The sequence below is a fragment of the Janthinobacterium sp. GW821-FHT03A03 genome, assembly GCF_059421435.1.
Window position 1 is genome coordinate 281,652 of the sequence record NZ_JBWKUZ010000002.1, and the last position, 109,294, is coordinate 390,945.

Consider the following 109,294-nt stretch of genomic DNA (forward strand, 5'->3'; position numbering starts at 1 on the left):
CGGCGCCCGTGTCGGGGTCGTAGGCATTGATCTTGCCGTCGCCAAAATTTCCTATCAACAACATGCTGCTGGCCGTGCCGAAGCCGGCAGGCGCCAGCGCCATGCCCCAGGGTGCATTCAAGGCGCCGCCGCTCACCAGCCGCTTGATCAGGGTACCGCCCGTGTCATACACATTGACGATACCGAGGCCTGCGCCAGCCTGTTCATCGTCGCCGCTGGCCTGGCGCATGGCATAGGCGACATAGATGCGCTGGCCGATGGCCTGAATGCCGAACGGCGCATAGCCGGCCGGCAAGCCGGGATCGCTGAACGCGCCGGGCAAGCTGACTTTGGTGAAATTGGCATCGAAGACGTCGACGCGGCGGTTATGGAAATCGGCCGCATACAGATAATTGGCGCCCGCATAGACGGAAATCGCCAGGCCCTTGTAGACGCTGCCGCCGGCGCTGCCATCGAACACGACCACGGCCGTCGTCGGGCTGACCGTGGGCGACCAGGCCGAGATGCTGCCGCTTTCGCTGGCGAAGATGAAGGGGCTGGGCGCCGTCACGCCGTTCTGGCTGAGCTTGAAGTCCTGCGTGCCGTTGAACACGATGCCCGTCGGCCCTGCCGGCGTGTCGACCACCAGCGACTGCGGCACGCCATTGCCATCGTACAAGGTGGACTTCGCCGTGCCGTTATCGGTCACCCAGACGAAGCCGCGCGGATTGAAGGCCACGCCCCAGGCGTTGACAAGGTTGGCGTCCGTGTGCGCGGCGGGCAAGGCTGTCGTATCGGATACCAGGCTGGTGGCCGCATAGGCGCTGCTGCTGGGCGGCATGTGGTCCCTGCCGTCATCGTGACCGCCGCCGCAGGCAAACAGCGACGCGGCGATGCAGGCACAGGCTATTCTGCTGACATGGTGCGTATTCATGGCGATTCCTTTCGGCGTGGTGGGCAAAATGTCGCTGCCCCGTGTATACCCGCACACGCCTGAAAGGTTTCGCCTCCGCGAAAAAAAATGTCATTTTGCTATTTAGAAAGAATAGGCAGCGCTGAGCACCACCGCCCGCGATGCCGCTTCCACGTAGTAGACCGAGCGCGGCGCACCGCCCGAGCTGGCCACCCAGGCCAGTTGCGCATGCCAGTCGCCCAGTGCCGCTGCCAGGCCGATGCTGCCGTCGCGGCGCATGCTGGCCGACTCCATGCCAGGGTGCGACAACTGGCGCAGCACACCGATGTGGGCGACCAGCTTGAACCCGTCTTGCAAGGGGTGGAATCCGTTCATTTCGGCGTACAAGGTGCGCATGTCGCGTCCAAAATAATGGGGCGCGAAATAGAGTCTGACGCCGATGCGTTCGGCAGCAAGTCCGGCATACCATTCACCGTAGTCGCTGCCATGATCGCGCGTCAGCACCGACCTGCTGGCGCCCGCTTCCCAGCTCCAGCCGGATGCCAGGCGCCGTGCCATGCCCGCATAGGCAATCAGCTGGGTGCCGCCCCGTTCGTGCAGGCTGGCGCCCGAAGCTTGCACGCCCCAGTACCAGCTGTCCGGGTCGTCATAGTTCAAGGTGAGCTGCGGCACGGGATGTCCGTCGCTCATCGAAACGCCGCGAAAGCGGTAATCGGAGAGCAGCGCGATGTTGCCGCCAACCTGGGCGGCGGCGGTGCCGGCGCACAGCAGCAGCACGGCACCGGCAGTGGCAATCACGGACCTGGGCCGGCAGGCAGGATGGCGGAGGCTGTTGCGCATGAGCAGGGACACGCGCCAGCGGCGCGCGCGATGGTGGCACAGGCGTCGATAGTAGCATTCAAGCGCGTTTCCGGCATGAGCAAACGCTCCAGTTGCGCCGGCATGGCGCCAGGCCGCAATTCGGCCAGCAAGGCCAGCAAGCCGGTGACATGCGCCGCCGCATACGAGTTGCCGGACACGAAGCGCCAACCGCCGCCAGGGATGCTGGTGGGAATGTCGCGTCCGGGCGCCAGCCGTACGGCATGCTGCGGCGTATCAGGCGCCGCCGCGACGGGGGGCGCCTGATCCTGTTGCGCGACCGTAATCACACCTGCGTGCGAGGCGGGAAAGGCCCGCGCCCCACCATGGGGATCGAGCGCGCCGACAATACTGATGCCGCGCGCCAGGGCTGCATCGAGCAGGCTTTCCAGCAGGCGGTCGGACGGTCCGGACAGGCTCAGGTTGATAATTTTTGCCTGGTGCACGATGGCGAAGTTGAGCGCTTTGCCCAAGGTAAAGCTGTTGCAGCGGGTGCTGTGGTCCAGCTGCTGCCAGCAGGCACGCAAACCCATCAGCCGCGCGCCCGGCGCAACGCCGAGCATGCCGCCATTGCCGTCGCGCGCCGCGATGATGCCAGCGACCGCGGTGCCGTGCGCCTCCGCCGCGTAAGGGCTGCCATCGACAAAATTTTCCGCGAGCGCCACCTGCCCGGTCAGGTCCGGATGCCTGCTGTCGATACCGCTGTCGACCACGGCGACCGCCACGTCGCGTCCGGTGGCCGTGCGGTGCAGCGCGTCCACATGCCAATAGCGGCCACCGGGCTGCACCGGATACAGCGGATCGACATCCCCCATGCCGGAAAAAAGCCCGACCGGCTGGGCCCATTCCACGCGCGGATCGCGCGACAACAGGTCGGCAAGCTGCTGTGGCTGCTTCCCTTCCCCGTATTCCAACAGGTAGCAATCAAGACCCAGCGCCGGCATCGGCCAGTCGGCGACCAGTTTCAGCCCGTGGCGCCGCGCCAGGTCTTCGGTAATGCGGCGGCGCGCGCTGCGGCCACCATCGTCGATGTAGCGCCCGCCGTAACTGGCGTCCGGACGGTAGTGCGGGGCCGGCAGGCGCAGCATGACCAGCAATTGGCGTGGCGAGACGGCGCTATTGCTGTCGGGAACGAACGCCACGGCATCATCAAGTGCCGGAGCTGCGTGGCCCGGCGCGCTGCCGGCAACCAGTGCCAGCAAGGCAAGCGCAGACATGGCAAGGCGCAGCAGGATCACGGCGGACCTCCCCCATCCAGCATTTCGGCCAGCGCGACCGCCGGCTCGGCGCGCAGACGGGCGCGGGCGCGCGCCGGTTCCGGCACGTTGAGCAGATAGGCATCGGTTACGGTCGGGCCATCGACCAGACGCGCGTCATTCGCTTGCAGGATGCGGCGCAACTCTTTCTCTGCGGTATCCGGCTTGAAAACGACCACCAGGTTGCCGGCGCCGGCCGCGCCGCCCAGGCCGCGATAGGCGCCCTCATCAGAGGCGGGCCGGGCGAGCAGGAAAACCAGGCCAAGGATGGCGACAAACTGCAGCGCCAGCGCCCAGGGCATCCAGGCCGCGTGATGGAAGGCCGGCCAGCGCCACCTTGGCGCAGGCACCGCCCGGGCCGCTTGCCTGGGCAGTCGCGGCAATAGTTGCGCCAGCGCCCGCTCGACATCGCATTGCGCAGGCGCAAGGTCTGTATCCGCTCCGGCGCAGGCCGCCAGCAACTGGCGCTCGATCGCCAGCTCGCGCTGGCACAGCTTGCATGTGGCCAGATGCTGCTCGAGCATGCGTGCGTCGCGCGCTGGCAATTGCCCAGTCGCAAACCATGGCAACAGCGCGCGCGCGGCCTGATGTGCAGGCTCATCCGGCTTGACGATGCGTCCGTTCATTCGTAATCCTCCCGCGCCCGCTCGAGCAGCTCCTGCAACTTGCGCCGCGCATGGAACATGCGCGTCTTGACCGTGTTGAGCGGGCAGTCGATGATCGCGGCGATCTCGTTATAACCCATGTCGTGATAATAGGTTAATACCACCACGATGCGCTGCGGCAGCGGCAATGCGCTTATCGCCGCTGCCAGGGCACATCCCAATTGCCGCTGGCTAAGTTCGTACTCCGGCTCCAGCTCCGGGCCACCCGGATACAACTCCATGTCGGCCTCCAATGGTTCGTCGCAGGTGCGGAAACCTTTCAATGCCTTGCGATAGGCAATCGCGAAGATCCAGGTCGACACCTTGCAACTCCCATCATAGTGCTGTGCCTTTTGCCATACCACCAACATGGTGTCGTTGACGATTTCCTCGATCAATTGCGCACTGCGCGTCATCCGGCCCAGAAACCGGGTCAGACGAGGGAAGTAGGCACGGTACAGCGTCTCGAAGGCGCACCTGTCCCCGGCCACGACCCGGCCGAGCAGCTGCGCCTCGTCCAGATTGGCAGCGCTTGTGCGCGCGTCCTCCGCGTGTCCCTCCCGCATGGACATTCTCCTTTGCTGCCTGTAAATACCTTACGGCAGACCAATGGTTCTAAGCCGCGCAAAAAATGCACGGCAGTCCATGGTAGCGCGCAGAGGCATTATCAGGGTAACAATATTCTACAGGAGCGGCGGGCGCCTTGAGGAAAGCCAGGGACGCGGCATCAGGGAATGGCAACGTCGTAGCGCTTGCCCAGTTTTTTCAATTCGCCGCTATCGATCAGACCACTGAATTCCTGGTCGAACTGCAGGCGCAGCTTGTCGAAGGCGGGGGCACGGGGAAAGGCAAAATAGCCATTCTGCACTTCTATGACGCGCGGCAAGGGTTTGACGAGGCGGCCGTAGCCCAGGCGGACGATGACGGGGTCGGTATTGCGGCGGTTGCTGACAAACACGTCGACGTGCTTGTGCACCAGCATCTTCAAGCCATTTTCCACATTGTTGGCCACGCTGACCTGCAGGCCGGGCCGTATGCGCTCCCACTCCGCGCCGTACGCCCAGCCGTTGAGCAGCACCACCCTGCGGTTCTTCAGCACGCTGTAATCGCCATCCCAGCCGACACTGGCATTCTGGCGCGTATAGAACACCATCTGGTCCTGGTAGAAGGGCTTGTCGGCAAACGCCATGCTGGCCATGCGTTCAGGCGTCTTGTAGGGGCCGATCAGGATATCGGCCTGGCCCTGCGCCAGCATGGCTTGCGCGCGCGCCCAGGGCACCATGCGGAAACGCACGGTATTGCCCGTGCGCGCCGCCATCAGGCGCAGCAGATCCGCGCCCAGGCCGCCATACTCGCCGCTGTCCTGGTATTCGAACACGTGCTCGAACTGCGCGCCCACGGCCAGCAGCTCGCGCGCCTGCGCCGGCAGGGGCGCGGCAAATGCCGGCCACAGCAGCGCCAGGGCCAGCAGGCGCCGCCCCGCTCCTTTCATCAGCCGACGATGCGCAAGGAGTAATCGGTGGCCCGCACATCCTTGGTCAGGCTGCCGATCGAGATGCGGTCCACGCCCGTTTCGGCAATGGCGCGCACGGTATCGAAGTTGATGCCGCCCGACGCTTCGAGCAAGGCGCGGCCATTGGTCAGTGCCACGGCCTCGCGCATCATGTCGTTGCTGAAGTTATCGAGCAGCACGGAGACGGCGCCCGCATCGAGCGCTTCCTGCAATTGCGCCAGGGTTTCCACCTCGATCTGCACGGGCACGCCCGCGTCGAGATTGCGCGCGTTTTCCAGGGCCTGGCTGACGCCGCCGGCGGCCGCGATATGGTTTTCCTTGATCAAGATGCCGTCGTACAGGGCCAGGCGCTGGTTCTTGCCGCCGCCGACGCGCACCGCATATTTTTGCGCCAGGCGCAGGCCCGGCAGGGTCTTGCGCGTGTCCAGAATGGAGGCTTTCGTGCCGGCGATCACGTCGACATAGCGGCGCGTGGCCGTGGCCACGGCCGACAGCAGCTGCAGGAAATTGAGGGCGCTGCGCTCGGCCGTCAGCAGGGCGCGCGCCGGTGCCTCGATCGTGCAGACGACGCTGTCGGCCGTCATCATGTCGCCTTCGGCATAATGCCAGGCAATATCGATGCTGCGGTCCAGGCTTTTCATGATGCCTTCGAACCACGGGGCGCCGCACAGCACGGCCGCCTCGCGCACGATGACTCTGGCCGTGACGATGTGGTCGGGCGGCACCAGTTCGCCCGTCAGGTCGCACTGGCCCACGTCTTCCAGCAAGGCGGCCAGCAGATTGCCTTCAAAGGCGCGCGCCAGGGCGGGATCGAAAGGAGCGAAAGAATTGACGAGGGTACTCATGCTGGACCGATTCCTTGGAACAATGTGGTTTCTTTTGCCAGGTCCGCGCCCGGCTGCAAGCCGGCCTTCTTGGCGGCGGCGAAGTCGAGCATGCGCTTGATCGAACGCACGGCCAGCTGGCCGACGGCGGGGTCGACGTGGATTTCGTTGTGCATGTTTTCCAGCGTTTCGGCCAGGTTCAGCAAGCCGTTCATGGCCATCCACGGACAGTGCGCGCAGCTTTTGCAGGTGGCGCTGTTGCCGGCCGTGGGCGCTTCGATGAAGCGCTTGCCCGGCGCGGCCGCGCGCATCTTGTGCAGGATGCCATTGTCGGTGGCAACAATAAACGTGTCCGTGTCCATGGTTTGCGCTGCCGCAATCATTTGCGACGTGGAACCGACCATGTCGGCCAGGGCCACCACGTTGGCGGGCGATTCCGGATGCACGAGCACCTTGGCGTGCGGATATTCTTCCTTGAGCAGATCGAGTTCGATGCCCTTGAATTCGTCGTGCACGAGGCAGGAACCTTGCCACAGCAGCATGTCGGCGCCCGTTTCTTTCTGGATATACGAACCCAGGTGCTTGTCCGGCGCCCACAGGATTTTCTTGCCCTGCGCATGCAGGTGGGCCACGATGTCGAGGCCGATCGACGACGTCACCATCCAGTCGGCGCGCGCCTTGACGGCTGCGCTGGTGTTGGCGTAGACGACGACGGTACGGTCCGGATGGGCGTCGCAGAAGGCCGTGAATTCGTCTGCCGGACAGCCCAGGTCGAGCGAACAGGTCGCGTCGAGGTCGGGCATCAGGACGGTTTTTTCAGGGCTGAGGATCTTGGCTGTTTCGCCCATGAAGCGCACGCCGGCCACGACGAGGGTCTTGGCCGGATGGTCGCGCCCGAAACGGGCCATTTCCAGCGAGTCGGAGACGCAACCGCCCGTGGCCTCGGCCAGGTCTTGCAGGTCAGCATCAACGTAGTAGTGGGCAACGAGCACGGCTTCGCGCTCGATCAGCAGGCGCTTGATGCGCGTGATCAGTTCGGCTTTTTCTGCCGGGGACGGCGTCGCTGGCGTGCGTGCCCAGGCGTGGGCAGTGCAGCTGGCTCCGTCTTGCGGGTGTTCATACTCGACGGATTTGATGGCTAAAGTTTGCATGGCTGTGTCAAACAAAAACGGGATAGACCGGCACGATTGCAATGAAGCAGGTGCGCCGGAACGAAATAACCGCGGCGCGTCGGTGTGGCGATACCAGGGTACACCACCAGCTTTCCAAACGCCTGATAAAACCGTAGCGAGCGGCAGCGAGGCTCGGCGCCCCCTTGTGGCCGAGAAGCGCAACCGTGCTAAAGCACGGTGAGCATCACAGGCCGCAAAGCGCGACGCGCGAGGTTTGATCAGGCGTTTAATCGATACCCTGGCTCTTCAGGTAGTCCTCGTAATTGCCGCGGTAATCGACCACTTCATCTTCCTTGATTTCGATGATGCGGTTGGCCAGCGAAGAGACGAATTCGCGGTCATGCGACACGAAGATCAGGGTGCCCGCGTATTTTTCCAGCGCGATGTTCAACGATTCGATCGATTCCATGTCCATGTGGTTGGTCGGTTCGTCGAGCATCAGCACGTTGTGGCGGCCCAGCATCAGCTTGCCGTACATCATGCGGCCCTTTTCACCGCCGGACAGCACCTTGACGGCCTTCTTGACATCGTCGCCGCCGAACAGCAAGCGGCCGAGGATGGAGCGCACGGCCTGGTCGTCGTCGCCCTCTTTCGTCCACTGGCCGATCCAGTCGGTCAGGTTCGTATCCTTGGCGAAATCTTCCGTCGGATCTTGCGGCATGTAGCCGACGTTGGCGTTTTCCGCCCACTTCACGCGGCCCTGGTCCGGCTGCAGGCCGGCGATGTCGCCCGCGATGCAGCGCAGCATGGTGGTCTTGCCGGCGCCGTTGGCGCCGATGATGGCGATGCGCTCGCCCGCCTCGACCATGATGCTGAAATTCTTGAACAGCTGGCGGTCAAAGCCTTTCGAGATGTTCTCCACTTCCACGGCCAGACGGTGCAATTTCTTTTCGCCGTCGAAACGCACGAAGGGATAGGCGCGTGACGAGGGCTTGATGTCGTCGACCTTGATCTTTTCGATCTGCTTGGCGCGCGAGGTGGCCTGGCGCGCCTTGGATTTGTTCGCGGCGAAGCGGCGCACGAATTCTTGCAATTCTGCAACCTTGTCTTTCGCTTTCGCGTTGTTGGCCAGCTGCTGGTTGCGCGCCTGGGTCGAGGCGAACATGTATTCGTCGTAGTTGCCCGGATAAATCTTCAGGGTGCCGTAATCCATGTCGGCCACGTGGGTGCAGACCTGGTTCAGGAAGTGACGATCATGGGAAATGATGATCATGGTGGAGTTGCGCTCGTTGAGCACGTCTTCCAGCCAGCGGATCGTGTTGATGTCCAGGTTATTCGTCGGCTCGTCGAGCAGCAGGATGTCCGGGTTCGAGAACAGCGCCTGCGCCAGCAGCACGCGCAGCTTCCAGCCTGGCGAGACATTGCTCATCGGGCCTTGATGCAGATCAATGGCGACGCCGGCGCCCAGCAGCAGTTCGCCGGCGCGCGATTCGGCCGTGTAGCCGTCGTATTCCGAGACCTTGCCTTCCAGCTCGGCCGCCTTCATGTAGTCCTCGTCCGTCGCTTCCAGGTTCGCGTAGATCGCGTCGCGTTCCTGCATCGCGGCCCACATTTCCGTGTGGCCCATCATGACGACGTCGAGCACGCGCATGTCTTCAAACGCAAACTGGTCCTGGCGCAGCTTGCCCAGGCGCTCGTTGGTGTCGAGCATGACGTTGCCGCCCGACGGGTCCAGGTCGCCGCCCAGGATCTTCATGAACGTCGACTTGCCGCAGCCGTTGGCGCCGATCAAGCCATAGCGGTTGCCGTCGCCGAACTTGACGGAGATATTCTCAAACAATGGCTTGGCGCCAAACTGCATCGTAATATTTGCGGTTGAAAGCATGTGATATTAGGTCTTTATTCAGTTAAAACAGCTAGTTAGGTACTTTTCTCCCATTATACAGCACCCACCCTCTTCCTCTCTATAGTGGCCCGGCAAGGGCAGGCGCAGTCACTGCGGAGAAAGACAGGGGTGGCTGATGGCAAGAAAATATGATTGCCGCATTTTCATTTAGCGGATACGCTGCATGCCTCCCGTTTCCACTCCTTACTTCACAGGCATCACTTGAAAAAAATCACCATCGCCGCCGCCGTGGCCGCCATCGCCATCGCCGCCACCGCCTATGCGTCGCCCTACTATGCCTTGCACCAGATCAAGACCGCCCTGGCCGAGCGCAATGCCGACGCCCTGGCCGAACAGGTGGACTTCCCCGCCCTGCGCGCCAGCGTCAAGACGCAGCTGGAAGCGAGCATGGCGCGCAGCATCGAGGCGACGGCCGGCAGCGGCAACCCGCTGGCCGCCCTGGGCCAGTCGATCGCCAGCGCCATGCTGGGCAAGATGGTCGATACCATGGTCTCGCCCGCCGGCGTCGTCGCCCTCGTCAACAAGAGCGCCGTCAGCCCGCAAGCGGGAGCAGAAGGCGACGCGGATGCGCCGGCCGATGGCGCCCGAAAAAAAGCCGAATATTCCGCAGGCTATGCCGGCGTGAACACCTTCGTCGTACGGGCGAAGGACGGCAATGCGCAGGATGGCGCACTGGTCCTGCAGCGCCACGGTGTATGGGGCTGGAAACTGAGTTCGATCGAGATTGCGACGGCGCTCGCCGGCCGCTAGCGGCCAGCGAGCGGCAGCCTGCTGGGCTGCCTTGCCCGCCGCCCTCAATCAAAAGGTCATCGGCAGCCTGACCGAGATGGACACATCGGGCGTATCGCGCGTCAGACCGGCACCCACCGACACGTTCAAGGTCCTGTCCTTGCTAAGGCGATACGAAAAACCCATCAGCAAGGTACCGAGCTGGGTGCGCACGGAGCCGGGCACGGTCAAGCCATTTTGACGCGTGCGTCCAACGCTGCTGTGATCGTAGCCCAGGCTGAGCGAGGCCTTTTCATTCAGCGCCAGGCCGATGCCAAAATTGACGCCAAAAATTTTCCCCGGTTCAATGGTGCCCAGCGGTTCGCGCACGCCATTGAGCACCAGGCGGCTGACATCAGTGCGCTTGAAGCTGTGCAGGTAGCTGATGCTGCCAAAGAATACGGCGGGATCGGAGGGAAACAGCCAGGTCAGGCTGGGCTGCAGGGAATAGAAACCGGAGCCGGTGGGCAAGTCTAGCGGCAAGCCCGTGCCTGTCGCATTCTCGCCCACGCAGCGCTGCGTACAGTCCGTGACGACCTGGAACGGATCGCGTCCGGTGCGCGACTTGAAGCGCAGGCCAGCCACATAATATGGCTTGTCGGCGCCACCATTGTTCAGTTGATAACGGGCGGCCACCTCGATATCGCCCAGGGCGCGCCCGCTGGTGTCAAACACCCGCTCCGAGGCCGTGCCGGTAAACAGTTCGCGGCTGACGGTGGCATCCGAACGATAGACGTACGGCACCCTGGCTTCGACTTCCAGGCGGTTGCTCAAGCCGGTACGCACGGCCAGCGCACCGGTCAGGGTATTGCGCTTGACCTCGCGCACATCGATCAGGCCGATCAACAAGGCGGGAATAATGGTGTAACCGACCAGGGCGACCCTGTTGCTTGAAGAGTAACCGAATTGCATCGAGGGTTCCAGCACGTATGCCCCCTTGGGCGTCAGCACCCCGGGTTGCTCGAACAGCGGCGCCACTTCGGGCGGCCGGACGGGCGGGCTTGGCGCCAGCCCCACCGGCTGCGGCGCTGGCGGCGGCGCCTGCGGCGCCGATCCGCCGTCCTGGACCTCCGCCAGCGTCAGATATGCACTGCGCAAACCCGTACCCCGCTGCCTGGCCAGGCGGCTGTTGTCGAGAGGTTCGCTGCCCTGCAGCATATCGATGCGGCGCTGCTGCTCCTGCATCGATGCACGCAACGCCTCCAGCAGGTGCCGCTGTTCGGCCAGTTGCGCTTTCAGGCTTTCCAGCTGCGCCGCCAGATCGTCCTGGCCGGCGCCGGCTGTTTGCTGGGCCTGAACGGCGGCACACAGCAACATAGCAGATACACCCGCCGTACCAAATCGCACTAAGTAAAGATGCCGCATAGTCTCTCCCGATGACAAGCCCTGCCAATCAGTAGCCAGCCCTGGCAGCGATACAACAACGGCCCGGTGCTACTGCACGATGCCGCCCGGCGAATCCAGGCGGCTTGCTGCAAACCCTATTTGGGACCTGCCACCGCGCCCAGCGCATTTTGCAAGGTGTCCTGAAAGTTCGCCAGCTTCAGCAATTGAAGACTGTTCACGCTGCCATTGACGATCGTCTGGGTACGCAAGACCTGGTCGTTCAAGCTATTCTGGATCACGGTGGCCGCCATCGTTTGCGCCATCGGGCTTGGCGAAAATACATTGCCGACGCCGTTCTGCACGACATTCATCGACGCGATGGCCGTACGCGCCAGGCTCGCTTCCTCGACGCTCAGGTGCGCCACGTCGGCAATCGTAAACGCCACGCTGGACACCACGCTGCCATTGATGCTGACCAGGCGCTCTATCCCGAATGACAGGCTCAAGCCGCCTGGCACATCGAAGCCGCCCCGTGCCTGTTCCAGCGTTTCCTCGCTGACCGCCGTCCATCCCGCCGCCGCCGGCGCGGCGCCGACATTCTGCGCGGCAACAAGCAGACCCGCCAGGCTGGCCGCAATCAACCGCTCTTTCGTGTACATACATCCTCCCGCGTGGCGTTGGCCCGCCATTAGAAATTTCCACCGTCATTCTTCGGCATGGTGAGTTGATCGAGGCCGCTGCGGCTGATCGCCTGTCCCAGTGGCGCTGGCGGCGCCGCACGCCAGTCATCCGCATCGTTGAAGCGGGCCGCCTGCATTGCCACCTCGGTCGCGGCGGGAGCCGGTGCGGCCGTCGTCGCGCGTCCATGGATCACAAACAGCAAATGGCCCTGCCAGATCGCCTCGAAACCGGCACGCGCCATGGCGCGCGTGCCGCCGGCAGGATCGCCGATCAGCACGCGGCTCTGGCTCAGCCCCTTGACCACGACAAAATGCCGGTAGCCTTTTTCGGCCACCAGCACGATGGCGGGAAAGCCCGCCTCAGCCAACTTATCCAGCGGCAACTGAAACCCGTCGGCCAGAAAGCCGCGGCTTGCAAGAAAACGCTTGATATCGAGCAAGGAAAATCCCTCTTTGCGAATCTTTTGCTGATCACCTTGCTTATACATTTGCTCAAAAACAAACTCTTCCGTCACTGGATAGTCGTAGTGATGGGTCAGCAGGGTGGCCACTGCGGCGGAGCCACAACTGAAGTCGTATTGCTGGTGCAAGGTACGCTGGAAACGCGCCTCGCGCATGCTGACAACGGGCACCTCGAAGCGCGCGCTGCCGAAGGCGCCGATCTCGGCCGCGCAAGCGCCCGGGGATGCCAGGCCGCCAAGCAAGGGCAGGCACAGCATGAGCCGCGGAAATGTGCCGAGTGTGACCATGCCTAGCGCAACTGCAAATTGATGATGGTGGCGTTCTGGATCAGCACATTGGCGCCCGAGTTCTGAATCACGATCGGAATGCCGGAGGCGTTGGCAAACGCGGCGCCATCGATCGTGTTGGCCCCCGTGCTGACGTAGCTGGCCGAGTTGCCGGTGACAAAGCCGCTCAGGCGCGCTTCATTGGTAATCGTCTCGGTGCCGCCACGCGCCTGCTCCAGCGCGGATTCGCCAGCGGCCCGGCCAAGGCCCCCGGCAGAGGTCCCATCCGCTGTCAGCGGCATCAGCGCCGTCAGCGTAGTGGGCGGAGCAGCAATAATCGGCAGACTCAACTCTGGCCCGGCAAGCAAGGGCAGCGGCCTTGCTTCCTGTGCAGCCATGACAGCTGTGGCAAGACAGGCCAGGCTGGCACAGCATATCGAATGAAAAAAAAGGCGCATGCTCATCCCCTTGTTCATGACTTGCGATGCTCCGCCGCGACATTGCCACGACGGAGCCTGACACTAAGCAGCCGCTCGCCTAGTGTCCCACTGCCAGATTGGCCTGCACCGTCACACTTTGCTGTATCAGCGAAGAAATGCCGCTGTTCTGGCTGATGACCAGCAAGCCTGCCGCCGACTGCGCGGTACCGCTCATGGTGTTGGACATATCGAAGGCGCCTGCATTGACAGCTACCGCACCGCCAGCACCGCCCGTGCCGCCAGCGCCGGTACCGCCGGTTGCCGCGCCGCCCGTGTTGGTGCCACCGTTACCGGCGGCGCCGCCGCTATTGCTGCCGCCACCGGCACCGCCAGCGCCGCCAGCACCGGCAATGGCGCTGCCGTTCGAGGGCGAACCGTTGCTTGCACTGCCATTGCTCGAAGCGCCGCCAGCCGCACCTGCGCCACCCGTGTTTTGCGCCATCCCGCTGCTGCCGCCATTGCCGCCCGCAGCACCAGCGGCGCCGTTGCCGCCGGTGCTGCTGCCACCCGCACCGGCGCCACCAGCGCCACCGGCACCGCCAGTTGCCGCAGCCCCGGCGCCGCCCATACTCGTCAACGCAGCGCCAGCGCCGCCAGCACCGGAGGCGCCAGCCCCGCCTGCAGCCCCGGCACCCGCCGTATTGGTGCCACCGGCACCGCCGGCACCGCCCGTCGCAGTGCCACCGCTGGAGGTGGATACGCCGCCACCCGCATTCCTGGCCACGCTACCGGCGCTGCCGCTGCCGCCAGAGCCGCCAGCGGCGCTGCGGCTGTAGCCACCGTCGCCGCCTGGACCGCCGATGGCTTTGCCGCCATCACCGCCGCTACCGCCTGTCGTGCGGCCAGTATTGCCGCCAGCGCCGCCACTGGCATCGCCTGCCAGGCCGCCCTTGCCGCCGTTGCCGCCATAGATATCACCGCCGGCCGCGCCACGGCCACCTGCGCCGCCCTTGCCGCCCGCACCGGCATCCCCGCTGCTGGCATTCTTGGCCAGTCCACCCGCGCCACCTGCCCCGGCCGTGCTGTCGCCGACCGTCGCAGCACCATTGATGGCACTGCCATTCCTGGCGTCCCCCCCTTGCGCGCCCGATGCGCCGTCGCCACCGGCCGCCGCGCCGCCCGAGCCGCCCTTGCCGTAGGCATTGCCCCCCTGCGCACTGCCGCCGATGCCGCCCTTGCCTGCGCCGCCGCCGGTATTGCCGTTGTTGGTGGCGACATTGCCGATGTTATTCACCGTGTTGCCCGACACCGCGCCACTCAGGGTGCTCGCCGCCGTCGCCGTCGAGGTGTTGAAGGCATTTGCCACGCTATTGCTGCTGGTGCCGCCATTGTTTGCCGCGGATGAGCCCAACGCGGTGGCATTCGCGCCGCCGCTGCTGTTGTTCTGCCCCGTGCTCTTGTCGTTATTCTGGTCTGAGTTATTGTCTTGCGTGGCGGTGGAATGCGCGTTCGCCCCGGGCCCGGCACCAGACTGCGTCGTGGCATTGCTCGCCGTCTGGGTATTGACACCCGTGACATTATCGACCTTGGTCGTGCCATTGTTCTGGGCATGGGCGCTGAAACCGAAGGCCAGCGCTACCGCTGCCGCGATGAGAGTTTTTTTCATTGCAGTTTCCTCTTTAAAAGTTAATCAGGATGCTGGCACCAGACTGAAGCGTCGGGTCCACAGCTTCACAGCAAATTTGGTGCCAGCAATTAAGAACCTGGCCAAACCATTGAATTGAAACGTCTTATTCGATGATCTTCGGCTTGCATGGCATTCCTCTAGGAAACTTAGAAAACAAAAAACAGAAAACTGTCACAGCCATGCGCCACCCACTTTTCTGCCCCCGCTCGCCACAGCAGAGACATTCACGCCGAATCAATCACTTGCAAGGCCGTATCCCTATCCTGCCGCTGGCGCAATCCTGTTACACCCCTGTATCTGTGACGATGCGCACGCATGGCGCAGACTTGCCCCTGATGCGCCAGGTTCAACATTCGATATTGAGCTTTTTCATCATCCGGTACAGCGTCATGCGTGACACGCCCAGGTCGCGCGCGGCCTTGCTGATATTGCTGCCGGCACTGGCCAGGCTAGCCTGCACAGCGTCACGGTCCGCGCGCCAGCGAATACTGCCGAGTGCGACATCGGCGCCCGGCGCGTCCGCAACTGACAAGCCCAGGTCCTGTGGCAGGATCGCCCTGCCTTCCGCCATCACCATGGCGCGCCGCACCCGGTTGATCAATTCGCGCACATTGCCGGGCCAGCTATGTTTGCAGATCGCTTCGACGGCGGCGTTGCTGAAGCCGCGCACCAGCGGCGCCCGCTCCGCCATGAAAGCGGCAAAAAAATGGTTTGCCAGCAACATCAAGTCTTCCTTCCGTTCGCGCAAGGGAGGCACATCGAGCGCCAGCACGTTGAGCCGGTAGTACAAATCCTCGCGAAATGTCCCCTGCTGCACGGCCTCCAGCAAATGGACATGCGACGCGGCAATGACGCGCGCGTCGACGGCGGTACTGTGCGTGGCGCCGACACGGTAAATCGTTTTTTCCTGCAGGAAACGCAACAAATTGGTTTGCAAGGGGAGCGGCAAGTCGCCTATTTCATCAAGAAAGACCGTGCCTCCGGCCGCCGACTCGATCAAGCCCCGCTTGTCGCGCGTGGCCCCGGTGAACGCGCCCCGCTCATGGCCGAACAGCTCGGATTGCGCCAGGCCGGCCGGAATCGCGCCACAATTGATGGGGACGAAGGGACCTGCCGCGCGCGCGGAATGGACGTGTATGGCTTGCGCTGTCAATTCCTTGCCGCTGCCCGACTCGCCCCAGATCAGCACCGGCGCGCTGGCAGCGGCGACCTTCAGGATCTGGCGCCGCAAACGGCCGATGGCGACGCCACTGCCCTTGAGCGACATGTCCGGCTGTTCCAGCGCACACAGAGGCGCGTCCGGCATTTCACGCAAAGTGGCGTAGCCATAAGCATGGCCCAGGGTATGCCGCAGCCGCAGCAGGTCGACAGGCAAAGTGTGGTAATCGTGGCAATGGTCACGTACCAGGCGCCGGCAAGCGGCCGTCTGCAGGGCGCGTGGCGGAAAAATTCCCACCCATTGCATATCCCAGTGCTGATGCAGGAAACTGTCGATTTCTCCCAACCCACCGGACGAGGAAATCAATACCCCAACGGGAAAGGTGTGCGTGCGCAGCGCTCGTGCCGCAGCCGCCAGGCTCATCACGGTGCAGACCTGCCAGCCCTCCCACGCCACACCAAACTGCTGCTTGCCTGCCTCATGTAGCGAAGCATTGCCACTCAGATCGATAAGCAATAACTGTCGTTTCAACATCCAGCCTCCAAATGGACTGCGAGCATCAGAAGACATCGCGTCATCGCGTCCCGCAAGAAGAGGCGCCCTGCAGGCAGCCAGATAAGCTGTCGCACTCATGCAAGCCTTTCTAGCTTTCCAGAATCTTTCTGGAATGATAAAAGTCAATGAAAGACTGCGCGGATAAAACACCATCGCAGCCAACTGTCTGCAGTGGATTGAATCCTTAATAATCAATGACTTAAGATAGAACTGGCAAAGGAACACACGCGATGGAACTGCCCTCTGGAAGGGTAGCGAGATTTGTGTATATGTGTGACAATCTTTTTGATATTTATCACTACGGTGCTAAGAAATACTTTTTTTATATCGAGTTTGTATTTTTTTGCCACACTGCGTTTCTCATAGTCATCAAAGGTGCCGCCAGGCTGTTCGACATCTTTTTTTATCAATGAAGATGCGCGTCCACGAGATCCCCATGCTGACCAAACATGTTTTCACGCTGGCCATCGCCGCCGGCCTCGCCAACACGGCCCTGGCTGCCGGCCCGCTTGAGCAAGCCGAACGCAGCCACTCCGTCAGCGCGCGCATGCAGGCGGAAACGTCCCGCGCCGCCGATCCCGGCGCGCCCGCGCCGCTGCCCGTGCCCAGCGATATCTCGCTGGCCGAACTGGAGCGCCGCCTGGCGCTGGGCCAGGCGCGGGCGGCCGAAAAACACTGGACCAGCGCGCTCGATCCGGCCCCGCTGACGGCCCTGGCGCAACAGATGGGGTGCAACGATATTGTCGGCGTGCAGCCTTTCGGCTTTCCGCTGGACCGGGCGCAGCCCACCGTCCTGGGCGGCGCGCACCTGCTGGCGCGCTGCCCGGACCGGGCCTACGTGACGATCACGGCGCTGTCGATGGCAGGCAAGACGGGCAAGCGCGTCACCCTGAGCCCGCAGGCGTTCAGCCACACGGTCGATGGCAGGCCCGCGCGGCGCCTGTATTACAAGGCGCCCAACGGCCGCCAGAAGGAATCGCTGACCATCATCGACGGCAGTTATGCCTATGCGCTTGAGTACTGGTCGCTCGATGACAGCCAGCAGAGCGGCATGGTAGGCATGCGCCGCATGGAAACATTGACCTTGCCGCCACAAACCGGGAAAAATTAGGCAAAATACTGTATATTCATACAGTTATCGACTCTTTTCCTGTCCGCCATGCCTGCACACCCGCACAAGGCCTTGCCCTACACCATTTCCGTCAGCGCCACGATCAACGCGGAGGTCGAGCAAACCATCCTCGATGGCTTGAACGCCTATAACGATGCGATTACGGGATACCAGGACAGGCAGGTATTGAGCGTGGTCGTGCGCGACCGCGACAGCCAGCGCGTGCTGGGCGGCGCCATGGGCCGGACCTCGCTGGGCCTGCTGTTTCTCGATTTGTTTTATTTGCCTGCCGCCTTGCGGGGCCTGGGCCTGGGCAGCCGGATACTGGCGCAGTTCGAAGAGGAAGGACGCCGGCGCGGCTGCGCCTCGGCGGTGCTGTACACCATCAGTTTCCAGGCGCCTGAATTTTACGAGCGCCGCGGCTGGCGCCGCTTCGGCGACCTTGCCTGCAGTCCCGAAGGGACGAGCCGGGTATTCATGAGCAAGACCCTGTAGACTGTACCTGCCAACGGCCGGCGGCAAACCTGCCGCCGGCCGCTGGCGGGTACATGCGCTTACATGCCCAGCGACTTGAGCAGGTCGGCGTTGTCGTCGTCTTCCGGCTCCGCGGCGGGCGCGGGGACCGTTTCCCGCTCGCGGTTCGCGTATTCGCTATCCATCAGCGAGTCGGCGTCGACTTCGCGCGAATCGAAATCGTGCAGCTTGATGAACTCGGTACGGTCGATCGCCAGTTCCAGATAGAAAATGTTGTTCTTTTCCGTGTAGAAAGTGACGCGGCGCATTTCCGGACGGTCCAGCGGCGTATCGACGCTGAGCATCACCTGCTTGTTCAGCACCAGCATCTTCGGCTGGCTCTGGGTGATATTCGTTTGCAATTCACGCCGCACCTTGCCCGTGAAATCGCCCACGATCTGATTCATCAGCTCGCCCATGATGTTCGACACTTCGTCCGACGTGTAGAAGCTGGCCAGCTCCGACTTCGGCATACCCATGTGCAACATGTAGCGCTCGTAGATTTCCATCGCCGTATCGGCGGCGAAATTGAGCACCACCAGGCCCGTGAAACCGCCATCAAACATGACGAAACAACCGATGTCCGGCTTCAGGCCCGTCTTGGTGATGCGCTGCACCATGCCTGAATAATTTACCTTGCTTTGCGTTGCAACGTTGAGCACCCGAACCACCGAGTTGCACAAACTCATCAACAAATCTTCTGTACCGTACACAACATCCTTTTCTGCATCCATGAGCAACCTCTCCTACTATTTTAAAGATGACAGCACTGTTCCCTGCCCGCCGCGAGCCGAAACAAGACAGTTTCGCTCAGCTGGCGGACGACTTCACCTTTGCATGCCTGATCGTGCCTGGGTCCGCCGGCATCGCCGCCGGACCCGAACCATCCTCTTACTTTTTTCTGTATAGAAATAAGTATCAGATGCGCAGAATACCGAGATGTAACATTTCCGTCCAGCCATACCTGCATTTACTTGACGATCTGTGCGGAAATACCAAAAGCCCATGCATGGCGCGCCTTTCCCGGCCGCACGGCAAGCAGGCAGACAACATTATCCGGAAGATAATCATGCCAAAAAATCAGCCTGGCACGTTTGAAAACATGGCGAAAAGACAGCCTCGCTTATACTGCCGCGCTGGGTGCGGCAGGCGCCGCCAGCATGGAACGATCAACTGACCGAAAGGCACGACAGGATGAGCATACTGCAAGAACAGGCAACGGCGGAAATGACGGCGGCAATAGAAGCGTGGTTTGCCGAGCGCCTCAAGCGCACCGACCTGGAAGCGGCCGTGAAGCGGACCACCTTGCAAATGGGAATCTTTAACGATTTCCTGCTCGACTACAAGCCGGGGCGCACCACGGCCGACGATTTCCATCTGGCCGACGCCGAGGATGACGCACCGAGGACGCCATCGCGCCTCGATGAAGCCGTCGTGCGCGACAGCATCGCGCCCCGGCTGGCCGCCCTGGTGCGGGCGAAGCTGGACACGCTGGCCGACACGCCCTTCGTCGATTACCGCTTCAGCTTTCGCGGCAAGTTCCAGACGGCGCAGGGCATGCTGCACCTGGACCTGCTCGACTATGTCAACGAAGGCAAGCGCAAGACCTTGCTGGAGAACATACACGCGTATGTCGCGCAAAAACTCGAGCATGGCAGCCGTCCGACGAAAAAGCTGGAAACCTTCTTCCTGGCGCGCCACCTGCTCGATCCCCACCTGTTTCCCCAGCCCGATATCGGCTGGACGATCGCCCAGTTCGAGCGCATCGAGCAGCTCAACAAGTCGCGCCCGCAAGCGCTGGCCGAACACCGCAGCGATATCATCCAGGCCGTGTCGGCATGGGCGGAAAAGCAGTTCCTGCCGCGGTTCTATGACATGCGGAAATCAAGCTACCGCGCCACCGAATACACCCTGAAGGCAGGCGCCGCGCTTGACAGGCAATCGCTGGCGCCCATCGACCTGCTGCTGTACGGCGCCGTCATGATCTTGCGCCATGAACCGAGCTACGCCAAGTCGACAGGCCTCACATTCCTGGAAATCGCGCGCGAACTGGGCAGCGAGCGGGCCGTGCGCATGCTCAAGGAAGGCAGCGGCACGTTCGCGCCCGACGCCATCCACCTGAAAAATGCGCAGCTGGAATGCCGCGCCAACGATGTGTTTGCCACCATCAGCATCATGATAGCCCGCGAAGAGGCAGAGGCGTATGCGCAGGCGCTGGCCTTCATCACGCATTTGCTGAGCAACGGCTTCCCGAAAAGCTGCCAGATCAAGCTCAAGTCCAGGGTCAAGCAGTATCTTCCCCTGAAGGGCCTGGCCAGGTCCGACACGCACCGCTTCTTTGCCAACGCCCTCGCCCATCCGGCACTGCACGCCCCGCTGGAAGCGTATGCGCGCGCCGCCATCGAGCAATTCGAATTCTATGCCGACACGGAAGGCGAAAAGAACTGCATGCCCGGCAGCTACGCCACGTTCGGCCTGGGCCTGCTCGACGCGCGTTATTTCCCCCTGGTGCAGCACTACATGGCCAGCGTCGACGAGGAACACCAGTCGGTGCAGGACCAGTTCACGGCCGCCTTTGCCGAAAAGCATGGCGTCACGCGCGACTCCGTCCCCGTGCTGGCGGCGTGCCTGCGCGCGTGCACAGACCGCGCCAAGGTGAAAATCCAGGCGGAACTGGAAGAGGTGGAGAAACTGGAGCTGTTCTGCCAGCAACTGCTGGGGCTGGAAGGCTATCTGGTCGAACACATGCTGTATCCCATCTGGGGCAAGCTGGAAAAACTGGCCACCCTGGCGCGCAAGGCGCAAGGGCGGCGCAAGGAGTTGCTGCTGGCCCTGCTGGAAGCGGCCAGCAAGACGGACGCCTAATGTGCGCAACGTTATGAACTTTGCCATCTATAATGCGCGCGCCGAAGTTGCCACGAGGCATCTTTTGGCGCCTGACATCGAATCGTGGAGAATCTACATGCAAGTAACACAACTAACATCGCGCGCCACCGTGCTGGCGGCAAGCATTGCCGCCGCCCTGGCGCTGGCCCAGCCCGCCGTCGCCGCCGAAACCGTGGTGGAAATGGCCCCCGTCGACGTGGCCAACCTCTACATCAAGACCATCATCAACCATGATGAAGCGAGCGTCGCCCGGCTCAATGCCTACCTGCGCCCCACGCGCCTGGCCGGCCAGCAATCGGCCGAATATGCGTCGTACAGCGGCTTGAAGGAAACGGATGCAATATTCCCGAAAGAAACCGGCAAGCTGATCGCCGACCTTTTCCCCGCCGCCATGCGCGCTGCCGTCACGCCGGCCGCCGAACAGCTGGCCGCCAATGTCATCGCCGCCAAGAATGGCGCCGAGTGCCAGGCCGCCAAGGCCGACCCTGTGACGGTGGAGAACGGCATGCAGACGGCTGTCGTCAGCTTCGAATGCCAGGTCGTCAAGGTGCCCGTGGTGTGGGCCACCGCCGCGCAGCAGCTGGCCAAGAGCGGCTGCAAGGCCGAGCAATGCAAGGCGGGCCTGCAAAAGATCGCCGCCAGCTACACAAACTCGCCGAAGCAGACGTGGCGCGCCGCGTTTGCCGTCAGCCGCGAAAAGAACTCTGAAGCCTGGCGCAACGATTTCGCGCGCGAAACTTTCGATGAAATCTGGGATTACCTGTAATCCTGGCCTCGTTTAGAATGGCTGGATGGACAAATTGACGCCTGTACCGCAGCCCGCAGGGCTGGCCTTGCTGCGCCTGCTCGACCCGGACCATGTGGAAGGCGCGGTGGTCGCGCAAGCACTGGCGCAAGACTTGCCTGCCCTGCACGCCAGGCAATTGCTGGCGCTGCTGCGCCGGCTGCGGGCCGCCCAATCCAGCCAGCAGCACTATGCGGGCGCCAGCCCGGCGCAGGCCGAACAGCAGTTCGGCGCCGCCATCGCCGCCGTCAAGGCGGAGCTGGCCACGCGTCCGCATATCCCCAACAAGCAGGAAGCCAAGGCCCTGCGCCAGGCGGCGGCGAAAAAGCGCTGAACGAGGCGCAAGCGGCCCGCCAGCAAGCGCGTTTCGTGTGGGCAAGCGCGCCGGCCTCCTCCTATAATCGGAGGCTCTCCTGTTTCCGCTCTTGAAAGGCCTCCCCCCATGTCCACACGATTTTCGCGCCACGTGGCCAGCTGCGCCCTTGCCGTCTCCGGCCTGGCCGCCATGCAGGCGGCCCATGCCCAAGCTACAGGCACCATCGACGCGCGCGTCGTGTGGCAGGAACGCTCGCTGTCGGCTTGCCGCAGCGAACAATCGCAAACTGCGCCCGATGTCTGCCTGCTGCGCACCATGCAGCGCGCGGGCGCCAGCCCGCAAGCCCTCGTCGCCGCCAGGATGCTGGTCAAGGCCAACATGACCGGCTACATTTCCGCCTGGCGCCCGCTGGGCAAGGCGTCCCTGGCCACCGTCACCTATCCGTTTCGCGCCAACACGAATGAAGGCACTCTGCTGATCGGCAGCGATGGCGCAGCCGTCGACGTCGACGAGCACTCCGTGCGCGAGGAAGACCGCGCCACGCCCGCCTGGCGCGCGTTTGCCGCCGCCCACCCGGACGCCGTGCCGTTCGCCGCCGCCGACTTCGTCGGCAGCACGGCGACGGCCGACGGCGGCCAGAGCGTGCTGTTTTCCACGCCCCTGAAGAGCTGTCATGCCTGCGCCGACGACGGCGCCCTGCTCGTTGCCTATACTATCGACAAGGCGGGGATCGTGCGCGGGCGCAAACTATTAACGATCAAGTAAAGCTGCCTCAAAGATAAGATAGAATTGCTTGGTGGCATGTCTATACGCGTCCATGCCATCCATCCAACTTATTTATCGGGAAAACATGCGCCGCCCTTGCCTTGCACTGCACCTCACCGCCGCCCTGCTGCTGTCCAGCCCCTTCCACCTCGCCACTGCCGCACCCGCCGCTAGCGCTACCGCCAGCGCGGCCACGCCGCTGGTCATCGGCGAAAGCTTCATCGTCGATTCGCGGGCGCTGCAGGAACAGCGCCACATCAATGTGTATGTGGCGCGCGCCTGGGATACGCCGCCCGACGCGCCGCTGCCCGTGCTGTACATGCCCGACGGCGGCGTGGCGGAAGACTTTTTGCACGTGGCCGGCCTGCTGCAGGTGTCGGTAGCGAATGGCACCATGCGCCCGTTCATGCTGGTCGGCATGCAGAACACGCAGCGCCGGCGCGACCTGACGGGGCCGACGGACAGCGCGGCAGACCGCAAGATCGCTCCCGTCGTGGGCGGCTCGCAAGCCTACCGGGCCTTCATCCGCGATGAACTGATGCCGGAAGTCAAACGCCGCTACCGCACGACGGGCGAGACGGCCATCGTCGGCGAATCGCTGGCTGGCCTGTTCGTGGTGGAAACATACCTGCTGGAACCGCAGCTGTTCGACCATTACCTGGCCTTCGACCCCAGCCTGTGGTGGAATGGCGGCGCCCTGCCGCGCCAGGCGGCCGATCTGCTGGCCAAGGGCAAGCCGGGCAAGCGCAGCCTGTACCTGGCGTCCAGCGGCGAAGCGGGCATTGCCGTGGAAGTGCAGCGCCTGGCCGACGTGCTGGCAAAGCAGGCGCCGCCCGGCCTGGCATGGCACCAGGAAAAGATGCCGGCCGAAACCCATGGCACCATCTACCACCCGGCAGCATTAAAAGCGTTCCGCGCCGTGTTCAAGCCGGCCGCCGCGCCCCAGTAAACGGCGCTGCTACGGCGCCGGCAGCGCCGACCCCATCTGCTCGCACAGCCAGTGCAGCAAGGTGGTGCGGCGCGCATCGCCGTCGAACGGCAGCGGCGACAGCAGCACATAGCCGCTGCCGTCGCGCCGGAAACCCAGGGGCGCCACCAGGCGCCCGCTGTCGATCTCTTCGCGCACCATGAAGATGGAGCCGATCGCCACGCCAAGGCCGGCGCAAGCGGCTTGCAGGCTCAGATAGAAATGCTCGTAGGTCTGGCTGTCGCTACTGCTGCCGTCGTCCGTGCCGGCGGCGCGCCAGTGCGCCCAGGCGGCCGGGCGCGACGCCGTGTGCAGCAGGCGCTGCGCGGACAGGTCCAGCCGGCCTTGCCGCAGCAGGGCCGGCGCGCACACGGGCGCGATCCATTCGTCGCACACCTTTTCCACATGCAATCCCCCATCCCACGCGAAATCGTTGCGCCGCAGCGCCACGTCCACCGCGTCGCGCTGGAAGGCCACCGGCCCGCCCGCGGCGTACAGGTGCAGCGGCACGCCGGGATGGCGCTGGTAAAAGTCGCCGAGGCGGGGAATCAGCCATTTCATGGCGATCGTCGGCTCGCATGACACCACCAGCGGCGCCGGGCGCGCCGGCTGGCGCACCGCATCGAGGGCGGCGTCGAGCCGTTCGAACGCCTGCTGCACGGCGTCGCGCAACTGCGCGCCCGGCGCGGTCAGGAAGACGCCGCGGTTGCGCCGTTCAAACAGGGCCGTCCCCAGCGACGCTTCCAGCAGGCGGATTTGCCGGCTGACCGCCCCGTGCGTCACGTGCAGCTCGTCCGCCGCCTGGACGAAGCTGCCCAGCCTGGCCGCCGCCTCGAAGAAACGCAAGCTGCCAAGCGCTGTCTGTCTGCTCATGATCTGTCACTTTTTCTCACACATATCGGCAAGATATCATCGTTTTTCATCGTCCGCCACTATCGGGATAATAGGACTTCCGGCCAGCGGCATGGGCACACGGTCTTGCCCATATAGGCGATGAATTCTCACCGATTGCCATGCGGCCGCCACTTCCCGAGGAAAACCCATGATTGCATTGCTCGCCGTTGCATTGATTACCCTGCTGGCCTCCATCGTGCCTGGCCCCGATTTCGCGATGGTCACGCGCAACAGCTATCTGCATGGCCGCCGTGCCGGCCTGCTGGCCGCGCTGGGCATCGCGCTGGGCGTGCAAGTGCACGTGTGCTATACGATGTTTGGCGTGGGGCTGATCATCGCCGGCTCAGCTGCCTTGTTTACGCTGATCAAGACCGTAGGCGCCCTGTACCTGATCGTCATCGGCTGGAAAACCTGGAGCAACCGCGCCGGTCTCGTCATCGAGCTGCAGGGCGGCGCCCGCGTGCCCCGGCGCACGATCCTGCTGAGCGGTTTCCTGACGAATGCCCTGAACCCGAAAACCACCTTGTTCGTCATCAGCACCTACACGCAGGTAGTGCAGCCCGGCACGCCTTTGAGTGTCCAGTTCGGCTACGGCCTGTGCATGTCCGCCATCCACCTGGCCTGGTTTGCCCTGGTGGCCACGTTTTTCTCGCAGGCAAACTTTCGTTTGCGCATGGTCAAGCACCAGCACACCATCGACCGCCTGATCGGCACGCTGCTGATGGCCCTCGGCGTGCTGCTGGCCTGCGCCAACATGGACAAACTGTAATGGCGCGCACGGCGCAGGCGCGCGATACGGCGGGTAGAATCGGCGGCCTTGCCTTTGCCACCCGAGTCCCGTCCCCATGAGCTTTTTGCAATTATTTATCCTCTCCATCGTCCAGGGCTTCGCCGAGCTGCTGCCCGTGTCCAGCTCCGCCCACGTCATCATGGCGGAAAAATGGATGGGCCTGGACCCCACCTCGCCCGAGCTGACCATGCTGCTCGTCATGTTACACACAGGCACCATGTTCGCCGTCATCGTGTATTTCTGGGCATCCTGGCGCGCCACGTATTTCAGTTCGGCCGGCGCCTTGCGCAGCAATGTGCTGCTGCTCGCGGCCGCCACGGCCCTGACGGGCATCGTCGGCTTCGGCTTGCTCAAGGGCATCACCCATGTCATGAGCAAGAATGCGCCCGGCTTTGAAATCGAGCACCTGTTTGGCAACGCCAAACTAATGGCCGCCGCGCTGGCCGCCGCCGGCGTGCTGATCATTGTGTCGTCGCGCCTGCAGGCGCGCCAGCATGGCACCTTGTCCATCGGCAAGGCCATGGTGATCGGCGCCGTGCAAGGCCTGTGCCTGCCCTTCCGCGGCTTTTCCCGCTCGGGCGCCACCATTTCGGCCGGCATCGCCATGGGCGTGCCGCAGCGCCGCGCCGAGGAATTCAGCTTCGCCCTGGCCGTCGTGCTGACGCCCGCCGTGCTGGTCAAGGAAGGCTGGCGCTTCTACCAGGCCGTGGCAAATGGCAGCCTGGACCATCTGGAACACGGCAACAGCCTGCTGCATTTGCTCGGCCCCAGCCTGCTGGGCATGCTGCTCGCGTTCCTGGCCGGCTTGCTGGCCCTGCGCTGGCTGTCGCGCTGGCTGGAACAGGGCCGCTGGCATTTCTTTGGCGCCTATTGCCTGCTGGCCTCGCTGGTCGTGCTGTACCTGGGGTAGAATCGCCGGGTTTGTCATTTGCAACCCACCATCCCAGCCAGGTTTCACAGAAAGCCAACGATGAATTTCGCCGCCACCGCCGCCCTCTCGCTTGCCATGTCCACCGATGCCTTCGCGGCCGCCGTGGGCAAGGGCGCCGCCCTGCACAAGCCGCAATGGCGCGAGGCCTTGCGCACGGGCCTGATCTTCGGCGTCATCGAAGCCATCACGCCCATCATCGGCTGGGCCCTGGGCAGCGTGGCCGCGCCCTACGTGGAAGCGTGGGACCACTGGATCGCCTTCAGCCTGCTGGGCAGCATCGGCCTGTTGATGATACGCAATGCCTTGTCCGACGCCGACGAGGAAGAAGCGCCCGCGCAGTCGCACTCGTTCTGGGTGCTGGCCGTCACGGGCCTGGCCACCAGCATCGACGCCATGGTGGTGGGCGCGGGCCTGGCCTTGCTGGGCGCCAATATCGTCGTCACGGCGGCCGCCATCGGCTTTTCCACCTTCGTCATGGTAACCCTGGGCGTGATGCTGGGCCGCGTGCTCGGCACCATCGCCGGGCGGCGCGCCGAACTCGCGGGCGGCCTGGTGCTGATCATCATCGGCTGCGTGATCCTGTACGAGCATATCGGCCATCCGGCCTGATGCCGGGGCGCGCACGCCACAGCCGCTGGCGTGGCCGGCGGCCCGCTTTGTGCTACATTCAATGCTCTGCATTCATGTCTCGCAAGGTGACCCTCATGGAAACTCTGGAGCTGATCTTCGCCTCGCTGGTGCGCGAGACGGCCGTCTCGATACGCGACCACCACATCCCCTTTGCCATCAAGCACGACGAGCGCGCCTATTTTGAATGGATGGACGGGCACCCGATCGGCGGCTACATCCAGGAAGCGTATCGCGAGATCGAGGAAACGGCCCAGCAGATCCGCGCCATTCGCGCTGGGTGATGACGCTTGCCGCAAGCTACTGCGCGGGGCGCTTTGCGGCCTGCGATGCTCACCGTACTCATGTACGGTTGCGCTTCTCGGCCACACATCACCTCCGCTCGCTACGCTTGCAGCAAGCGTCGTGACGTGCGTTGGATCGAGGTCAGGAATGGGGGTATTGATGCAGATCAAACACTCTGCTGTTCCTGTCGAGTTTTTGAGCCGATGCCGTGACAATGGACCTGGAGGCGGCAAACATGGATCAGCAACAGAAACACCAGATCAGGGGCTATGAATTTCATGTGGCGGGGGCGCTGGAGAAGGATGGGCGCTACCGGGGCATGATCTTGATCAGCAAGCGCGGCGATACGCTGCAGGTGTACGCCAAGCCCGTGCTGATTGAAACGCCGAGCAGTTTCAAGTCCGTGCATGCGGCCTTGATCGAGGCGTCCGCGTATGCCCAGGAACTCATCTATAACGGCGCCATCACGGCCCTGCTGCCGGCCGAGGCGCCCGCCAGCGGCAAGCCGGCGCCGCAGCCGCCCGACCTGGTCGGCAACTGAGGCAGCTCGGTATCGACGGCCGCCGTCACTGGCACGGGCGCGCGTATAATCACGCGCTTCCCCCGAACGAGATGTTAAACGAATGGAACATGTGAATTTGCCGCTGGTCTTCCTGATCGGCTGCGGCCTGATCGCCTTGCTGGCCAAGAAGAATGGCTACTCGTGGTATCTGTTTTTCTTTGCCATTGCCGTGCCAGCCCCCCTGTTGCTGCTGGCCCTGCCCCATGTGCTGGGCGTCGAGACGGCGTCGCTGACGCCCGTGCGCCTGGGCGCCGCCCTGCTCTTCCCGCTGCTGGGCCTGCTGCTGGCCTTGCGCCGCAAACGCTGACATGCCGGACTGCAGCGCTGAGGGTGATACGGTTCAGCGGCCCGGCATGCCGTCGGCCAGGCGCCAGCCGGCCGACAGGGCCACTTGCTGCGCTTCTTTTTCATTGCTGCAATCATCGTAATCGCAGGTGTCCGCATATGCGCCGCGGGCATGGTTCTGGCTGATGAAGGAGCCGACCCAGCGGCCGTCGCGGCGCTGGCTGGCCGTGGCGCTGATGGTGAATCCTTTGTGGATGGTGGGATTTTCAAAAGACATGTTGCCTCCGATGCAATAGCGTCAGCGACCTGACTGAGCGCCACTGTGCGCCTTTGCCCGCGCATCGTCTGTACGTTTGATCACACTCAGGACCTGCGCGTGCGCGGGACCTCGCGCCGCCCCGCATTCGGGTATGATTTCGCCATGTGTGGACGATTCGACCAAAATGACACGGCGCGCGTGCTGGCGTCATCCTTCGGCTGGACCGACGCGGTGTTCGACAGCGAGGCCGAGCCGCACCTGAACGTGTCGCCCGGCACCTACCGGCCCGTGCTGCACATCCAGGATGGCCAGCACAGGGTCGACGATGTCTACTGGGGCTACCGCCCCGCCTGGGCCGCGCACGCCGTGCCCGCGCCCGGCAAGAAAAAAATCCCCATCGCCATCAATGCCCGGCTGGAAAAACTCGCCGGCGCCTACTGGAAGCCCTTGCTGCGCGCGGGCCGCGGCATCGTCTGCGTGTCGGGCTGGTATGAATGGACGGGCGAAAAAGGCGGCAAGCAGCCCTGGCACATCCACCGCCGCGACCGCGCGCCCCTGTTCCTGCTGGCGCTGGCCCAGTTCGGGCCATACAAGCACAGCCGCGAGGAAGCGGGCTTCGTGCTGGTGACGGCCGACAGCCTGGGCGGCATGGTCGATATCCACGACCGCCGCCCCGTGGCCGTCGGCCGGGAAGACGCCCACCGCTGGCTCGATCCGCAGCTGTCGCCCGAAGCGGCGCTGCAGCTGGCGCGCACCGGCATGCTCGACGCGGACTTGTTCGAATGGCATGCCGTCGACAATCCGCTGGTGCCGTCCGCCAGGGCCAAGGCGCCGCCGCCGGCATCGCCGCAAGGTGTGTTTGACTGGGGGAAGGATTAAGGCAGGCGCGCCAGCCGGCGCCACAGCGCCTCCATCGGCCCCTGGCGGAAATGCCGCAGCCAGCAGCGGCTCAATAGCACCTGCCCCGCCATGATCACTATGGCCAGGCCCAGCATCTCGATGGGACGCAGTGTGGCGCCCCAGCCCAGGCCCGGTCCCTGCAGCAGCCAGGTGCCGAGCACCGATTGCAGCAGATAATTGCTCAGCGCCATGCGTCCCACGGGCGCCAGCCAAGCAGCGAGCCAGCGCAGCATGCAGGGGCCGGCCAGCATCAGGGCCGCCACGTAGCCGGCCGCCAGCAGCGGGCCGCCCGCAAACAGGCCCACGTCGAACAGGGCCGCGTCGAATAAAGTTTGATATGGATCAGCCACCTGGCGCGCGATGACGCCGCCCGCCAGCAGGTTCAAGGGAAAGCCCACGCCCAGTCCCGCGGCGCACACGCGGCGCCACAGCCGGCGGTGGCGCTGCGGCCGCGTCAGCCAGCCCAGGCGCACGGACAAGATGCCCAGCAGGAACAGCACGATGACGTGCGGCAGCATGACGATGGCGTACAGCAGCGAGACGAGGAAATCGTTGGCGCGCAGCTGCGCCACGGCCCCGGCGCTCCCCTGCGTGTAGATGGCGTAGCGGCCGGCAAAACTCTGCAAATCCTGCGCCGTATCGGGCGCGCCGCCCTGCTGGCCCACGGGAATCAAGAGGCACATGAACAGCAGAAAACCGCCCGCCACCAGCCAGGCGCGGTTGCGCACGCGGCCGAGCCTGGCGCCTGCCAGCGGCAGGACCAGCATGCCGGCCACCGCATACGAGGTCAGTACGTCGCCGTTCCAGATAAGAAAACCGTGCAGCAGGCCGAACACAAGCAGCCAGCGCAGCCGGCGCTTGTAGGCCGCTTGCGCCGCTTCCCAGCTGCCCAGCTGGCGCTGCAGCGAGCGTGTCTGCAGGGCAAAGCCGGCGCCGAACAGATAGGCGAAGACGGGATAGAACTTGAATTGCGCCAGCGCCGCCACGCCGAAAATGACGAGCTGGTCCAGCACGGGAGGCTGCGCGGGCAAGGTGCCGTAGCGCAAGGAATTCGTGCCCCAGGCAAAGCCCCAGATATTCACCAGCAGGATGCCAAACACGGCGATGCCGCGCAGCACGTCGAGCTGCAGCAACCTGCCCGGCCTGGCGCCAATGGCGTTCAAGGAGTTCAGGGGCGCGCCAGGGTCGGGTAATCGGCAACCTGCAGGCGGAAGCCGGACGCATCCGATTGCAGCCGCGCCTGGCCGCCGAAGGGCAAGGTGACCCGGCGGCGGATGTGGCCGAATTCGAGCCCCGTCAGCACGGGCACGGGCAGACGCGCGCGCACGTAGGCCAGCATGGCGTCGAAATCGTAGCCCTTGTCCATCGGACTCAATTTATAGGCGGAAAAGTCGCCAAGCACGATGGCCTGCTGGCGTTCGAGCACGCCCGCGTGCAGCAATTGCAGCAGCATGCGCTCGACCCGGTACGGGTGCTCGTTGACGTCTTCCAGGAACAGGATGCCGCCGTCGACCTGGGGGAAATACGGCGTACCGAGCAAGTGGACCAGCATGGCCAGGTTGCCGCCCCACAAGGTGCCCACTGCCTCGGCCTGCGGATTGCCAACGGACGTGCCGCTGACCGTGTGCGTGGGACCGGCCAGGCAGGACCACAGTTGATCGAGCGTAAATTGCTCGGGCTCGTCGCGCGTAAAATCATCGCAGAGCATGGGGCCGGCAAAGCTGGCGCGGCCCGTTTTCGCCAGCAAGCCCATGTGAAAAGCCGTGAAGTCGCTGTAGCCGACGAACAGCTTGCGGCTGGCGGCCATGCGCTCGAAATCGATGTCGGGCAGGATGCGGCTGATGCCGTAGCTGCCGCGCAAGGCCAGCACCACCTGCACGTCCGGGTCGGCGGCTGCCGCGTTGAGCTGCGCCAGGCGGCCCGCATCCGTGCCGCCGAAGCGCTGGAACGTGTGTGCAGGGTCGTAGTAATTGTGGACGGCGGCGCCTTGCGCCTGCAGGCGGACGATGCCGCGCGCCACGGCCGCGTCATCGGGCGCGCAACCGCCGGGCGCCACGATGGCGATGCCAATGTCAGGTGTCTTCAAAATGCCCGTGCCTTCAAAAATGGTGGGCGCGCCTAGGCTGGCTGGGAGCGCATCTGGGGCGCCATCTTACCTTGCAGATGCACATCGATCAAGGCGAGCAGGCGCTCGATCAGCTGGGGCGGCATGTCGTGCCCCATGCCTTCGATCACTTCGAGCCGCGCGCCGGGAATCAGCGCCGCCGTATCGATGCCGCAGGCGACGGGAATCAGGGGGTCGGCCGCGCCGTGTATCACCAGCGCCGGACAGCTGATGCTCGGCAGCAAGGCCGTGCGCTCGCCCGAGGCGGCGATCGCCACCATTTGCCGCGCCACGCCTTCCGGACAGCTGCCCCGCTCCAGCGCCGCCTCGATGCGCTGGTACAGCAGTTTTTCCGACACGGGATAGGCGGGACTGCCGATGACGCGCACGGTGGCCGCCATGTGGGCCATCAGCTCGGCGCGGCTGGCATTGCGTTTCGGACGTTGCAGCAAGGCATTGCGCGCGGCCCGCGTGGGGCCGGGCAAGCCGCGCCGGCCGCTGCTCGACATGATGGAGGTCAGGCTGAGCACCTGTTGCGGCGCGCGCGCCGCCATCACCTGGGCGATCATGCCGCCCATGGACACGCCGATCACATGTGCCTGCGCAATGCGCAGGGCAGCCAGCAAGCCCAGCGCATCGTCCGCCATGTCATCGAGGGTGTAGGATGTTTTCAGGGGCCAGCCCAGCAAATTCTTGACGTAGGCCAGGGGCAGGTAGGGTTTGCCCGCCAGCGCCATCTTGCTCGACAGGCCGCTGTCGCGGTTGTCGAAACGCAGGACGCGAAAGCCCTGCTCCACGATGCCTTCGACGAAGTCCGCCGGCCAGGCGATCAGCTGCATGCCCAGGCCCATGACCAGCAGCACGCAGGGATCATCGGGCTTGCCGTGGCTTTCATAAGCTATGTTGAGGCCGTTCGCCATGATGGTTGCCATGATTGCCTCTCTTCAGGAACCAGCACGCAGACACGATCGCTGCGGCCTTGCAATCAGCATACCACTATTGTGATAGTACCATCATGACTCATGCGAAAGTCCCTCTGCACTGTTGCCGCGCCGGTACGCCGGGCGGCAACAGTGCAGTGTCCATGATGCTGCTTACTTGGCTTTTGGCAAGGAATCGGCCAGGTCCACCCACGCTTGCGGCTGCGGCTTGCCCCGCTCGCGCACGCCGAAGAAGGAGACCACTTGCGTGCCGTCGTTGTCGAAGAATTCGACGGAAGTGACGCCGCCGCGCTTGACGACCCAGCCGCTGCGCAGGGCCGTGTCGCGGATGTGCAGGTTGAAGTTCGGGTCCAGCACGTTGAAGAAGCCGCCGGCGGCCATGGTTTTCTCGATCTTGCCGCTGTAGATCTGCGTCAAGCCTTCGTTGCCCAGGAACACCATGATGGCGACCTTGTCCTTCGCCGCGTTTTCCAGCAGGGTGCGCAGCGCTTGCGGCGTCACGCGCTCGACCACGCCGGCCGGCGCCAGGCGCAGCGCCTGTTCGCGCGACAGATGGAATTCGCGCATGATTTGCGCAAACTGATGCACGTCCGTCATGTCTTTCCAGGCCAGCTGGAATTCCTTGACGTCGATTTCGGCATCCGGCTTTTCCGCCGCTTTCGGCGCCACGGCCAGCACGTTCAGCTCGGCGCCTTGCTGCGGCAGGCGGAAGGCCGCCACCAGCTTGTCGTAGACGGCCACGCCCGCTTCATTGCGCAGGAAAATCTTGTGCACGGCCGTGCCGTTGGCGTCGAAAAATTGCAGGCTGCGCGTCGGCTTGCCGTCGCGACCAAGCTGTTCCACGGCAAATGCGTATTTCCAGTTTTCAAAGTGGAAACGCAGGTCGATCTGGCCGCCCAGGTAGCCGCCTGCGATATTGCGCTGGCGCGCTTCCGTTTCCGGGTCCTTGGCGTCGGCCTGCTCGGACTTGTCGCCCGCCTGCTTGAACTTGCTGGCCACGCCCGTCGTTTCGATGACGCCGTTTTCATTGCGCGTGATCGCCTGCACGAGGCCCAGGTCCAGCGCGGCGCGCATGATTTCGCGCGGCTGGTTGCCATCGGCCTGCAATCGCGTGACGCCCTTGCCGACATTGGTTGCCAGCAATTGCGCTTCGGACACGCCCAGGGCGCGGGCCGCGTCGCGGATCTGCAGCTTCGGCTGCTCCGTGCGCAGGGTGGACCAGCGTTCCGCCAGGGTGGCTGGGGCCGCGTATGCGTTTGCAATCAGCAGGCTGCCTAGCAGGGAGAGAACGAGTTTGGATAACTTCATAGAGAGACCATTCAATCAAACATGGAAAAAAAGAGGGGCAGGCGCCCCTCCCCGGAAAAATTTAGAAATTGACGCTGAGGCTGGCGGCGACGTTGCGGCCCGGCTTGGCGTAGCGCTCGATCTCGGCGCGGCTGGCGGCCGTGGTGCCGGCGGACAGGCTGCGCGCGGCGGCGTAATCCCAGTACTTGCGATCCGTCAAGTTGTACACGCCGACGACGATCTTCGCGTTCTTGTGCACGTTCCAGTAGGTCGACAGGTCGAAGATCGTGTACGACGGCACGGTGAAGCGCGGTGCGGTCGTGCCCATCAGCAAGTCGTTCGGCGCCTGTTTCTCGCCGGCATGCAGCGCCGTCAATTCCAGCCCGAACAGCTGGTTCGCATGGTCATAACCGAAGGTCAGCGCCGTCTTGGCCGGCGCCACCGAGGCCAGGCCGCCGCTGTCGCCCGTCAGGGTATTGAAGGAGCGGCCCTTGGCCACGCCCGTGGCCAGGTCGACGCGGTAGCCCTGCATGGCGGGCAGCCAGGTGCCCAGTTCCGCGTGCAGGCTCAGCTCGGCGCCCCAGGTCCGGGCATTGCCGATGTTTTCCGGACGGTACAAGCCCTGGGTGATGGTGGGGTAATTCACCGGGTCATCGTCCTGCATCACATACTCGATCATGTCCTTGTATTCCGTCTGGTAAACGGAGGCATGCATGCTCAAGCCCTTGACGACGTCGCCCTTCAGGCCCAGTTCGTAGGCCTTGCTGGTTTCCTTGCGCAAATTGGCATTGCCCAGGATGGCATAGCCATTCGTGCTCGTGTAGCTGAAGGAATCGTAGGTGCCCGTGCGCTCGACTGGCGTCGGCAGGCGCGTGCCGCGGGTAAAGGTGGCGTAAGCATTGATTTGCGGCAGTACTTCCACCGACAGGCTCAGGCTGGGCGTGAAATAGCTATCGCTTTCCTTGCGCACCTCCTTGGCCGCGTTCGGCACGGCGATCACGTAGTTTTGCAGATTTTTCGGCTCATTCTTGCGGTAGTCGGCGCGCAAGCCCGGCGTCAGCACGGCTTTCTTGCCAGCCAGATTAAAGCTGAGGTCGTCGCGCACATACAGCGCCAGCTTGGTGCTGTCCATGTCGGCCATGCGGTTCTTGCGCGTGATCTCGTGCGCGCCCGTGGCGACCGCCGTACGGTCCTCCATCCACGGACGGCGCGATTTCCCCTGCTCCAGCTGCACGCCATACAGCAGCGCGTTATCGGCATTGACTTGCTTGAACGCTTCCGAGGTCAGGCCGATGCTGTCGTTCTTGAAGCTGGTGTCGATGGCGCGCTGGAAATTGCCGCGGTAGGTATAGCGCCCCTTGCTCTTGTCGTCGATCTTCGCGTTCTGCAGATAGACTTTCGAGGTCAAGCGGTCGAACAGGGCGAAGTCCTTCAGCACCACATCATGCCCCAGGCTGACGCGGGTGCGCCTGGTGGTGGAATCCTGCTGCACGCCGTCCGGATACAAGGCGCTGACCTTGTTGCGCAAATCGCGCTTGTTCTTGCGCTCGAACATGTCGACCGTCAAGTCCAGCTTTTGTTCGCCCGGCAAGGTCCACACCAGCTTGGACAGCAAGGCGTTCGAATGCCAGTCATCCGGGTTGACGGGCGCGCTGCCACGGCTGTCGAGCTGCTCGCCATCGCGGTGCACGTACACGGCCAGGCCTTGCAGATTGGCGCCGATCTTGGCGGCGCCCGTCAGGGTGTGCGCATTGCTGCGGTCGGCGGTGGCGCGGCCGTATTTATACGCCACGTAATGATCCGCCCCTTCGCCCAGGTAATCCTCGGGCGACTTGGTGATGAAAGCCACGCCGCCGCCCAGGCCAGGATTGGCGCCGCTGACGGCCGTCGTGCCCGAATCGATGCGCACTTCGCGGAAAGTTTCAGGATCGAAATAATCGCGGCCCATGCCAAACGCGTTGAGGGTAGTGCTGTCTGGCTTCGGTGCAGCATCAGGCAGGGAAATGCCGTCGAGTTCCAGGCTGACCCTGTTGCCTTCCAGGCCACGGATGTTGTAACCGGTGTTGCCCGCGCCATCCCATATGCCGCCGCCGCCCGAAGCCGCCATTGGCGTACTGATCAGCGGCTGATAGCGCACGATGCCAGCCATGTCCGTCACGTTGCGGCGCTCCAGGTCGTCGCTGCGGATCACCGTTTTGGTACCGGCGCGGCGTTCGTAATCCTGCTTGGCGTTGACGACGATTTCCGGGAAGACAGGCAGCCTGGCCTGTTCCTGGGCGGCCGTGCCCGCGTTGATGGCGGCCGTTTGCGCCACGGCAGGCAGCAGCGGCGCGGCGAACAGGCCGAGCAAGGCGGCGCGCAGCACCAGGTTGTGGCGGCGGGCAGGAAGGGGAGATACGACGGGCGCAGCGGAGCGCTGCAGTAGCACTGTAGTCATGATGATCCGGTGTAAGAGTGGAGGCTGGCTCTTGAACCCGGATCGATAACGAAAGTGTTAACGATGCATAAGGAAAGTTTGCTGGCGAAAACAATACTGTAACACGAATCATTCTCATTTGAGAATGGCAATTGCTCCAGGCAGATGTTATTTCGCAACAATTATAAAAAATGCCATCCGCAATGGCTGGCAAGGCATGGCGCACAGACCGGCGAGGCCATGGCGGCCCTGCCCTGTCTGGGCCAACATCAGGCCGGAGGACGGGCCAGCTTGCGCGCGTCCGCCTGGGCGCGGCGGCGCTCGGCAAAGAAACGCTTGAGGAAGGCGCCGCACTCGTCGGCCAGCACGCCGCCAGCGATGGCCGTCTGGTGGTTCAGCGCCGGCTGCTCGAACAGGTTCAGCACGGAACCGCAGGCGCCCGTCTTCGGGTCGCCCGCGCCGTACACCACGCGCGCCAGCCGCGCATGCAGCATGGCGCCCGAGCACATCACGCACGGTTCCAGGGTCACGTACAGCTCGCAGCCTGGCAGCCGGTAATTGCCCAGCTTGTCGGCGGCGGCGCGCAAGGCCATCACTTCCGCGTGCGCCGTGGGGTCGTGGCGGCCGATGGGCTGGTTGTAGCCCACGGCGATGACTTCCCCATCCTTGACGACGACGGCGCCCACGGGCACTTCACCCAGGTCCCACGCGTGCTGGGCCTGTTCCAGGGCCAGCCGCATGTAGCGCGCGTCCTGCGCGCTATCGAGCACTTCAGTCATCGGTCACTTCAGCCCAGCAATTCGGCGTTTCATGCAGCACCAGCTTATGCAGGTGCAAGCCCGTGCCGAAATGGTCGGTAAATGCCGCTTTCAGGATCTCGAAGGCGATGCGCGCCAGGTTTTCCACGGTCGGGATGCGGTCGATGACGACGGTTTTATGGTCGGGCAGGCTGGCCAGGAAGTCGCGCACGGCCGTATCCTTTTCATACACGAGGAAGGCATGGTCCCACACGTCGACCAGGTGCTGCTTGGCCAGGGTTTTCACGTCGGAAAAGTCCATGATCATGCCATTGTCGGAATTGCCTTCCGCTTCGATGACCTTGCCGACCAGGGTGATTTCCACCGTGTAGCGGTGGCCGTGCAGGTTGCGGCACTGGCTTTTGTGGTCGGGAATGCGGTGGCCCGCGTCGAATTCGAGCTTGCGTGTGATAGTGAGCATATTGTTGTATTAATACTACCTATTTAAGGAATTTGCAGAAGTTTATGGGTTTGCAGGCTCAGCTTCCACTTCGGGTTGCTTTTGCACGTCTCGATGGCCAGCTTCATGTTGTGCGCGGCCAATGGACCATCCATAGCCTGCACGAAGAAGTTCTCGAAATCGAGCCCTTCGTAGACGGCCAGGTCCTGCTGGAACTGGGGGATGACGACCTTGATCTCGTTACCCTTGTGCACCACCAGCGTGGAACCCATCTTCGGACTGACGCAGATCCAGTCCACGCCGGCCGGCACGGGCAAGGTGCCGTTGGTTTCGATGGCGATGGTAAAGCCGACCGCGTGCATGGCGTCGATCAGGGCCGCGTCCAGCTGCAGCAGCGGCTCGCCGCCCGTAAACACCACGTATTTGCTGGCGGTATAGCTGGCCGGCCACAGGCTGTCGATCAGCGCGGCCAGTTCCTGCGGCGTCTTGAACTTGCCGCCCAGTTCGCCGTCCGTGCCGACGAAATCCGTGTCGCAGAACTGGCACACGGCCGTGGCGCGGTCGCTTTCGCGGCCCGTCCACAGGTTGCAGCCGGAAAAGCGGCAAAACACGGCCGGACGGCCCGCGTGCGCGCCTTCGCCCTGCAGCGTGTAAAAAATCTCTTTGATGCTATAAGTCACTGTATTTCCTAAGAGCTGGCCGGCGCATCGCGCATGGATGCGGCCGCGCCCGGCGCAAAACACCCGGCCGGGGGCGTGAAGCCGATTGACAACCCTCTATTATATGCCGCCGCGACACATCCCGTGCAAATGCCGGTCCTGCCGCATGGCGGCGCCGGCAAACGGACAAGAATGCGACGCTGGCGCGGCTATCTGCGCAGTTTTTGCGTTTAGACAATATAAATACCCTCAAGCCAATATATTTTCTGTAATGACATTGCCCGATGGCAAATATCTGAGGGAGCGAGAAGATGAAGCAACGCCACATCCGTCTGCCGGCCAGGCTCGGCATTCCCGCTTGCCTCGGCGCCTGCGCGGGCGCCTCGCTGCAGGCCGGCCAGGCGGACGCGCCGCTGGCGCGCGCGCACACCGCGCTGAACCTGGCGACGGCTTGCGCCGTGCTGCTGGCAGCGCTGGCCCTGCTGCTGTGGCGCCAGCACCGCCTGGCCACGCGCCTGCAAACACTGGAACACTTGCGCGCGGACGCCGAGCAGGCACGCCTCGCCTGCGAGCAGCAAAAAGCGCGCGAACAGGAACGCCGGCGCATCGGGCGCGACATCCACGACGACCTGGGCCAGCACCTGCTGACCCTGAAAATCGACCTGGCCATGCTGCAGGCGAACAGCGCCGCCACGGCGCCCCAGCTGGCGCAGAAACTGGCCTTGATCGCGCGCAACGTCGACCTCAGCATCGCCGCCCTGCGCTGCGTCATCGACGACTTGCGGCCGCCCGCCCTGGAACACGGCTGGCAGGCGGCGTTCGACGGCTTGCTGGCCGACTTTTCCCGCAGCACGGGCATCGTGTGCGACGGCGTTTGCGACGCCCTCGACGGCGTCGCGGGCGCACAGGAACCGCTGCTGTACCACGCGCTGCAGGAAGCGCTGGCCAACGTGGCCCGCCATGCGGGCGCCAGCCGCGTCAGCGTCAGCCTGCGCCGGCGCGCCGCCACGCTCGAGCTGTGCGTCAGCGACAACGGCGTCGGCATGCCCGCCGCGAACGCGCGCCGGGGCTGCGGCCTGTCCGGCATGCACGAACGCCTGGCCTGCGCCGGCGGCTGCCTGCACATCGACAGCCGCACGGGCGGCGGCACCCGCTTGCGCCTGAGCCTGCCACTTCCGCTTCCTCCGGCGGACAACGCCGGCCAATGCTGAAATATTGCTCAATATCAACACCCGCCGCCAGCCACGCTGCATCATGGCCAACGAACCGCCCCACTCCCCGCCCTACAAGGATGCCTACATGCCGGACAGCCACGCACATCATGCCAGCGTATCGCCCTATGGCGAAGCCCAGGGTTTCGCCATGAAGATGATGGAATTGCTGGTCGTGCCGACCTTTGTGCTCGACGTCGATGGCAGGGTGATGATCTGGAACCGCGCCTGCGAACAGCTGACGGGCGTGCCGGCGGCCGAAGTGCTGGGCATGCGCGCGCCGGGCCGCTGCTTCTACAACGACGCGCGCGCCACCCTGGCCGACCTGCTGCTGGCCGGGCGCGGCGGCGACCTGCGCGCCCTGTACGCGCAGCAGCAGTACCGCAACAGCACGGGCCACAATCTGTGCGCGGAAAACTGGTGCGACATGCCGCGCACGGGCCGCCGCCGCTACCTGGCCGTCGACGCCAGCCCCATCTACGGCAACCACGGCGAACTCGTCGCCGTCGTCGAAACCCTGCGCGACATGACCGATGAAAAGCGCGCGCACGTGGAACTGGAGCGCCTGGCCACGCGCGACGGCCTGACGGGGCTGGCGAACCGGCGCTGCTTCGACGACACCCTCCTGGCCGAGTGGCAGCGCGCGCAGCGCCAGCAGCAGGCGCTGTCGCTGCTGATGGTCGACGTCGACAATTTCAAGCAATACAACGACAGCCACGGCCACCAGGGCGGCGACCTGTGCCTGCGCAAGGTGGCCGGCGCCGTGGCCAGCGAAATGCGCGCCAACGACCTGGTGGCCCGCTACGGCGGCGAAGAGTTTGCCGTCATCCTGCCGAACCAGTCGCTCAAGGGCGCGGCCATCGTGGCCGAACGCATCCGCCAGCGCGTGGAGCGGCTGCAGCTGCCGCGCAAGCGCCCCGACGGCGCCTGCGTCACCGTCAGCATCGGCGCCGCCACGGCCCTGCCCGGCCCCGGCACGGAACTGGGGCAGCTGATCCACACGGCCGACTGCGCCCTGTACCGCGCCAAGCATCTGGGCCGCAACCGCATCAGCCTGCCGGAAACGACGCTGACCTGAGCACCTGTCCCTGCGGCGCGCCTAGCCTGCCCTGACGGGGCCACCGCTTCATGCCAAAACGCCTTGCCCCTATGCACGGCGGCATGAATATTCTATGCTGCGGCGTTGCACTTTCATAACATCCAAAAAAGAAGGAGCCCCCGTGTCAAGAATCATGCCTGCTTTATTACCCGCTTTCGCCCTGGCCCTGTCGGCCATGGCCGCGTCGAACCTGGGCGCCGCGCCCGTCAGGCCGGCCGCTGCCCACGGCGCCACCGCCGCCAAGGCCGACCTGCTGCCGTTCAAGGCCACGGAAAAGACCCTGGCCAACGGCTTGAAGATCATCATCGTGCCGACCGGCTTTCCGAACATCGTTTCGCTGCAGATTCCCGTGCAGACGGGCTCGCGCAATGAAGTCGAGCCGGGCAAGTCCGGTTTCGCCCACTTCTTCGAGCACATGATGTTTCGCGGCACCAAGGCCTATCCGCCCGAGAAATACCAGGACATCATCACCCGCGCCGGCGCGCGCCAGAACGCCTATACGAGCGACGACCTGACCAATTACCACACGACGTTTGCCAAACAGGACCTGGAAACCGTGCTGAAGGTGGAGGCGGACCGCTTCCAGCACCTCGATTACGCGGAAGACGCGTTCAAGACGGAATCGCGGGCCGTGCTGGGCGAGTACAACAAGAACAGCGCCAATCCCGTCTCGAAACTGTTCGAAGTGATGCGCGACAGCGCCTACACGACGCATACCTACAAGCACACGACGATGGGCTTCATCCAGGACATCGAAGATATGCCGAACCAGTACGCGTATTCGAAGCTCTTCTTCGACCGCTGGTACCGTCCCGAGCGCACCACCATCATCATCGCCGGCGACGTCGAGCCGCAGCAAGCCATCGCGCTGGTGGAAAAATACTGGAGTAAATGGCAGCGCGGCAAACAGCAGGCGGCCGTGCCCGTGGAGCCAAAGCCGCATGGCCCCGTCTACAAGCACGTGGCCTGGCCCACGCCGACCCTGCCGTGGGTGGCCGTGGGCTTCCACGCGCCCGCGTTTTCCGTCAAGGACAAGGACCAGGCCGCCCTGGCCACCCTGCTGTCGCTGTCGTTCGGCCGCACCTCGCCCCTGTATAAACGCCTGGTGCAGAACGAGCAGAAGGTCGACCAGTTGTTCGAGATGACGCCGGACCGGGTCGACCCGACCCTGGCCGTGCTGGGCGCGCGCGTGAAAAACCTTGCCGACGCCGTCTACGTGCGCGACGCGATATTGGCCACCGTGGCGCGGCTGCGCGACACGCCGGTGAGCGACAAAGACCTGGCAGACGCCAAGTCGGCCGAGAAATACGGCTTGATCCGCTCGCTCGACAACACGGAGCAGATCGCCGGCACCCTGGCGTCGTTCGTGCATTTCGACCGCTCGTACGCCACCATCAACCAGTACTACCGCCTGATCGACACGCTCACGCCGGCCGACCTGCAGGCGGCCGCGCGCAAATACCTGACGGACGACGGCCTGGTGGTGACCACCCTGTCGCACCAGCCGATGGCGGCCGCCATCGCCACCACGCCGAAGCTGGCCAGCCTGCTGCCGGCCGCTCCGAACGCGAAGTTCGACGTGCTGGTGCAAAAGTCCGCGCTGCCACAGATCCGCTACAAGCTGCTGTTTGCGGCCGGTTCCGCGCACGACCCGCAAGGCAAGGAAGGCCTGGCCGCACTGACGGCCGCCATGGTGGCGTCGGGCGGCTCGTCCGAGCGCAAGATCGACGAAGTCAACCAGGCCCTGTTCCCGCTGGCCGGCAGTTTCAGCCAGCAGACGGACAAGGAAATGACGACGTTTACGGGCGCCATCCACAAGGATAACTGGAGCCAGTTCAACGACATCGCCCTGCCCCTGCTGCTGTCGCCGGGTTTCCGCGACGACGACTTCCGCCGCCTGAAGGATGCGCAAAAGAACGCGCTGCTGCTGGACCTGAAGGACAATAACGAAGAGGAATTCGCCAAGGAACGCCTGCAGACGAATGTGTATGCGGGCACGCCGTACGGCCACCCCGTGCTGGGCACGCTCGCCGGCATCGACGCCATCACCCTCGACGACGTGAAACAGTTCTGGAAAGCGGCGTACGCGCAAGGCGCCGTGAAGGTCGGCATTGCCGGCGACGTGTCCGACGCCATGACGGCCTCGCTGACGCAGGCGCTGGGCAAGCTGCCGGCCGGTCCCGGCCTGCCGGCCACCGTGAAACCGGCTGGCCGCAAGGCGCAGGGCCTGGAAGTGGAAATCATCGAGAAAAACACGCGCGCCACGGCCATTTCCTTCGGCCTGCCTTTGGAAGTGACGCGCACGCACGCGGACTTCCCCGCCCTGTGGCTGGCGAAAACGTGGCTGGGCGAGCACCGCGCCTCGAATTCCTATCTGTACCAGCGCATCCGCGAGCTGCGCGGCATGAACTACGGCGATTACGCGTACATCGAAGCCTTCCCGCGCGGCATGTACCAGTTCTTCCCGAACCCGAACCTGGGCCGCAAGGCGCAGCTGTTCGAAATCTGGATACGCCCCGTGGCGCCGGACAACGCCCATTTCGCCCTGCGCGTGGCCCTGACGGAACTGGGCAAGCTGATCGACAACGGCCTGACGCAGGACGATTTCGCCGCCACGCGCGACTACCTGATGAAGAACGTCTTCGTCATGACGTCGACGCAGGACCAGCAGCTCGGTTATGCGCTCGATTCGCAATGGTATGGCACGCCCGAGTTCACCAAGCTGATGCGTGACGGCTTGTCGAAACTCACGGTGCTTGATGTCAACCGCGCCATCAAACAGCACCTGTCGGCAAAGAACCTGTCCGTGGTGATCGTCGCCAAGGATGCGGCCGGCCTGAAGGAAAAGCTCGTCAGCGACGCGTTTTCCCCCATCAAGTACGACGGCAACAAGCCGCAGGCCCTGCTCGATGAAGACAAGGTGATCGGCGCCATGCAGCTGAACATCAAGCCTGAAGCCGTCACCGTGACGCCGGCGGCGCAGGCGTTCGCCAGGTAAGCCGGCGCCCTATCGCCCATCCGATGCTGGCGGTCGGATGGGATTCCGCGCCACGCGCGCTGCCGCAGCAACTCTGAACGAGTCCATCCGCATGACATCCGAAGTACTCAACTCCCCACCGCCGCAGACATCCGCGCCAATCTTGCCTGCGGACAATAATATGCGGCGCCCGCGTCCCGCAAGCGTGACCGTGATCGCCTATATGTTGTTCATGAACATGGGCGACACGATCACTAACTTCCTGCTGTTTGGCCGCCTGCCCGAGGCCCCGCTGACCGGCACCTTCCTGTCAGGCAGCGTGCAATGGCAACTGCTTGAAGCCGGCGGCTATGCCGACTTTTTCATTGCCGCAGGCCTGCTCTGCGCGCAGCGGTGGGCGCGCCTGGCCTACGTCATTGTCGGCACGCTAAGCATGGCTTACATAATCGCCATCGCATCACAGACACAGGGCGGCCACGCCATGCAACTGCCGTTCGCCGTACTGGCGTTCGCGACCTTCCTCTACCTGCTGTACCGCGAGGATGCCCGGCTTTATTTTGCATCAGCGAAACTGCCCCGCCCCAGCCCTGGCGGCCGGCGGCGCATCGGCGCGTGCCTGTACATCATCGCTGCCGTCTATGCCTACTGGTGCTTCAATGCGATTGTGCTGGGCATTACCGAGATCTATCCGGCAAGCCTGCATCGCGACAAGCTGGTCTTTATTGCCTTGCCGGTCATTTTGATCGCGGAGTGGGTGGGCAACACACCGGGACGCCTGGCCAGGGCCAGCATCCTGTCCACCGCATTCGCCCTGTACCTGGCGCAGATGTTTTTCTACAAATATACGTCACCGTATGCCGCGCAAATGGGGCCGTCGCTGTGGCAACTGCGGAACTGGAGCATCGGCATGGCCGGCATCGCGCTTGCCCTGCATTATCTGCAGTGGTCACGGGGTGCGCGGAAATGATGATCAGCGCTGACGCTGCACAAGCGACGATACTGCGGTTCTGCGAAGGCGATCCGCAATCGCCGCACTACGTGAAGCACGCGATCCAGTGCTGCGCCCTGTCCGCACGCGGCGACTACTGGATCATCCGCGCCAATGCCGAGGCATATGTGGTACATGGCCGCAGCGAGTATTGCTACGTCGGCGTCAATGCATTCCTGCTTGACGTCCTGTCAGGCCAGATCGAGACCGTGGTGAGCGGAAACCGCGTCAGCGACTATCTGCAGGATAAATATGACGTCCGCGACGCGGCCGGCCAGGTCTACGTGCTTGAACCCGCCTTTGAACGGACAGACAAAGCAGCGCTCATCCGCCTGCGGCAGACCCTCGCTTGTCGCCTGCCCCACGCCCTGGCGCTGCTGTCGCCGGAACATCGCAGCTGGCTGACGGGCCAGCGCCGCGTGATGCAGTGGGCGCAAGGCGAACTCATGGCAAAAGGCGTGGCTAGCGAAGTCATGCTGCGCCCGGGGCCGGGCGGCGCATTGTACATTCCAGAGCAAATCTGGCATTGGGATTTGCTGCTGGCCCAACTCAGGCGGCTTCCCGGCCCGGCCTGACGCTGCTGAAGCGGCCCGGCCATGGCCGGCGTCACTCGAAGGGATTGGCCACCGACGTCACCTCGGGCGGCGGCAGCTGGTCCGGCAATTGCTGCTTTTCCAGCTGCGCCACCACGTCGGCCAGCAGTTTTTGCAGCTGTTTCGCCAGGGCCAGGCCCGGCTTGTCCAGGGTCAGGTCGATGTCGCCGCTGATGCTGATGCGGTCGACACGGTTTTCGATGGTCAGGCCGCCGATTTCCAGCACATCGCTTTCATTGGCATACGGGACGAATTTCTTTGCGCACATGGGATTTCCTTTTCAACGGTCTTGTTATTTCTTGGACTTGCTATTGATCTTGGGCAAACTCAGCATGCGCAGTTTTTGCTGGCGCGTCAACGACGGCAACAGATCGATGCCTATCCTGTCTTCCAGTTGCGCAATGCTCAGCACCTCATACGCCTTGGTATCGACGTTTTCGATGAAGTAGGCGGCGCCGGCGCGCTGGCGCGGGCTGTACACGGCCTTGTACAGATGGCTGGGCACGATGACGCGGCCCACCTTGCGCAGGTTGCCGCCAATAAAAGCCGGCCCCGTGATCACGTACAGATCGCCCTCCTTCTTCGCCATCTTGCGCACGGCGCCTTCGATACCGGCCCACACGTAGCGGTTGTTGCGCGCGTCTTGCGGCACCATATTGGCCAGGGTAAAGCTGTCGCGCTGGCTCTGGCGGTCCGGCATGTCGCCGTTGGGCGCCATGTGGCCGCGGTCGAAGCCGCTGCGCGCATAATCGGCCAGCTCGGCGCGCTGGGCGGCGGGCAGCTTGCGTTCCGCATGGAAGGAGTTTTCGCGCGACAAATCCTGCGCCGCGTCCAGCCTGTTCGCCGTCAAATGTTCAGCCGACCATAGCGGCGTGCGCGTGATACCGGAGTGCATCACGCCAAACACCTTGTAGCACAGCTCTTTCGTTGCCACGTCCAGCTTGGGGTTGGTGATTTCCGGCTTGCGGCCATCCACGTAATGGGCCGGGCAGGCATCGGCATGCGCCAGGTTCGCGGCAAAGGCGGACGCCAGCAGGCCGCACGCCAGGGTCAGCCTGGCGATCGATCGATGAATCATATTTCCCTCTGAAATCTTTGCAGGCCAGCATTCTAGCGGACGCGGGTCCGCGCCACAAACGAGGCGTGCGCGCCTGTGCGCGGCGAAAAACGGGCAGGCGCGCGGCCCGGCCCGGAGCTGGCGCAAATAAAGGCCAGGCGGCCGCGCACAGCCATTCATTTCTGCTAAGATTGACCCGATTCGTTCGCATCGACCATTCAAGATCTGGAGAGCATATGATCAAAAAAACCCTGCTGCTTATCATTGTCGTCGTCGCCGCCATCCTCGGTTATGCCACCACCAAACCGGACACCTTCAGCGTGCAGCGCGAAATCACCATCAAGGCCCCGCCCGAGAAAATCGCCGGATTGATCACGGATTTCCACTACTGGGCCGCCTGGTCGCCGTGGGAAAAACTCGATCCCGCCATGCGCCGCACGTTCACGGGCCCGGCCAGCGGCCAGGGCGCGCAATATGCGTGGCAAGGCAATGACAAGGTGGGCGCGGGCCGCATGGAAATCACGGAAGCGACCCAGCCCGGACGCACCGTCATCAAGCTGGACTTCCTGAAACCGTTTGAAAGCCACAACACCACCACCTTCACCATGACACCCGAGGGCGACGGCACCAAGGTGAACTGGACCATGACAGGCCCCAGCCCCTACGTCAGCAAGGTCATGACGGTCTTCGTCAGCATGGACCGGATGATCGGCAAGGATTTTGAAAAAGGCCTGAACAATCTGAAGGCGGCGGCGGAACGCTAAGCCCGCCCACCGCCGCTGCACACGGGGCCCGCGCGGCCCTGTTTTCTTTAGGAAATGCTTTGATCCGTATCAAGCTACCTGGCAGCCTGCCGGCCGCCGCCCTGCTGGCCGCCGCCAGCCATGTCCACGCGGCAGATGCCGCCATGCCGCCGCCGCACTGTCCGCCCGTCGTGCTGCCCGCCACGGCCGCGCCGCAGCAAGGCACGGCGCGGCTGCGCCTGCTGTTGCGGGAAGATGGCAGCATCGCCGAAGCACATGTGGAGCGCAGCAGCGGCCACGCCGGGCTCGACGGGGCGGCGCGCGCGATGGCGCTGCGATGCCGCTTCCAGCCCTACCGCATCGATGGCAAGGCCAGCAAGGCATGGGTGGCGCTGCCCGTCAGCATGGAAACGGCGCGGCCGACGGCCGTGCTCGCCAATGGCGCCGCCGCCATCCGCGCGGCCACCGTGGACATGCGCCACTGCGCCCGTCCCGACTATCCGGCCGCCGCCCAGGCGCAGGGAGCGCAGGGCACGACGTATCTGGGCTTGTTGATCGGCACCGATGGCGTGGTGCAGGAATCGCGGCTCGATCGCAGCAGCGGCCACCCGCAGCTGGACGAGGCGGCCCGCGCCGCCCTCAGCGCCTGCCGCTTCGCGCCCGCCATGCAGGACGGCGCGCCGCTGCAGCAATGGGCGCGCACCAGCTATGTCTGGCAACTGGACTCCTAGGCGCCGGCGCCCCTCAGAACTGCTCGATCCAGGCAGCCAGGTGGTCGGGCGTGAGCGCCGGTTCAGCCTGCACCAGCTTGCCCTGCAAGCCCTGCTCCACTTTGCTTAGCTGCAAAGACCAGCCGCGCCGCGCCAGCCACAGCAGGCTGGCCAGCCAGAAGCTGTGGATGGCCGAAACGGGCGCGGTGGTCGGCGTTTCCAGGAATTCCGTCAGCAGGCGTCCGTCGAGGAACAGCGCCGTGCCGCCCTGGTTTTGCAGCGCCGCGCCAAACACGGGCGCCAGCATGTCGACGGCCCGCTCCACGCCCGGTCCCGCGTGTTCGCGTTCGAGCGCGTCGAGCTGCAGGCGCACGGCGGCGCCGAAGGCCGTGCTGCGGAAGGCTTCCGAACTGACCAGGTCGGCATAATCCATCAGCAGCCAGTCAGGTTCGGGCGGCGTGACGCCGGCCGTCAGCGCCGCCGACAGATACGCTTCCACGGGCAGCTGCTGTTCCGGTCCGGCCAGGCTGGCGCACAGGGCATACAGGGCGCCGATGCGGTTGGCGACGGCTTGCCGCTGGCGCACCATCAGCTTTTCGCGCAGCAATTGCGCATGTTCATTGCGCAAGCGCGCCAGTTCCAGCGCCTGCTTGAGCTCCATGCGCAGGGCCGCGATATCCCACGGTTTCTGAATGTAGCGGTGGATCTGCCCCTGGTTGACGGCTTCCACCGTGTGCTCCAGCTCGGAATACGCGGTGGTGAGGATGCGCACGATGTGCGGGTGGCGGTCCCAGGCATAGGACAGCAGCTCGTTGCCGTAGGCGCCGGGCATGCGCTGGTCCGACACGAGCACGGCGATGCGGTCGGCCTGCTCGTCGAGGATGCGCTTGCCCTCCTCGACCGAGGTGGCCGTCAGCACGTCGGCCAGCGGCGCGATGGCGCGCTGGAAGTATTTGAGGGCGTTGGCCTCGTCATCGACGTAGAGTATCGTCGGCAAGCCTTGCGCCGGCTCACGCTGAGCCGGTAAACGCAGATTGGCGTCAATCATGCTCGTTCCTTATATGTACTGGAAAATTCAGGGTCACCGTGGTGGAACTGCCAAGCTCGGTGGCGATGTCGAGATTGCCGCCGAACGATTGCATCATGCGGTGGCAAAATACCATGCCCCAGCCCTTGCCGCCTTCGCTGCTGGCACTGACGGGGTCGATCAACAGCTGTTCGACAATCTCGGGGGCGATGCCGGCGCCATTGTCGCGCACCTTGATGTGGCCGGCGCCGATGCGGATGCTGATCTGCGGCTGGGCTTGATCATTGACCGAGCGCAAGGCATTGCCCAGCACGGACGAGACGATCAGCGCCACGCAGTTGGGCGACTCGGCGATGGCAAAGTCTTCACCCGTCTCGACGCTGATGGCGGCGCGCTGGGCCGCGCTCAGGGGATAGCTGTCGAGCAAGGCGGCCAGCAGCTGGCGCGCGCTGCCGGCGCTGCGGCCGCCCTGCATGCCGGGTCCGGCGCTGGCCAGGCGCACCGTGTCGACAAAGCTGGCCAGCACGGACAGGCAATAGCGGGCATTGCCGTGCATCAGGGCGGCCGCCTCGCCGATCTCGGCCTGGGGCGCGCCGGCCGCCTGCGCGCGCCGTTCGATGCCGCGCGCAAAATTGGCGATGGCCGCCAGCGGCGTATTCAATTCATGCGCAAGAAAGGCCAGCGATTCTTCCATCGCCACCAGGCCCTGGCGCCGCGCGGCCCGCTCGCGCCCCGTCTGCACGGCCAGCTGCAGCGCCGTTTGCATGGCAGCCAGGTCGAGCGGTTTTTCCAGCAAACGGAACAAGGTGCCGCCGTTGATCAGTTCCAGCAGCACGTCCTTGTCCGCGTAGGCGGTGACGAGCATGCAGACGATATGCGGATAACGCTGCGCCACTTCCTGCAGCAATTCGCTGCCCAGGCGCTCCGGCATGCGGTAGTCGGTGACGAGCACGTCGACGTGGGCGGCCTCGTCTTCCAGCAGGGCCAGCGCCGCATCGACGCTCTGCGCCGTGCGCACACGGTAGCGCGCGCCGACGGCACGCTCGAAATACTTGCAGGCGAGCGCTTCGTCGTCCACGTACAGCACGCAGGCGCGGCTATCGTTGTCCATGCTAGCGGCCCTCCCAATCGGAGCGCTGCAGGTCGAAATTCATGCTGGCCCACTCGCCCAGCTCGCTTTCGGCGGAGAGGGTGCCGCCGTGGCGCTCGATCACGCCATAGCTGATGCTCAGGCCCAGGCCCAGGCCCTGCCCCACTTCGCGCGTGGTGAAGAACGGTTCGAACACGCGCGCCAGGTTTTCCGGGGCGATGCCGGGACCGTTGTCGCGCACGCAGATGCGCAGCCGGTTGTCGTCCCAGCGGGCCGTGACGTGGATCTCGAACGGCGGCGCATTGCCCTTGCGCATGGACAGCACGGCATTGCCCAGCAAGTTGATCAGCACGCCCACGATGGCCGCCTCGTCGCCGCGCACCAGGGTGTCGACCGGCAAGTCGTGGCTGATGCTGACATTCTTCGTTTCGTGGCCGACGAGGCGGATGGCCGCCTCGAGCGCGCTGCGGAACTGGAAGTGCCCCGTTTCCAGCTGGTTGCCGCTCTTGCGGTAGGCAAAGGTTTTCAAGTCCGACACGATGTGCTGCACGCGCAGCATGCCCTGCTTGGCGTCGGCCAGGCATTCACTGACGAGGGCGCTCTGCTTAGCGGCCGGATCTTCGATGGCCACCTCGATGGCCATCATGCAGAAATTCACGGGATTATTCACTTCATGCAGCATGCCGGCGGCCAGGGTGCCGATGGCGGCCATTTTCTCCTGCTGCAGCATCTGCCCCTTGATATCGGCCAGACTTTTGTTGGTTTCTTCCAGCTGCGTGTTCTTTTGCGCCACTTCCGCCTTCAGCTGGAACAGCATGAAGCGGGCCCGCTCGTTGAAATAGGTAAAGACGGCGCTGATGCTGGCCGACATGATGAGGAACAGACAATTGACGACAAACGTGCCCGGCAAGTCGAAGCCGCCCGCATGCCAGGCGCAGGCGGCCACGTACAGCAGGCAGGAAATGGCGCCGAAGACCATGTTCTGCCACAGGCCGAAGGCCAGCACGATGCCCGACGAATAAATGGCCAGGGTCATGCCCACGTAATAGATCGAGGTGGCGCCTTCCGTGACGGCGATCATCCACGCGATCATGATCTGCGGCAGGATCAGCCACACGAAGGTCAGGCCCTGGATGCGGTCCTGCGCCCACTGCGTGCGCATGCCCAGCACGACGCAAAAGATCAGCGCGGACACGACGATGCGCGCGCTGGTGAAAGCCGACTGCATGTCCGGATACAGGGCCGAATCGAGGCCCATGCCCAGCAGGATCAGCACGATGCCCGTGTAGGCCCCGCCGCGGCTAAATTCCAGGCGGAAATCGCGCAAAACAGCCGTGTAACCGGCGTGCAGGCCTGGATTATCCATCATCAGGGTATGCTCACTTCCGCAAAAACATTCACGCCCGTGGCGTCGACATAGATTGTCGGTTCCGTCGCATGTTCGGGCAGCAGGGCCGACAAGCCCGCCTCATTGCGATAGATCAAATGCCACTCCAGCAAATGCTCCATGCCGAACTTGCCCGGATTGTCGGCATGCACATTCGTCACCAGCAGCCGCCCGCCCGGTCCCACGCGCGAAGCGAAGTGCAGCAGCAGGCGCGCGCACACCTTGTCGGACAGGTAGTCGAAGAGGCCGGCGCAATACACGGCGTCGAAACTGCCGGGCAAGCCCGTCGCGCCCGCGCCATGGCGGCGCTTGAGCAGGTTGTGCACGGAATCGTGCACGTAGTCGATCTCCACCACTCTTCCCGTGCGCTGCATGATGGTGGTCAGGCGCGCGCGCGTCCAGTCCAGCGTCTCGCTGCTGAAGTCGACCAGCTCGAAGGCCAGCCATTGCGCATCGGGGCACGTTTCCAGGAAACGCTGCACCTCGATGGCGGGGCCGCAGCCCACGTTGAGCACTTTATACACGCGCCCGGCAGCGCGCGCCGCGGCCGCCTTCTGCGACAGGAATTCCGTCAGGATATCGATGCGGTTGCGGTGCGCGGTGGCCACGGCCGCCTGCAGAAAGGCCGCGTTGACGATCTGGAAATACGTGCTCGGCCCCTGGCGCGGATCGTCCAGCAGCTGGTTGACCATCTGGTAGTCGCCCGCATAGCCGAGCGGCTTGGTAAACGTCCGGAAGACGAACGGCGCGCGCAGGATCAGCGGGTGCAGCGCCGCCTGGGCGAAGGCGCGGTGGGCCGGCGCCCGCTCTTCCTCGACCAGCGACGCCTCCACCTCGAGCTGGCGCAGGTACAGCTGGGTTTGCTCCATCAGCGGCAGGGCCAGCTCGTCGAAGACGTCGGGGCGCAGGCGGCCGTTTTCCTTCGGCAGGGAGTCGGACAAGTCGACCTGCTCGACCCAGCGCGACACTTCCGACAAAAAGGCGCGCATTTCATTGACGACGATCTGGTAATCGCGGCGGATGCGGAAACGCTCGCCCCAGCCGGCGACAAAGGCGCTCGACTCTTTCAACACGGCGCCCTTGACCACCACCACGTCGCTCAGTTCACGCCATTCGTCGATCAGGGTGACGGAAACGATGGCCGTCAGGCCCGTATTGACGCTGCTGATGACGACGGCCTTGCCCACGTAGGCGTTTTTCGCCCCCATGCGCACCGTCAGCTCGTTGAGCACCTCGCTGACCTGCACAATCGAGTAGGGATTGTAGATTTCCATGACCAGCGAATTGCGCTGCAAGTTGAAAATCGTGCCGCGCACCGCCTCACCCTGGGTGTTGCGGAAACTGACGACTGGATCGATCTGCGATTGTGAATACACGATTGAGCATTATCAAGTTGCCCGGCTTCCGGCGCGCCATGCTGGGCGCGCCAGTTTCCGGGCGGGGTTAAGGCACGGCAAACCGGTTGTCTGCCGCCGGCCCGCCATCGCGATGGCGGTGTCGCGGCGTCGCGTGACGCCGTGCCGGAGCGCCTCGCAGCGCGTCTGTCCGCTCTCTGATCGAGTGTACTATGGATGTGGCAGAACGGGCAATTGTTCCCTCTGGAACCACCTGGCATGGCGCCTGCGCGCAACGCCCCCGTTCAACCAGAGACAAACAGGGCCAATGCGTGCCGCAGCAACTGCGGCGTCTGCCCCGTCCAGCGCTTGAACGAGCGGCGGAAGTTGGTGGCATCATGAAAGCCGAGATAGGCGGCCACGGCGTCGTTGTCGTAGCCATGGGCCTGGAACAGGTAGATGGCCTGGTGCGCGCGCACCTGGTCCAGCTCGGCCTGGAAATGCGTGCCATGGCGCGCCAGGTGGCGTTTCAGGGTGGCGGGACTGACGCCGAACGCCTGCGCCGTGCGTTCCAGCGTGGGCGCGCAGCGGATGTTCGCCAGCAGATAGTCGTACAGCGCGCCCAGCAGGCTGGCGGCGGGCACGGGCGCCAGGGCCGCCGCGCGCAGGGCCAGCGCCGCGGCCGTCGCGTTGCCGCGCGGCCAGGGCTTGTCGAGCCAGGCGGAATCGATGAGCATGGCGTCGACCTGGCAATCGAAGCGCAGCGCCAGGCCCAGATGCACTTCGTGCTGCTCCACGTGGCGCGGACGGGCACGGTTGAAACAGAAGCGCCACGGCAGCGCTTCGCCGGCCAGCCAGCGGCACATGGCCGCCAGCGCCGTCATGTGCATTTCCACCAGAAACGGCAGCTGGCTCGGTGCGCCGAACGCATCTGTCCAGTACAAGACGTGCATGTCGCCCGCCACACGCAAGCGCGGTTGCAGCAGCGGACACAGCAAGGTATGGAAATCGCACAGGATGGCCAGGGCCTGGCGCAGGTTCTGCGCCTGCAGCAGGGCGTGGCTGACGGCGCCGTAATGGCCGGGCAGCATTTGCTGGCCCAGCATGAAGCTCGTGTCGGCACTGTCGAGGCCGCGCGCCACGTTGGCCAGCAGCTGCAGGTATTGCGCGGCGCTGACCTGGCTTTCCTCGGACGGCAGCGGGCCGTCGTCCAGGCCCGTGCCCTTGAGCAGCGGCGCCATGGCCAGGTCGCGGCTGCGCGCATAGTCGAGCACCAGCGCCGGCTGGTGCCGCGCCGCGATACCGGGGTCGCCCGCCTGATTCAGCTGCATCAGGCAGGCGCGGTGGCGGGGCCGGGACTGGCGCCCGGGCGCGGCGTTTCCACGGCCCGGCTCAGTTCGGCCAGCACCACTTCCGGCACGCCGTCGGTGAGCGAGCAGGCATGGCGCAGGCTCAGGCGGATTTCGCGGTTGTCGTTGGCGTGGTGGCGCATCTGCCCCACCATATAGCACAGGTGGCGCGCCCTGGCAGCCGCGTCCTCGCGGGCCACGCCCGGCATCAGCACGGCGAAGCGGTCGCCCGCGTAGCGGCACAGCAGATCGTCATTGCGCAAGTTCAACAGCAGCATGTGGCCCACGGCTTGCAGCACGCGGTCGCCTTCGCGGTGGCCGTATTCGCGGTTAATCAGGTGAAAGCTGTCGATGTCGAGCAAGACCAGCGCGCAATCGAGGCCGGGCCGGCGTTCCTGCTCCAGGCGCATCTGCGTGCGCAGATAGCTGGCGTCGGCCAGCTGGGTGATGCGGTCGAAGGCGCGGTGGTCGCGGAACAGGCGCTCGCGCTTTTGCAGGTGTTCGTTCAGGCGGAACTGTTCCTGGCGCCAGTAATACATGCCGATGGTCAGCACCAGCATGCCGAACGGAATCAAGGCTTCCAGCCAGTTATCCCACACGTCCTGCTTGTCGACGGCGAAGAATTCGTCGAGGCAATCGGCCCAGGAACCGAGCATGATGGCGCACAGGCCGCCGGCGATCAGGCTCGTCACCCTTCCCCCAGGACGACTGCTCAGGGTGAACAGGAACCACACGCCGGCCATGACGGCCGTGCCGCCTTCGCAGACGATGTCCATCCACTTCCAGATGGCAACTGGTTTCGGATGGCCGAGGGTGGCGTACAGCAAAAAAAACAGGGGCAGCGCCAGTGCGGCGGCAATCAGGCTGTTACGGTGCAATGGCAGCATGGGGAAAACCTTTAAAAGTGGTGCTGCCGCCACGATAGCGCCCGCCCATGACGGCACGATGACACGCCGCGCACCCGTGCGGCAGGTGCAAACGGCTCACCATTACGAGTTGCCGTCATGCAAATACGGCATGCCGCGCCCCGCGCGCCCGCAGCAGACCGGTCATTTCAGCTCACCACGCTTCATTTCCGGCTGGAAAGCCTTCACGCGCCGTTGTTTTCAGGGCAGCAAGCCCTGGCCTGTCACGCAACCGTCATATTTGCTGCCTAGAATCCGCCCGGTTCCTTCCCCCTCACCGAGCCCTTCATGAAAACCATGCACACTTCCTACCCTTCCCCGCTGCGCCTGACGGCCGTGGCCCTGGCCGTCATGGCCGTCTTCGGCGGCGCCAGCCAGGCGCAAGCGCAGGATGCGGATGGCCAGCCCGGCGCCACCGTCGTCGTCAGCGGCCAGCGCGCCAGCCTGCGCAACGCCATCGCCGCACAGGAGAAAGCCGACAACATCATCAGCGTCATCAGCAGCGACGATATCGGCGGCTTGCCCGATAAAAACGCGGCCGAGGCGCTGGCCCGCCTGCCGGGCGTGTCCGTGCAGCGCGACCAGGGCGAAGGCCGCTACATCACGGTGCGCGGCCTGGGCCCGGACCTGAACGCGGTCACCATCAACGGCGCGCTGGTGCCGTCGCCGGAAGCGGGGCGCCGCGCCGTGGCGCTCGATATCCTGCCTGCCGGCCTGATCCGCACCCTGGAAGTCTCGAAAACCTTGCTGCCGGAAATGGACGCCAACTCGCTGGGCGCCACCGTCGAAGTCAAGTCGCTGTCCGCCTTCGACTTGCCAGGCAAGCTGCTGTCGGCCAACGTGGCCGCCAGCCATGATGAAAAGACGGGCAAGACCAGCCCCAGCGGCGGCGCCCTGTGGGCCCAGCGCTTTCTCGATGGCAAACTGGGCGTGGCCGCCGGCCTGAGCGCGGAAAAGCGCTCGTTCGGCTCCGATGACGTGGAAACAGGCGGCGCCTGGAGCAAGGGCAAATTGTCGGCTCTGGAATTGCGCGACTACCTGCCCGTGCGCAAGCGCGGCGCCCTGGCCGTCAACCTCGATTACCGCCCGGAGGCGGGCAACAGCTGGTTCTTGCGCTCTTTTGTGAGCGAATTTTCCGACGATGAAGTGCGCGACCGCTTGACCATCAGCAATATCGCGGGCGGCAGCCTGGCCGAAGACCAGACGGCCAGCGCGCGCGCCGAGCGCCGCATCCGCCAGCGCAAGTACACGCAGCAGGTGCGCTCGCTGGTGCTGGGCACGCAGCAGACATCGGGCGACTGGACCCTGGACGTGAAAGGCGGCCTGAGCCGCGCCACGGAAGACACGCCGGAGTCCTTGAACGACGGCCGCTTCCGCGGCCTCAGCAACTTTAACGGCATCAGCTTCCATGGCACCGAGCAACCATTGTTGAGCGGCCCCGCCTCGCTGTACGACCCGGCCGGCTATGCACTGAACGCCATCACCCTGCAAAAGCGCTATTCGAAGGACAATGAACGCCATGCGCGCATCGACCTGGCCCGCAAGTTCGACATCGCCACCCTGAAATTCGGCGCCAAGGTCAGCCGCCGCGAAAAAACCAATGACACGGATCAATGGGCGTATAACAGCAGCAAGGCTTCCAGCGGCAATTACTGGGGCGCCGGTTCCACCTCGATGAGCGCCTTCGTGCAGGGCCACCATCTCGACTACGACCTGGGCAACATCGGCGTGGCGCTGGACCCGGCCCTGATACGCGCCAGGGTCGCCGGACTGGACCGTGACAAGGCGCGCCTGGCCACCGAGTCCATCATCAACGATTACCGCATGCATGAAGACATCAACGCCATGTATGTGCAAAACAGCTACGACTTCGACGCCTGGCACATCCTGGGCGGCGTGCGCGCCGAACGCACCAGTTTCGAGGCGGCCGGCTCGCAGGTGGACAGCGCCGGGTTGGCCACGGCCTTGACGCGCGAACGTTCATACACCAATTGGCTGCCGAACCTGCAAGCCCGTTATGACGTGGATCAAAAAACCAGCGTGCGGGCCGCGTGGACGCAAGCCGTCGTGCGCGCCAACTTCAGCCAGCTGGCGCCCGGCATCAGCCTGGCCAGCAATACGGAAGCCGTGATCGGCAACCCGGACTTGAAACCCTTGAAAGCCAACAACCTGGACCTCGGTATCGAAAGAGTCCTGGGCAACGACGGCGTGATGTCGGCCTACGGCTTCTACAAGGACATCAAGAATTTTACGTACACGACCAACCTGGCCGGCACGGGCCAATGGACGGGCTACACGACGGCCACCTCGTATGCGAACGGCGACGCGGCCAAAGTGAAAGGCATCGAACTGGCCTACATGCAGCCGCTGCGCATGCTGCCGGCGCCGTTCAACAAGCTGCTCGTCGGCGTCAACGGCACCCTGAGCACCTCGAGCGCGCAGATCGGCCGCTATGACAAGGCCAGCAAGCAACAGATGAGCCGCGACATCCGTCTGCCGGGCCAGTCGAACCAGGTGATGAATGTGATGCTGGGCTATGAAACGGGGCCCGTCAGCGCCCGCCTGGCACTCAACTACAAGTCGCCCTACCTGCTGGAAATGGGCAACGATATCCTCGACCCCAGCCAGGACCGTATCGTGGACAGCCAGAAGCAGCTCGATTTCTCGCTGTCGTACCAGATCAACAAGCAGTTCCAAGTGGTCCTTGAAGCGGCCAACCTGAACAACGAGAAATACTATGTCTACCAGGGCACGAAGCAATACAACGTGCAGAACGAACAATACGGCCGCACGTTCAAAGTGAGCCTGAAAGCGAGCGCCTTCTGATGATGATCAATAACATGAAAAAGACCGTACTCTGCAGCGCTGTGCTGGCCGCCTTCTGCCTGGGCGGCAGCGCGCAGGCCGCCCCTGCCCAAGCCGTCCCCACTTTCACGCAGGAGGCGGAAGAACTGGCGCGCCTGCCCGGCGGCGGCTGGCTGACCCTGGACAAGCACGGCCTGCGCCTGTTCGATCCTGCGGGCAAGGAGCTGGACCGCATCGCCGTGCGCGCCAAGCAGCTCGACACGCGCATTGACGGCAATCAAGTGCTGGCCGTGTTCCTGGAAGCGGACACGCAGCGCCCGCTGCCCGTCTCCGTGAACGTGCAAGCCGGCAAGCTGGTCAAATTGGCGCCGTTTCCCGTGCCCACGTTTTCCGTGGAAGCGTCGTGTTTGTACCGCGACGCCCAGCAGCTGGCCCATCTGTTCTTGATCGGCAAGGATGGACAGGCGGAACAGTGGGTGATGCAGGGCGAGCAGCGCAGCCTGGTACGCAAACTGGCCCTGCCCCCGCACGCCAAGCATTGCCGCGCCGACGATGGCGCGCAGCGCCTGCTGGTGAGCGAGGCTAACATGGGCGTCTGGGCGTATGAGGCCGAGTCCGAAGGCATGGGCAAGCGCGAAGTGGTGGCGCTGCGCAAGCCGTATGGCCAGCTGGACGGCGGCGCCGGCGCCCTGGCCGTGCTGCCCGGCGGCGTGGCCGTGCTCGACGGCAAGGCGGAAAAGCTGCACCTGTTTGCCCACCAGGACGACCGGTGGACGGCGCAGCCGGCCCAAACGGTCGCCTTGAACGTGCGCAAGGGCGACAGCCAGCTGGCGCTGGACAAGGACGCATTGCTGCTGCGCGGCAAGAACAGCTGGCAGGCGCGGCCCTTGAAATGGGCCGGCAAGGCGGAAATGCAGCCTGCGGTGGCCATCATCGCGCCGCAAGCGCAGACGGAACCGATGGCGCGCCAGGGCGATGCGGCCGACGACCCGGCCATCTGGCTGTCCAGCAACCGGGCCGACTCGCGCATCCTCGGCACCAACAAGAAGCAGGGCTTGCTCGTCTACGACCTGCACGGTAAACAGACGCAGCTGCTGGAAGTGGGACGCCTGAACAACGTCGACGTGCGCCAGAACATCCAGTTGAGCGGCCGCAAGGTCGACCTGGCTGTGGCCACGCAGCGCGACGACAACAGCATGATGTTGTTCACGATCAATGCCAGCGGCGAGGTGGCGGAAGCGGGCCGCTTCGCGACTGGCCTGAAAAGCATCTACGGCATGTGCTTGTACCAGCCGGCCGGCGGCGGCGTGCAAGCGTTCATCAACGACAAGGACGGCACCTTCCAGCAGTACAGCATCGGCCTGGAAGACAACAAGTTCAGCGCGACTCTGTTGCGCAGCTTCAAGGTCGCCACGCAGCCGGAAGGCTGCGTTGCCGACGACGCCAACGCGCGCCTGTTCCTGGGCGAGGAAACACGCGGCGTGTGGACCACCTCGGCCGACGCCGCCAAGCCCGACGCCCTCGCCATGGTCTTGCCCGTCGGCCCGCACCTGGCGGCCGACGTGGAAGGCATGGCCATCTACCGCCAGCCGGGCGCCAAGCCCGGCACCGGCTACCTGGTCGTCTCCAGCCAGGGCGACAGCAGCTACGTCGTGCTCGACGCACAGGCGCCGTACAAGGTGCGCGGCCGCTTCAAGGTGGGATTCAACTTGCCCGCCGGCATAGACGGCACCTCGGAAACGGATGGCCTCGACGTCACGTCCGCCAACCTGGGCGGCGCGTATGCGCAAGGCATGCTGGTGATCCAGGACGGCTACAAGCGCCTGCCCGACGGGCCGCAGAACTTCAAGTATGTGGCGTGGGGGGATGTGGCGAAGGCCTTGAAGCTGGACTAGTGACACGGGGCCGGCCCGCACCGGCCGCCCCAGCGTTCTCCCGCCGCTGCACCCAGGACCGGCGCTACGCCGCGCGCCGCATATCGATGGCGAAGGGCAGGTCTTTGCCATCGAAACCCACCTTCCCGGTCACGGCCAGGCGCTGCGCCGATAGTTCCACCAGGCGCAGGTCCGCCACGTCGCGGTATTCCATCATATAGAGACTGCATTCACAGTCCGTATTGCCGGCATCGACGGCCAGCCCGTGCAGGGGCGCGGTATCCGTGCCCGCCACGAGCAAGCCCTGCAAAAGGAATGTGGGCGGATACAGCGCCCACGACCAGGGCGCGTCCTCGTCTTCCGTCAGCCGCATGAACTCGTCGTCGTCGGCCTCGATCCTGATATTGATTTCCAGCATGCCGTCGGCGCGTGCCGACACGCTGATCCGGGATTTCGCGGCATCCACGGCAAAATTGGTGTCGCCGATACTAAATACATGCATTCAACACTACTCCATCGTAACAAGTCAGGACACCGCGGCACGCACGGAAAGTGTTCCCGTCGCGCCCGGCTGGGTCAAGGACATGCACAGCACCCAGCTGTACCTGAGCCGCCCCTCGCGCAAAATGGCGTAAGACGAGGTCGCCATATCGCCCTGCCTGTCCTCGGCTTTCTGCATCACGGTGTAGCCGGTGCTTGCCGGAGGAAGCCACCGTTCAAACTCGCGCTTCAAATCGGCTGGAGCTATCTGTTTCACCACAACGGCGCAGGTTTGCGGCTGCGTGACCACTACCGTAAAGCGGCCGCCTGTTTCCCTCGTGGACCAGGACTTGCCAGGCACATCATCCGGCAGTGCCCGCGCCTCTTTTGACGTCACCTCGACCAGCTTCACACGCCTGACTGCCGTTCCGATCTGCTGCACATCCCCTTGAGAAGGCACGCAAACGCCGAGAAACAACTGCATCGCCAATGTTTCAACGGTTTCAGGCTCTGCCGCGCGGACGCCGCAACTGGCACCCAAGGCGAGCGCCAGCATCGTGCATCCGACGAGTTTTTTCCCGTATTGCCCCTTAACTGCGTCTCTCATTTGTTCCCTCATTTGCGTCATCAAGCCGCACCGGCAAGCAGGCAGGCAAAGCGCTGTGCCAGCATGGTCCATCGTTCCCGGAGACCGGCCTCGGCGTTGAATGCCGAGGCCTTGCAATAGGCCAGCAACTCTTCGCAACGCGTCTTGCTGAGCGAAATATTCCCCGATTCCATACAGGCATCCATGCCGCAACATGCGCCGGCAAGGTACACGTCGAGATAAGCGACGCCACCGCGCTGCAGCAGCTCCTGCGCCAATTCAGCCACCACGCTCCTCACGCACCAGGCTTCCTTCGCCCACTGCGTCTCCGCGCGGTACAGGGCGGCAATCAGCGGCAAGGAGCATGCCTGCGTATTCTCTTCGAAATAATCGCCTATGACGGTGCGAAACGCCATGTTGGCATCGTCGAAATCGGCCCCATGCCTGCCATTCCAGGCAAAGGCAATTTTCGCTTCGGATGAGGGGGTATAGGATGCAACGTAATCCACTGCCAGTGCTGTCATAATCTCAATTCATGCCGATTCAGGCTCTGCCCATTCCCGTGGACTGCTTGCCAGCCAGCGGACATGCGCGGGCAATCCATCAATCGCCCTGCTGTTGCCAAAACGCCTTGCCACCCTTGATATAGATCAAGGCACTGGCAGAACCCTCTTTCGCCACCACGATTCCATCCGTTTTCAGCCTGAGGGATTTTTCATGATAGCTGTGCTGCAACGATCCCTTGTCTTCCACCTGCCACACTTCCAGCCAGGCGAAATCGTCACCGCCGCTGGACAAGGCATGTCCGGCACCGACGATGAGGGGCGCCGTCTTTTGCCTGAACAGGAAAACGATGCCCTCCTTCTTGCTGTCCTTGTTCCTGACGAGCACGGCCAGATCACCCTTGCCATCGCCGTCGAAATCGCCGCGCAGGACGAACGGGTTCATGCGGGCATTGACTTCGACGGGCTCGCGCCTGCCCAGGTTATCGAGCTGTTGCGTCGCCCAGACCGGCAATTGCGCCTGCGGCGGCAAGGCTTGCGCACCGGCCATGCCGGCGGCGCACACCAAGGCGACTGTCACTGCCATGCTTGTGCAATTCATCAGACGGCTCCATCAGGATGAGGAATCGGGGTAGCGCCCGGCGGGTCCGGGCGTGCAGCCAGAATAGCATTATCAGAAAATACTTGCACTATCTCAACAGTGCCCGCACCGCATCGCGACGTGGCGCGGGCGAATAAATTGCTGCCCGTTACAGATCTGCCAGCGACTGGCGGCCTGTGGCGTATTAAAATGGCGCCCCATGACCTCCCCCGCCTCGACCTCCCCCCTGCCCGACAGCGTGCTGCTCCCTTCCCTGGCCGTCCTGGGAGGGCAGATTTCCGTCAATCTGGGGGCGGCGATCGCGAAAAACCTGTTTCCCGTCATCGGCGTCGAGGGCATCACGGCGTACCGGGTGGGGTTTTCGGCGCTGATCCTGCTGGCCATCTTCCGCCCCTGGCGTTACCGGCTGACGCGCAAGGATGTGCTGAATCTGCTCGTCTACGGTTCCGTGCTGGGGCTGATGAATTTATTGATCTACCGGGCGTTTGCGCTCATACCGATCGGCATTGCGGTGGCCATCGAAGTGACGGGGCCGCTGGCCGTAGCCATGCTGTCGTCACGCCGGCCGCGCGATTTGCTGGCGGTGGCGTGCGCCGTGTTTGGCTTGTATCTGCTGCTGCCCCTGCAGGGCAGTCCGGGCAGCCTGGACCCTGTCGGCGTGGCGTATGCGCTGGGGGCGGCGCTGTGCTGGGCCTTGTACATCATCTTCGGCAAGCGCGCCTCGGCCTTGCAGGGCGGGCAAGCCGTGGCCTGGGGCATGACGGTGGCGGCCATGGTGACGGTGCCCGTCGGCGTTGCGTATTCGGGCACGGCCCTGCTGGCGCCATCGATTGCGCTGATGGGCCTGGCCATTGCCATGCTCTCCAGCGCCCTGCCGTATTCGCTGGAAATCTTTGCCCTGCGCCGCTTGCCGCGAGGCGTGTTCGGCATGTTCAGCAGCGCGGCGCCGGCCGTCAGCGCACTGGCGGCCATGGCCGTGCTGGGAGAGCTGCTGAGCCTGACCCAGTGGCTGGCCATCGCCTGCATCGTGTTTGCCTCGGCCATGGCGGCGCTGGGCGCACAGGGCGGCAAGCGCTAGCGGTGTCGAGCCAGTTCCGCTGTGCTGACTGCGCCACGCCCGCGCTTGGCCGCCTGGCATGGTTGCATCACATGGTTGCATCACTAACGGGCAGGTTTGGATGCCCGCCTGTAAAATGCGTCATTGCTTGCCATATCGCGCACTTCCGCCTCACCGATGACATCCACATATCTTTTTCGCCGGTTCTCCCCTCTTGCCGCGGCGGCCCTGCTGCTGGCGCCCGCCGCCATGGTAAATGCGGCCGCTCCCGCCGCCTTGAAAGGCAATGCCGAAGCGGGCAAGGCCGCGTTTCGCAAGTGCGCCTCCTGTCACCAGGTAGGGCCTGCGGCGCGCGGCGGCTTCGGCCCCAAGCTGACGGGGGTGATCGGCCGCAAGGCCGGCGCCACCACCGACTATAAATACTCGGCCGCCATGAAGAACGCGAATCTCGTCTGGACCGAACAAAACCTGGCCAGCTTCCTGCAAGCACCGAGCGACTTCATTCCTGGAAACAACATGCGCTTCTGGGGCATCGGCAATGCGCAGCAAGTGGCCGATCTGCTGGCCTACCTGCGCACGCAGTAATCGCATGAAATAAGCGGATGTAAGCAGCGATAAGCGAATGTAAGCAGCGCGCATGCATGCACGGGCACACGGCATCAAGTCCTGACGCCAGATCAAGCTCCCAGCGCCTGCAGCACGCCCTTGCGCTTCTTGTGCGCCGCCTCATAGTCGCGCAGGCGCCGTAACTGGGCGGCGGAAAGACCGCCCAGCTTGTCGCGGATCTGCGCCACCGTCAAATGCTGGTAGCCGGCAATGGGCAGGTCTGACGCTGGCGCATCCGAGCCTGGGCTGCTGGTATTTTTCCGCTCGGGCACCGCCCGCGTTTCCCCCGCCTGCGCCCTTTGCTTGTTCACGATGCGGGCGGCCACTTCATCCTCGCGGCCCCGATAGCGCCCTTCCTGCCTGAACTCTTTTTCCAGCTTCCTGAATTCGCGCTCGCGCTTGGGACTGGCACCGGCTGGCATGCGCCCTCCCACCTAAGGCTTGGCGGGCAGCTTGCGCACGCACAGATAGATGGAATACAGCGCCGCCAGCCCCACCAGCACGTACACGCCGCGCGACGCCGTCGTCATGGCGCCCAAGATGCGGGCCACGATGTCGATGTCGAACAGGCCCACGAGCGCCCAGTTCAAGCCGCCCACGATCAGCAGGATCATCGAGATCCAGTCGACCACATTCAGGCGCTTTGCCGTCATTTCCTCGTTTGCAGCACCGTCCGATCCTGCCTGGATATTCGCCATGTCAACCTCCTGTGGATAAGAAGAATGACCCGCCGCCGGGTCTGTACAAGAAACAGTGTAGGCGGGCCAACCGTGGGCGCCAGTCGGACGATGCCGGGTATGGAAGTAGGATAACTCTGTAATGCGGTGGGTGATTTTATCCGGCAACACCCCTTGCGCACGCGCGCCCATGCCGGCACGTCCTTGCCCGCTGTGGCCCAAGCTGTTGCTAAACAGGCAGTGACTAATTCCAATATGGAAATATTTATAGATTACTTAGTACCGCACTGCTACACTCATTTCACCCCAGCAACTTCAGGGGCAAGCGCCGCGCCCCGCCGCCGCATGGGGCACGGCCACCATGGGACAACAGCTGAGGGGACATGAATATTTCAAACATACGCATCGGTGTACGGCTGACGACAGGCTTTTTGCTCACTTCGCTTTTGCTGGCTGTGGTCGTCGGCATCAGCACCTGGCAATTGTCGACGGTCAGCGGCGAAATCGACAGCAGCGTGAACCAGCGCTACGCGCGCATCGCGCAATTGCAGGCCACGCGCAACAGTACGCTGGCGCCGTCCGCCCTAAGCGACCTCGACCAGCAGATCGCCGCGCAGTCGGCCCTGATGCGCGCGGCGGCCGGGACGGCCATGGCGCGCGCGCGCGATACGAGCATGCTGATCATCGCGCTGGGCCTCGTCGGCGGCGTGCTGAGCCTGGCGACGGCCTGGTTCATCAGCAGCGGCATCGTGCGGCCCTTGCGGCATGCAGTCAAGGTGGCGCGCAAGGTGGCCGGAGGCGACTTGAGCGAGCATATCCGCGTCGATTCCGGCGATGAAGTGGGGCAATTGCTGCAGGCGCTGAAGGACATGAACACGAGTTTGATCAATATCGTCGGCGAGGTGCGCGGCGGCACGCACGAGATCGCGGGCGCCTCGGGCGAGATCGCCGCCGGCAACCTGGACCTGTCGCAGCGCACGCAGGCGCAAGCGAGTTCGCTGGAACGCACGGCCGCCTCGATGGAAACGCTGACGGGCACCGTCAAGCAAAATGCGGACCACGCGCGGCAAGCCAACCAGCTGGCGCAATCGGCCGCCGACGTGGCCGGCAAAGGGGGTACAGTGGTGGCAGAAGTCATCGATACCATGAGCGCGATCAATGCGTCGTCGAAAAAGATCGTTGACATCATCGGCGTCATCGACGCCATCGCCTTCCAGACAAATATCCTGGCCCTGAACGCGGCCGTGGAAGCGGCGCGGGCCGGGGAACAGGGGCGCGGCTTTGCCGTCGTGGCCGCGGAAGTGCGCACCCTGGCGCAGCGCTCGGCCGGGGCGGCGCGGGAAATCAAGCAGCTGATCGGCGACTCCGTCGAGCGGGTCGACGCGGGCGCGCGCCTGGTCGACACGGCCGGCGCCACCATGCGCGACATCGTGGCCAGCGTGCACCGGGTAACAAATATCATGGGCGAAATCAGCGTGGCCAGCGGCGAGCAATTGTCGGGCATCGAACAAGTCAATGCCGCCATCGTGCAGATGGAGCAGGTGACGCAGCAAAACGCGGCCCTGGTGGAACAGGCGTCGACGGCGGCGGCCAGCATGCAGCAGCGCGCCACCTTGCTGTCGGGCACGGTGGGCATCTTCAAGCTGAGCCGTGATCAGCTTCCCGCCCAAGTGGCGCACGGCATCAGCCTGGTGGCCGTGCAGGCTACCCGGGCGGTTACCGCGCCGGCAAACCGGCCTGCCGCAAGCGTTAGAGCGCGGCGGAAAGCCTGAGTTCCCCCGCCACGGCGGCTCAGTCGGGACTACGCTACAGCCGCTTGTACATGATGGTGGTGGCGTCCAGCCGGTCGCCGGCCGGCGCCAGCGCATAGCCGGGGATGCTGCCCGCCGCCACGTAGCCGAGCGACAGATACAGCGCTTGCGCATGGTCATCGCTGCGCGTGTCCAGGGTCAGCAGGCTGCGCGGCAACAGGCGCGCCTGGTCTTCCAGCACCCGCATCAGCTGGCGCGCGATGCCGTGGCGGCGGTAAGCGGGCGCGACGAGCAGCTTGCGCACTTCGGCCCGGTGCGCCTGGTTGGGGTTGGTATCCCAGTCCAGCTGCACGGCGCCCGCCAGCACCCCTTCCACTTCGGCCACCAGCAGCAGGCGCACGCCGCGCGCCACGGCCGGCAAGACGTTGTCGGTCCAGAATGCCCGGCTGGCCGCCGCGTCAAAGGGCAAGATGAAACCGATGCTGGCGCCGTCGTGCACGCAGGCCTGCAGCAAGGCGCCCAGCTCCGGCAGGCGCTCACGAATATCGGCGGAAGTAAACAGACGCAGCAAGGGTGGCATGGCGGCCTCAGACGAGAAAGAGAACATAGCGGGCGCCGCTGTCCGGCGGCGTGACAAAAGCGCTGGGGCCGTGCAGCTGGTAGCGCAGGCAGTCGCCTGCCAGCAAGTCGTGGGATTTGCCATCGACCGTCACGTTGAGCTTGCCTTCCTGCAGCAGCAGATGGTGTTCCATGCCGGGCCGGGGCGAGGCGGCATACGATATCGTCAAGCCGGCGCCGAGCGTGCATTCGAGCGCTTCGCCGGCCAGGTCGCGCGACGGCGGCGAGACGCAGCGGCGAATAAAACCGGTGTCCGGGTCCGTCCACACGCTTTGCTGTGCCCGCCGCAGCAGGGGCGGGAAATCGTCCTCGACCATGCGCAGCAGGCGCGACATGGCCAGGCCATAGGCCGTACACAGCTTGCCCAGCACGGCTGTCGTCGGGCTGACGTCGCCGTTTTCCAGGCGCGACAGGGTGGCGCGGCTGACCTGGCTCACGTTCGCCAGCTGGTCCAGCGACCAGCCCCGCTCCACGCGCAACTGTTTCAGGCGCGCCGCCAGCCGCTGTTCGGCGTTGTCTTCGTTTGCAATATGATTTTCCATATATGGGAATTTATTCCATATATGGAACACAGTCAAGCCGCGTGCGCCCGCTAGCCGCCCATGCGCGAGGCGTGGCGGCACAGCTCCAGGAAACCGGCCAGGCGCGGCGAGAGGATTTTTTTCGATTGCCGGATCAGATAAAAATTGCGTTCCAGGGGCGGCAGCATGGTGTCCAGCTCCACCAGTTGCCCGCTGGCCAGCAAATCGGCCACGACGACGCGCGACAGGCAGGCGATGCCCAGGCCGGCCGCCGCGCCGTACTTGATGGCTTCCGAATTGCTGAACTCGCCCGCGGGGCGCAGATAGTGCAGGTAGGGCACCAGCGCCTGCTCCACGGCTTCGCGCGTGCCCGAACCCGCCTCGCGCAGCAGCCAGCCCGCCTGGTTCAGCTCGGCAAAGCTGAGCAGGTGGCGCAGCTGCGCCAGCGGGTGCGCGGGCGCGGCCACGATCAGCATCTGGTCCGTCAGCCAGGGTTCCACCAGCAAGCCAGGTTCATGGCACGGCCCTTCGATCAGGCCGATGTCGACGCGAAATGCCGCCACGGCGGCCGCAATGTCGGCCGTGTTGGCGATCGTCACCTGCGGAATGCTGCGCCCGTACTGCTGCGCCGCCTGCGCCAGGATCTGCGGCAATAAATAAATGCCGATGGTCGTGCTGGCGCCGATCTGCAGGCTGACGGGCACGGACGGGTCGGCGCCCGCGAACTGGCGCTCGATGCTGGCGGCCCCGTCGCGCATCTGCCGCGCCTGCGGCAACAGCAGGCGGCCATTGTCGTTGAGCACCAGCCGCTTGCCGACGCGGTCGAACAGCTGCGCGCCCAGCAGGGTTTCCAGTTCGTTCAGGGACGCGCTGGTGGCCGATTGCGACAGCGCAATCTGTTCGGCGGCCGCGCTGGTGCTGCCCGTGTCGGCCACGGCGAGGAAAATCTGCAGTTGCCGCAAGGACAAGGCCATGGTGCTGCGCTCCTTCTTTACCTATTTTTCAGGTTAAACATACAAAAACAATCCGTTTTACCATTTAATAGCCTCACTGTACAGTCATGCCATACGCATAAAAACATGGAGTACGGCATGTCTTCCCTATCGACGACCACGAATACCACGAGTTTTTCCGACCGCTACGGCCGCCTCCTGCCCGGCCTGCTGCTGAGCGGCATCATCGCCTGGGGCGCCATTGCGCTGGGCAAGCTGGCATGGATGCAAAGCCACGGCATGAGCGCGCTGACCCTGGCCATCATGCTGGGCATCGTGCTCGGCAACAGCGTCTACGCGCGCCTGGCGCCCACCTGCGGCGCGGGCGTGGCTTTTTCCAAGCAGACGTTATTGCGACTGGGCATCATCCTGTATGGCTTCCGTTTGACCTTCCAGGATATCGGCCAGGTAGGCCTGGCCGGCATCGCCATCGACGCGCTGGTGCTGGCGTCCACGTTCGGCCTGGCCATGTTCCTCGGCACCAGGGTGTTCAAGCTGGAGCGCAACAGCGCCATCCTGATCGGCGCCGGCAGCTCGATCTGCGGCGCGGCGGCCGTGATGGCGACGGAACCCGTCGTCAAAGGCCGCAGCGAGGACGTCACCGTGGCCGTCTCGACCGTCGTGGTGTTCGGCACCATCGCCATCTTCCTGTATCCCTTGCTGTACCGGTGGAACCTGGACTGGCATGTGCTGGGCGCCACGCCCACGGCGTTCGGCGTGTACATCGGTTCTACCGTGCATGAAGTGGCGCAGGTGGTGGCGGCCGGCAAGTCGATCGGCCAGGAAGCGGCGAACGCGGCCGTGATCACCAAGATGGTACGCGTGATGATGCTGGCACCGTTCCTCGTCATCCTGTCGGCCGTGCTGGCGCGCGGCAAGAGCAAGGCGGGCGGCAACGGCAAGGCGGCCAAACTGGCCATCCCCTGGTTTGCCTTCATTTTTATTGCCGTGGTGGCGTTCAACTCGCTGGGCTGGCTGGCCAGCCCCGTCGTGGCCGCCGTCAACGACATCGACACGGCCCTGCTGGCCATGGCCATGGCGGCCCTGGGACTGACGACGCATATGTCGGCCATCCGCCGCGCCGGCATCAAGCCCCTGCTGCTGGCCGGCCTGCTGTTCTGCTGGCTGATCGCCGGCGGCGCCGCCATCAACCATGTGGTGGCCAGCCTGTTCGCATGAACACGATGAACCGCTTGATCTGGCACAAGCCCGGGCAAATACTGCTTGCAAGCACACAATGAACCGCTACAATAAAACAACCACGGTTCATCAACGGGTCACCATGAGGACATCGGCGACAGACTATGCAGAATCGGGCGCGGAGCACGGCGCCTTGCGCAGCGGCGCCGCCGCCCGGCTGGCCGGCGTGCCGGTGGAAACCCTGCGCGTCTGGGAACGCCGCTACGGCATTGCCGCCACGCAGCGCTCGGCCAGCGGCCAGCGCCTGTATTCCGCCAGCCAGGTACGCCGGCTGGGGCTGATCAAGCAACTGGTCGACCTGGGCCACAACGTGGGCATGCTGGCCCACTTGCCGCAAGACAGCCTGCAACAGCTGCTGGCGCCGCCCGACGCCGTTTCCGCGCCCCTCCTGCCGCGCCCGCTGCGCCTGGCCCTCGTCGGCACGACCTTGCCGATGCGCATGTCCAGCGACTTGCGCGGCACGGCCAGCATGCCCGCCTGCGACGTGGTGCGCGTCTGCGACAGCCTGGCCGAGGCGCCGCAAGCCTTGCTGGGCGCGCGCGCCGACATCATCATGCTGGAAATTGCCGAACTGGGCGACGACGCCCTGCCGCCGATCCGCGCGGCCAGCGTGGCGGGCGCCGCGCGCGCCATTGTCGTGCTGTATCACTTCGGCGCCAGCGCCACCATCGCCCGCCTGCGCGCCGAGAATTGCCTGCTGGCGCGCGAACCGGCCGCACCGGCCGACATCCTGCGCATGTGCGCCGGCGCGCTGGCCGGCGCCAGCCCGGCGGCCGCGCACGCCGCCACGCCGCTGCCGCCCGTGCCGCCCTGCCGTTTCGACGCCCAGGCGCTGGCCGCCATCACGGCCGCCACGCCCACCGTGGCCTGCGAATGTCCGCGCCACCTGGCCGAGATCCTGCTGATGGTGGGCAGTTTCGAGCGCTACAGCCTGCACTGCGCCACGCGCCACCCGGACGACGCCCTGCTGCACGAGGAACTGGCGCATGCCACGGGCCAGGCGCGCGCCATGCTGGAGGCGGCCATGGACCGGCTGGCGCGCGCCGAAGGACTGCCGCTGCCGGCGGGCGCGCATGGATAGGGCGCGCCACATCGCCGTCGTCGGCGCCGGCATCGCCGGCCTGTCCTGCGCCAGCGCCTTGCAGCATGCGGGCGTGCAAGTGACCGTCTTCGACGCGGCCGGCACGGCGGCGGGCCGCATGGCCACGCGGCGCGCCGATGACTGGCAGTGCGACCACGGCGCCCAGTATTTCACGGCCCGCTCGGCCACCTTCCGAGCGGAAGTGGCGCGCTGGCAATTGGCCGGCGTGGCCGCCCTGTGGACGCCGCGCCTGTGCCTGCTGGCGGCCGACGGCAGCGCGCACGCGCCGGCCGGCGTCATCGAACGCTTCGTCGGCATGCCGCGCATGAGCGCGCCCGCGAAATGGCTGGCCAGCGGCCTGCCGTTGCAGTTGCAAACCTGCGTCACCGGCCTGCAGCGCGGCGCGGACGGCTGGCAACTGCAAACGCGGGAGCTGGGCCTGCTGGACCAGGTCTACGACGCCGTCGTGCTGGCCATCCCCGCGCCGCAGGCCCTGCCCCTGCTGCAGGCGCATGCCCCGCACCTGGCCAGCCTGGCGGCCGGCGCCACCATGCAGCCGTGCTGGGCCGTCATGGCCCGCCATGCGCAGCCGCTGCAGCTGCCCTTCGACGCGGCCTTCATCAACCACGGCCCGCTGCGCTGGATCGCCCGCAACAACAGCAAGCCGGGACGCAGCGGCCAGGAAAGCTGGCTGCTGCACGCCCAGCCCGACTGGAGCGCGGCGCATCTGGACATGCCCGGGGAACAGGTGGCGCAGGCGCTGCTGCACGCCTTCGCCCGGCTCGGCGCGCCGGCGCCGCAGGCGTGGAACGCCCACTGCTGGCAGCATGCGGCCACGGCCGGGGGCAAGGATGCGCTGTTTGCCTGGCATGGCCGCGCGCGCCTGGGCCTGTGCGGCGACTGGCTGCAGGGCGGCACCGTGGAAGGCGCCTGGCTCAGCGGCCGCGCCCTCGCCGCCCACCTGCTGGTGGCGGCCGAGGCGGCGGCGCTGGTGGCGGGTCTGGCGGACGACGCCGCCGCGCTGCCGGTGCCGGCCTGAGCCTGCCGCAAGGCCGGCCGGCGCGCAGGCGCAAAACTTCGTACAATAAGCGTGTTTTGCCTTTTCAAACCGGCCACGGCCCCATCCAGGAACATCCATGCATCTCTCGAACTGGCTGCTTTTCTGCAGCGTCGCTCTGCTCGTCACGTTTTCGCCCGGCCCCGCCGTCCTGCTGGCCATTTCGAATGCCATCGCCGTCGGCCCGCGGCGCGCGATGATCAGCAGCATGGGCAACGGTTTTGGCCTGTTCATCATTTCCGGCGTGGCCATGGCCGGCATGGGCGTGGTGCTGGCCACCTCGGCCACCGCCTTCATGCTGCTGAAACTGGCCGGCGCCCTCTATCTCGTGTACCTGGGCGTCAAGCAATGGCGCAGCAAGACCAGCATCGTGGCCGACGCGCCCGTGCTGCAAGGGGCCGCGAATCCGAATTCCTTCTGGAAACTCTTCCGCCAGGGCTTGACGGTGGCGCTGACGAACCCGAAAGCCATCCTGTTCTTTTCGGCCCTGTTCCCGCAATTCATCACGCCGGGCGAACCCGTGGCCATCCAGTTCACCGTGCTGACGACCTCGTTTGTCGCCTGCGCCATGCTGGCCCATCTGTTCTACGCCAACCTGGCGCGTTTGCTGAAAAGCCAGCTGGCCGCGCCGGGCCGGGCCAAACTGTTCAACCGCATCTCGGGCGGCGCCTTCGTGCTGCTGGGCCTGAGCCTGCTGCGCCTGCGCGCCAAGGCCGCGTAACGTCACTGCGCTGACAGAAACGCCTCGATGCTGGCCGCCAGGGCCAGCGGCGTTTCATTCATCGGATAGTGTCCCGCGTTGGCCAGCACCTGCAGCCGGGCCTGCGGGTACCACGCCAGATACGTGCGGCGCATCAGGGCCGCATCGAAACGGGGGTCGTGCTCGCCCACCAGCGCCAGCAAGGGCAGTTTCGGCGCCGCCCGCATCACTTCGCCGCTGAAATCCGTGCCGCTCCACGCCAGGAAACTGGCGGCGAACGCGGCCTGATCCGAACTTTCCCACGAGTATTGCGCCTTCCAGTCCAGCCAGGCCGCGGGCAAGCGCCCGCCCGTGCTGCGGGCGATGATGGCGCGGCGCGCCGCCACGCTGCCGCTGGCGTCGAGAAACAGTTGCCGCGCCGCCCCGTCGAAAGCCACGCCGCAGCTGGGAACGGGCGCCACGGCCACCAGCTTGCGCAAGCGCAAAGGCGCCAGCAAGGCCAGCTTTTCCAGCGCCATGCCGCCCATGGAGTGGCCGACCACGCTGAAAGTGGCCAAGCCCAGCGCATCGGCCAGCGCCAGCGCGTCGCGGGCCACTTCGTCCATCGAGTAATCGCCCTGCGCGCCGCGCATGCCGCCGTAGCCGCGGTTGTCCATGAAGACGTAGCTGAAGGCGGCGCCATCGAGGGCCGTTTCCATCGGCGCGAACGCCTGCGCGTCGCCAAACCAGCCGTGCAGGACGATGACGGCGTGGGGACCATGGCCCACGCGGTGACAGGTATTGTGCATATGCATCCTTGAATGAGGGAAAGCCTGCATGGTAGCGATGCAGGCAACGGCCCGCCTTCGATGCCAGGTCAAATACTGTAGAGTACGGGCCATGGATGATTTTTATACGGAAGTGCCGCGCGCACTGATCGCCACCGCGCGCGATTACGCGGCCGGCGAGCTGTTTCCCGAGCATCAACATGCGCGTGGGCAATTTGCCTATGCGGCGCGGGGCGCCATCAGCGTGCACACGCCGCAGGGCAGCTGGCTGGTGCCGCCGCAGCGCGCCTGCTGGGTACCGGCACAGCTGTCGCACGGCATGCGCATGCACGGGGGCGTGGCCATGCACAATGTGTTTATCGACGATGCCGCCATTGCCCGCAGCCGCTTGCCGCCCCATTGCCAGGTGCTTGAGGTGTCGCCGCTGCTGCGCCAGCTGCTGGCCGAAGCGGTGACCGTGGACGCCTTGTATGCGGCAGCGTCGCGCGCCGGACGATTGATGGCCCTGCTGCTCGACGAGATCGCCGCTGCCAGGCCCTTGCCCCTGAGCGCGCCGCTGCCGCAGGACGCACGGCTGGCGCGCCTGTGCATGGAATTGCTGCGGCAGCCAAGCCTGGACAGCGGCCTGGACGCGATGGCGGCGCGGGCCGGCATGAGCCGGCGCACCTTTACGCGGCTGTTCCGCGCCCAGACGGGCCTGGGATTCGCCCAATGGCGCCAGCAAGCGTGCCTGCTGGCCGCCATCGCACGCCTGGCCGACGGCCAGGCCGTCACGCGCATCGCCCTCGACCTCGGCTACGCCAGCCCCAGCGCTTTTACAGCGGCCTTCCGCCGCATGCTGGGCCGGGCGCCCAGCGCGTATTTAGGTCAAGATACGCTGCCTTAGAGCGCCCACCAAACCTCCTGCTTGCCATGATAATAACAACACCTTACACTAACGCATTCCGACCGCCCACTATCGAGTACTGACCCGCATTCGAACATAGTAAAAGCGGTCCTTTTGTCGATCCTTTGAAAGCCAGCATGCAAAATCGCAACCATCTTCTTTCTGCAGTGCTACTTCTGATCACGTCCCTCCTGAGCGGGTGCGCAACCACAGGTAGTGATGGCGTAGTGGAAATCGGCCCGAACCTCTATATGATTGGCGGACTCGGAAAATTTACCGATTTTTCAAGCAGCGGCGTGAAGGCCCGCATGTTCCAAGAAGGTAATAAATTTTGTGCGACCAAAGGGAAACAAATCGAAGCTGTTGGCAGCACTGGGAAGGACTCTGGCTACGGGACTTATGCTTCTGCCGAAGTGCAATTCCGGTGTATTTAATGCAAGAGCCTGCACTACCTTATCAAACAGGCTACAAACTCCGTCCAGATGAGCAACATGCCGATCGAGCATTGCTACTTAGCAAGGGATCTCGGCAGAGATCGCACGCTACAGCCTTGAGTCACGCAAGAGGCCTGGCCTATTGCACTGAGACGGAAACGAACCGGTCAATTTTTCAGGCTGCCCCTCCGCCATGAACGAAGGGCGTATACTGATCAAGCGCTGCTTGTTCTCGCCTGCCCCCCCCCATATCTGCTTGACGCACGTCACCATATTCAGCCAGTCGCTCTCAAGCTAATAGCGTGGCGATACGGCGCGCCAGCGCCTGCGCCAGTTTCTGCACGTGGTAGCCGTCGACGAAGCCGTGGTGGGCCTGCACGGAAAACGGCACCGACATGCGGCCATCGTCCTGCGCGGAGCCGAATTTGCCCCAGGTAAAGGTCGGGATGTCGGCGTCGCGGTGGCGGCAGATCGGGTGCTCGATTGCCGCCAGCTCCAGCCATGGCAGGCAGGTGATGAAGATATTGTTGCGCTGCTCGCGTTCGGTCTCGCCCTCGCCCGTATTGATCAGCGCGCAGCTCGCTTCGGCGATACGCTTCGCTTCCAGGCTGCGTTCGATGAAGAGATCGAGCTGGTCCGTCATGGCGAAACGCGTGTAATTGAGGTTTTCGTCACCATTGATGACGGTGTAGGAAGCGGGAAAGTCGTCGATCCTGATCACCTCGTCCTCGTAGATGCGGTACATGAAGTTGTCGATCGCCCTCACCGTGTTCAACAGACAGAACAGGAAGAAGTGGAACACGGGAATGTGTCGTTCCTTGCACCAGGGCCGGAAATCCGGCACGTCGAGCATGAAATTGATGTTGACGAGGGGATTGTCAAACGCGCGGAACAAATCGTAGCGGTCGCGCCGCTTCGCAAAATTTTTCATGCGGCGAGCGTAGACGATGGAAGTGCTGGCGGGCAAGTCACGCCATAGGCGCATGAAACGTTTTTTTGGTATTCGTCATTCGACAGTAAATGTGTTTTCATTTTTTATCTGCAGTTGGCCGCCGACCGGGATAGCCCGGTCGCCAGCCTCCCTGTATCGGGAAGCATGTTGCGCCGGATTGTTAGCAGGCCTGATTGATCTCGTCGTCCAGCATATTGGCGAACAGGTCGAAACTCAGGATACCCGTGCCGATGCACGAAAACACTGTCGTGCCCGTCGCATCCTTGATCGTCAGTTTCTCGGTCCAGTCATTCTGATTCATGCACTTCAGACTGGCGCCAGGCCAGGTGACGCCGTCCACATGCAAGCCCTGCGCCGACAAAGCCAGTTCCTGTGTCTTCACATTCAGGAAGTTACCGAACAAGCGCTTCTTGTACACGTCGCCACTGCTGATGTAGCGAAAACTCACGCGCTCGCCGTCTGCAAGCTTTTGCTTTAATACGGGCATGCGGTATTCCAGGTAACGGGAACGAAACGCGTCCATGAACTCGTCAAAGCGCTTGAGTTCTCCGGTAGCCCATATCCAGGGCTGGTCGGCGCCCGTGCGGTAGGCAAAGTTATTGATCATGCCGGCCATGGCAGTGGAGCCGCCGGCAAACAGATACAGGTCTTCGATATCGGCAAAGGCAGCGTAGCTGCGAATGCCGTCCAATTCATGCACCACACCGTCTTCATGCAATTCAAAACGGCTTTTCCGCCGCTTGAGCATTACCGCGCGCATGACCAGCACCAGCACGGCGAGCAGCAATAGAAAAGCCGCTGAACCATAAAGAATAGTCAAATTGCTGTGCGTGCCCAGGCTGGCGCCATTACGCAATGTCATGGCCTGCGTATCGGTCAGTGTTTTCTGAGGTATGGTCGTGCTCAGGTACAAGACAAAACCTGCCACTGCCGCCAGGATCGCCGCAAATACCGCAAAGAGCATCGGTACCGTCTTGCCATGAAAATATACAGCGAGTGCTTTATTGGTTTGCGGGATACTAAAATTGCCCATGTAATCTTCCTGTTAAATGATAGAGAGTTTTAAAAACCCGGATGCCGATATATATTCGGGCCGGATTGTCTCCTATCTATTGCAGGAATGGCCACACGCACGCACATTCAATACTGATGCACTCCAATAATGACCCTGATTATTGGCCGGCTACCGTGAAGATCTGGCATTTCAGAATCTCCCGGGCCGCCTCGGCCACGCCTTCTTCCAGCTCGGCAGCCGTTGGCGCGAGGGCGAAGCGCTGCAATTGCCCGTCCACCGCGGCAGCCAGCCCGGAGGAATGGCGCACGATGCCCAGCAGAACAATGTACTTCCACTGTTCATCGTCGCTGGCCAGCACCGTTTTGACATAGGGAGCCAGGCGCGGACCGATGCCGGCCAGGTAAGGCAGGAGGATGGCGGCCACGGGCCAGTTGGCGTCCTGCACCCACTCGAGGATCCGCGGCATGGCGGGACGCAGCTCTTCCCAGCGCAAGGCGGTCAGGGCTTGCGCGTTCTGCGTATCGTGCTTGTCGCGCGGCAATGGCAGACTCATGCGAGGCGTCCCGTCATGCGGCGCCACCGCGCGCCAGGCCCCGCTGCACCTGCCACGCCAGCGGCAAGGTCAGCAGCAATACGGCCGCCAGCGCCAGCAAGGCCGTGGGCACGCTGGTATGGTCGCCCAGCGCGCCGAACAGCACGGGCGCCAGCGCCCCGCCGCCGATGGTGCCCGTGTAGAACAGGGCGAACGCATGCTCGCGCTTGCCCGGTTCGGCCAGTTCCGGCACGACGCCGTACAGCACGGACGAGGTGCCGTTCAGCGCCAGCCCCAGCAGGGGCAGCATGGCCATGACGCCGGCCAGCGGCAGCCACAGGGCCGCGACGATCAGCAGCGAGGTCATCGATTCCGTCAGCCACACGGTTTTCATCATGCCGATGCGCGCGCCCAGGTAGCCGCACAGCAGCTTGCCGAAGGCGCCGCCCACGAACAGCAGGGATAAGGCCACGCCGATGCCGGCCGTGCCTGCACCCTTGCTTTTCAGCAAGAACGGCAGGAAGGTGAGAAAACCCATGCGCACGGCGCTGTCCAGGGTGCCCGTGGCCAGCAGCGCGCGAAAACTCCCTTTCGAGCCGCTGCCGGCGATGGTCTTGCCCGCCTTTTTGGTCCCGGTTTGCAGTTCGCCGGGTTTCGGCAGCAGCCACCACAGCAAGCCGGCGGCCGCCAGGCCCAGCAGCCCCAGCAGGGAAACGCCCGTTTGCCAGCTGCACGCGAGCAGCAGCAAGCCCATCAGCGCGGGTATCAGGGTCTTGCCGATATCGCCGGCGAAATTATATTGCGACAAGGCCTCCTTCACGCCGCCGCCCGCTTCGTGCGTGTCCGTGACGATGGACGAGGCCAGCGGATGCTGGGTGCTGGCGCCCAGGCCGCCCAGCAGCAAGGCGATCAGCAGCACGGCCAGGCCGCCCGCCTGCCCCGCGACCAGGTAGGCGACGCCGGCCAGCGCCGTGCCGCCCACCAGCATGCGTTCGCGCCCCCAGCGCTTCGCCATGCGGCTGGCCAGCAGCTGGAAACCGGCCATCATGCCCGAATACGAGCCGCGCAACAGGCCCACCATGGCATAGCTGATGGCAAACTGCGCCTGCCAGATGGGCAGCAGCACGTAGATGACATCCGTCAAGCCGTCATGCACGGCATGCGCGCTGCAGGCGGCAAACAGCGAGCGGCGGCGGATGGCTTTGTCGGATGGCTTGGCTTCGGAGGACAGGGCGGCGGCGGACGGTTCGGTCATGACTGTGCATGCAGGAAATCAGGAGGCGACCAGCTTACTACAAATTGCAAATTAGCATCTTTGCCGCCCGCCACTTCCGTGCCAGCCCCGCCATGGTCGTCCCTGCGTGTTGTTGCGCTACAAATTACGCTGCGCGGGCGCCATGCCATGGTATAACTATGTGCAATTGCCATCAAAAGCGGTGCGACCATGACGTCCTCCAGCGACACCTCAGGCCCATCAGGGAAAAATGCCGGCTGCAGCCAATGCCGGCAAGCGGCGCCGCTGGGCTTCGATTTCACCTTTGCCTATCAGCCCATCGTCGAACTGTCCACGCGCTCGATCTTTGGCCATGAAGCCCTGGTGCGCGGCCCCAACGGCGAATCCGCTTACTCGGTCTTGTCCCAGGTCAATGACGAAAACCGCTATGTCTTCGACCAGGCTTGCCGCGTGCGCGCCATCGAGGGCGCGGCCCTGCTGGGCATCGGGGAATATCTGTCCATCAACTTTCTGCCGAACGCCGTGTACCGCCCCGACGCTTGCATTCAGGCAACTTTAGCCGCCGCGCGCGAGCACAACTTTCCCATCCGCCACATTATCTTCGAGGTCACCGAGGGCGAAGAAGTGCGCGACCGCCCCCACCTCGTCAACATCTTCCATGAGTACCGGCGCTTCGGTTTCCAGACGGCCATCGACGATTTCGGCGCCGGCTACGCGGGACTGACCCTGCTGTCCGAGTATCAGCCGCACATCATCAAGATCGACATGGAACTGGTGCGCGGCGTCGAGGCAAGCGCGCCGAAACAGGCCATCGTCAAGGGCATCATCGGTATTTGCAGCGAACTCGGCATTCAAGTCCTGGCCGAGGGCATCGAAACGGCCGCCGAACGCGATTGCCTGCGGGTGATGGGCATCGACCTGATGCAGGGATATTTATTTTGCAAGCCGGCGCTGATGGCCATAGGCAAGATCGATCCCGCAGCGTGGTGAGCGGCAGCCACCACGCCCGGGCCTGCCCGGCTGCTTACTTGCCCATCGCATCCTTCTTCATGTCATCCTTCTTCATCGCGTCTTTCGCCATGGCGTCTTTTGCCATGCCATCCTTGGCCATGTGATCCTTTTTCATGTGTTTCTTCGGCATCGGCTTGTGCATGCCGTCCTTGCCCATGGCGTCCTTGTGCATGGCGTCGGCCGAGGCGTCCTTGGCCATGGCGTCTTTCTGCATGGCGTCCTGGGCAAAGGCGGCGCCCGACATGAGGATGGCGGAAGCGAGGATGGCGGCGAAGGTGGTAATGGTGGTTTTCATGATATGTCCTTGTCTCTGGGTTAAATGGGCAAGATTGCCCGGTGGTAAAGCTATTGCTGTGCTACAGGGTGCTGCTTGCTGCCGAATAGAAGGAAGGCCGGGAGGTGGTCAGGGCCAGGCGCATTGCCGCAGGCAGTACGACTGGTACGACAAGGCAATGCAACGCCGCCCTGGCCGGCTCCCCGGCCTTCCTAGGAGCCGCCGAACCAGTTATATCCCTGATTCTCCCAATACCCTCCCGGGTAGGTGTTCGTGACGAAAATGGCCTGGATGTGCTTGGGGTTCTTGTAGCCCAGCTTGGTCGGCATGCGCAGCTTCATCGGGTAACCGTATTTCGGCGGCAATTCCTTGCCGTCGTAGGTCAGGGCCATGATGGTTTGCGGGTGCAGGGCCGTGGCCATGTCGATGCTCGTAAAATAATCGTCGGCGCACCGGAAGCCGATGTATCTGGCCGTCGTGTCGGCGCCCACCCGCTTGAGGAAATGGGAAAACGGCACGCCGCCCCACTTGCCGATGGCGCTCCAGCCTTCCACGCAGATGTGGCGCGTCACCTGCGTTTGCTGCGGCAGGGCGCGCAGCTGCGGCAGGGTCCACGGCTTTTTGTCGGCGATCAGGCCGCTCAGTTCCAGGCGCCAGGCCTCGCCATCGACCTGTTCCACTTCATCCTCGCCGTAATAGGCATTGAAGGGAAACGGCCGCGTGATCATGGAGTCCGGGTAAGTCGGCGCCAGTTTATTCGGGTCGAACAGCCAGCCCTGCACCCGGTCGTTCATGCGCGACACGGCCATCAAGGCTGTCTCGATGGCGGACGGGTCGCTGGCGTTGCAGCCCGTCAGCAAGGACAGGCCGCCCAGGCTCAGGCTGCGCTGCAGGAACAGACGCCGCGACGGCTGCTTGATCTGGCGCAAGGCGTCGGCCAGCATGGCCTGTCCCTGTTCTTGCACGATGATGGTTTTTTTCATGCTCATCTCCTTAGCGGCCGCGCAGCATGGCGACCAGGGTGCGCGGCACCAGCGCCACCATCAGCAGGTGCACGCCGACAAAACCCGTCAGCAGCGTCATGGCGATGAAGTGGACCCTGCGCGCGCTCTCGTAGCCGCCCAGCAGCTCGCGCAAGATAGGAAACTGCACGGATTTCCACAGCACCAGGCCGGACAGCACCAGCACGATGCAATCCAGCATGACGAACAGGTAGGCGGCGCGCTGCACCATGTTGTAGCGGCGCGGGTCCGCATGGGCCAGCTTGCCCTTCAGCGCGGCGACGAAATCGGCCAGCAGCGCTCGCGGCGAGAGGGGAAAGAACTGGCGCCGCAGCCGTCCCGAGACGATATTGATGACCAGATACAGCAGCCCATTGCCCACCAGCAGCCACATGGCGGCGAAATGCCATTGCAGGGCGCCGCCCAGCCAGCCGCCCAGGGTCAGCGCGCGCGGCAGCTCGAAGGGGAAGAATGGCGCCGCGTTGTAGATGCGCCAGCCGCTGGTGGCCAGCACCACCACGGCGATGGCGTTGAGCCAGTGCGTCAGGCGCAGCCAGGCCGGATGGATCACGTTCATTTGCCCGTTCATCACATGACTCCCTTCGCGCACGATGCCGTGCTGACGGCTTGCAGGATGGCGCTGCTGTCGGCCCGCTGCACGAAGGCGACGATTTGCAGGTTTTCCGGGCGCCAGCTGGCCGGCAGCTGGACTTCGCGGCGCAGGCGGGCGCGGCCTTGCACCAGCGCAAGCGGCCCCAGCCACAGGCGCACGGCCGCATCGTGACGCAGGGTGGCGCCCCGGTTTTCGCCGCGCAGCACGGTCGAGACGATGGCGCTTTCGCTGACGGCCACATACAGCTGGCCGCCCGTGTGCGCGTCCGGCGCGCTGGCATCGGCTTGCAGCAGCAGCTTGCCACCCGGCCCCGGCATGGCGGACAGGCCAATGGTGACGGGCGCGGCGGTCGCGTTGATGCGGCCGATGGCCGCCGGCAGCTGCGCCTGCCAGTCCCGCAATTCCATGCCGCCGACGAAAAACTGCGGCGTGTAGGCCGTATGACGCCGCTGGCGGCGCAGCAACTCGGCCTGGCGCGCGTCGAATTGCGGCTGCGCCAGCGGGTCCGCCCAGCCGTTCTGGTCCCAGTAGGTGACGTGCAGGGCCAGCGGCACGACCAGGCTGTCCGCCCCCGCCTGCTGGCGCAAGGCGTTCAGGCGCCGGTCGGCGGGCGGGCAGCTGGAGCAGCCTTCGCTGCTGTACAGCTCTACCAGCGCCGCCGTCCGCGCACCGCTGTTGACGTCGCAGCGCCGGCCGGCCGCCAGCTGCGCGGCGCTCGGCCCCGCCGCGGCCAGGGCGGGAAGTAGAAGGATTGCCAGGCGGTGCTTGATGTCCATGGTCTTTCACCGGTATATTGATATGAGAAACGTGCTTGCCTGTCAATTCGCCGCGTTGGACGGATTGGTTACAGCCGCCGGCAAAATAAGTGAGATTTATTTTTTTCAACGCCTGTCACCAAAGGCCCGCATGCAACGAATACCTGTCAGTAAGCAGTTGCATGGCGCGGAATTGCGGCTGCATGGCCTGCTGCTGCGCGGACTCGATGGCGATGCGCAGGCTTACCGTAATTTCCTACAAGCAACCAGTGCCCATCTGCGCGCCTTCTTGCGGCGCCGCCTGCAGCGCTGGCCGGACGAGGTGGAAGACCTGGTGCAGGAATGTTTATTAGCCATCCATAACCAGCGACTGACGTATGACACGCGCGTGCCGCTGACGTCGTGGATCCATGCGATCGCGCGCTACAAATTGATCGACTGGCTGCGCCGGCACGGGCGGCGCGAGGCGCAGCACCAGCCGTATGACGAAGAAGATAGCGCGCAGCAACTGTTTTCCAGCGCCGATGCCGAGGCGGCCGAGGCCAGCCGCGACCTGGGCAGGCTGCTGGCCACCTTGCCGGCGCAGCAGCGCGATGCCATCGTGCATACCAAGCTCGACGGCTGGTCCGTGCGCGACACGGCGGCCGCCATGGATATTTCGGAAGCCAGCGTCAAGGTGGCCGTGCATCGCGGCCTGAAGGCACTGGCGGCCCATTTAAGGACTGAAGGAATTGCATCATGAAAACCGATGACTTGATCGCCATGCTGGCCAGCGGCCCCGACGTGGCCGCCGCGCCGCCGCCCGGCGCCCGCTGGCGCGCCGCGTCCACCCTGGGCGCCGGCCTGCTGGCCAGCGTGACCCTGATGGCCATGCTGCTGGGCGTGCGCCCCAACCTGGACCAGCTGGCGCAGCTGCCCGACTTCTGGATCAAGGTGGGCTTTGTCGCCTGCATCTGCCTGGCGGCCTGGCAGGCGAGCAGCCGCCTGTGCCTGCCGGGCGCCGCTACCCGCGCCCTGCCCCTGCTGGTCGCCATGCCCCTGCTGCTGATGTGGACCCTGGGCGCCATCGTCATGCAGGAAGCCCCGCCCGGGCAGCGCGCCGAACTGTTCTGGGGCGCCACCTGGCGCAGCTGCCCGCTGCTGATCGCCATGCTGTCCTTGCCCATCCTGGCCGCCGTCCTGCGCTGCATGCGCGAACTGGCGCCCACGCGCTTGCGCCTGGCGGGCGCCGCCGCCGGTTTTGCCGCCGGCGGCGGCGCCGCCCTCGTCTACTGCCTGCACTGCCCGGAGCTGGCCGCCAGCTTCGTCGGCTTCTGGTACGTGCTGGGCATGCTGGTGCCCACGGCCATCGGCGCGGCCATCGGCCCGAAAGTGCTGGCCTGGTAAGGCAATGACATCCTTTTCGAGGCAGTGAATCCGTTTTCTTCCCCCGTGCGTATAAGCCAGGCAGCCTGCAGTTTCTTGGACTTGCCTGTCAACGCAAACACAAAATCGGGAGAATCGAAATGTCTTTGTCACGCTCGAAAACCGCACTGGGCGCCGCACTCCTGGGCAACCTGCTCGCCGTTTCCTTCACTTTGGCCATCGCGCCGGCCGCCCACGCGTCCAGCCACCGCGAAGCGCCGTTCATCACGCAAAACCCCAAAGTCGACGCCACCGACTTCTATATGTTCCGCAGCTACGAGGCGGGCCGCGGCGCCTACACCACCATGGTGGCCGACTACGTGCCGCTGCAGGACGCCTATGGCGGCCCGAATTACTTCACCATGGACCCCAACGCCCTGTACGAAATCCACATCGACAACAACGGCGACGGCAAGGAAGACCTCACCTTCCAGTTCCGCTTTGCCAACACCATCAAGGATGACCAGTTCACCGTGGGCGGCAAGAAAGTCTCGATTCCGCTCGTCATCAATGGCGGCGCCATCGATTCCGTCAATCCGCCGGGCCTGAACGTGCGCGAAACGTATACCGTGACGGTGGTGCGGGGCGACCGCCGCGGCGGCACGAGGAGCAGCGTGACCAACGCCAGCGGCGGCGGCACGACGTTCGACAAGCCCGTCGACAATATCGGCAACAAGGCCATCCCCAATTACGCCGCGTATGCCGCGCAGCACGTCTACACGGTCAACATCCCCGGCTGCGCCGCGCCGGCGCGCCTGTTCGTCGGCCAGCGCAAGGACCCCTTCGTGGTGAACCTGGGCGAAACGTTCGACTTGATCAACATCAAGGCGCCCGCCACGGAATTCGCCGCCAATGCGGAGTCCGCCGCCAGGGATGACCTGGCGCGCAAGAACGTCACGGCCATCGAGATGGAAGTGCCGACCGCCTGCCTGACGGCCGGCAGCGACCCTGTCATCGGCGGCTGGACCACGGCCAGCCTGCGCCAGGGACGTTTGCTGAACCCGGCGCCGGGCGCCATTCCCGCATCGAAGGAAGGCGGCGCGTGGGTGCAGGTGTCGCGCCTGGGCATGCCGCTGGTCAATGAACTGGTCATCGGCCTGAAGGACAAGGACCGCTTCAACGCCAGCAAGCCGGCCGGCGACGCGCAATTTGCCGACTATGTGAAAAATCCCACCGTGCCGGCCCTGGTGGAAGTGCTGTTCGGCTCGGCAGGCGCCAAGGCGCCCACCAACTTCCCCCGCAACGACCTCGTGGCCGCCTTCTTGACCGGCATCAAGGGCGTGAACCAGCCGGCGACGGTCGTCGCCTCGGAAATGCTGCGCCTGAACACCTCGATCGCGCCCACTGCCCCGGGATCGCAAAAGCGCCTGGGCGTCATCGACGGCGACAACGCGGGCTTTCCGAACGGCCGCCGCCCCGGCGACGACGTGGTCGACGTGGTGCTGCGCGTGGCCATGGGCAAGCTGTGCACCTTGAACATCGGCTGCGCCCCGTCCGACGCCCCGGCCGGCGGCCTGCACTTCACGGACGGCGCCTTCGTCGATGAAACCTACTTCACGGCGGGTTTCCCCTACCTGAAAACCCCCATTGCCGGTTCGCCGCAACTGTAAGCCAACGAGGAGAACGCGATGAACAAGCTCCATGCACTGGGCGCCCTGGCGCTCACGGCCCTGCTGGCCGGCTGCGGTGGCGGCGGCAGCCACGACGGCCACAGTGGCGACAACGGCGGCGTCAATCCCCCGCCCGCGGCCATGCCCGACGCCTTTTATGCAGCCGTCAGCGACATCATTCTGAACACCAGCGATGACAAGGAAGGCGTCGCCACCGACGCCATCATGGCGACGTCGCCGGAAGACACGGAAGCGGCGGCGCTGTAGCCTCACGCAGGCGCCGGAGCGGCACCGCCCGGCGCCTGCGCCCTTTCACATCGATACGGAAACGTCCGCGATGAAAACACCGATTTCCCTGCTGTGCGCCTGCCTGCCCCTGCTGGCCGTGGCCGCCCCCTACACGCCAAAGGACGGCAGCGCCGTCATCGAGCAGCTGCCGCGCCGCGCCGATGCCGCGCAGCGCGAACTGCGCGGCCTGCGCCAGCAATTGAATGCCACGCAGCAAGACCTGGCCCTGGCGACGGGCCTGGCGCAGCGCTACATCGCGCTGGCGCGCAGCGAAACGGACCCGCGCTACCTGGGCTACGCCCAAGCGGCCCTGGCGCCCTGGTGGCGGCAGGCGGCGCCGCCCGTCCCCGTGCGCCTGCTGCGCGCCACCATCCTGCAAAGCACCCACCATTTCGGTCTCGCCCTGCAAGACCTCGATGCCGTCCTCGCGCAGCAGCCGCACGACGCCCAGGCCTGGCTGACGCGCGCCACCGTGCTCAGCGTGCAGGGCGACTACCCGCAGGCGACAGCGGCCTGCGCCCGGCTGTCGGCGCTGACCGCGCAGCTGGCCACCGTCACCTGCCTTGCCAATATCGCCGGCGTCACGGGCCGCGCCGCCGCCAGCGAGCGCTTGCTGGGCCTGACCCTGCAAAGGAGCGCCGGCACGGCGGCCGAACTGGAAAACTGGGCCGCCACCCTGCTGGCGGAAATGGCCACGCGGCGCGGAGATTCAACGCTGGCCGAGGCCCGCTACAAGGCGGCGCTGGCGCGGCAGCCGCGCGACAGCTATCTGCTGGGCGCCTACGCCGACTTCCTGCTGGACCGCCAGCGCCCGCAGGACGTCGTCGCGCTGTTGCAGGACCGGCAGCGCATCGACGCCCTGCTGCTGCGCTACGCGCTGGCCCTGCAATCGCTGCCCGGCCGGCAATCGGCGTTCCAGGCGGCGAAGGCCGAACTGGCGGCCCGCTTCACCGCCGCCATGCAGCGGGGCGATACCGTACACCAGCGCGAGCAAGCCCGTTTCGCCCTGTTTTTGCAACACGATGTGCCGTCCGCCCTGCGGCTGGCGCAGCAGAACTGGGCCATCCAGAAGGAAGTGCCCGACATGCGCATCGTGCTCGAGGCGGCCCTGGCCGCGCGCGACTACGGCGCCGCGCAACCTGTGCTGGCGTGGGTGGCGGCGAATGGCGTGGAAGACGTGGCCCTGCAGCGGCTCGCCAGGCAACTGGGCCCGCAGGATGGGCAGAAAATCAGTTTTATCAAGAAAGCAGGTGTACTGTGAAACGCTGCCTGTTCATCCTGTTCCTGTGCGCCTGGCTGGCCCCCGCGCACGCGCACAAGCCCAGCGACAGCTACCTGAGCCTGGCCGTGCACGGCCGGCAGCTCGACGGCCAATGGGATATCGCCCTGCGCGACCTCGATTTCGCCATCGGCCTCGACGGCAATGGCGACGGCGCCCTGACCTGGGATGAAATCCGCGCGCGCCACGCGGCCATTGCCGCCTACGCGCTGCAGCGCCTGCAGTTGGCCGGCGACGAGGGCGCGTGCACGCTGGAAGCGGCCGAACAGCTGATCGACCGCCACACGGACGGCGCCTACAACGTGCTGCGCTTTGCGGCCACCTGCCCCGGCAACGCCGCGCCAGCCAGTTTGACCATCGGCTACACCCTGTTCGCCGACCTCGATCCGCAGCACAAGGGGCTGCTGAAGATCAACAGCGACGGCGCCACGCAGACGGCCATCTTCGACCCGGACAACCCGCGCCAGACGATCTCGCTGGCCGCGCCCGAGCGCCTGGCGCAGTTCGGCGCCTACGTGCAACACGGCATCTGGCACATCTGGATAGGCTACGACCATATTTTGTTCCTGCTGTCGCTGCTGCTGCCGGCCGTCCTGCTGCCCGGCTTGCGCGACCAGCAGCCAGGCTTGCAGGCGGCCTTCCATGATGTGCTGAAGGTCGTCACGGCATTTACCCTTGCCCACTCCATCACATTGAGCCTGGCCAGCCTGTCGCTCGTCTCGCTGCCGTCGCGCTGGGTGGAATCGGCGATTGCCGCTTCCGTGATCCTGGCCGCGCTGAACAACCTGCTGCCCCTGTTCCGCGGCAAGCGCCCCGTGGCAGCCTTCGCCTTTGGCCTGATCCACGGCTTCGGCTTTGCCAGCGTGCTGCGCGACCTGGGCTTGCCCCAGTCCTCGCTGCTGGCCAGCCTGTTCGGCTTCAACGTGGGCGTGGAACTGGGCCAGCTGGCCATCGTCGCCGCGTTTCTGCCCCTCGCCTGGCTGCTGCGCAAGACCTGGCTGTACCGGCGGGCGCTGACCGTCGGGTCGCTGGCCATCGCGCTGGTGGCGGCCGTGTGGCTGGTGGAGCGCGTGGCCGATATCAAGCTGATCAGCGCATGAATGAGGCTATTCATTAGCGCAGCTAATAAGATCATGCCGATTACAAGGGCTTATCAACGAGTCGCGCAAGGCTTAGAGTAGCTCCTGTCAATAAGCGAAGGAGCCAGCCATGGAGCACGTCACCCTGAACAACGGCATCAGCATGCCCGTCGCCGGCTACGGCGTCTTCCAGATTCCCGACCCGGCCGAATGCGAACGCGCCGTGATCGCTGCCATTGCCGCCGGCTACCGCCTGATCGACACGGCCGCGTCCTATCTGAACGAGGCGGCCGTCGGCCAGGGCATCGAGCATGGCAGCGTGGCGCGCGAAGAGCTGTTCGTCACCAGCAAGCTGTGGGTGCAGGACACGGGCTACGAACGCACGCGCGACGCCATCGAGCGGTCGCTGCGGCGGCTGCGGCTCGATTACCTGGACCTGTTCCTCATCCACCAGCCGTTTGGCGACGTACATGGATCGTGGCGCGCCATGCAGGATGCGTATCGCAGCGGCAAGCTGCGCGCCATCGGCGTGAGCAATTTCCAGCCCGACCGCCTGATGGACATCATCGCCTTCAACGACATCGCGCCCGCCGTCAACCAGATCGAAGTCAACCCTTTCCACCAGCAGGCCGACAGCGTGGCTTTCATGCGCGAGCACGGCGTGCAGCCGCAGGCGTGGGCGCCGTTCGCCGAAGGCCGCAACAACCTGTTCAACAACGAGTTGCTGCTGGGCATCGCCAGCAGGCACGGCAAGTCCGTCGGCCAGGTCGTCCTGCGCTGGCTCACGCAGCGGGGCGTGGCCGTGCTGGCCAAGACCGTGCGCCGCGAGCGCATGGCGGAAAACCTGGCGATTGACGATTTTGACCTGGACGAAGCGGACATGGCGGCCATCGCCGCCCTGGAAACGGGCGTCAGCAGCTTCTTTTCGCACCGCGACCCCGCCATCGTCCAATGGATGGCCGAACGCAAGCTTGATATTTAAGGGAAAACACACATGCCAACAAACGATACAAGCACGGGCCGCCGCGGTTTCCTGCTGGCGGCGGGCAGCCTGGCCGCCATGCCATTGATCGGCTCGGCACGGGGACAGGCGGTGCGCGCTACGGTGGAGGGCCGCCGCAAGCTGGGCCAGCTGGAAGTGTCGGGCATCGGCCTGGGCGTGCAAAACATGAGCCGCACTTACCAGGCGATAATACCCGGCCGTCCCGAAATGCATCGCATCATTCGCACGGCTTACGAGCAGGGCGTCACCCTGTTTGACGCGGCCGAGGCCTATGGCCCGCACGAGGTGGAGCGCATCCTCGGCGAGGGCGTGGCGCCGTTCCGCAACGACGTCGTCATCGCCACCAAGTTCGGCTGGAATATCGACCAGCAGACGGGCGAGCGCCGTCCCGGCACCAACAGCCGTCCCGATCACATCAAACTGGTCGTCGACGGCATGCTCAAGCGCCTGCGCACGGACCGCATCGACTTGCTGTACCAGCACCGCGTGGACCCGCAAGTGCCGATCGAGGACGTGGCCGGCGCCGTGCAGGACCTGATGCGCGATGGCAAAGTGCTGCACTGGGGCCTGTCCGAGATGGGCGTCAATACCCTGCGGCGCGCCCATGCGGCCCTGCCCGTTTCCGCCGTGCAGAGCGAATATTCGATGCTGTGGCGCGGACCGGAAACCGGCGTGCTGGCCCTGTGCGAAGAGCTGGGCATAGGCTTCGTGCCGTGGAGCCCGCTGGGCGTGGGCTTCCTGGCGGGAGCCATCGACGCCAGAACCCGTTTTGCCGAGGGCGATATCCGCCAGGTCGAATCGCGCTTTGCGCCGGAAAACCTGCCGCACAACCTGGCGCTGGTGGCACTGGTGAAGACGTGGGCGGCGCGCAAGCAGGCCACACCCGCCCAGATCGCCCTCGCCTGGCTGCTGGCGCAGCGGCCGTGGATCGTGCCCATCCCCGGCACGACGCAGATGGCGCACCTGGAAGACAACCTGGGCGCGGCTGGCGTGCGTCTTACGTCAGCAGAACTGGCCGAGCTGAACCAGGCTGTCGCGGCGATTGAGGTGCAAGGCGCCCGGCTGCCCGATGCCGTGCAGGCCTACTCGGGCGTGGAAGCCGCAGTGCGGCCTGTCCTCAGGGAAAACCGATAAACACCTGCGGCACGGCCTGCGTCAGCCACACGCCATTGTCGGACACATAAAACACATGGCCCTGCGCCTGCATGGCGGCCGCAGCGACCGTCAGCACGACGGGCTTGCCATGGCGCGCGCCCACGGCCACGGCCGTTTCGCGGCTGGACGACAGGTGCACGTGCTTGCGCGCTCCGGGCAGCAGGCCGGCTGCGCGGATCGCCTCGAGAAAACGGCTGGCCGTGCCGTGGTACAGCATGGCGGGCGGCGCGGCGGGCGGCAGGGCGAGATCGACGGCGGCCAGCGAGTGCCCCTGGCTGGCGCGGATGCGCAAGCCGTCGCCGCTGATGGCGTAGCGCGCCTTGCTGTCGCGCGCCACCACCTCATCCAATTGTTCACGGGAAAGGCGGCGGCCATGCTGGCCCGCCTGCGCCAGCAGCTGGGCTATGTCGGCCCAGCCCTGGGCATCGAGCGCGAGGCCGATTTTTTCGGGGGCGTGGCGCAGTATGAGGGAAAGGAATTTACTGGTTTGTACTAATTGATCTGTCATGCCCCAGTTTAGCGTTGTCAGAACGCATATGACAAGGTCAGGCGCGCGGAACGCGGTTCCAGCGGATGGAAATGGCGGTCGGCCACCCCGTCTTGCGCCTCGCCGGGCAGCCGCGACGCGTAGTAATAATCGATGTCGCTGGCGCGCTTGTTGAGCAGGTTGAACACGTCGAGCGACAGCCGCATCCTGCGGTTGAACTGGTAAGCGAGGCGCGCATACGCGAGGGTGGTCGAGGCCGACCGCGCGCTATTGTCCTCGATCAAGGGACGGGGGCCGAAGTAGCGCAGCTGCAAGGCGCCCGACCATGGTCCCCGGTCCGTCACCGTGACGCCGAACGAGGCCGCCGTGCCGATCGCGCCCGGGATGAAGTTGCCGGCCGCATCGTTCTGCGTGTAGCGCGAGCGCGAGACGGCCAGGTCCAGGTCGAACAGCAGCCACGGCGCGGCAACATAATGGTTGTTCCACTCGACGCCGTGGCGGCGGCTGGCGCGGCTCGGCTGCGTGCCGCCCGCGTCGCCGACGAACAGCAGTTCCGACGCGACGTCGAGCCGCCACAGGGCCAGCGAGCTTTGCAGGCCCGGCAGCCATTCCGTGCGCGCACCCAGTTCCATGCCCCTGGTCGGCACGAGGGGCGTGACGGGAGCCGAAGGCGCGCCGTCGGGCAAGCGCGTCTGCGTCGCGCCCCGCGCATCGTTGCTATGGAAACCCTTGCCGTAGTTCACGAAGAATTCCGTCTGGCGCCACGGCCCGAGTATCCATGACAGCTTCGGCGACACCAGGTGCCCGCTTGCCGCGCCGCTATTGCCTTCCACGCTGCTGGCCACCTTGAAACGGTAGGCGTCATAGCGCAGGCCCGCCACGGAACGCAGCCAGGGCAGCCATTGCGCCGTGTTTTCGCCGTACACGCCGACGCTGGCCTCGCGCACCCGGTCTTCGCGCACCGTGGCTTGCCGGATGCGGTCTACCGTGCTGTACAGGCCCACGGGCGACAGCCGGTCGACACGGCCCTGCACGCCCAGCTTGTTGCGCATGGACAAGCCTGCCAGCTGCGTGGTCCAGCTTTCGCTGGCGTTGACACCGGCCACCGCGCGCCGTTCGCTTTGCTGGAACTGGTCGCCGGTGGCCGGACTGGCCAGGAAATACGTGAAGTCGCTATTGAGTTCCAGCTGCGAGGCGATCAGGTACGCGTCCAGCTCGAACAGCCGGTTTTCCGTGCGCCGGCGCAACGCGTAGGACAGGCTGGCGCGCGAGGTGTCGCCGCCGTCGCTGGGCGCCAGCGAGCCGAAGCGGCCGATCAGGCCGGATTCGACTGCGCGCAGCGGCACCTGGTCGGTAGCGTTCCAGCTGTTTTTATAGGCCATGGCCGTCACGCTGAAGCCGTCGTCCGGGCTGCCCTGCCTGTAGCGCAGCACGCCGCTCACTTTACGCACGCGCTCCGGCACGTCCCAGGGGCCATTGTTGCGGTTCAGTTCCAGGCCGACCAGCAGGATGCCGGGGCCGGAAGCGACGGAATCGGCCACGACGGCCCGCACATAGCCGTGCTGGCCCAAGGACACGCTGGCCTGGCCTTGCGGCAATCTGTCGGCCAGGCGGATGCGCGCGCTGCCCGCTGAGGCGAAATCGCCTTCGCCGGCGAAATACGGTCCCTTTTTGTAGTCGATGCGCTGCACCAGCTCGGGAATGAGGAAATTGAGGTCGGCATAACCTTGCCCATGTGCATGCGTGCGCATGTTGACGGGCATGCCGTCGACGTAAGTGGCGAAATCCGTGCCATGGTCGAGGTTAAAGCCGCGCAGGAAGTACTGGTTGGCCTTGCCGTCGCCGCTGTGCTGGGTGACGATGAGCCCTGGCACGAACTCCAGCAATTCCCCCGTGCGCAAGGCGGGCCGGTTGACGATCAGTTCGCTGGTGATGACGCCCTGGCTGGCCGCGTCCGAGGTGCCGACGGCGTTGTCGTAGTGGCCCGTCACGCGCACGGTGCGCGACGCATCCGTGGACGATGGGGCCTCCGGCGCGGCCCCCTTGCCGGCGCCGGACAGCAGCAGCAAGGCACAAGCTGCCAGCTGTTTGCGTTTTATCAATGGCATCGCGCCTCCCCTTTTTATGATGTCATTACAGGCTCCTATGGGATATATACGCGGCACGCTGGCTGCCTGGATTCAGCATTTTCAAGGAGCGACCGTGGATCTGAGCGACAGCGCCGGCAAGGCGACAAAAACCGCCACGGCAGCCGTGCGCAAGCGCGACGTGCTGCCCTACATCCTGCTGTTCATCCTGCTGGCCGGCCTGCTGGCCGTACTGGCGGGCGCCCTGCTGCCACCGTATTACCAGGCCGTGCCGGCCCTGTTGTGGAGCCTGGGTTTCTGCGTCAGCGGCATGCTGCTGGGTTTCCTGTTCGGCATACCGCGCACCGTGCCGTCGGGTACCGTCAATGCGCCGCCGCCCGATGAGCGGGCCAACGGCAAGGGCCGTCCCGGGGACGAGCCGCCGGCGGCGCCCGCCGATGGGCCGCCTGGCAACACCAGCAATACCCTGTTCCTCGGCACGCCCACGCCCATGGAAATCAATTCCAACCTGGTGGAAGTGTCGGACTGGCTGACGAAAATCATCGTCGGCGTGGGTTTGATCGAGCTCAAAAGCCTGCCCGGCAGCGCGCGCAAAATGGCCGCCTTCATCGCGCCCAGCCTGGCCGTCGATGCGGCCGCGGCCATGGCCGTCGTCGGCGGCATCATGCTGTTCTTTTCCGTGCACGGTTTCCTGATCGGCTACCTGCTCACGCGCATCTACCTGTCCATCATGATCAAGCGGGCCGACAATCTCGTCAAAAACGAATCCGTGCGCCTGGAAAGCGGCAAGGAAATCGAAGTGACGGAACTGAGCCGTTTGCAGCAGAAATCGCTCGACGACATGCAGGAAGCCGTCACCCAGCTGCTGCTGGCCCACCCGCCCGACGGCGGCCCCGTCACGGCCCTGGCGGGCGTGCCGACGGCGCAAAAGCCGTCCAGCCTCGTGCTGTGGCTGGACGACCATCCGCGCAACAATACCTTGCTGGTGGAACAGCTGGAACGGGAAAATATCAAGGTGGACCAGGCGATCTCGATGCGCCAGGCGCTGGCCATGCTGCAACAGAAGCATTACGCGCTGCTCATCACGGACATGGCGCGGGTGGAAAACGGCCGGCGCATCAAGGATGCGGGCGTGCGCACGGTGCGCGCCGTGCGCCAGACCTTGCCGGAATTGCCCATCGTCGTGTATTGCAGCAAGGATACGGTCGCCAGTTATGGCACGGAAGCGGAGACGGCCGGCGCCCGCTTCATCACCACCTCAGGCACGAGCTTGCTGGCCAGCGTCAACAAGCTGCTGCACGAAGGACCTGGGGATGACGCTCAGCCTGCTATATCGTAGCAGTAGCGGCCCACGTAATGCAGCGAGCCGCGCTGCGGGTGCGCCAGTTGATTGGGCGCAAACACGCACACGCTGGCGTCGGCCTGCACGCCTTGCGCGTCCGCGTCCGCGCCGGCCTGCGCCAGCCAGCTGCCGGCATACGACACGCCGTCGAGCAGCTCGGCCAGCGGCGCGGGCGTGGCCAGCCACGCGCTCTCGATGCAGGCCGGCTCGTACTGCGTGAGGCCCGTTTCCAGGAAGAATGGTGGCGGCACGGCGTCGCCATCGTCCGTGTACGCGGGCGACAGGTAGGCCTGCAGCGCCTCCCAGGAGGCGAAGCGTCCGCTGCAGGCAAACACGTGGACCATGGGCAAGATGGACGCCAACTACAGTTTCTCCATCTTCTGCCGCACGGCCGGGGCCGTCGAGGCCGTCGGCGCCAGCTCCAGATAGGTTTTATAGGCCGCTTTCGCCCTGGCGGCATCGCCGGCCTTGGCATAGGCGTCGCCCAGGTTCAGGTAGGCGATGGCGCGCGAGGGGTCCATCTTGACAGTGTTTTCAAACCAGCGGGCCGCTTCGCGGTATTTTTCCTGCTTGTAGAAGACAAAGCCCAGGTTGTTGGCGGCCAGCGCGAAGTCGGGACGCAGTTTCAGCGCTTCCGTAAACTGCGCTTCCGCCTGCGCGTACTGTTTCTCCTTATACAACTGCAAGCCACGGTCGTTGGCCCGCTGCGCCAGCTGGCGCGTGGAGGTCGGCACGGCGCCCGGCGTGACGATCTTCTGTTCGCCGCCCTGCAAATCCTTCACCGTCACGCTGGCCGCTTGCGGCTTGGCGTCGAGCTTGCTGTTCAGGGCGATGGCCTCCGTCGACAGCTGCGTCGTGTTCGGGCTGAGGAATTCCGTCTCGCCCGGCAACTCGAAGACGAAATCGCCGCCTTCCGAACCGGGCAGGCTGCCGAACGCCGGCGTCTGGTTCGACACGCTGGAGACGGCCGGCGCCACGTAGGCCGCCAGTTCCGTGGCCGTGATCAGGCCGTCACCGTTCAGGTCCCCCTTGCCGGCCAGGCCCTGCAGCAGCGTCCACGTAAACACGGAATGGCCGTTCGGCCCGCCGTCGGCCACCAGCTGGTCGCCGCCGCCGGCCGTCAGCATTTGCCGGCCGATGCGCTTGGCGTTGTCGCGCAAGAACGAGCTGGAACCGGCGCCGCGGGTAAGGCCCAGGCCGCTGTAGCAGGCGTCCATGACGAAGAACGCATGCTTGGCCGTCAGGGACTCCGCGATATTCTGGATTTCCGTCATCGGAATCGCATCCGTGGCGAACTGCGCCGGGTCGGAATCGACGGGCACGATGTAGCCGAGGTCGCGTCCCGAGCTCAGCTTGCGCGTGGCGCCGTGGCCGGCGAAGAAGACGAAGATGCGGTCATTCTTTTGCACGCCGCCATGGGCCAGCTTGTCGTGGAAGGCGGCCAGGATGTTGTTGCGCGTCGCTTCGCCGTTTTTCAGGGTCACGACGCGCTCGGGCGCAAACGCGAATTTTTCGATCAGGGTTTCGCGTATGCCTTGCGCATCGCGCACCGCATATTGCAGTTTCGGCCACTTCGCGTAATCGTCGATGCCGATCACGACGGCCCAGGAATTGGCATAGCCCGTGGTGACGGGGACTTTCTCGGGCGCGGGCGCCGTGCTTTTCGCCACCTGGAAGCTGGTGCCATCCCAGCCCGCGAATTGATAGCCTTCCGCGATCAGCTTGTCGAGCACGGCCGGCAGGGCTTTGACCGTGCGTTCATGAATGTCGTGGAACAGGACGATGCCGCGCCCCGCCTTGTCGACGGAGGCCAGCACCCGGTTCGTGATGGAGCTGGGCACGGGGTCGGCCCAGTCCAGCGAATCGATATTCCACATCACGGATTTCAGATGGGCATCAGCCAGCGCGGCCATGCCTTCGCTGTTGCGCGCGCCATACGGGAAGCGGAACAGCGCGGCCCGCTCGGGGCTGATGGCTTTCAATAACGTGTCGGTGCCGAGGATTTCGCCTTTCAGCTTGTCGCCCGTCTGCTTCGACAATTGTGCGTGGCTGAAACTGTGGTTGCCCACGGCATAGCCCTCTTTCATCAGCTTGCGGCTCACTTCCGCGCCCGCGCCCAGCTTGGCGTGGCCTTCCGCGTCGAGCGACCCCAGGTTGCGGCCCACGTTGAAGAACACGGCCGGCACGCCATACTGTTTCAAAATGGCGCTGATTTCTTCCGTGTAGCGGCGGTGCGGGCCGTCGTCGAAGGTCAGCACGATGGTTTTCTTCGGCAAGCCGAGGCCGAAGATTTCCGCCTCATCCTTTTTTGGCGCCGGCTTGGCTTCGGGCACGGCACCTGCCGGCGGCACGGCATAGGGCACGACGATGCCGTTTTCCTTCAGAATCTGTTCGCGGCTGTACAGTTTTTTCAGCTGTGCCACGTAATCGTCCCACCGTTCGCGCTTGAGTTCGATGGCGCGCTGGCCCAGGTTGCCGAAGATTTGCCGGATTTCCTTCTCGTAGTTGCGCTCGATCTCGCCCAGCGCGTCGAGGTCTTCGGAAATGCGCTTGTGCAGCTTGATGGCGGGCAGGGACGAATCCTTGGCCACGTCGGCCAGCATGCCTTGCAGCAGTTCGCGGAAAGCCAGGCGGTCCGCATCGTACAGCGAGGGATCGGATTCGATGTAGGTCAACAGACTGTCGAGCGCCTCGAAGCGGCCCGGATTGGTGGCCGCCGTCAATTGATCCAGCGCGGAATCGAGCCTGGCGATGCGCTCCTGGTTTTCATGGAACAGGGCCTGGCCCACTTTACGGGCTTCGTCGCGCGCGCCTTCGGGCAAGCTTTGCTCGTCGGCCAGCAGCACGATGATCTTGCGGAAATTGGCCAGCAGGTCGCGGAACTGGCTGGCCACGGCGGCCGTGTCGGCGGCGGCCTGCGGCGCGGCGGCCGGATTGCCCGAGGCCGGGCCGGCTGGCGCGGCGGTGGCTGCCGGACGGGTATAAGTGTAAATGCCGGCCCCGGCGGCGAGAGCCACGACGACGGTGGCGGCGATCTTGATCGGCTTGGAAGTCACAGGCTTGTCATTCCCTTCACATACTATGCATAGAATTCAGATGGCGCGGAGGCGCAAGATGCATAATTGTAGAGCACGCTTGGCAATTTGCTCATCCCGCACGCTGAATTTGGGCAATAATATGTCGGCAACAGGCAATTATCCTGTCACCTAATCCGTCAACTAATCGGACAAGCAATCGGGCAACTGATGGGGCAAGCAAGTTCCATCGATCATAAAAACGGGAAAGACGATGCACAAGAAACTTTGCGCGGCCGCGCTGATGCTGGGCATGGCGCTATTGCTGCTGCAACTGCGCGCGCATGCGGGCGACAGCGTCATCAGGACGGTAGGAGGCGTATGCCTGCCGCACTGAGCAGCTGAATAGACCGGACACGCCGGTCCGCGCCGGTGCGCGGGCCGCCCGGCTACCCGGCGTCCGGGTCGAAATGCTTGCGCAAGCCTTGCCAACACTCGAAATAGTCGTTTTGCAGCAAGCCGCCGTCCAGGGCGAACGGCGTCGGCTTGAGGATGGTGCGCGTCTCGAACATGAAGGCCATGGTGTCGCCCACCTTCGCGGGCGCGGACGTGTCGCTGTGCGAGGCCTTGTCGAAAGTCTGCGCATCGGGGCCGTGGCCGGACATGCAGTTGTGCAGGCTGGCGCCGCCCGGCACGAAGCCGGCCGCCTTGGCGTCGTACACGCCGTGGATCAGCCCCATGAACTCGCTTGCCACATTGCGGTGGAACCACGGCGGCCGGAACGTATGCTCGGCGGCCAGCCAGCGCGGCGGGAAGATGGCGAAGTCGATGGCGCCCAGCAGCGGGTTTTCGCTCGGCGCCTGCAGCACGAGGAAGATCGACGGGTCCGGATGGTCGTAGCTGATCGAGCCGATGGTATTGAAGCGGCGCAAATCATATTTGTACGGCGCGTAATTGCCATGCCAGGCCACCACGTCCAGCGGCGAATGGCCGAGGGTCGTGCGCCACAGGCGGCCGCCGAACTTGGCCACCAGTTCGCAATCGCCTTCGATATCCTCGTAGGCCGCGTGCGGCGCCAGAAAATCGCGCGCGTTCGCCAATCCGTTCGAGCCGATGGGCCCCATGTCCGGCAGGCGGAAGGCCGTGCCGAAATTTTCACACACATAGCCACGCGCCTTGCCGTCCAGCACAGTCACGCGGAAGCGCACGCCACGGGGGATGACGGCGATTTCCTGCGGTTCCAGCTCGAGCAAGCCCATTTCCGTGGCAATTGCCAGCCTGCCCTGCTGCGGCACGACCAGCAATTCGCCGTCGGCCGAATAGAAGAAGCGCTGCATGGAGCGGTTGGCCGCATACAGGTGGATGGCGCAGCCGCTCATCGCTTCGGCGCTGCCGTTGCCGGCCATGGTCTGCCAGCCGTCGATGAAGTCCGTGGCCTCGCCGGCATCCGGCAGCGGGTCCCAGCGCAGCTGGTTCGGCGGCGTCGGCGGCATCGCATGGAAATCGCTGACGATGCGCGTATTTGGCAGCAAGGTAAACGGCGGATGCTGGCTGGCGGGACGGATGCGGTACAGCCAGGAGCGCCGGTTCTGCGCGCGCGGCGCCGTGAAGGCCGTGCCCGATAATTGTTCCGCGTACAAGCCCAGCGGCGCCTGCTGCGGCGAATTCTGCCCCTGCGGCAAGGCGCCGGCGATGGCTTCCGTGGCAAACTCATTGCCGAAGCCGCTTTGGTAGCCGGCCCCTCTCATGCCGGCTCCGCCATGCCGGCGGCCGCGTCGCGCAGCAAGCCCTGCACCACCTCGGCCTGGCCGACGGCGTCCATGGCCAGCAAGGCGAAGCGGGCCAGGAACAGCGGCGCGCGCTGCTCGCCCAGGCTGCCCATGGTGTGGCACAGCTCGGTGTATAGATTATCGCGTTCGATGTCGGTCATGTTGTCTCCTGATCCTGATGTAATACATTCGGCCTTTCAACCCGAAAGGCGAAACAGCTGGGGTCGGACCCCAAGGGACCCGGCGTCCCCGTCCGCGCCCCGGAATTTGCCACTGGGTTTGCTTCAAGACAATGCCCGTTTCAAAGCATCCTCCACCTGCCCCGCCCTCGCCTCGCGCCAGCGTCCCAGCACGTGCCCATCCGGGCGCACGAGGTAAAACGTGCCGGGCCGCGCGTCGAACAGCGGGAATGCCTGCGCCGCATGGTCCCAGGCGCCCCCTTGCGCGCCGCCGCGGCTGATCGCCACGGTCGTCAACGGCAAGCTGTCGCCCAGCGCCAGCAGCTCGGCCGGCACGCAAGCATCCACGCCGAAGTACAGTCCCGTGAAATGGCCATCGGCGCGCTTCCCCAGATCGGTAATATACCCCGCTTTTTGCCCGCCGTTGTGCGGCAGCGCCAGCGGACACTCGGGCAAGACGGTGCCGGGCGCGGGTCCGGCGGAAAAACCATCCGTGTCGGGCGCGTTCAGGGACGACTGCGCATACGCGATGGCGCTCGTCTGGCGCGGGTTGATCAGTGTGCGCACGTGCGCATGCTTGCCCGCCAGACCGAGCACGGCCGTGCGCATCAGCTCGAAGGCAAACGTGGGCGGCGCCATGAATTCCGTGCTTTTCGTGCCGTGGCGCAAGTTTTCATGGGCCGCGTACACGCGTTCGTCCGAATAGCTGTCCAGCAAGGCCTGCGGCGCCAGCCCCTTGACCACGTAGGCCAGCTTCCAGGCCAGGTTGTCGGCGTCGTCGATGCCGGAATTGGCCCCGCGCACGCCGAAGATGGGCACCAGGTGGGCCGCATCGCCCGCAAACAGCACGGGACCGTGCCGGTATTTGTCCAGGGTCAAGGCGTTGGCCTTGTAGATGGTGATCCACACGGGATGCCACGGGGCCGTCTCCCCCATCATGGCCAGCAGGCTGTCCACGCGGGGCGCCACGTTTTCCAGCAGCACGGCCGTCTGCGCATCCTCGTCGTCGCGCAGCTGGTAGTCGATGCGCCAGATATCGTCGGGCTGCTTGTGCACCAGCACGGTCGAACCGGGATTCGACGGCGGATCGAAGTACGCGAGCCGCTCCGTCGGGCGCTCGCTTTTCAAATGGATGTCGACGATCACGTAGCGGCCTTCATAGCTGGTGCCCCGCAATTTCAGGCCCAGCGCCTCGCGCACCACGCTGCGCCCGCCGTCGGCCGCCACCAGCCAGTCCGTGTCGATTTGATATGTATCATGCGGCGTGGCCACGGTGACCGTGGCGCCGTCGGCGCGCTGCTGCACGCCCGTGACCCGCGTCTGCCAGCGGATATCGATCAGCTCGCTATGGCGCTCGGCCGCGTCGAGCAGGAATTGCTCGATATGGTATTGCGCCAGATTGACCATGGGCGGCAATTTCTGGTTCGCGTCTTGCGGCATCGTAAAGTGCAGCACTTCTTCCTCGCGGTAAAAGCTGCGCCCTCCCGTCCACGGCAAGCCTTTGGCCAGAAAACCGTCGAGCGCGCCCAGGCGGTCGATGATTTCCAGGCTGCGCCGCGAAATGCAGATGGCGCGGCTGCCCGTGCAGACGCCGTCGTCCGCCTCGATCAGCACCGAGCGCACGCCGTGGCGCGCCAGGCCCAGGGCCGTGGCCAGGCCCACGGGGCCGCCGCCAACGATCAGGACGGGGACGTGCTGCGTCGAGGCGGCCGCCGGCTTGCCGGGCGGATACACTTTCGGCACATGGGGATAAGGGTGAAACGTATCGCGCATGATGGTGTCCTCTCAAGAATGTGTTTTGCCGCCGCGCGCTATCGGCAGGGTCAGCACGATGACGGCGCCCGCCACCAGCAGCACGCTGGCGTACAGCAAGCCCGTGGCAAAGCTGTGCGTGACGTCCTTCAGCCAGCCCACGACGACGGGGTTCAGGGCCGAGCCGATATTGCCCGTGGCATTGATGACGGCGATGCCGATGGCGCGCGCGCCCAGGCTCAGGGCCCGGTCGGGCGTCGTCCAGAAGACGGACATGGCCGTGTAGGCGCCCGTCGAAGCCATGCACACGCCCAGCAGCTGCAGCACGGGATTGGCGGCATGCGCGGTCAGCAGCCAGCCACCGGCCGACAGCAGCATGGGCCAGACGATGTGCCAGCGGCGCTCCTGCAGGCGGTCCGAGCGCCGGCCCCAGGCGACCATGCCGATGACGGTGCACACTTGCGGTATCGCCGCCAGCAGGCCGATCTGCGTATTGCTGGCGTTGCCGCTGAAACTTTTCACGATCAAGGGCGTCCACACGGCCACCATGGCCAGGGTGTTGACCAGGCAAAAGTAGGCGATGCCGAATTTCAGCACGGTGGGCGAGCACATTTCCACCAGCACGGAGACTTTTTGCCGGGGTGCGTCAGGCTTGTGCTCGGCAGCCAGCATGCGCGCCAGCACCTGCTGTTCCAGCGCATTGAGCCAGCTGGCCTTGCCCGGCGCATCGTCGAGGTAGCCGTAGACGGCCAGGCCCAGCAGGACGGATGGCATGCCTTCGAGCAAGAACAGCCATTGCCAGCCCTTCAAGCCCCAGTGGCCGTCCAGCCCCAGGATCAGGCCCGACAGGGCTGAACCGATGGCGGCCGTGACGGGCATGGCGATCATGAACAGGGCATTGGCGCGCGCCCGGTAGGCGCTGGGAAACCAGTAAGTCAGGTACAGCAGCATGCCGGGCAGGAAGCCCGCCTCCGTCACGCCCACTAAAAAGCGCAGCGCATACAGGCTGGCCGGGCCGCTGGCGAACAGGGTCGCCGTCGAGGCCAGGCCCCAGGCGATCATCATCGAGCCGATCCAGCGCCGGGCGCCGATGCGCGCCAGCACGATGTTGCTGGGAATGCTGCAGGCGATGTAGGCGATGTAAAACAGGGTAGTGGCAAAACCGAACTGGGTGCCGGACAGGCCCAGGTCCTGCATCATGGTCAGGCCGGCGAAGCCGATGTTGATGCGGTCAAGAAAGGAAAACACGAACAGCAGGAACAAAAAGCCCAGCAGATGGCGCGACACCCTGCGCATGACCTGCTGTTCCAGCTGATTGGCGGCCGCGTCGGGGGCGGGCGCGTGGGTGGCGGCGGTGGCGGGGGTTGCCCCCTGGACGATGGTCATGCTGGTCTCCATAAGGTCTTTGCCCCGCCATGCTTGTTGTTATCGGCGGGTGCTGCCGGGTGATCCCGGCTTGAGACACAGTATGCAGACGACTAAGCCGATGGCTGTCCCCATTTTGGGGACAGCCATCGGCCAAAAGAACTAGCCGGCGCGCCTAGCCGCGTTTCTTGATGGGCACGTTGTCGACCTTCTGGTTGCCATAGCTGAAGGAACCGTGGCCGCTCCAGTTGTTGTCGGTGACAAAGGTCGCTTCAAACTTGGCCAGGTAGCTGCCGATGGCAGGCGGCGGCACGGAAACGACGTATTCGCCCATCAGGCTGAAGACGCGCGTGGCGCCGCCGAGGCCCAGGCCGTGCACGGGACCGCTGACGGGACGGATCACGACGCGGCCGTTCGGCGGGGCGATCGATTGCGTGATCAGGGCTTCGCCGCTGACCGTGCCGTCGTCGGGGTTGTAGAACAGGGCCAGATTCAGGATGGGCGCGCCGGGCAAGCCGAGATTGCCGGCCATCAGATAGACGTGCTCTACCGCATTCAATTCAGATGAGGACACAATGGACTCCTTCGGGAATGATTCCTGAGCCATGAACAGGCGAGATCGCGCGCGGCGACAGGCACTGGCTACCAGCCTTGCCAATGGCCGCGGTTCCGGCGGCGCATCAACACTCTGCAGGCAGCATAGTCCGTATTTCCGTAGCAATATGCTCACATTATTGCCTTGAATTCCAGCAATTTTATGCTGGGCCCGGTATACCGGATTTGCTAGCACTTACGGCACTTGCGGGCCTAGACATAGCGCAAACAATTGGCGCTGGCTGGCAATGCCCAGGCGTTTATACGCGCGTTTCTGGTAGGTGACGACGCTCGACGGCTGCACGCCCATGGTCTCGGCGATTTCCACGGCCGTGTGGCCTTCGAGCACGCCGCGCAGCACGTCGAGTTCGCGCTTGCTCAGCTGCGGGCCATGCTGGCGCAGCCGGGCCAGCATCATGGGCGAAACGCCGTGCGCGGGCTGGCCGTTCAGGCTGTAGTGGTGCCTGGCCGCATACGCGAACAGCGGCGACAGGGCTTCGATGGCGGCCACTTCGCCGGGCTGGAACTGGCCCTGGCTGCTGTCGCGGTAAAAATTGACGGACAGCCAGATGTCGGCGGCCGGCTGCACCAGCAGGGACAGGCGGTCCGAGACATTCGGCTTTTGATAACAGACGGCGCGGTAGCCGGGATGGCGGATTTCATCGCCGGCTTGCCGGTGCAGCACGATGGCGGGATCGATTTTCACGCCTGCGGCCGGCGCGATGACGCTCTGGTTGCCGTCGAGCGCATAGTAATGGCGGGCGTAGCTGTCCGCGATATCCTGCAGGAAGCGCCCGCCGCGCCGGTCGGCCACGGCGACCGTGCGCGGACGGTTGCCGAATTCATAGGCAAAGATCGTGCACTGGGCGATGGACGCGGCCGCGCCGGCCGTGGTCAGGATGGCGCCCGCCATGGCATTGACGTCGGCGTGGCCGATGGCGGCAACCAGGTCCAGGGCGCGCCCCAGGTCCAGCTGCCCTTCCGCCTGCCGCCGTTCCACCCGCCAATAGCGCATGGCCGTCTCCCCTGGCGATTATTGTTGACGCTGCGGCAAGACCCAGTCCGGCCGGATGTAATGACAGGTGTAGCCGTGCGGCAAGCGCTGCAGATAATCCTGATGCTCGGGTTCCGCCTGCCAGAACGGGCCGGCCGGCGCCACCTGCGTCACCACCTTGCCGGGCCACAGGCCCGAGGCGTCGACGTCGCGGATGGTTTCTTCGGCCACCAGCCGCTGTGCTTCGCTGGTGTAAAAGATGGCCGAGCGGTAGCTGGTGCCGCGGTCGTTGCCCTGGCGGTCTTCCGTGCTGGGGTCGTGGATCTGGAAGAAAAATTCCAGGATCTTGCGGTAGCTGATGGCGGTCGGGTCGAAGATGATCTCGATCGCTTCCGCATGCGTGCCGTGGTTGCGGTAGGTGGCGTTGGCCACGTCGCCGCCGCTGTAGCCCACGCGCGTGGCGAGCACGCCCGGATAGCGGCGCAGCAGGTCTTGCACGCCCCAGAAGCAGCCGCCGGCCAGGATCGCGGTTTCCTTGTCTTTTGTCATATTGATCATTCCTTGATCTGAGATACTGGTATGTATCGTCCATCTTACCCTGTCGCGCGGTTTTCTTCAGCGGGCCAGCAGGCGCTTGAGCTGCGCCGCCTGGTAGGCGCCGATGGCGTCGTTGAACAGGCAGCGGATCAGGGGGTCGTCGACGATGTCGGCTTCCATCAGTTCCGCCCGCGTAGCTTCGTCGAAGGGGCCGTCGTTGATGCGCATGTACATCGAGGTCAGCGATTCACCGAGCACCAGCGCCGCATGGCATTTCACCAGCGGCACTTCGGTGGTCCAGCCGGGCGCTTCGTTCGTCTGCGGCGCGAGGTCGATCGCGTCGCCCTGCGTGCGGTAATGCAGGACGGTGGCGGCGCCGTCATGGCCGTACAGGGCCAGCCGCCACAGGCGCGGTTGCTGGAAGTAGCTGTCGTCGGGCAGTTCCATGTCGCGGTAGCGCTCAAGCAAACCATTGCGGCAGAAATCGAGCACCAGCGCCGCGTCGGCATCGTTCAAGGGCGCGAAACGCCGGGCGATGTCCGCCGTGGCGGGCGCAAGCGCCTCGGGGCGGTAGTCGAAATCCACGTCCTGCGGTCCGACGGGTATCACCCAGGGCAAGGGTTCGGCGCGACTCGCCCCGTGCGCATCGAGCAGCACGGCCGTCGACGGATCGAGGCGGAAGATGTGCGCGTCCGGCAGCGCGCCGCCGATTTCATCGGCAAAGCGGCGGTAAGTGATCGGGAACATCGCGTGGTTGTACCAGGACCAGTCTTCCTGCACGAACTGGCAGGAACTGGGCACCAGGTAACGGGGCGCCAGCGCGCGCAGCTGCGCCACCCAGTCGTCGGGCAGCTCGACCGGACCAGGCTGCGCCAGCGACGGCGCGATGACGGCGATCTCGCGCATGGTCTGGAACGGCCACAGGACCATGTCCCAGGGCGCGAAGGCGGCCAGCTGCGCCAACGTCTCGGGGCCGATCCAGGAATCGACGACATTGAGCACGTTCAAGCCGGCGGCGCGCACCTGGAACAGCGAGTCGACATCGTCGTCCAGCGCCCGCCGCGGGATCACCTCGATGGCGCCCACGCGCACGGGCACGTCGACGTGCAGGCGCTGTACCTGCGTAAAACCGAGCGCGCGGATCATCGCGAACAGTTCGTCGAAGACGCAGTACAGATAGATGGGCGTGGCGCGGTCGAGCGCATCGAGGCTGTCGAGCGAACAGTGGTCGTCGTGGAAATGCGAAATGAAGACGGCGTCCCAGCGCAGCCGGCGCACGGCGTCGAGGTCGAAGCGCACGGGCGGGAAGGCGTGGCAGTTGCGGCTGAACGGATTTTCGACGATGGGGTCGAAGGCGATGGCCGTGCCGTCGCATTCGAAGACATAGCCGGCGTGCAGGATGCGGGAGATTTTCAGGGGCATAAGCTGATTCAGGTTGGGCAGCGCGCCATGATAGCTGAAAAGGCGCCTGCCCTGCCCCATGCAGAATTAGTACGGATTATTCAGCACATCCATCGCAAAATACGTAAAGATCATGTCCGCGCCCGCGCGCTTGATGGCGCCCAGGGTTTCCTGCACCACGCGGCGCTCGTCGATGGCGCCGGCCTGCGCGGCGAACTTGATCATCGCGTATTCGCCGCTGACCTGGTAGGCGCCGATCGGCAGGCGCGTCACTTCGCGCAGGTCGCGGATGATGTCCAGGTAGGCGCCGGCCGGCTTGACCATCAGCGCATCGGCGCCCTCGGCTTCGTCGATCAGCGACTCGCGCACCGCTTCGCGGCGGTTCATCGGGTCCATCTGGTAAGTCTTGCGGTCGCCTTTGAGGGTGCTGCCGGCCGCGTCGCGGAACGGGCCGTACAGGCCGGAGGCGAACTTGGTGGAATACGCCATCACGGGCGTGTCGTGGAAGCCGGCCGCATCTAACGCGCTGCGGATCGCCGCCACCTGGCCGTCCATGGCGGCCGACGGTGCGATGATGTCGGCGCCCGCCTGGGCCGCGATGACGGCCTGCTTGCCCAGGTTCAGCACCGTGCTGTCATTGTCGACCGTGTCGCCGTGCAGGATGCCGCAATGGCCGTGGTCCGTGTATTCGCAGAAGCAGGTGTCGGACATGACCACCATTTCCGGCACGGCGTCCTTGATAATGCGCGACATGCGCGCCACCAGGCCGTCCGGGTTCAGCGTATCGCTGCCGTGGCTGTCCTTGTGATGCGAAATGCCGAAGGTCATGACGGAGCGCAAACCGGCGCGCGCATAGCGTTCGACTTCCTGCGCCAGCTTCGCTTCGGGTATGCGGCGCACGCCGGGCATGGAGGTGATGTCGATGAAATCGCTGGAACCTTCGTCGACGAAGATCGGCAGGACCAGGTCGCGCGGGTTGATCTCGGTTTCGCGGAACAGCTCGCGCAGTTGCGGGGTCGCGCGCAGGCGGCGCATGCGCGAAGTGGGGAATTGTGCTGGCATGGGATGACTGGCTTCAGGTTAACAACGCCGATCAGTATACGCCCATCGCGCCGCTTGCGCCGGGCCGCCTGGCAAAAAAGCTGCGCAAGTCAAAAAAGGCCGTCCTGCGCCTTCATTGCGGCTGCAACAGGGCCGCCACTTGCCAGCGCATGTCCGCCGCCAGTTGCACCAGCATGGCGCCGCGGCGGCGCGCGTCGGCCCGCTTTTTCGACGGCACCAGCTCCAGGTCCGGCATGCGGCAAGGGGTGCACGGCAGGCGGTAATTGCCGTCGCCGGCAGGCTGCGCATGCAGTTCCTGCCACGCCAGGTCGTAATCGCAGGAGATGTGGCGGCGCCGGCGCCAGTTCAGCGCGATGCGGTTGGCATTGCTGACCAGCCCCAGGTGGCTGCAGCCGAAGAAATCGCCGAGGTCGCGCAAGGCCGCCACCATCAGGTTTTTCGGCCGGCAGCCGTGCAGCGCCCGCGTGGCCTCCTTCACGGCCTGCGCGCCCGCCTGCGAGCGCAAGCCCTGCAGCGCGCCCAGTGCGATGGCCGCGCCGCCGGGCTGGGGCCGGAACAGGAAGCTGGCCAGGTACAGCGACACGCCGTCGCGCGTCAGGCGCAGGCACAGGTCGCCCTCGCGGTGGCTGTCGTGGATGGCCGTCAGCTGCAGGCGGTAGGTGGCGCCATCCTTGCCCTCGATGGCGGCCAGCACCAGCGCGCGCCGCGCCGCGTATTCCACCAGCGGCCGCGCGCCGGCCTGCCACAGGAAGCGGTAATGCCCGCGCAGCAGGTCCACCCTCGCGGCGCAGCCGAACTGCCGGCTCGCATAGGGACGGTAGATCTTGTACAGCAGGCTGGGATGGGCTTGCGCCAGCGCCGCCATGCCCGGCGTGCCGGCGATGAACGCCTGCCAGCGCGCGCGCTGCACGGGAAAGACGATGGCGCCCAGCGCGGCCTTGAGGCGGTGGCCATGCTGGCGCAGTGCCGGCTGCTGCGGCGCGGCGTCGCCGGTGGCGGTAAAAGTATGCATGCGAACGGCTCTACAACGGGACTGGGCGAACGGGACGCGGCAGCGGCCGCGGGCAGCCCGGCGCAGGCGCCGGCACGCATGCCGCGGCTCTGGCCGGGTAGAGCGGATGATAGGGGGAGGCTAAAACAAAGGGGGTTACAAGTTGGTAATGTGCCGATACGCCACGCCGGCCTGACAGCGGCGCCTTAGCGCAGCAGCCGCAAGCGCAGGCGCAAGCCCGGCGCCGCATCCTCGATCTCCAGGCTGCCGCCATGCAGGGCCGCGATGGCCGCCACGATGGACAGGCCCAGCCCATTGCCGGGCAGGTGGCGGCTCTTGTCGAGGCGATAGAAGCGCTGCGTCAGCTTCGGCAATTCCTCCGGCGGCACGCCGGGGCCATTGTCGCGCACGGCCAGCCAGCTGCCCTGCGCATCGCTGCCGGCCGACACTTCCACCGTGGCGCCCTGCCCCGCATACTTGATGGCGTTGTCGACCAGGCTGGCCAGGGCGCTGCCCAGCAGGTTGCGGTCGCCGCGCGCCGGCACGTCGTCGCCATACATCTGCACCAGCAGCACGCCTTGCTCGTCGGCCGTCGCCTCGTACATTTCCACGATGTCGGCGCCGATCTGATGCAGGTCAATGTCATCGAAATTCTCGGGACGCATGCCCGATTCGGCCGCCGCGATCTGCAGCAGCTTGTCGAACACGCGCGTCAGGTCGTCGATATCGTCGATGGCCGCCTGCGCGGCGCCCTCATAGCCCGCCACGGTCTGCTGCTGGCGCAAGGCGCCATCGAGCTTGTTGCGGATGCGTCCCAGCGGCGTGCGCAAGTCGTGCGCGATGGCGTTCGACACGTGGCGCACGCCGTCCATCAGGTGTTCGATGCGGTCGAGCATGCGGTTGATGTCACGGCTGAGCAAGCCGAATTCATCTTCGCTGGAAACGGGGATGCGCCGGCTCAGGTCGCCGGCCTCGATTTCGCCGGCCGTGCGGCGGATCTGGCCGATGCGCGCCTCGAGCTGGCGGCGGAACAGCCAGGCGCCCGCCACGGCCAGCAGCACGGCGGCGCCGCCGCCAAAGGACAGCGAACGCAGTACCAGGGTGCGGATCGACTCGCCCTCCTCCATGTCGCGCCCGACGAACAGGCGCGCGCCGCCATCGAGGCCGCGGATCAGCAGGCGCGCCGGCACGCGACGTCCCTCGCGCGTGACGTCGCGGTGCAGCAGCTGGCCCACGGGACTGGCCGCGTCGGGCCAGGCCGACAGGTTACCGGCCACGCGGCGGCCGTCGGCGCCGACGAGCAGAAAAATCTCCGTGTCGCTGTCCGTGCGGTCCGTCAGCAAATGGGCGATTTCGGCCGCCGTGCGCGTGCTGTCGGCGGGCTGGTACAGGGCGGCCAGGCGCTCGGACAGCAGCACCAGCTTGCGGTCCACGCTGCGATCGAGCACGCCGATGGTGCCGAAATAGAAGACGCCGCAGACGACGGCGATCGACAGCGCCACCAGCACGCCGTAGCCGAGCGCCAGACGCGCCGCGATGGAACGGTGCAGGTTACGCACCGTCAAGCACGCCCAGGGTATAGCCGACGCCGCGCACCGTGTGGATCAGCGGCGGCGAAAATTCCTTGTCGACCTTGTTGCGCAAGCGGCTCACCTGCACGTCGATGACGTTCGTCTGCGGGTCGAAATGGTAGTCCCACACGGCTTCGAGCAGCATGGCGCGCGTGACGGACTGGCCCTGGTGGCGCATCAGGTATTCGAGCAGGCGAAATTCGCGCGGCTGCAGGGCGATTTGCCGGCTGGCGCGCGTCACGCGCATGGTGCGCATGTCGAGCACCAGGTCGGCCACCTGCAGCTGCGTCGATTCGGGCACGGGCGCGGCGCGCCGCAGCAGCGCCTCGATGCGCGCCAGCAGTTCGGCGATGGCGAACGGTTTCGACAGGTAGTCGTCGCCGCCGCTGCGCAGGCCGCGCACGCGCTCGTCGACGCTGGACAGGGCCGACAGCACCAGCACGGGCGTGTTGCGGCCCATGCCGCGCAGGCGCGCAACGATGGCCAGGCCGTCGATCTCGCCGGGCAGCAGGCGGTCGAGCACCAGCGCATCCCAGTCTTCGCCGCAGGCCAGGCGCATGCCGTCGATGCCGTTGTCGCAGGCCGTGACGTCGTGGCCCGCCTCGCGCAGGCCGGCGCAAATGTAGCGGGAGGTTTCAGCTTCGTCTTCGATGACCAGGCAGCGCACGGGAATTCCTTGTAAAAATCAGGGCAGCAAATACGCGCAGCATACGCCAGGCGCGGTCCACTTGCCAGTCCCTCCCCGCAGGCGCCGACGCGGCGCCTGGCGCCTAATTGCATTTCCCCCGCAGTTTGGCGATCGCCACGAAGGGCAAGGCATACACGCCGCCGATGCCAATCGGGCCGATGCTGGTGGGCTGGCGCTTCAAGCCGTCCGGATGCAGGCAGTCGGGCACTTTCGCCTCGGCGAAGGCGGCGGCGAACTGCTCGTACTTTCTGTCGGCGCGTATCGTCACCTGCTGCATCTGCGGCTGCGGCAGCGCATCGCGCGCCTGCGCCTCTTCCGCCAGCACGGCGCGCACGGCGTCGCGTATCATCGATTGCGTCAGTTGCGGTCCCGGTCCCGGTGCCGCTCCCGGCGTCGTCTCCGGCGCCTGCGCCCCGGCTTGCGCCGCCGCGCACAGCCACGCCACAGTGACCAGCTTGCAAGCTATTTTCATCGTCCTCATCCACGCATGCCAAGTTTGCAATATTTCCATCAATATAGCAGGATTCGCGCGCGCCGGGGCGTGCGGCGAACGACGGCAGGGTCGGGTACAATACAGCCTCGACAATGTTTGGCCGCGCCCGCGCGCCCCTGCCACAGGCGCCGCACGGCTTGCCGCGGCCTGCATATCCACCACTGCCACTAACGAACAGCAGGCACGCCCGGCGCGCGCCACAGACAGACACACTGCCATGAAATCGACCCACTCTCTCGCACTGGCGCTGGCCATGGCCACCGCATGCGGCAGCGCCGCTGCCGCAGACTC

114 protein-coding genes (2 of these 114 only partly in view) are annotated in these 109,294 nt (G+C 64.9%); 45 read left to right on the forward strand and 69 right to left on the reverse strand.

All coding sequences use genetic code 11. The annotated features are described in order from the left end of the window. From AC07VI_RS07845 to AC07VI_RS07885, 9 genes are all read right to left on the reverse strand, one after another. On the reverse strand, window positions 1–913 hold the 5' portion of the coding sequence (locus AC07VI_RS07845) for a TIGR03118 family protein (protein ID WP_492994308.1). 167 nt of this gene lie to the left of the window's left edge; 913 of the gene's 1,080 nt are visible here — the first part of the coding sequence; the start codon lies at window positions 911–913; its stop codon lies off the left edge, out of view. A 102-nt stretch (window positions 914–1,015) separates the two neighbouring features. Further along, window positions 1,016–1,690, reverse strand: a complete 675-nt coding sequence (locus AC07VI_RS07850) for a TorF family putative porin (RefSeq protein WP_157792309.1) — start codon at window positions 1,688–1,690, stop codon at window positions 1,016–1,018. Continuing rightward, a complete protein-coding gene (locus AC07VI_RS07855; protein WP_492994310.1) occupies window positions 1,687–2,967 on the reverse strand; it encodes a S8 family peptidase in 1,281 nt (426 codons plus the stop codon). Before AC07VI_RS07855 ends, AC07VI_RS07850 begins: the two co-directional genes overlap by 4 nt. A gap of 17 nt (window positions 2,968–2,984) precedes the next feature. Next, the gene (locus AC07VI_RS07860) at window positions 2,985–3,632 is read right to left on the reverse strand and encodes an anti-sigma factor family protein (protein ID WP_492994312.1); all 648 of its coding nucleotides are present in this window, start codon (window positions 3,630–3,632) and stop codon (window positions 2,985–2,987) included. After that, entirely contained in the window at window positions 3,629–4,216 is a 588-nt protein-coding gene (locus AC07VI_RS07865; RefSeq protein ID WP_492994314.1) for an RNA polymerase sigma factor, read from the reverse strand. Before AC07VI_RS07865 ends, AC07VI_RS07860 begins: the two co-directional genes overlap by 4 nt. Window positions 4,217–4,377: 161 nt before the next feature. Then, window positions 4,378–5,142 carry a substrate-binding periplasmic protein gene (locus AC07VI_RS07870; RefSeq protein ID WP_086144503.1) on the reverse strand — a complete coding sequence of 255 codons (765 nt, stop codon included), beginning with the start codon at window positions 5,140–5,142 and terminating at the stop codon, window positions 4,378–4,380. Further along, complete coding sequence (gene nadC, locus AC07VI_RS07875; RefSeq protein WP_070292298.1) at window positions 5,142–6,008, reverse strand: carboxylating nicotinate-nucleotide diphosphorylase; 867 nt, start codon at window positions 6,006–6,008, stop codon at window positions 5,142–5,144. The genes AC07VI_RS07870 and nadC overlap by 1 nt, the downstream gene beginning before the upstream one ends. Next, window positions 6,005–7,138, reverse strand: a complete 1,134-nt coding sequence (gene nadA / locus AC07VI_RS07880) for a quinolinate synthase NadA (RefSeq protein WP_086144612.1) — start codon at window positions 7,136–7,138, stop codon at window positions 6,005–6,007. The genes nadC and nadA overlap by 4 nt, the downstream gene beginning before the upstream one ends. A 247-nt stretch (window positions 7,139–7,385) precedes the next feature. Next, on the reverse strand, window positions 7,386–8,984 hold the full coding sequence (locus tag AC07VI_RS07885; RefSeq protein WP_076568522.1) for an ABC-F family ATPase: 1,599 nt from the start codon (window positions 8,982–8,984) through the stop codon (window positions 7,386–7,388). Window positions 8,985–9,206: 222 nt separating this feature from the next. On the opposite strand from AC07VI_RS07885, the gene AC07VI_RS07890 reads away from it, so the two are divergent. After that, on the forward strand, window positions 9,207–9,755 hold the full coding sequence (locus tag AC07VI_RS07890) for a DUF2939 domain-containing protein (RefSeq protein ID WP_157792308.1): 549 nt from the start codon (window positions 9,207–9,209) through the stop codon (window positions 9,753–9,755). Window positions 9,756–9,803: 48 nt separating this feature from the next. On the opposite strand, the gene AC07VI_RS07895 is transcribed toward AC07VI_RS07890, so the two are convergent. From AC07VI_RS07895 to AC07VI_RS07920, 6 genes are all read right to left on the reverse strand, one after another. Then, window positions 9,804–11,090 carry a coiled-coil domain-containing protein gene (locus AC07VI_RS07895; protein ID WP_172404678.1) on the reverse strand — a complete coding sequence of 429 codons (1,287 nt, stop codon included), beginning with the start codon at window positions 11,088–11,090 and terminating at the stop codon, window positions 9,804–9,806. Between the two features lie 164 nt (window positions 11,091–11,254). Further along, window positions 11,255–11,758 carry a hypothetical protein gene (locus tag AC07VI_RS07900; RefSeq protein ID WP_492994318.1) on the reverse strand — a complete coding sequence of 168 codons (504 nt, stop codon included), beginning with the start codon at window positions 11,756–11,758 and terminating at the stop codon, window positions 11,255–11,257. A 29-nt stretch (window positions 11,759–11,787) separates the two neighbouring features. Further along, entirely contained in the window at window positions 11,788–12,528 is a 741-nt protein-coding gene (locus AC07VI_RS07905; protein WP_413465879.1) for a C39 family peptidase, read from the reverse strand. 2 nt (window positions 12,529–12,530) lie between these two features. Continuing rightward, window positions 12,531–12,983: a hypothetical protein gene (locus AC07VI_RS07910; RefSeq protein ID WP_157792307.1), complete on the reverse strand. Its 453-nt coding sequence runs from the start codon at window positions 12,981–12,983 to the stop codon at window positions 12,531–12,533. A gap of 61 nt (window positions 12,984–13,044) precedes the next feature. Then, on the reverse strand, window positions 13,045–14,592 hold the full coding sequence (locus AC07VI_RS07915) for a hypothetical protein (protein WP_492994321.1): 1,548 nt from the start codon (window positions 14,590–14,592) through the stop codon (window positions 13,045–13,047). 367 nt (window positions 14,593–14,959) lie between these two features. After that, the gene (locus tag AC07VI_RS07920) at window positions 14,960–16,480 is read right to left on the reverse strand and encodes a sigma-54 interaction domain-containing protein (protein WP_492996327.1); all 1,521 of its coding nucleotides are present in this window, start codon (window positions 16,478–16,480) and stop codon (window positions 14,960–14,962) included. A 283-nt stretch (window positions 16,481–16,763) separates the two neighbouring features. Between AC07VI_RS07920 and AC07VI_RS07925 the strand changes: the two genes are divergently transcribed. Further along, the gene (locus AC07VI_RS07925) at window positions 16,764–17,438 is read left to right on the forward strand and encodes a hypothetical protein (protein ID WP_492994322.1); all 675 of its coding nucleotides are present in this window, start codon (window positions 16,764–16,766) and stop codon (window positions 17,436–17,438) included. Window positions 17,439–17,486: 48 nt separating this feature from the next. Next, window positions 17,487–17,933, forward strand: a complete 447-nt coding sequence (locus tag AC07VI_RS07930) for a GNAT family N-acetyltransferase (RefSeq protein ID WP_492994323.1) — start codon at window positions 17,487–17,489, stop codon at window positions 17,931–17,933. Between the two features lie 59 nt (window positions 17,934–17,992). Here AC07VI_RS07930 and AC07VI_RS07935 read toward each other — a convergent pair whose 3' ends face one another. Further along, complete coding sequence (locus tag AC07VI_RS07935; protein WP_086144492.1) at window positions 17,993–18,685, reverse strand: DUF3334 family protein; 693 nt, start codon at window positions 18,683–18,685, stop codon at window positions 17,993–17,995. A 460-nt stretch (window positions 18,686–19,145) separates the two neighbouring features. On the opposite strand from AC07VI_RS07935, the gene AC07VI_RS07940 reads away from it, so the two are divergent. The 5 genes from AC07VI_RS07940 to AC07VI_RS07960 all read left to right on the forward strand — a co-directional run bounded on the left by AC07VI_RS07940 (window position 19,146) and on the right by AC07VI_RS07960 (window position 23,651). Beyond that, entirely contained in the window at window positions 19,146–20,816 is a 1,671-nt protein-coding gene (locus AC07VI_RS07940; protein WP_492994326.1) for a DUF6138 family protein, read from the forward strand. Between the two features lie 97 nt (window positions 20,817–20,913). Continuing rightward, complete coding sequence (locus tag AC07VI_RS07945) at window positions 20,914–21,603, forward strand: hypothetical protein (RefSeq protein WP_492994327.1); 690 nt, start codon at window positions 20,914–20,916, stop codon at window positions 21,601–21,603. 25 nt (window positions 21,604–21,628) lie between these two features. Next, window positions 21,629–21,955: a hypothetical protein gene (locus AC07VI_RS07950; RefSeq protein ID WP_099374404.1), complete on the forward strand. Its 327-nt coding sequence runs from the start codon at window positions 21,629–21,631 to the stop codon at window positions 21,953–21,955. Between the two features lie 108 nt (window positions 21,956–22,063). Next, a complete protein-coding gene (locus tag AC07VI_RS07955; RefSeq protein WP_086144488.1) occupies window positions 22,064–22,702 on the forward strand; it encodes a hypothetical protein in 639 nt (212 codons plus the stop codon). A gap of 85 nt (window positions 22,703–22,787) precedes the next feature. Beyond that, a complete protein-coding gene (locus tag AC07VI_RS07960; protein WP_492994329.1) occupies window positions 22,788–23,651 on the forward strand; it encodes an alpha/beta hydrolase in 864 nt (287 codons plus the stop codon). A 9-nt stretch (window positions 23,652–23,660) separates the two neighbouring features. Here AC07VI_RS07960 and AC07VI_RS07965 read toward each other — a convergent pair whose 3' ends face one another. Next, entirely contained in the window at window positions 23,661–24,542 is an 882-nt protein-coding gene (locus tag AC07VI_RS07965; RefSeq protein ID WP_086144486.1) for a LysR substrate-binding domain-containing protein, read from the reverse strand. A gap of 169 nt (window positions 24,543–24,711) precedes the next feature. On the opposite strand from AC07VI_RS07965, the gene AC07VI_RS07970 reads away from it, so the two are divergent. From AC07VI_RS07970 to AC07VI_RS07995, 6 genes are all read left to right on the forward strand, one after another. Further along, a complete protein-coding gene (locus tag AC07VI_RS07970; RefSeq protein ID WP_086144485.1) occupies window positions 24,712–25,332 on the forward strand; it encodes a LysE family translocator in 621 nt (206 codons plus the stop codon). A 76-nt stretch (window positions 25,333–25,408) separates the two neighbouring features. Continuing rightward, window positions 25,409–26,263 (forward strand): undecaprenyl-diphosphate phosphatase, encoded by an 855-nt coding sequence (locus AC07VI_RS07975; protein WP_492994332.1) that lies wholly within the window; start codon window positions 25,409–25,411, stop codon window positions 26,261–26,263. Window positions 26,264–26,323: 60 nt separating this feature from the next. Beyond that, window positions 26,324–26,893, forward strand: coding sequence for a manganese efflux pump MntP (gene mntP / locus AC07VI_RS07980; RefSeq protein WP_086144483.1), 570 nt, complete (start codon window positions 26,324–26,326; stop codon window positions 26,891–26,893). A gap of 95 nt (window positions 26,894–26,988) precedes the next feature. Further along, complete coding sequence (locus AC07VI_RS07985) at window positions 26,989–27,195, forward strand: hypothetical protein (protein ID WP_086144482.1); 207 nt, start codon at window positions 26,989–26,991, stop codon at window positions 27,193–27,195. 236 nt (window positions 27,196–27,431) lie between these two features. Further along, the gene (locus AC07VI_RS07990; protein WP_139842397.1) at window positions 27,432–27,737 is read left to right on the forward strand and encodes a hypothetical protein; all 306 of its coding nucleotides are present in this window, start codon (window positions 27,432–27,434) and stop codon (window positions 27,735–27,737) included. Between the two features lie 82 nt (window positions 27,738–27,819). Beyond that, window positions 27,820–28,065 carry a hypothetical protein gene (locus tag AC07VI_RS07995; protein ID WP_086144480.1) on the forward strand — a complete coding sequence of 82 codons (246 nt, stop codon included), beginning with the start codon at window positions 27,820–27,822 and terminating at the stop codon, window positions 28,063–28,065. A 33-nt stretch (window positions 28,066–28,098) separates the two neighbouring features. Here the strand turns inward: AC07VI_RS07995 and AC07VI_RS08000 are convergent, their stop codons facing one another. After that, window positions 28,099–28,320 carry a hypothetical protein gene (locus AC07VI_RS08000; RefSeq protein ID WP_086144479.1) on the reverse strand — a complete coding sequence of 74 codons (222 nt, stop codon included), beginning with the start codon at window positions 28,318–28,320 and terminating at the stop codon, window positions 28,099–28,101. Window positions 28,321–28,464: 144 nt separating this feature from the next. Between AC07VI_RS08000 and AC07VI_RS08005 the strand changes: the two genes are divergently transcribed. Further along, the gene (locus AC07VI_RS08005) at window positions 28,465–29,181 is read left to right on the forward strand and encodes an SOS response-associated peptidase (RefSeq protein ID WP_086144478.1); all 717 of its coding nucleotides are present in this window, start codon (window positions 28,465–28,467) and stop codon (window positions 29,179–29,181) included. On the opposite strand, the gene AC07VI_RS08010 is transcribed toward AC07VI_RS08005, so the two are convergent. From AC07VI_RS08010 to queE, 8 genes are all read right to left on the reverse strand, one after another. Beyond that, window positions 29,178–30,365, reverse strand: coding sequence for a DUF418 domain-containing protein (locus AC07VI_RS08010; protein ID WP_193068863.1), 1,188 nt, complete (start codon window positions 30,363–30,365; stop codon window positions 29,178–29,180). The two genes, AC07VI_RS08005 and AC07VI_RS08010, sit on opposite strands and share 4 nt — an antisense overlap. A 5-nt stretch (window positions 30,366–30,370) precedes the next feature. Further along, a complete protein-coding gene (gene ldcA, locus AC07VI_RS08015) occupies window positions 30,371–31,288 on the reverse strand; it encodes a muramoyltetrapeptide carboxypeptidase (RefSeq protein ID WP_492994336.1) in 918 nt (305 codons plus the stop codon). A 32-nt stretch (window positions 31,289–31,320) separates the two neighbouring features. Beyond that, window positions 31,321–32,238, reverse strand: a complete 918-nt coding sequence (locus AC07VI_RS08020; protein WP_086144475.1) for an alpha/beta fold hydrolase — start codon at window positions 32,236–32,238, stop codon at window positions 31,321–31,323. Between the two features lie 162 nt (window positions 32,239–32,400). Beyond that, entirely contained in the window at window positions 32,401–33,555 is a 1,155-nt protein-coding gene (locus AC07VI_RS08025; RefSeq protein WP_492994338.1) for a hemin-degrading factor, read from the reverse strand. A 61-nt stretch (window positions 33,556–33,616) separates the two neighbouring features. Next, window positions 33,617–35,971, reverse strand: a complete 2,355-nt coding sequence (locus tag AC07VI_RS08030) for a TonB-dependent hemoglobin/transferrin/lactoferrin family receptor (RefSeq protein WP_086144473.1) — start codon at window positions 35,969–35,971, stop codon at window positions 33,617–33,619. A gap of 248 nt (window positions 35,972–36,219) precedes the next feature. Next, a complete protein-coding gene (tadA, locus tag AC07VI_RS08035; RefSeq protein ID WP_086144472.1) occupies window positions 36,220–36,729 on the reverse strand; it encodes a tRNA adenosine(34) deaminase TadA in 510 nt (169 codons plus the stop codon). Next, entirely contained in the window at window positions 36,722–37,168 is a 447-nt protein-coding gene (gene queD / locus AC07VI_RS08040) for a 6-carboxytetrahydropterin synthase QueD (protein WP_035819191.1), read from the reverse strand. Before queD ends, tadA begins: the two co-directional genes overlap by 8 nt. A gap of 23 nt (window positions 37,169–37,191) precedes the next feature. Continuing rightward, window positions 37,192–37,827: a 7-carboxy-7-deazaguanine synthase gene (gene queE, locus AC07VI_RS08045; RefSeq protein WP_086144471.1), complete on the reverse strand. Its 636-nt coding sequence runs from the start codon at window positions 37,825–37,827 to the stop codon at window positions 37,192–37,194. Between the two features lie 290 nt (window positions 37,828–38,117). Between queE and AC07VI_RS08050 the strand changes: the two genes are divergently transcribed. From AC07VI_RS08050 to AC07VI_RS08070, 5 genes are all read left to right on the forward strand, one after another. Then, on the forward strand, window positions 38,118–39,017 hold the full coding sequence (locus tag AC07VI_RS08050; RefSeq protein ID WP_099374393.1) for a sensor histidine kinase: 900 nt from the start codon (window positions 38,118–38,120) through the stop codon (window positions 39,015–39,017). 160 nt (window positions 39,018–39,177) lie between these two features. Beyond that, complete coding sequence (locus AC07VI_RS08055; protein WP_492996329.1) at window positions 39,178–40,095, forward strand: sensor domain-containing diguanylate cyclase; 918 nt, start codon at window positions 39,178–39,180, stop codon at window positions 40,093–40,095. Between the two features lie 154 nt (window positions 40,096–40,249). Further along, window positions 40,250–43,114, forward strand: coding sequence for a M16 family metallopeptidase (locus AC07VI_RS08060; RefSeq protein WP_492994342.1), 2,865 nt, complete (start codon window positions 40,250–40,252; stop codon window positions 43,112–43,114). Window positions 43,115–43,205: 91 nt separating this feature from the next. Next, window positions 43,206–44,060 (forward strand): hypothetical protein, encoded by an 855-nt coding sequence (locus AC07VI_RS08065; protein WP_139842396.1) that lies wholly within the window; start codon window positions 43,206–43,208, stop codon window positions 44,058–44,060. Continuing rightward, window positions 44,057–44,656 (forward strand): hypothetical protein, encoded by a 600-nt coding sequence (locus AC07VI_RS08070; RefSeq protein WP_086144467.1) that lies wholly within the window; start codon window positions 44,057–44,059, stop codon window positions 44,654–44,656. The genes AC07VI_RS08065 and AC07VI_RS08070 overlap by 4 nt, the downstream gene beginning before the upstream one ends. Window positions 44,657–44,687: 31 nt before the next feature. Here the strand turns inward: AC07VI_RS08070 and AC07VI_RS08075 are convergent, their stop codons facing one another. Together AC07VI_RS08075 and AC07VI_RS08080 are read right to left on the reverse strand one after the other, a co-directional pair. After that, complete coding sequence (locus tag AC07VI_RS08075) at window positions 44,688–44,942, reverse strand: nucleotidyltransferase family protein (RefSeq protein WP_086144466.1); 255 nt, start codon at window positions 44,940–44,942, stop codon at window positions 44,688–44,690. Between the two features lie 24 nt (window positions 44,943–44,966). Next, window positions 44,967–45,752 carry a DNA/RNA non-specific endonuclease gene (locus AC07VI_RS08080; RefSeq protein ID WP_086144465.1) on the reverse strand — a complete coding sequence of 262 codons (786 nt, stop codon included), beginning with the start codon at window positions 45,750–45,752 and terminating at the stop codon, window positions 44,967–44,969. Between the two features lie 215 nt (window positions 45,753–45,967). On the opposite strand from AC07VI_RS08080, the gene AC07VI_RS08085 reads away from it, so the two are divergent. Then, the gene (locus tag AC07VI_RS08085; protein ID WP_086144464.1) at window positions 45,968–46,495 is read left to right on the forward strand and encodes an SRPBCC family protein; all 528 of its coding nucleotides are present in this window, start codon (window positions 45,968–45,970) and stop codon (window positions 46,493–46,495) included. Window positions 46,496–46,554: 59 nt separating this feature from the next. Next, window positions 46,555–47,205 (forward strand): energy transducer TonB, encoded by a 651-nt coding sequence (locus AC07VI_RS08090; RefSeq protein ID WP_492994346.1) that lies wholly within the window; start codon window positions 46,555–46,557, stop codon window positions 47,203–47,205. Window positions 47,206–47,218: 13 nt separating this feature from the next. On the opposite strand, the gene AC07VI_RS08095 is transcribed toward AC07VI_RS08090, so the two are convergent. The 6 genes from AC07VI_RS08095 to AC07VI_RS08120 form a co-directional block, all read right to left on the reverse strand. Next, window positions 47,219–48,232, reverse strand: coding sequence for a response regulator (locus tag AC07VI_RS08095; protein WP_086144462.1), 1,014 nt, complete (start codon window positions 48,230–48,232; stop codon window positions 47,219–47,221). Further along, entirely contained in the window at window positions 48,225–49,322 is a 1,098-nt protein-coding gene (locus AC07VI_RS08100; RefSeq protein ID WP_492994348.1) for a hybrid sensor histidine kinase/response regulator, read from the reverse strand. The genes AC07VI_RS08095 and AC07VI_RS08100 overlap by 8 nt, the downstream gene beginning before the upstream one ends. 1 nt (window position 49,323) lies before the next feature. Continuing rightward, on the reverse strand, window positions 49,324–50,667 hold the full coding sequence (locus AC07VI_RS08105; RefSeq protein ID WP_086144609.1) for a sensor histidine kinase: 1,344 nt from the start codon (window positions 50,665–50,667) through the stop codon (window positions 49,324–49,326). Window positions 50,668–50,669: 2 nt separating this feature from the next. Next, window positions 50,670–52,064 carry a class I SAM-dependent methyltransferase gene (locus AC07VI_RS08110; protein WP_086144460.1) on the reverse strand — a complete coding sequence of 465 codons (1,395 nt, stop codon included), beginning with the start codon at window positions 52,062–52,064 and terminating at the stop codon, window positions 50,670–50,672. Between the two features lie 263 nt (window positions 52,065–52,327). Beyond that, a complete protein-coding gene (locus AC07VI_RS08115) occupies window positions 52,328–53,353 on the reverse strand; it encodes an AraC family transcriptional regulator (RefSeq protein ID WP_086144459.1) in 1,026 nt (341 codons plus the stop codon). After that, a complete protein-coding gene (locus tag AC07VI_RS08120) occupies window positions 53,353–54,258 on the reverse strand; it encodes a GGDEF domain-containing protein (protein ID WP_086144458.1) in 906 nt (301 codons plus the stop codon). Before AC07VI_RS08120 ends, AC07VI_RS08115 begins: the two co-directional genes overlap by 1 nt. 306 nt (window positions 54,259–54,564) lie before the next feature. On the opposite strand from AC07VI_RS08120, the gene AC07VI_RS08125 reads away from it, so the two are divergent. Together AC07VI_RS08125 and AC07VI_RS08130 are read left to right on the forward strand one after the other, a co-directional pair. Further along, window positions 54,565–57,102, forward strand: coding sequence for a TonB-dependent receptor (locus tag AC07VI_RS08125; protein ID WP_099419830.1), 2,538 nt, complete (start codon window positions 54,565–54,567; stop codon window positions 57,100–57,102). Window positions 57,103–57,116: 14 nt separating this feature from the next. Next, window positions 57,117–58,976 carry a phytase gene (locus AC07VI_RS08130; RefSeq protein ID WP_099374569.1) on the forward strand — a complete coding sequence of 620 codons (1,860 nt, stop codon included), beginning with the start codon at window positions 57,117–57,119 and terminating at the stop codon, window positions 58,974–58,976. A gap of 64 nt (window positions 58,977–59,040) precedes the next feature. Here AC07VI_RS08130 and AC07VI_RS08135 read toward each other — a convergent pair whose 3' ends face one another. From AC07VI_RS08135 to AC07VI_RS08150, 4 genes are all read right to left on the reverse strand, one after another. After that, the gene (locus tag AC07VI_RS08135; RefSeq protein WP_099374387.1) at window positions 59,041–59,457 is read right to left on the reverse strand and encodes a hypothetical protein; all 417 of its coding nucleotides are present in this window, start codon (window positions 59,455–59,457) and stop codon (window positions 59,041–59,043) included. A 24-nt stretch (window positions 59,458–59,481) separates the two neighbouring features. Beyond that, window positions 59,482–60,042, reverse strand: a complete 561-nt coding sequence (locus AC07VI_RS08140; RefSeq protein ID WP_492994352.1) for an NMCC_0638 family (lipo)protein — start codon at window positions 60,040–60,042, stop codon at window positions 59,482–59,484. Window positions 60,043–60,062: 20 nt separating this feature from the next. Next, a complete protein-coding gene (locus AC07VI_RS08145) occupies window positions 60,063–60,545 on the reverse strand; it encodes a hypothetical protein (RefSeq protein WP_086144454.1) in 483 nt (160 codons plus the stop codon). A gap of 79 nt (window positions 60,546–60,624) precedes the next feature. After that, the gene (locus tag AC07VI_RS08150; RefSeq protein WP_086144453.1) at window positions 60,625–61,110 is read right to left on the reverse strand and encodes a hypothetical protein; all 486 of its coding nucleotides are present in this window, start codon (window positions 61,108–61,110) and stop codon (window positions 60,625–60,627) included. 214 nt (window positions 61,111–61,324) lie between these two features. Between AC07VI_RS08150 and AC07VI_RS08155 the strand changes: the two genes are divergently transcribed. Then, entirely contained in the window at window positions 61,325–62,203 is an 879-nt protein-coding gene (locus AC07VI_RS08155; protein ID WP_172404676.1) for an EamA family transporter, read from the forward strand. A gap of 156 nt (window positions 62,204–62,359) precedes the next feature. Next, window positions 62,360–62,767, forward strand: a complete 408-nt coding sequence (locus AC07VI_RS08160) for a c-type cytochrome (RefSeq protein WP_086144452.1) — start codon at window positions 62,360–62,362, stop codon at window positions 62,765–62,767. Window positions 62,768–62,859: 92 nt separating this feature from the next. Here the strand turns inward: AC07VI_RS08160 and AC07VI_RS08165 are convergent, their stop codons facing one another. Continuing rightward, complete coding sequence (locus AC07VI_RS08165; protein ID WP_086144451.1) at window positions 62,860–63,210, reverse strand: hypothetical protein; 351 nt, start codon at window positions 63,208–63,210, stop codon at window positions 62,860–62,862. A gap of 12 nt (window positions 63,211–63,222) precedes the next feature. Next, the gene (locus AC07VI_RS08170; protein WP_212592353.1) at window positions 63,223–63,486 is read right to left on the reverse strand and encodes a DUF378 domain-containing protein; all 264 of its coding nucleotides are present in this window, start codon (window positions 63,484–63,486) and stop codon (window positions 63,223–63,225) included. Window positions 63,487–63,848: 362 nt separating this feature from the next. Between AC07VI_RS08170 and AC07VI_RS08175 the strand changes: the two genes are divergently transcribed. After that, complete coding sequence (locus AC07VI_RS08175; RefSeq protein WP_492994356.1) at window positions 63,849–65,237, forward strand: methyl-accepting chemotaxis protein; 1,389 nt, start codon at window positions 63,849–63,851, stop codon at window positions 65,235–65,237. Between the two features lie 34 nt (window positions 65,238–65,271). Here the strand turns inward: AC07VI_RS08175 and AC07VI_RS08180 are convergent, their stop codons facing one another. The 3 genes from AC07VI_RS08180 to AC07VI_RS08190 are packed head-to-tail and all read right to left on the reverse strand — an operon-like array spanning window position 65,272 to window position 67,329. After that, window positions 65,272–65,796, reverse strand: a complete 525-nt coding sequence (locus tag AC07VI_RS08180) for a GNAT family N-acetyltransferase (RefSeq protein ID WP_086144449.1) — start codon at window positions 65,794–65,796, stop codon at window positions 65,272–65,274. A 7-nt stretch (window positions 65,797–65,803) separates the two neighbouring features. Beyond that, window positions 65,804–66,376, reverse strand: coding sequence for a helix-turn-helix domain-containing protein (locus tag AC07VI_RS08185; protein ID WP_086144448.1), 573 nt, complete (start codon window positions 66,374–66,376; stop codon window positions 65,804–65,806). A gap of 50 nt (window positions 66,377–66,426) precedes the next feature. Further along, the gene (locus AC07VI_RS08190) at window positions 66,427–67,329 is read right to left on the reverse strand and encodes a LysR family transcriptional regulator (RefSeq protein ID WP_086144447.1); all 903 of its coding nucleotides are present in this window, start codon (window positions 67,327–67,329) and stop codon (window positions 66,427–66,429) included. A 117-nt stretch (window positions 67,330–67,446) separates the two neighbouring features. On the opposite strand from AC07VI_RS08190, the gene AC07VI_RS08195 reads away from it, so the two are divergent. The 4 genes from AC07VI_RS08195 (at window position 67,447) to AC07VI_RS08210 (ending at window position 71,406) form a co-directional block, all read left to right on the forward strand. Further along, window positions 67,447–68,526: a YeiH family protein gene (locus AC07VI_RS08195; RefSeq protein WP_226935680.1), complete on the forward strand. Its 1,080-nt coding sequence runs from the start codon at window positions 67,447–67,449 to the stop codon at window positions 68,524–68,526. Between the two features lie 103 nt (window positions 68,527–68,629). Beyond that, on the forward strand, window positions 68,630–69,628 hold the full coding sequence (locus AC07VI_RS08200) for a MerR family transcriptional regulator (RefSeq protein WP_099374384.1): 999 nt from the start codon (window positions 68,630–68,632) through the stop codon (window positions 69,626–69,628). Next, the gene (locus AC07VI_RS08205) at window positions 69,621–70,667 is read left to right on the forward strand and encodes an NAD(P)/FAD-dependent oxidoreductase (RefSeq protein ID WP_492994360.1); all 1,047 of its coding nucleotides are present in this window, start codon (window positions 69,621–69,623) and stop codon (window positions 70,665–70,667) included. The genes AC07VI_RS08200 and AC07VI_RS08205 overlap by 8 nt, the downstream gene beginning before the upstream one ends. Window positions 70,668–70,764: 97 nt before the next feature. Further along, window positions 70,765–71,406 (forward strand): LysE family translocator, encoded by a 642-nt coding sequence (locus AC07VI_RS08210; RefSeq protein ID WP_099420840.1) that lies wholly within the window; start codon window positions 70,765–70,767, stop codon window positions 71,404–71,406. A 2-nt stretch (window positions 71,407–71,408) separates the two neighbouring features. Here the strand turns inward: AC07VI_RS08210 and AC07VI_RS08215 are convergent, their stop codons facing one another. Beyond that, on the reverse strand, window positions 71,409–72,173 hold the full coding sequence (locus tag AC07VI_RS08215; protein WP_492994362.1) for an alpha/beta fold hydrolase: 765 nt from the start codon (window positions 72,171–72,173) through the stop codon (window positions 71,409–71,411). Window positions 72,174–72,264: 91 nt separating this feature from the next. Between AC07VI_RS08215 and AC07VI_RS08220 the strand changes: the two genes are divergently transcribed. Together AC07VI_RS08220 and AC07VI_RS08225 are read left to right on the forward strand one after the other, a co-directional pair. Continuing rightward, window positions 72,265–73,038: an AraC family transcriptional regulator gene (locus AC07VI_RS08220; RefSeq protein ID WP_492994364.1), complete on the forward strand. Its 774-nt coding sequence runs from the start codon at window positions 72,265–72,267 to the stop codon at window positions 73,036–73,038. Between the two features lie 137 nt (window positions 73,039–73,175). Beyond that, the gene (locus AC07VI_RS08225; protein ID WP_143450629.1) at window positions 73,176–73,472 is read left to right on the forward strand and encodes a hypothetical protein; all 297 of its coding nucleotides are present in this window, start codon (window positions 73,176–73,178) and stop codon (window positions 73,470–73,472) included. A gap of 289 nt (window positions 73,473–73,761) precedes the next feature. On the opposite strand, the gene AC07VI_RS08230 is transcribed toward AC07VI_RS08225, so the two are convergent. The 4 genes from AC07VI_RS08230 to AC07VI_RS08245 form a co-directional block, all read right to left on the reverse strand. Continuing rightward, window positions 73,762–74,457, reverse strand: a complete 696-nt coding sequence (locus AC07VI_RS08230) for a CatA-like O-acetyltransferase (protein WP_492994366.1) — start codon at window positions 74,455–74,457, stop codon at window positions 73,762–73,764. Window positions 74,458–74,584: 127 nt separating this feature from the next. Beyond that, window positions 74,585–75,457 (reverse strand): hypothetical protein, encoded by an 873-nt coding sequence (locus AC07VI_RS08235; RefSeq protein WP_492994368.1) that lies wholly within the window; start codon window positions 75,455–75,457, stop codon window positions 74,585–74,587. Window positions 75,458–75,596: 139 nt separating this feature from the next. After that, entirely contained in the window at window positions 75,597–75,992 is a 396-nt protein-coding gene (locus AC07VI_RS08240; protein WP_492994370.1) for a DUF5071 domain-containing protein, read from the reverse strand. A gap of 13 nt (window positions 75,993–76,005) precedes the next feature. Next, window positions 76,006–77,226, reverse strand: coding sequence for an MFS transporter (locus AC07VI_RS08245; RefSeq protein WP_086145360.1), 1,221 nt, complete (start codon window positions 77,224–77,226; stop codon window positions 76,006–76,008). A 189-nt stretch (window positions 77,227–77,415) separates the two neighbouring features. Here AC07VI_RS08245 and AC07VI_RS08250 point away from each other — a divergent pair, with 189 nt between their 5' ends. Beyond that, window positions 77,416–78,195, forward strand: a complete 780-nt coding sequence (locus tag AC07VI_RS08250) for an EAL domain-containing protein (RefSeq protein WP_492994371.1) — start codon at window positions 77,416–77,418, stop codon at window positions 78,193–78,195. Between the two features lie 34 nt (window positions 78,196–78,229). Here the strand turns inward: AC07VI_RS08250 and AC07VI_RS08255 are convergent, their stop codons facing one another. From AC07VI_RS08255 to AC07VI_RS08270, 4 genes are all read right to left on the reverse strand, one after another. Continuing rightward, window positions 78,230–78,511 (reverse strand): pentapeptide MXKDX repeat protein, encoded by a 282-nt coding sequence (locus AC07VI_RS08255; protein ID WP_492994372.1) that lies wholly within the window; start codon window positions 78,509–78,511, stop codon window positions 78,230–78,232. Between the two features lie 191 nt (window positions 78,512–78,702). Further along, window positions 78,703–79,479 carry a molybdopterin-dependent oxidoreductase gene (locus AC07VI_RS08260; protein ID WP_492994374.1) on the reverse strand — a complete coding sequence of 259 codons (777 nt, stop codon included), beginning with the start codon at window positions 79,477–79,479 and terminating at the stop codon, window positions 78,703–78,705. 4 nt (window positions 79,480–79,483) lie between these two features. After that, a complete protein-coding gene (locus AC07VI_RS08265; protein ID WP_492994376.1) occupies window positions 79,484–80,080 on the reverse strand; it encodes a cytochrome b/b6 domain-containing protein in 597 nt (198 codons plus the stop codon). Further along, complete coding sequence (locus AC07VI_RS08270) at window positions 80,080–80,880, reverse strand: DUF1223 domain-containing protein (RefSeq protein WP_492994378.1); 801 nt, start codon at window positions 80,878–80,880, stop codon at window positions 80,080–80,082. Before AC07VI_RS08270 ends, AC07VI_RS08265 begins: the two co-directional genes overlap by 1 nt. Window positions 80,881–81,010: 130 nt before the next feature. On the opposite strand from AC07VI_RS08270, the gene AC07VI_RS08275 reads away from it, so the two are divergent. The 8 genes from AC07VI_RS08275 to AC07VI_RS08310 all read left to right on the forward strand — a co-directional run bounded on the left by AC07VI_RS08275 (window position 81,011) and on the right by AC07VI_RS08310 (window position 88,656). Beyond that, window positions 81,011–81,601, forward strand: coding sequence for a sigma-70 family RNA polymerase sigma factor (locus tag AC07VI_RS08275; RefSeq protein ID WP_492994380.1), 591 nt, complete (start codon window positions 81,011–81,013; stop codon window positions 81,599–81,601). Continuing rightward, window positions 81,598–82,245, forward strand: coding sequence for an NrsF family protein (locus AC07VI_RS08280; RefSeq protein ID WP_099374380.1), 648 nt, complete (start codon window positions 81,598–81,600; stop codon window positions 82,243–82,245). The genes AC07VI_RS08275 and AC07VI_RS08280 overlap by 4 nt, the downstream gene beginning before the upstream one ends. A 119-nt stretch (window positions 82,246–82,364) precedes the next feature. Next, complete coding sequence (locus AC07VI_RS08285) at window positions 82,365–83,873, forward strand: DUF4331 domain-containing protein (RefSeq protein ID WP_492994382.1); 1,509 nt, start codon at window positions 82,365–82,367, stop codon at window positions 83,871–83,873. Window positions 83,874–83,891: 18 nt separating this feature from the next. Then, window positions 83,892–84,140, forward strand: coding sequence for a hypothetical protein (locus tag AC07VI_RS08290; protein WP_086145367.1), 249 nt, complete (start codon window positions 83,892–83,894; stop codon window positions 84,138–84,140). A 70-nt stretch (window positions 84,141–84,210) separates the two neighbouring features. Next, complete coding sequence (locus AC07VI_RS08295; RefSeq protein WP_086145368.1) at window positions 84,211–85,422, forward strand: tetratricopeptide repeat protein; 1,212 nt, start codon at window positions 84,211–84,213, stop codon at window positions 85,420–85,422. Next, window positions 85,419–86,540, forward strand: coding sequence for a HupE/UreJ family protein (locus AC07VI_RS08300; RefSeq protein ID WP_086145369.1), 1,122 nt, complete (start codon window positions 85,419–85,421; stop codon window positions 86,538–86,540). Before AC07VI_RS08295 ends, AC07VI_RS08300 begins: the two co-directional genes overlap by 4 nt. A 109-nt stretch (window positions 86,541–86,649) precedes the next feature. Beyond that, window positions 86,650–87,501, forward strand: a complete 852-nt coding sequence (locus AC07VI_RS08305) for an aldo/keto reductase (protein ID WP_086145370.1) — start codon at window positions 86,650–86,652, stop codon at window positions 87,499–87,501. A 12-nt stretch (window positions 87,502–87,513) separates the two neighbouring features. Then, on the forward strand, window positions 87,514–88,656 hold the full coding sequence (locus tag AC07VI_RS08310; protein WP_086145371.1) for an aldo/keto reductase: 1,143 nt from the start codon (window positions 87,514–87,516) through the stop codon (window positions 88,654–88,656). Here the strand turns inward: AC07VI_RS08310 and AC07VI_RS08315 are convergent. Next, complete coding sequence (locus tag AC07VI_RS08315; RefSeq protein WP_086145372.1) at window positions 88,640–89,185, reverse strand: RNA 2'-phosphotransferase; 546 nt, start codon at window positions 89,183–89,185, stop codon at window positions 88,640–88,642. The two genes, AC07VI_RS08310 and AC07VI_RS08315, sit on opposite strands and share 17 nt — an antisense overlap. A 17-nt stretch (window positions 89,186–89,202) precedes the next feature. Further along, a complete protein-coding gene (locus tag AC07VI_RS08320) occupies window positions 89,203–91,272 on the reverse strand; it encodes a TonB-dependent receptor (protein ID WP_492994385.1) in 2,070 nt (689 codons plus the stop codon). A 94-nt stretch (window positions 91,273–91,366) separates the two neighbouring features. On the opposite strand from AC07VI_RS08320, the gene AC07VI_RS08325 reads away from it, so the two are divergent. After that, window positions 91,367–92,590, forward strand: coding sequence for a response regulator (locus AC07VI_RS08325; protein ID WP_492994387.1), 1,224 nt, complete (start codon window positions 91,367–91,369; stop codon window positions 92,588–92,590). Here the strand turns inward: AC07VI_RS08325 and AC07VI_RS08330 are convergent. Together AC07VI_RS08330 and AC07VI_RS08335 are read right to left on the reverse strand one after the other, a co-directional pair. Beyond that, window positions 92,572–92,955, reverse strand: a complete 384-nt coding sequence (locus tag AC07VI_RS08330; protein WP_086145375.1) for an immunity 22 family protein — start codon at window positions 92,953–92,955, stop codon at window positions 92,572–92,574. The two genes, AC07VI_RS08325 and AC07VI_RS08330, sit on opposite strands and share 19 nt — an antisense overlap. Then, window positions 92,956–95,649: a polysaccharide deacetylase family protein gene (locus AC07VI_RS08335; RefSeq protein WP_086145376.1), complete on the reverse strand. Its 2,694-nt coding sequence runs from the start codon at window positions 95,647–95,649 to the stop codon at window positions 92,956–92,958. It lies immediately after the preceding gene. A 232-nt stretch (window positions 95,650–95,881) separates the two neighbouring features. Here AC07VI_RS08335 and AC07VI_RS08340 point away from each other — a divergent pair, with 232 nt between their 5' ends. Further along, complete coding sequence (locus AC07VI_RS08340) at window positions 95,882–96,004, forward strand: hypothetical protein (RefSeq protein ID WP_264296476.1); 123 nt, start codon at window positions 95,882–95,884, stop codon at window positions 96,002–96,004. Window positions 96,005–96,056: 52 nt separating this feature from the next. On the opposite strand, the gene hmgA is transcribed toward AC07VI_RS08340, so the two are convergent. From hmgA to AC07VI_RS08405, 13 genes are all read right to left on the reverse strand, one after another. Then, entirely contained in the window at window positions 96,057–97,355 is a 1,299-nt protein-coding gene (hmgA, locus tag AC07VI_RS08345) for a homogentisate 1,2-dioxygenase (protein ID WP_086145377.1), read from the reverse strand. Beyond that, entirely contained in the window at window positions 97,352–97,537 is a 186-nt protein-coding gene (locus AC07VI_RS08350) for a hypothetical protein (protein ID WP_086145378.1), read from the reverse strand. Before AC07VI_RS08350 ends, hmgA begins: the two co-directional genes overlap by 4 nt. Before the next feature lie 123 nt (window positions 97,538–97,660). Then, a complete protein-coding gene (locus tag AC07VI_RS08355) occupies window positions 97,661–99,328 on the reverse strand; it encodes an FAD-dependent oxidoreductase (protein WP_492994390.1) in 1,668 nt (555 codons plus the stop codon). A 12-nt stretch (window positions 99,329–99,340) separates the two neighbouring features. Beyond that, window positions 99,341–100,693, reverse strand: a complete 1,353-nt coding sequence (locus tag AC07VI_RS08360; RefSeq protein ID WP_492994391.1) for an MFS transporter — start codon at window positions 100,691–100,693, stop codon at window positions 99,341–99,343. A gap of 154 nt (window positions 100,694–100,847) precedes the next feature. Further along, the gene (locus AC07VI_RS08365) at window positions 100,848–101,246 is read right to left on the reverse strand and encodes a DUF1842 domain-containing protein (RefSeq protein WP_086145380.1); all 399 of its coding nucleotides are present in this window, start codon (window positions 101,244–101,246) and stop codon (window positions 100,848–100,850) included. Between the two features lie 216 nt (window positions 101,247–101,462). After that, window positions 101,463–102,281, reverse strand: coding sequence for a helix-turn-helix domain-containing protein (locus AC07VI_RS08370; protein ID WP_099374368.1), 819 nt, complete (start codon window positions 102,279–102,281; stop codon window positions 101,463–101,465). 18 nt (window positions 102,282–102,299) lie between these two features. Further along, window positions 102,300–102,809 carry a peptide-methionine (S)-S-oxide reductase MsrA gene (msrA, locus tag AC07VI_RS08375; protein WP_086145441.1) on the reverse strand — a complete coding sequence of 170 codons (510 nt, stop codon included), beginning with the start codon at window positions 102,807–102,809 and terminating at the stop codon, window positions 102,300–102,302. 66 nt (window positions 102,810–102,875) lie between these two features. Beyond that, complete coding sequence (locus tag AC07VI_RS08380; RefSeq protein ID WP_099374565.1) at window positions 102,876–104,219, reverse strand: MBL fold metallo-hydrolase; 1,344 nt, start codon at window positions 104,217–104,219, stop codon at window positions 102,876–102,878. A gap of 66 nt (window positions 104,220–104,285) precedes the next feature. Beyond that, window positions 104,286–105,260 carry a porphobilinogen synthase gene (gene hemB / locus AC07VI_RS08385; protein WP_086145382.1) on the reverse strand — a complete coding sequence of 325 codons (975 nt, stop codon included), beginning with the start codon at window positions 105,258–105,260 and terminating at the stop codon, window positions 104,286–104,288. Window positions 105,261–105,372: 112 nt separating this feature from the next. Beyond that, window positions 105,373–106,272, reverse strand: coding sequence for a VirK/YbjX family protein (locus AC07VI_RS08390; RefSeq protein ID WP_099374367.1), 900 nt, complete (start codon window positions 106,270–106,272; stop codon window positions 105,373–105,375). Window positions 106,273–106,457: 185 nt separating this feature from the next. Continuing rightward, window positions 106,458–107,810 carry a sensor histidine kinase gene (locus AC07VI_RS08395; protein ID WP_086145384.1) on the reverse strand — a complete coding sequence of 451 codons (1,353 nt, stop codon included), beginning with the start codon at window positions 107,808–107,810 and terminating at the stop codon, window positions 106,458–106,460. Continuing rightward, window positions 107,803–108,489, reverse strand: a complete 687-nt coding sequence (locus AC07VI_RS08400) for a winged helix-turn-helix domain-containing protein (RefSeq protein WP_086145385.1) — start codon at window positions 108,487–108,489, stop codon at window positions 107,803–107,805. Before AC07VI_RS08400 ends, AC07VI_RS08395 begins: the two co-directional genes overlap by 8 nt. Before the next feature lie 103 nt (window positions 108,490–108,592). Beyond that, window positions 108,593–108,982, reverse strand: coding sequence for a hypothetical protein (locus AC07VI_RS08405; protein WP_139842457.1), 390 nt, complete (start codon window positions 108,980–108,982; stop codon window positions 108,593–108,595). A gap of 238 nt (window positions 108,983–109,220) precedes the next feature. Here AC07VI_RS08405 and AC07VI_RS08410 point away from each other — a divergent pair, with 238 nt between their 5' ends. Then, window positions 109,221–109,294: the beginning of a DUF481 domain-containing protein gene (locus AC07VI_RS08410; protein ID WP_086145387.1), read on the forward strand. It continues 703 nt past the right edge of the window; 74 of the gene's 777 nt are visible here — the first part of the coding sequence; it begins with the start codon at window positions 109,221–109,223; its stop codon lies off the right edge, out of view.

What these genes read in the sequence shown, in the direction of transcription:
- AC07VI_RS07855 (WP_492994310.1), bottom strand. Translation starts at nt 2,967, where the DNA reads ATGTCTGCGCTTGCCTTGCTGGCACTGGTTGCCGGCAGCGCGCCGGGC.
- AC07VI_RS07860 (WP_492994312.1), bottom strand. Translation starts at nt 3,632, where the DNA reads ATGAACGGACGCATCGTCAAGCCGGATGAGCCTGCACATCAGGCCGCG.
- AC07VI_RS07865 (WP_492994314.1), bottom strand. Translation starts at nt 4,216, where the DNA reads ATGCGGGAGGGACACGCGGAGGACGCGCGCACAAGCGCTGCCAATCTG.
- AC07VI_RS07870 (WP_086144503.1), bottom strand. Translation starts at nt 5,142, where the DNA reads ATGAAAGGAGCGGGGCGGCGCCTGCTGGCCCTGGCGCTGCTGTGGCCG.
- nadC (WP_070292298.1), bottom strand. Translation starts at nt 6,008, where the DNA reads ATGAGTACCCTCGTCAATTCTTTCGCTCCTTTCGATCCCGCCCTGGCG.
- nadA (WP_086144612.1), bottom strand. Translation starts at nt 7,138, where the DNA reads ATGCAAACTTTAGCCATCAAATCCGTCGAGTATGAACACCCGCAAGAC.
- AC07VI_RS07885 (WP_076568522.1), bottom strand. Translation starts at nt 8,984, where the DNA reads ATGCTTTCAACCGCAAATATTACGATGCAGTTTGGCGCCAAGCCATTG.
- AC07VI_RS07895 (WP_172404678.1), bottom strand. Translation starts at nt 11,090, where the DNA reads ATGTTGCTGTGTGCCGCCGTTCAGGCCCAGCAAACAGCCGGCGCCGGC.
- AC07VI_RS07900 (WP_492994318.1), bottom strand. Translation starts at nt 11,758, where the DNA reads ATGTACACGAAAGAGCGGTTGATTGCGGCCAGCCTGGCGGGTCTGCTT.
- AC07VI_RS07905 (WP_413465879.1), bottom strand. Translation starts at nt 12,528, where the DNA reads ATGGTCACACTCGGCACATTTCCGCGGCTCATGCTGTGCCTGCCCTTG.
- AC07VI_RS07910 (WP_157792307.1), bottom strand. Translation starts at nt 12,983, where the DNA reads ATGAACAAGGGGATGAGCATGCGCCTTTTTTTTCATTCGATATGCTGT.
- AC07VI_RS07915 (WP_492994321.1), bottom strand. Translation starts at nt 14,592, where the DNA reads ATGAAAAAAACTCTCATCGCGGCAGCGGTAGCGCTGGCCTTCGGTTTC.
- AC07VI_RS07920 (WP_492996327.1), bottom strand. Translation starts at nt 16,480, where the DNA reads ATGGTGTTTTATCCGCGCAGTCTTTCATTGACTTTTATCATTCCAGAA.
- AC07VI_RS07925 (WP_492994322.1), top strand. Translation starts at nt 16,764, where the DNA reads ATGCTGACCAAACATGTTTTCACGCTGGCCATCGCCGCCGGCCTCGCC.
- AC07VI_RS07930 (WP_492994323.1), top strand. Translation starts at nt 17,487, where the DNA reads ATGCCTGCACACCCGCACAAGGCCTTGCCCTACACCATTTCCGTCAGC.
- AC07VI_RS07935 (WP_086144492.1), bottom strand. Translation starts at nt 18,685, where the DNA reads ATGGATGCAGAAAAGGATGTTGTGTACGGTACAGAAGATTTGTTGATG.
- AC07VI_RS07940 (WP_492994326.1), top strand. Translation starts at nt 19,146, where the DNA reads ATGAGCATACTGCAAGAACAGGCAACGGCGGAAATGACGGCGGCAATA.
- AC07VI_RS07945 (WP_492994327.1), top strand. Translation starts at nt 20,914, where the DNA reads ATGCAAGTAACACAACTAACATCGCGCGCCACCGTGCTGGCGGCAAGC.
- AC07VI_RS07950 (WP_099374404.1), top strand. Translation starts at nt 21,629, where the DNA reads ATGGACAAATTGACGCCTGTACCGCAGCCCGCAGGGCTGGCCTTGCTG.
- AC07VI_RS07955 (WP_086144488.1), top strand. Translation starts at nt 22,064, where the DNA reads ATGTCCACACGATTTTCGCGCCACGTGGCCAGCTGCGCCCTTGCCGTC.
- AC07VI_RS07960 (WP_492994329.1), top strand. Translation starts at nt 22,788, where the DNA reads ATGCGCCGCCCTTGCCTTGCACTGCACCTCACCGCCGCCCTGCTGCTG.
- AC07VI_RS07965 (WP_086144486.1), bottom strand. Translation starts at nt 24,542, where the DNA reads ATGAGCAGACAGACAGCGCTTGGCAGCTTGCGTTTCTTCGAGGCGGCG.
- AC07VI_RS07970 (WP_086144485.1), top strand. Translation starts at nt 24,712, where the DNA reads ATGATTGCATTGCTCGCCGTTGCATTGATTACCCTGCTGGCCTCCATC.
- AC07VI_RS07975 (WP_492994332.1), top strand. Translation starts at nt 25,409, where the DNA reads ATGAGCTTTTTGCAATTATTTATCCTCTCCATCGTCCAGGGCTTCGCC.
- mntP (WP_086144483.1), top strand. Translation starts at nt 26,324, where the DNA reads ATGAATTTCGCCGCCACCGCCGCCCTCTCGCTTGCCATGTCCACCGAT.
- AC07VI_RS07985 (WP_086144482.1), top strand. Translation starts at nt 26,989, where the DNA reads ATGGAAACTCTGGAGCTGATCTTCGCCTCGCTGGTGCGCGAGACGGCC.
- AC07VI_RS07990 (WP_139842397.1), top strand. Translation starts at nt 27,432, where the DNA reads ATGGATCAGCAACAGAAACACCAGATCAGGGGCTATGAATTTCATGTG.
- AC07VI_RS07995 (WP_086144480.1), top strand. Translation starts at nt 27,820, where the DNA reads ATGGAACATGTGAATTTGCCGCTGGTCTTCCTGATCGGCTGCGGCCTG.
- AC07VI_RS08000 (WP_086144479.1), bottom strand. Translation starts at nt 28,320, where the DNA reads ATGTCTTTTGAAAATCCCACCATCCACAAAGGATTCACCATCAGCGCC.
- AC07VI_RS08005 (WP_086144478.1), top strand. Translation starts at nt 28,465, where the DNA reads ATGTGTGGACGATTCGACCAAAATGACACGGCGCGCGTGCTGGCGTCA.
- AC07VI_RS08020 (WP_086144475.1), bottom strand. Translation starts at nt 32,238, where the DNA reads ATGGCAACCATCATGGCGAACGGCCTCAACATAGCTTATGAAAGCCAC.
- AC07VI_RS08025 (WP_492994338.1), bottom strand. Translation starts at nt 33,555, where the DNA reads ATGAAGTTATCCAAACTCGTTCTCTCCCTGCTAGGCAGCCTGCTGATT.
- AC07VI_RS08030 (WP_086144473.1), bottom strand. Translation starts at nt 35,971, where the DNA reads ATGACTACAGTGCTACTGCAGCGCTCCGCTGCGCCCGTCGTATCTCCC.
- tadA (WP_086144472.1), bottom strand. Translation starts at nt 36,729, where the DNA reads ATGACTGAAGTGCTCGATAGCGCGCAGGACGCGCGCTACATGCGGCTG.
- queD (WP_035819191.1), bottom strand. Translation starts at nt 37,168, where the DNA reads ATGCTCACTATCACACGCAAGCTCGAATTCGACGCGGGCCACCGCATT.
- AC07VI_RS08050 (WP_099374393.1), top strand. Translation starts at nt 38,118, where the DNA reads ATGAAGCAACGCCACATCCGTCTGCCGGCCAGGCTCGGCATTCCCGCT.
- AC07VI_RS08055 (WP_492996329.1), top strand. Translation starts at nt 39,178, where the DNA reads ATGGAATTGCTGGTCGTGCCGACCTTTGTGCTCGACGTCGATGGCAGG.
- AC07VI_RS08060 (WP_492994342.1), top strand. Translation starts at nt 40,250, where the DNA reads ATGCCTGCTTTATTACCCGCTTTCGCCCTGGCCCTGTCGGCCATGGCC.
- AC07VI_RS08065 (WP_139842396.1), top strand. Translation starts at nt 43,206, where the DNA reads ATGACATCCGAAGTACTCAACTCCCCACCGCCGCAGACATCCGCGCCA.
- AC07VI_RS08070 (WP_086144467.1), top strand. Translation starts at nt 44,057, where the DNA reads ATGATGATCAGCGCTGACGCTGCACAAGCGACGATACTGCGGTTCTGC.
- AC07VI_RS08075 (WP_086144466.1), bottom strand. Translation starts at nt 44,942, where the DNA reads ATGTGCGCAAAGAAATTCGTCCCGTATGCCAATGAAAGCGATGTGCTG.
- AC07VI_RS08080 (WP_086144465.1), bottom strand. Translation starts at nt 45,752, where the DNA reads ATGATTCATCGATCGATCGCCAGGCTGACCCTGGCGTGCGGCCTGCTG.
- AC07VI_RS08085 (WP_086144464.1), top strand. Translation starts at nt 45,968, where the DNA reads ATGATCAAAAAAACCCTGCTGCTTATCATTGTCGTCGTCGCCGCCATC.
- AC07VI_RS08095 (WP_086144462.1), bottom strand. Translation starts at nt 48,232, where the DNA reads ATGATTGACGCCAATCTGCGTTTACCGGCTCAGCGTGAGCCGGCGCAA.
- AC07VI_RS08100 (WP_492994348.1), bottom strand. Translation starts at nt 49,322, where the DNA reads ATGGACAACGATAGCCGCGCCTGCGTGCTGTACGTGGACGACGAAGCG.
- AC07VI_RS08105 (WP_086144609.1), bottom strand. Translation starts at nt 50,667, where the DNA reads ATGGATAATCCAGGCCTGCACGCCGGTTACACGGCTGTTTTGCGCGAT.
- AC07VI_RS08115 (WP_086144459.1), bottom strand. Translation starts at nt 53,353, where the DNA reads ATGCAGCTGAATCAGGCGGGCGACCCCGGTATCGCGGCGCGGCACCAG.
- AC07VI_RS08120 (WP_086144458.1), bottom strand. Translation starts at nt 54,258, where the DNA reads ATGCTGCCATTGCACCGTAACAGCCTGATTGCCGCCGCACTGGCGCTG.
- AC07VI_RS08125 (WP_099419830.1), top strand. Translation starts at nt 54,565, where the DNA reads ATGAAAACCATGCACACTTCCTACCCTTCCCCGCTGCGCCTGACGGCC.
- AC07VI_RS08130 (WP_099374569.1), top strand. Translation starts at nt 57,117, where the DNA reads ATGAAAAAGACCGTACTCTGCAGCGCTGTGCTGGCCGCCTTCTGCCTG.
- AC07VI_RS08135 (WP_099374387.1), bottom strand. Translation starts at nt 59,457, where the DNA reads ATGCATGTATTTAGTATCGGCGACACCAATTTTGCCGTGGATGCCGCG.
- AC07VI_RS08140 (WP_492994352.1), bottom strand. Translation starts at nt 60,042, where the DNA reads ATGAGAGACGCAGTTAAGGGGCAATACGGGAAAAAACTCGTCGGATGC.
- AC07VI_RS08145 (WP_086144454.1), bottom strand. Translation starts at nt 60,545, where the DNA reads ATGACAGCACTGGCAGTGGATTACGTTGCATCCTATACCCCCTCATCC.
- AC07VI_RS08150 (WP_086144453.1), bottom strand. Translation starts at nt 61,110, where the DNA reads ATGGCAGTGACAGTCGCCTTGGTGTGCGCCGCCGGCATGGCCGGTGCG.
- AC07VI_RS08155 (WP_172404676.1), top strand. Translation starts at nt 61,325, where the DNA reads ATGACCTCCCCCGCCTCGACCTCCCCCCTGCCCGACAGCGTGCTGCTC.
- AC07VI_RS08160 (WP_086144452.1), top strand. Translation starts at nt 62,360, where the DNA reads ATGACATCCACATATCTTTTTCGCCGGTTCTCCCCTCTTGCCGCGGCG.
- AC07VI_RS08165 (WP_086144451.1), bottom strand. Translation starts at nt 63,210, where the DNA reads ATGCCAGCCGGTGCCAGTCCCAAGCGCGAGCGCGAATTCAGGAAGCTG.
- AC07VI_RS08170 (WP_212592353.1), bottom strand. Translation starts at nt 63,486, where the DNA reads ATGGCGAATATCCAGGCAGGATCGGACGGTGCTGCAAACGAGGAAATG.
- AC07VI_RS08175 (WP_492994356.1), top strand. Translation starts at nt 63,849, where the DNA reads ATGAATATTTCAAACATACGCATCGGTGTACGGCTGACGACAGGCTTT.
- AC07VI_RS08180 (WP_086144449.1), bottom strand. Translation starts at nt 65,796, where the DNA reads ATGCCACCCTTGCTGCGTCTGTTTACTTCCGCCGATATTCGTGAGCGC.
- AC07VI_RS08185 (WP_086144448.1), bottom strand. Translation starts at nt 66,376, where the DNA reads ATGGAAAATCATATTGCAAACGAAGACAACGCCGAACAGCGGCTGGCG.
- AC07VI_RS08190 (WP_086144447.1), bottom strand. Translation starts at nt 67,329, where the DNA reads ATGGCCTTGTCCTTGCGGCAACTGCAGATTTTCCTCGCCGTGGCCGAC.
- AC07VI_RS08195 (WP_226935680.1), top strand. Translation starts at nt 67,447, where the DNA reads ATGTCTTCCCTATCGACGACCACGAATACCACGAGTTTTTCCGACCGC.
- AC07VI_RS08200 (WP_099374384.1), top strand. Translation starts at nt 68,630, where the DNA reads ATGAGGACATCGGCGACAGACTATGCAGAATCGGGCGCGGAGCACGGC.
- AC07VI_RS08205 (WP_492994360.1), top strand. Translation starts at nt 69,621, where the DNA reads ATGGATAGGGCGCGCCACATCGCCGTCGTCGGCGCCGGCATCGCCGGC.
- AC07VI_RS08210 (WP_099420840.1), top strand. Translation starts at nt 70,765, where the DNA reads ATGCATCTCTCGAACTGGCTGCTTTTCTGCAGCGTCGCTCTGCTCGTC.
- AC07VI_RS08215 (WP_492994362.1), bottom strand. Translation starts at nt 72,173, where the DNA reads ATGCACAATACCTGTCACCGCGTGGGCCATGGTCCCCACGCCGTCATC.
- AC07VI_RS08220 (WP_492994364.1), top strand. Translation starts at nt 72,265, where the DNA reads ATGGATGATTTTTATACGGAAGTGCCGCGCGCACTGATCGCCACCGCG.
- AC07VI_RS08225 (WP_143450629.1), top strand. Translation starts at nt 73,176, where the DNA reads ATGCAAAATCGCAACCATCTTCTTTCTGCAGTGCTACTTCTGATCACG.
- AC07VI_RS08230 (WP_492994366.1), bottom strand. Translation starts at nt 74,457, where the DNA reads ATGCGCCTATGGCGTGACTTGCCCGCCAGCACTTCCATCGTCTACGCT.
- AC07VI_RS08235 (WP_492994368.1), bottom strand. Translation starts at nt 75,457, where the DNA reads ATGGGCAATTTTAGTATCCCGCAAACCAATAAAGCACTCGCTGTATAT.
- AC07VI_RS08240 (WP_492994370.1), bottom strand. Translation starts at nt 75,992, where the DNA reads ATGAGTCTGCCATTGCCGCGCGACAAGCACGATACGCAGAACGCGCAA.
- AC07VI_RS08245 (WP_086145360.1), bottom strand. Translation starts at nt 77,226, where the DNA reads ATGACCGAACCGTCCGCCGCCGCCCTGTCCTCCGAAGCCAAGCCATCC.
- AC07VI_RS08250 (WP_492994371.1), top strand. Translation starts at nt 77,416, where the DNA reads ATGACGTCCTCCAGCGACACCTCAGGCCCATCAGGGAAAAATGCCGGC.
- AC07VI_RS08255 (WP_492994372.1), bottom strand. Translation starts at nt 78,511, where the DNA reads ATGAAAACCACCATTACCACCTTCGCCGCCATCCTCGCTTCCGCCATC.
- AC07VI_RS08260 (WP_492994374.1), bottom strand. Translation starts at nt 79,479, where the DNA reads ATGAGCATGAAAAAAACCATCATCGTGCAAGAACAGGGACAGGCCATG.
- AC07VI_RS08265 (WP_492994376.1), bottom strand. Translation starts at nt 80,080, where the DNA reads ATGAACGGGCAAATGAACGTGATCCATCCGGCCTGGCTGCGCCTGACG.
- AC07VI_RS08270 (WP_492994378.1), bottom strand. Translation starts at nt 80,880, where the DNA reads ATGGACATCAAGCACCGCCTGGCAATCCTTCTACTTCCCGCCCTGGCC.
- AC07VI_RS08275 (WP_492994380.1), top strand. Translation starts at nt 81,011, where the DNA reads ATGCAACGAATACCTGTCAGTAAGCAGTTGCATGGCGCGGAATTGCGG.
- AC07VI_RS08280 (WP_099374380.1), top strand. Translation starts at nt 81,598, where the DNA reads ATGAAAACCGATGACTTGATCGCCATGCTGGCCAGCGGCCCCGACGTG.
- AC07VI_RS08285 (WP_492994382.1), top strand. Translation starts at nt 82,365, where the DNA reads ATGTCTTTGTCACGCTCGAAAACCGCACTGGGCGCCGCACTCCTGGGC.
- AC07VI_RS08290 (WP_086145367.1), top strand. Translation starts at nt 83,892, where the DNA reads ATGAACAAGCTCCATGCACTGGGCGCCCTGGCGCTCACGGCCCTGCTG.
- AC07VI_RS08295 (WP_086145368.1), top strand. Translation starts at nt 84,211, where the DNA reads ATGAAAACACCGATTTCCCTGCTGTGCGCCTGCCTGCCCCTGCTGGCC.
- AC07VI_RS08305 (WP_086145370.1), top strand. Translation starts at nt 86,650, where the DNA reads ATGGAGCACGTCACCCTGAACAACGGCATCAGCATGCCCGTCGCCGGC.
- AC07VI_RS08310 (WP_086145371.1), top strand. Translation starts at nt 87,514, where the DNA reads ATGCCAACAAACGATACAAGCACGGGCCGCCGCGGTTTCCTGCTGGCG.
- AC07VI_RS08315 (WP_086145372.1), bottom strand. Translation starts at nt 89,185, where the DNA reads ATGACAGATCAATTAGTACAAACCAGTAAATTCCTTTCCCTCATACTG.
- AC07VI_RS08320 (WP_492994385.1), bottom strand. Translation starts at nt 91,272, where the DNA reads ATGCCATTGATAAAACGCAAACAGCTGGCAGCTTGTGCCTTGCTGCTG.
- AC07VI_RS08340 (WP_264296476.1), top strand. Translation starts at nt 95,882, where the DNA reads ATGCACAAGAAACTTTGCGCGGCCGCGCTGATGCTGGGCATGGCGCTA.
- hmgA (WP_086145377.1), bottom strand. Translation starts at nt 97,355, where the DNA reads ATGAGAGGGGCCGGCTACCAAAGCGGCTTCGGCAATGAGTTTGCCACG.
- AC07VI_RS08350 (WP_086145378.1), bottom strand. Translation starts at nt 97,537, where the DNA reads ATGACCGACATCGAACGCGATAATCTATACACCGAGCTGTGCCACACC.
- AC07VI_RS08355 (WP_492994390.1), bottom strand. Translation starts at nt 99,328, where the DNA reads ATGCGCGATACGTTTCACCCTTATCCCCATGTGCCGAAAGTGTATCCG.
- AC07VI_RS08360 (WP_492994391.1), bottom strand. Translation starts at nt 100,693, where the DNA reads ATGACCATCGTCCAGGGGGCAACCCCCGCCACCGCCGCCACCCACGCG.
- AC07VI_RS08370 (WP_099374368.1), bottom strand. Translation starts at nt 102,281, where the DNA reads ATGCGCTATTGGCGGGTGGAACGGCGGCAGGCGGAAGGGCAGCTGGAC.
- msrA (WP_086145441.1), bottom strand. Translation starts at nt 102,809, where the DNA reads ATGACAAAAGACAAGGAAACCGCGATCCTGGCCGGCGGCTGCTTCTGG.
- AC07VI_RS08380 (WP_099374565.1), bottom strand. Translation starts at nt 104,219, where the DNA reads ATGCCCCTGAAAATCTCCCGCATCCTGCACGCCGGCTATGTCTTCGAA.
- hemB (WP_086145382.1), bottom strand. Translation starts at nt 105,260, where the DNA reads ATGCCAGCACAATTCCCCACTTCGCGCATGCGCCGCCTGCGCGCGACC.
- AC07VI_RS08390 (WP_099374367.1), bottom strand. Translation starts at nt 106,272, where the DNA reads ATGCATACTTTTACCGCCACCGGCGACGCCGCGCCGCAGCAGCCGGCA.
- AC07VI_RS08405 (WP_139842457.1), bottom strand. Translation starts at nt 108,982, where the DNA reads ATGAAAATAGCTTGCAAGCTGGTCACTGTGGCGTGGCTGTGCGCGGCG.